This is a genomic window from Clostridium peptidivorans (assembly GCF_900205925.1).
Taxonomy (GTDB): Bacteria; Bacillota; Clostridia; order Clostridiales; family Clostridiaceae; genus Clostridium_AK; species Clostridium_AK peptidivorans.
The window spans coordinates 1-115,343 of record NZ_OAOD01000002.1; the positions used below are offsets into that span (position 1 = coordinate 1).

Consider the following 115,343-nt stretch of genomic DNA (forward strand, 5'->3'; position numbering starts at 1 on the left):
TTGTGTAAATATCTTATTACTCATTAAACCCACCCATTTCTTTATTTACTCTATTATAGATAAAATACCCTACCGGGTAGACTTTTTTCAAGTGTCTATCCGATAGGGTACATTTTATAAACTCCCTAGTTCTTTTATTGAAATTTTTTATTTATTCTCTTTATCTTACTTTTTAATCTTTACTTTTGATTCACTACAACCACCGCAGCCGCAGCCTCCTGATGCTTTATTTTTAAACTTATTATATATTGTGTAAATCGCAAAAGCTGCTATTATGGAAGCAACTAGTATTTCAATCATATACTTATTCACCTCCTCTATTATTTGTTATAATTGTGTGCTCTAAATTATATAAACCTTTTATGTAGTCCATATGAAGATAAAAAAATAAAGTAATAAATCATATGATTGATTTACTACTTTTATCAAATTTCAATAAACTTAAGCTAGCTATTCTTTAATATAAATTATCTCCCCATCATGGAGTTGTGTATATTAACCATTTCTTCTCTATTTACAGAACCCATCATTTTAGTCATTACATCATAGCCATTGTTTTGCATTATTTCAATCATTTTATTGTATTGTTCATCTGTCATATTATTCATAAAGTTATTCATAGAATTATAATCTCTATTTTTCATAGCTTTAGCAGCATCTTCAAAGCCATTATTATTCATAAGTTCTGTCATTTTATTAAAGTTATCATTATTATTTTCATACATCATATTTTGTCTATAATTTGAGTTATTTACATTGTTGCTTTCCTTTGCATATGCAACACTTATTGCTCCTATAGTTAATATAGCTACAGCCATTATTATTAGTACTTTTTTCTTCATTTAAAATCTCTCCCTTTTCATTTAAAATGTTTCTATATATACATGTTACTCAGAGAATGTGAAGGAATTATGAAAAGAGCTTTTAATAAATCTAACTTATCAATTGTAAAAAGTACTGTCTTTTTAGAACTCTTATATTTCTACACATTTCCTTCATAATCCATTTGTATAATTTACTTGTAGGAAGAATAAATAATTTAATTTAGATAAACTACTAAGGAAACCTATACAAGAAAAATTATTCGATTAAAAAACTAGGGAGCTATGCATCCTAGTTTTTTAAATATATATGAAATATAATAAGATTAAATTTATACTTTTAAGAGGTGCTAAACATGAACAATGAATTTAAAATACTAGTTGTGGATGATGAACAAAATATACTTAATGTAGTTAAAGCTTATCTAGAAAGAGATGGGTTTAAGGTATTTACTGCAATGGATGGTGAGTCGGCTCTTAATATATTTAATAAGGAGACTATTCACCTTATAGTTTTAGATTTGATGCTTCCTAAGCTATCTGGTGAGGAAGTATGTAGTAAAATAAGAGCTACTTCTACTGTGCCTATCATAATGCTTACTGCTAAAGCAGATGAAGATGAAAGAATAGAAGGAATATCTATAGGTGCAGATGATTACTTGACTAAGCCTTTTAGTGCTCGTGAGTTAGTAGTAAGGGTAAGAGCTCTACTTAGAAGATCTTACAAAGATGCACTCCCTCTCGCTGATATTTTAAACTTTAATAATGGAGATTTGGAAGTTGATATTAAAAAGATGATCATTAAAAAGCAAGGAGATATTGTAAATCTAACAACAAATGAATTTAAAATATTAACAATCTTACTTGCAAATCCAGAAATAGTATTCTCAAGAGAACAATTAGTAGAAAAGGCTTTCGGAATTGACTATGAAGGCTATGACAGAACAATAGATACTCATATCAAAAACATTCGACATAAGATAGAAGATAATCCTAAAGAGCCAAAATATATAATAACTATTTACGGAATGGGTTATAAATTTATCCCAAGTTTTACTGAGGTAAAAAAATGAAACTCTCTTTAATGAAGAAACTTTCTTTAGGATTTCTTTTAGCAATACTAGGATCTATTATCTTAACAAGTCTTATATCAAATTATGCAGTAGGAAAAGAATTTGAAAAGTATTTAGTTGATGAACATAAAGTAAAAATAGATAATATAATCACCATTGTTGAAGACTTATATAATGAACAAAATAGTTTTACAAATATAAATGGAGCTGAACTACAAAGATATGCAGAGATGCAGGAACTGTATATTGAAATAAAGGATTCAGCTAACAATACTATATATTCTTCTGGTAGTGCTCATTTGTATCATAAAAGCATGATGCAAAATATGATGGGTTCTAATATGCATAATTTTTCAGGAATGAATACTGGTGAATATACTGAAAATAAATATACCTTGCTTTCTAATAATAAGAAGAATATAGGTACGATAACCATTGGTTACTTTGGAACTTCATATTTATCTTCTGGTTCTGTTACCTTTATAAATGCATTAAATAATTCTTTTATTATTGCTGCTTTTATAGCTTTAATTTTTGGATTTATAATTAGCATAATTATATCGAGACAGCTTTCAAAACCTCTACTTAAAATAACTAAAACAGCAAATGAGATGCGAGCTGGAAATCTTGAAGCTCGAGCCTTCGTCAAGACAAATACTAAGGAGCTAGATGAACTTTCTAATTCAATAAATTATTTAGCAGATTCACTAAGTAAGCAAGATATGCTAAGAAAAAGATTAACATCAGACATGGCTCATGAATTAAGAACACCACTTACTACATTAAAAACCTATGTTGAAGCGTTTATTGATGGTATATGGGAACCTACTGCTGAAAGGCTGGAAGTCTTCTATGAGGAAATTCAAAGATTAACAAAACTTGTAGATAATCTTCGTAATTTAGCTAAGCTTGAACAGGTAGATCTTAACTTAAATAAGAGTAATATTAATTTATCAAATGAATTGGAAAAAATTTTAGATACTTTTAATCCACTATATATAAAAAAAGATTATAAATTAATTTCTAGCATAACTCCTGATGTAAAATCAATTATGGATAAAGATAAGTTTAAGCAAATAATAAATAATCTTCTTTTAAATGCCTATAATCATTTAAATCCTAATGGAAAAGTTGAGGTAATATTAAGGAAAGAAAAACAAAATATTATCATAAAGATTATTGATAATGGCATAGGTATTCCTGAAAAAGATTTACCTTATATATTTGAAAGATTTTATAGAAGTGATTTATCCCGTACTAAAAATACAGGGGGCTCAGGTATAGGACTTACAATTACAAAATCATTTGTTAAAGCTCATGGTGGGAAAATATATGTTGAAAGTAAATTAAACAAAGGAACTATTTTTACTATTGAATTTCCCAACATTTTATCTTCTTGAAAAAATAAGCTTGACTATTAAGTCAGGCTTATTTTTTTCATTTTTCATACCATCTTCATATCCATTTTTTATAATGATGAATATACATGACAAAGTTATATATATGGGGGGCATAAAATGTATTCACCAATTTACACATATCAAATTAAAACAAAGATGAAAAGAAACTATAAATTATTTCAAATATTACTTTCTTTAGCATTTAGTTTATTTATTATTGCTTCATCAGTAAAGTTAACGTTAATGTTTAAACCTTTATACTATTTTGATATTCAATACTTAAATATAATAGGGCATTCAAACTTTAGTAAAAATGAAATAATAAAAAATTACGATTATGTTATTAATTATTTATTAAGTCCAAAAGAGCAAGAATTTAAGCTTCCCTCGATTTCATATTCAAAATATGGACAAATTCACTTTAAAGATGTTAAAAGAATTTTTACTTCTGTTGATATTTTGCTAATTGTAACTGGACTTATTAGTGCTGTAGGTTTGTTAATTAACCTTAAATATAAAAGATTTGACTTTTTAAAGCAAACCTCTTCCATATTAATAATACTTACCGTAGTACTTTTAACAGCTTTTATGATAAATTTTGATACTGCTTTTACTGTATTTCATAAGATATTTTTTAGAAATGATTACTGGATATTTGATCCTGCATTAGACCCTATTATCAATATACTCCCTCAAGAATTTTTCTACCACTCTGCTCTATTAGTAGTAATTCTAATAATTTTAAGCATAATAGTCTTAAAATTACTTTATAAGAAATTCAATGAAGCTAGATATTAATAGTGTAAAGTATTTCTCCATGCTTTCTACATATTTTATTAATATAATATAACCAATGAAAGGAGGTTAAAAATTATGATGTTTTTACCAATGGTTACTTTACTTATTTTCATGTTTATTTATTTAAGCACTTTTGAGAATCAAAATAATCTAAGTTATAGCAAAGTTAGACAATCAAATAAAGCCTTGGATATTTTAGATAGAAGATTTGCTGACGGGAAAATAAGTAAAGATGAATATTTAAGAATAAGATCCTTGTTAAAATGATTATAAATTTATAACTGTAATATATTTAAAACTTACATATAGATAATATTCCAAAAACATTGCGATTATTTTTTAACATGCTAATAAAGGGATGCACTAAAAACAGTGCATCCCTTTATATTATTTAAAGACATATTTTCATGTATTATTTTCTTTACAATAATGTAACATGATATATTATTTCAACATATAATTGGAATAGATAGTGTCTTTAGGAGGATGGAATGTACAATGATAGAATTGATGGAAAAGATCCTTACGAGATTGCAGTGAATTTTGCTAAATACAAAAGTAAATAGAAGAACTAAGAATTTATTCTTCTTAGTTCTTCTATTTACTTAACTTTCTACCCTTTTATTTACTATGCTTTAATTACTGATTTAAATATTTGTCTCGTACATTTTCTAAATCTATAGTGTTTAAATTATCAACTACTTCAATTATTCCTAAAACAAAATCATCTTTAACAATTGCGTAACCCCCAGCTTTTTTAGGACTAAATTCCACCTCATTTATACCTTTTTTAGCATTAAACGAAGTGATTTCCTCTCCTGTGTTTGCATCTGTAATGAGATATTTACCTTCCACATTATCAAAGTCATTTAAGTCAAAGGTTAGCTTAGTTTTAGTACTATTTCCTGTAACAACTATTAATGGCTGTAATTCATAACCAATACCTTTGAACTTTGCACTTTGATAATTTCCAGCAGCTGAAGCTTTATTAATTAATTTGTTAGTAGGAACCTTTGTTATATCATCACCATAAATACTTTGTGATGAAGATGTTCCCTGAGAATCCTCAGCTAAAGGAACCGCACAGCAACTTGGACCTGTGCTTGGAGGTGGAATGGAAGCATCAGTCTTTGATGTATCAACAGCTTGGAGATTATCTACAACCTTTATTACCCCTCTTATCATTCCCATCCAGCAGCTGAAATTTATATCCTTATCTCCTGGAGTAAATTCTATAACATTTTCACCTTTTTTTATCTTTTGTTCAACTCCTATAGATGAAGCTACAATAGCATTATTACAAGAATTTAATTGTTCACCATTAATTATCCATTTTACTGGCACTCCCTTTTGTACATAAAATGCATTAGGAGTGTACCCATTGTTATTTGCAGTCATTCTTATAACCTGTACTCCGTTTTCAATAGTGGCTTTAGCTATATTTTCACTAGCTGAAGCTGAAGAACCTGTACCTAGTAAGCTTTGCGCTTTACTAGCAACCATAGGTATTGGATTAATATTTATCCCTGCTAGTGCGAAGCCTCTATTTCCCATAATAAGACCAAGAACTATTATGAGAACTCCACTAAATTTAAGAATTTTCTTTGTATATCCTTTACTCAAAAGTCCTGAAACAGCACCAAAGGTTAGCATTAGCGGCACCGTTCCGATTGCAAACATAAACATTGATAAAGAACCTTTGAAGGCACTTCCTGTTCCTAATGCAAAAAGTTGCATAGTTTGAAGAGGGCCACAAGGCATAAGCCCATTTAAAATTCCTACTATAAAAGGAGAACCAGATTTATTTTTAGTTTTACATGATATATGAGGTAATTTAATATTAAACTTTCTAAATGCGCTAAATCCAGCCATATTAAATCCCATCATAATCATAAATATACCTGCAAATATTTGCAGTCCTGCTTTTGCAGTAATTGAAATAGAAAATACAGATCCTAGTGCACCAATTATTCCACCTAAGATAGTATAAGATAAAACTCTTCCTAAATTATATAAAAGTGCCGGCTGTATAGCTTCAAATTTATTCTTACTTTCTTTTGATAAGCTTTGTGAAAGCATAATCCCACCGCACATACCTACACAGTGAATTGAAGTAAGAACTCCAACTGCAAAAAGAACTGCATAAGAAGCATTAGTAAGTTTTGACTCCATATCAAAACCACTTGTTTTCATCCCAAGCATAATTATAGTTGCTACTATTATAAGAACTCCCATGAATTTATAGTCATTAGAGCTTTCTGTACTGTATCCCGCACTTTTGATAGCAGCTTTAATTTTACTTGAATCACAAAGTTCATCATCATATTCAACTTTAGCAAATTGTCCTACATAACTTGCTTTTACATTTAATATTCCATCTAATTTTTTAATAGCTTTTTCTACTCTGTTTTCACAAGATGCACATGTCATATCGTACACCTTATACTTTTCTTTTACAATACTCATAAATTCCCTCCTAGTTTATATTCTATAACGATGAAATAAATAATTGTTTTGTTTTTCATGTGTCAAATTCCTTATTAAAACTTGAGAATTTTCTATGAGTAAAGTATATAGAAAATATATGTTGATTATATGAAGACAAAAAGCTATAAAAGAGCTTTGATAAACTTAATTACCAAAGCTCTGTATTATATATTTATAATACTTCTATTCCTACAACCTCATACCCTGCATCATCTATAGCAAACTTTATATCTTCATCTTTTACCTCTACAGATGTTTCAATTATTGCTATTTCAGCATCTAAATTTACATCAACATTAGTTACTCCGTTAAGTTCACTTAATGCCTCCCTAACATGATTAACACAATGTCCACAGCTCATTCCTTCAATTAATATTTTCTTTTTCATTTTTACTCCTCCTACTAAAATTATATATTTAAATATTTTAACCTAACTTAATAGGAAACTCCTTCTCGTTCCTCGAATGAGTACTCGAAGAGTAAGCGACCATCACCAAATTGAAAATTTGGGATGTCTGCTTAACTGACTCACACCAAATCATAGATTTGGGTTCCCTACTTAGCTGGCTTAAACCCCTTTAGTCTTAAAGCGTTTAACAAAACTGATACTGAACTAAAACTCATTGCAGCAGCTGCAATAATAGGATTTAAAAGTGGCCCACCAAAAATGTGCAATACTCCCATAGCAACTGGTATACCTAATGTATTGTATCCAAATGCCCAGAATAAGTTTTCTTTAATATTTAATATGGTTTTCTTACTTAATTGTATTGCAGTTGGCACATCCATTAAGTCACTTCTCATAAGAACTATATCTGCAGATTCCATAGCAACGTCTGTTCCGGATCCTATAGCTATACCAATATCTGCCTGTGCTAGAGCTGGAGCATCGTTTATACCATCGCCAACCATAGCAACCTTCTTGCCCTCTGCTTGAAGCTTTTTAACTTCATTAGCCTTATCTTGAGGGAGAACTTCTGCTAGTATCCTGTCTATTCCCACTTGCTTAGCTATTGCCTCGGCAGTTCTCTTATTGTCTCCTGTTATCATTGCTACTTCAATTCCCATTTTATGAAGCTGTTCTATAGCTTTTTTACTGTTTTCTTTAACAGTATCTGCAACAGCAATAATTCCTGCTATTTTACCTTCAATAGATACATACATTGGAGTTTTACCTTCTCCAGCTAGCTTATGAGAAGTTTCTTCTAGATTTTCTAGAGATATATTACTTTCCACCATAAGCTTTCTGTTTCCAAGTAAAATATCTTTACCATCTATTTTAACTTCAATCCCATGACCTGGAATAGCTTTAAAGAAATCAAGTTTCTTAAATTCTAATCCCTTTTCTTCAGCACCTTTTACAATAGCTTCACCAAGTGGATGCTCTGATCCCTTTTCTGCTGATGCAGCTAATTGCAATAAGTCATTTTGTGTTATACCATTTGTAACAACTACATCTGTAACCTTTGGTTTCCCTTCTGTAATAGTACCTGTTTTATCAAATACTATTGTTTTTATCTTATGAGCAGTTTCTAAAGCAACACCACTCTTTATTAGTACACCATATTCTGCACCTTTACCTGTACCAACCATTATTGCTGTTGGAGTTGCTAAGCCTAGTGCACAAGGGCAAGCGATAACAAGCACAGAAATGAATATTGTTAAAGCAAATACTCCTGTTTCTCCACCAAAGAAATACCAAGCCACTGCTGAAAGAATAGCGATTGATATGACCACTGGAACAAAATAACCGGAAATTATATCTGCCATTTTTGCAATTGGAGCTTTAGATCCTTGGGCATCTTCTACTAGCTTTATGATTTGAGCTAAAGCTGTATCTTTACCAACCTTTGTGGCTTTGTACTTTATTGTACCATTCTTATTAATACTTGCACCGATAATCTTATCTCCAATATTTTTTTCTACTGGTATACTTTCACCTGTAAGCATTGACTCATCTACTGATGTACTACCTTCTACTACTTCACCATCTACAGGCATCTTCTCTCCAGGTTTAACTACTATTATATCCCCTACTTCAACTCCTTCTATAGGAGTTTCAATCTCTTTTCCATCTCTAATAATAATTGCTGTTTTAGGAGCAAGTCCCATAAGCTTCTTAATAGCATCTGAGGTTTTACCCTTTGTAACAGCTTCTAAATACTTACCAAGTGTAATAAGTGTTATGATTACACCTGCTGCCTCAAAGTATAAATCCTTAGAATACTCTGTGTTTCCACCATAAATCTGTACTATAGCAAATATTCCATATAGGAATGCTGCAGAAGTACCTATTGCTATTAATGAATCCATATTAGGGCTTCTTCTAAATAAGGATTTAAAACCTACTGTGAAGAACTTATATCCTGCTATCATAACAGGTGTAACTAGTATTAATTGTATTAAAGCGAAGTTTCTAGGATTCATCATCGGATCTATAATTATTGGAAGTTTAAATCCAACTGCTTCACCAAACATATGTCCCATAGTTATAATAAGTAGTGGAACTGTAAAAATCGCTGACAAAACAAACTTTTTCCATAGTGACTTTATTTCTTTTTCTTTTCTCTCTTTATCGGCATCTACAGTAGTTTCTTCTTCTACGGCTTTGTAGCCTGCCTTTTCTATTACTTTTCTTATATCTGAAACTCTAACCTTTGAAGAATCATAACTTATATTTAACTTTTCTGTTGCAAAATTCACATTAGACTCTGTAACACCATCTAACTTTTTTGTCACTCTTTCAACTGTTTTAGCACAAGCTGCACAAGTCATTCCCTGAATTTTTAGTGTCTTTGTACTAGATTCAGTTTTAGCCTTGTATCCTGCTTTTTCAATAGCTGCTTGAATATCCTCAATAGATACTTTTGTTTCATCAAAGTTAATATTTAGTTTTTCTGTAGCAAAGTTTACATTTGCATCGGTAACGCCTTGCAGCTTTTTAGATGCTCTTTCTACAGCCTTCGCACAAGCTGCACAGGTCATTCCCTCTATTTTAAGAACTTTATTCAATCTCTTCACCTCTTTTTAATTACTTATTATTAGATTCATTTCCTTTGGCTGCATTGTTAGATTTATTTAAATCACAACAATCTAACTTACCATTACCAAAAGATCTGCTATTTTGATCTGCAATTTTTTTTATAAGATTCTTAAAAAAGTTTTTCATATCATACATCTCCTTTAATATTACTTTTGAATGAGTTTTTCTAAAATACCCATTATTTCATCAACTTTTTCTTCTCCGCTGTCATGTATAAAGGCATGCTTTACACAATGATTTAAGTGCTGTTTTAATATCAGTATATTTGCCCTCTTTAATAAAGCTTGAGAGGCTATTATTTGATTAGATATATCTACACAGTATCTATCTTGCTCTAGCATCTTTATAATTCCTTCAATTTGACCCTTTGCAGTTTTTAATGATGCCAAAGCTTTCATTTTCTCTTGGTTCATTATTTTCCTCCTTTCAAGTGAAGGTAATGTATTATATTTACTTAACTCTCCACCCGTTGGGGGTGCATAGCAACAAAATAAAAAATTATTATTTGCTTATATCATATATTTTTACTATTTGATCTGGACTTTCACCCATCCCCATATTATCTTTGCTTTTTTCATATAATACAACTCCTTATGCGTTTTCTTATCTTTAGATATATATTACTTAACTCCTATGAAGACCATATGAAGATTTTTAATAACAACTTGAAATTTATACTATAATTATTTTTTTTAATCACTCCGAACATTTTTTCTTTTCTTCATCTCTTCTACATAATTCGATAATATAATATGAATATAACAAGTTAATCAATAACCATCCTTATTGATTGATAACTTTTATTATTAGTAAATTCCCCAAATAATTTACTGTTAATACTTATTTCAAAATAGAAGTCTGTTTCCCAAAACAGACTTCTATTTTTATTTTAACTGTTATAATAAAATTTAAAATTAAAAAAGCTTTGATAAATTTAATCATCAAAGCTTTTAATCATTATTCTTAAATTATTAATTATTTTTAGTCTCAACTTTCCTACTAATAATACTAGATTTATTAAACGAAATCTTAAAGGTAGTGCCTTCTCCTTCTTCACTTTCAACATCTATGCTTGCCGAATGAAGCTGAACTATACTCTTAACAATAGTTAAACCAATACCACTTCCTTCAATTTCATTTCTACTCTTATCTCCTCTGTAAAGTCTTTCAAAAATAAAGGCTAAATCTTCTTTCTTAATTCCAATCCCATTATCCTTAACTTCTACTATAAAATGTTTATTATCTGTATATAAGTTAACCCATATTTCTCCATGTTCTTCAGTAAATTTCAAGGCATTAGATATTAAATTTATAAATACTTGTTTTAATTTATCTCTATCTCCAGTTATATCATAATTTTTATTAGGCTCAATATCATAATGTAATTTGATACCTTTATTTTCAGCTGCCATATAAAAATCTTCACATATTTCACTTATTAATTGATTTAAATGTACTCTTTCAAAATTTAGTTTTATACTTTCTGCTTCAAATTCTTTTAAAGTATTTAAATTATTTAATAATCTTCCAAACCTTATCACTTCTTCATTAAGATAATTTAATCTTTCCTCTGTAACAGGGAAAACCCCATCTATCATAGCCTCTAGATTATTTTGTAATATGTTTAAAGGTGTTCTTATTTCATGGGATATGTCAGACACTAATCGCTTTCTAAGCATATCTTGATATTTTAATTTTTCAGCTAATATATTAACACTTTTCCTTAAATTTTCTAATTCCTCAATATTGCTTTGGGTGTTAGATATTGCATTAAAATTCCCCTCTGATAATTTTACAGACATATTAGCAACCTCTTTAATTGGACTAGAAAATTGTTTTGAAAAATACAGGCTTAATATGATTATAATAATGAGGGTTACAAGTCCACTAATAATAATACTTTTATTTATAGAAGTTTTAAAGTTTACATCTTCTTCAGATAGTAATATTGATGAATATTGGCCAATATCCACATAACCAACTAAGTTTTCATTTACCACAATTTTAAATCTTTTAGATGTATAAACTCCTCTATCATTTGATATCATAGATCTTAAATGAGAAGTATTTTTAATATCATTAGGATTCATTCCCCATATAGGTTTTTTATTGCTATCTAAAAGCGTTAAACAATAATTGCCCATATAAGCTTCGTGCATTAGCTCAGAACCAGAGTTATTTGACCATTTACCATCTCTTTTGTATATTTCCTGAAAATAAGATACAATTCTCTCTTCCCTTTTATTTTGTATATCTAACATGTATTGATTGAACTTATTATTTATTGTCGCATTTACAAATACTGTAATTAAAAGTATTGCTCCAATGGAACATATAAAAAACAATATGCTTAATCTTTTTCTAATTGTTTGCACTTAATTTTCACCACCAAACTTATATCCTACTTTCATAACAGTTATAACATACTTAGGATTTTTAGTATCCTCTTCTATCTTTTTTCTTATATTTTTTATGTGAACATCAATGGTTCTATCATATCCATCAAAATCTATTCCAAATACTTTATCTATAAGTTGCTCCCTTGACAGCACTCTACCCTTATTTATTATAAGAGTATATAATATATCAAATTCATTTGGAGTAAATGCTGCTTCTTCTCCATTAATCCTTACAACTCTTTTATCATAGTCAACAATTAGTCTTCCGTCGTTAAAAGTAAACTTTGTCTCTTCACTCTCTACATTTAACCTTCTAAACAGCGCATTAACTCTTGCTGTTAATTCTCTAGGACTAAATGGTTTAACTAGATATTCATCTGCACCAATATTTAATCCTTCAATTTTATTATCTAAACTTCCTTTTGCTGTAAGCATAAAAATATGCACATCAGATTTTTTCCTTATTATTTTGCATATTTCTTCTCCACTAATGTCTGGTAGCATTAAATCAAGTATAACTAGTTTAAAATCCATAGAATTAAATAGTTCTATACCTTTTAATCCTTTTGTAGTGCATTGAACATTGTATCCGTCTTTTTTCAAATAAGCCTTCAATATTTCTGATACACTTTCTTCATCTTCAACTATTAAAATATTATTCATATTTCACCTCTTATTTTATTTGACTTGTATATCGCTACATAAAGTAATCTTGCATAATTATGTTTCCTATTATAAAACTTTATCAATTTCTTTTAAAGATATTATGAAGACTTTATAAATTAAAAATTTTTTTCAAATTCTCTTTTAAATAATATATTTAGTTTAAAACCATATAATAAAATCATAAATGCATGCAGTTTTATTTGTGCATGCATTTATGATTTTATTATTTCTTATCTTTCAATTATAACCGCAGTGCCTTGACCTCCACCTATACAAAGTGTTGCAAGGCCTGTTTTCGCATCTCTTTTCATCATCTCATAAATTAAAGTTACCAGTATTCTTGCCCCTGATGCCCCTACAGGGTGCCCTAAAGCGATTGCTCCACCATTAACATTAACTTTTTCCGGATTAAATCCTAAATCTCTAACTACAGATAGTGATTGTGCTGCAAAGGCTTCGTTTGCTTCAACTAGATCTATATCATTCACAGTCAGTCCTGCTCTTTCAAGTGCCTTTCTAGTTGCTGGTACAGGACCATAGCCCATTATCTTTGGATCTAAAGCTGCTGAAGCATAGGATTTAATAGTTGCAAGTGGCTTTATTCCTAACTCCTCTGCCTTTTCTTTTGCCATCAATACAAGCATTGCAGCTCCATCATTTATTCCTGAAGCATTACCTGCTGTGACTGTTCCATCTTGTTTAAATGCAGGTTTAAGCCTTCCAAGTTTTTCGATTGTTGTATCTGCCTTCGGATATTCATCAGTATCCACTATAATAGGATCTCCCTTTTTTTGAAGAATTTCAACAGGTACTATTTCATCTTTAAATCTTCCTTCACTTATAGCTTTTGTAGCTTTAACTTGACTTTCATGAGAAAATTTATCTTGCTCTTCTCTTGAAAGTTTCCACTGCTCAGCAATATTTTCAGCTGTAATACCCATATGTATATTATGAAATGCATCTGATAAGGCGTCAGTAATTAAGCTGTCAACAATTTTAGCATCTCCCATTTTATACCCCCATCTTGCTCTAGTAAGAAGATATGGAGCATTACTCATACTTTCAGTACCACCTGCTAGTATTACATCTGCATCTCCAAGTTTAATAAATTGAGTAGCCATACTAACAGTTCTAAGCCCTGAACCACATAGCTTATTTATTGTCATAGCAGGGGTTGTATCTGGTATGCCTGAATGTATAGCAACTTGTCTAGCTGGATTTTGACCTAACCCTGCTGACAAAATATTTCCAACAAGCACTTCATCAACCATTTCTGGTTTAATTCCTGCTCTCTTCATTGCTTCTTTTGCAGCAATAACTCCTATATCAACTGCTGATAGTTTAGATAAACTTCCTCCAAAACTTCCTATTGGTGTTCTAGCAGCACCTACAATAACTACTTCTCTCATATAAACTAAGCCTCCTCTATTTTCATTAATCTTTAATTAAAACTGCTTACATTTATATACTATAAGCAATGTAATAAAAAATTATACAAAATAAAAACTAGTGATTTAAAATCACTAGTTTTTATAATACACATTTAATTATTGACAAACCTTACCTGGATTTAATATATTCTTAGGATCAAATGCAGATTTAATTCCTCTCATTATTGACATATATTGTTCTCCATATTGATGGAACATGTATTCTCTCTTAGCATATCCAATTCCATGTTCTCCAGATACAAGTCCTCTTAGCTCTTCTGATTTTTTATACATTAAATCAAACACTTTACTTAGTTTTAATTTCCATTCTTCTTCATTCAAGTCATCTTTACAAATATAGACGTGTAAATTTCCATCTCCAGCATGGCCAAAACTTGGTATTCTAATGTTAAATTCCTCTTCCAATTCATGAGTATATTTAATAAAGCTTGCAACTTGATTTCTTGGCACAACAACATCACATTCATCCATTTCTGTAGTTGATGCCTTAATTGCTTCAAGGAATGCTCCCCTAGCTGACCATACAGAGTCTTTTCTTTCATCTGTATCAACTATAAATACATCCAATGCTCCTTCTTTTAAGCAAAGATCTGCAACTATTTCATAGTCACCTTCAACTTGAGCTAAACTATTCCCATCAAAAGTTAGTAAGAGATATGCATCTGATGAATTGTCTGGAAATTTTTTGCCTAAAAACTCTTCTGCTGAAACTATAACTTCTCTTTGCATAAATTCTATTGCAGTTGGAACTGCTTTTGACTTTATAATTTTAGGTACCATTTCAATAGCAGTATCTATATCCTTAAAAGGTATAAGTAAGCTTACTGATTTTTTAGGTAATGGAAGCAATCTTAAGATTGCCTTTGTTACTATACCAAGTGTTCCTTCTGATCCTACTATTAAGTCCTTCAAACTATATCCTGAACTATTCTTAACAACCTTTCCACCAAGCTCTACTACCTCTCCATTTGGCAGTACTACTTCAAGCCCACGAACATAATCTCTTGTAACTCCATATTTAACAGCTCTCATTCCGCCAGCGTTAGTACTTATATTTCCACCAATTGTAGCACTTTTTTCACCTGGATCTGGTGGATAAAAGAGTTCATGTTCTTCAACATATTTTCCTATCTCCATTAAAAGTACTCCTGGCTCTAAGGTTAATGTTAAATTTTCTTCATCTAATTCTAATATATTATTCATTTCTGTTGTTTCAATCATTATTCCACCATGTAAAGGTACTGAAGCTCCTACAAGTCCTGTTCCTGATCCTCTAGCAACCACAGGAATTGTATTATCATAAGCGTACTTCATTATTTTTGAAATCTCTTCAGTATTATGAACTTTTACTAGAACATCTGGATAATTACTCACTCCGCCCAATTCATCATGACTATAATCTTCGTTTATGTCACTTCCATGTAAAACTTTATCTGCACCAACCACAGTTTTTAAAAATTCAATATCTTTATTATTCATTCTTTTATATTCGTTCATGTTTAATCCCTCCCAATATATTACTACTATCATTAATTAAAAGTTTATTATTTATTTAATGAGGCTGCTACTTCTTCAAGTCCTTTTCCACCCTTAATTCTTTCAATAAGCTCAGGAATTATTTCATAAATATCTCCAACAATTCCGTAATGAGCCACATTAAATATTGAAGCATTAGGATCATTATTTATAGCAATTATCGTTTCCGAATTATTCATACCTGCTACAAACTGTACTGACCCTTGAATTCCAGCAGTTATTATTAATTTAGGTTTAACAGTTCTTCCACTAAGTCCTATCTGACTCTTTGCATCTATCCATCCAGCTTCTACAAGTGGCCTAGTTCCTGCTATTTGTGCCCCTAGTACATCAGCCAAATCTCTTATTAGGTTCATATCTTTTTCTGATTTAACTCCTCTACCTGCAGCTACAATTACTTCAGCATCTGATATGCTAATTTCTTTTGCCTTTTTAGTAATTTTTAAAACTTTTATATTTGAATCAAACTTTTCCTTTGACATCTTGCATAATACAATCTTCCCTTTAGTTTCTTCAGTTACTTCTGGAGCGGAGAAAATTTTATACCTAACAGTTGCAAATTGTGGTCTATTATTACTTGTAATAATTTGAGCCATTATGTTTCCACCAAAGGCTGGCCTTATTTGAACTAAGTCTGTATTTTCCTTCATATCAAGTATTGTACAATCTGCAGTAAGCCCTGTTTTAAATCTTGCTGCAACTCTTGGTGCTAAAGATCTACCTATAGTTGTGGCTCCAACAAGTACTGAAGATGGCTTAACTTTATTTATAAAGTCTTCAAAAGCAGCTGTATAAGGCTCTATTCTAAATTCTTTTAGCTCTTCGTAATCATATACAAAAACTTCATCAACACCATAGTGTAATAATTTTTCAGCTTTATCCTTTATATTGTGCCCAATAAATAGTGCGTAAACTGGATGATTGATTTTTGAAGCAAGTTCTCTGCCTTTCCCTATTAGCTCATAAGTTACAGGATGAATATTTCCTTCTATATGGTCAACATATACTGCAATTCCCTTCCATAAATCCTTATCTACTTTTGCTACTACTTCTTCTACAAATTCTACTACTCCTTCAGGCCCCTTTTTCACGCATAGTTTACACATCTTACACGCAGCTGAAATTTCAACCTTCCCATTTACTTCTGATATAGCATTAAAAGGACAAACCTTTATTAATTCATTTATATTTTCTTTATTTAGTTTACTTTCATTTATAATTAATTTAGACATTAATATTCCTCCCTTTTAATAAAATTTATACAAATTTAAGCTCTTTTAACTTATCAAGCAATTTGTGTGTGAGTTCTTCAGCATTTCCTTGCCACATTTCTTTGTCAGTATTAATAGCTGGCGGAAAAATTCTTTCAACTTGAGTTGCTGATCCATTTAATCCATAATGATTTTCATTTTTATCATCAAAATCCTTTAAGCTAAGTACTTTAGCTTTTTTACTTTTAGTTTCTAGTTTTCTCTTATAAGATGGTAATCTTGGAGTATATATATCTTTTTCAACAGTTATGAGGCATGGGAATTTAATTTCCTGAATTTCAACTGTTTCAGCCATATCCATTTCAACAGTTATTGACCTATCATTTATTTTAACAATCTTTCTTACATTAGAAACATGAGGAATTCCAAGATATTCTGCCATTTCTGCTCCTACTTGAGCTGTATCCCCATCTGTTGTTTGTTTGCCACAAATTATAAGGTCAGGATTTCCTGTCATTTTAACACCTTGAGATAATGTATATGAGGTAGCTAGCACATCAGCTCCTGCAAATTTTCTATCTGATAATAAAGTACCTTCATCTGCTCCCATCATAAAGGCTTCTTTTATAATTTCCTCGGATTGAGGCGGTCCCATAGTTATTACACTTACTTCTCCACCCATATCTACTCTTATTCTAAATGCAGATTCTAATGCATATAGGTCATAGGGATTCATCTTTGATTCTACTCCATCTCTCTTTAACACTCCTGTAACTGGATCTACTTCAACTTTATTTGTTCCTGGTACTTGTTTAATACAAACTAAAATTTTCATAATTGCTCCTCCATTTCAAATTAAATTATTATGTGGTAAGTTGTCAGACCAATAATCGAAAAATAAACTAATTCCTTTATAATGTAAATAATGCTGCTCCAAAGTAAGTAATAAGCCCTAAAACAACTACATAAGCTAAACAAAATTTTAAAGTAGCATTAAGTATTTTCCCTTCTGTTACCTGTATTCCTGTAGCTGCAGTAGCAACTGCTATACTTTGAGAAGATATCATTTTACCAGCTGTAGCACCTCCCGTATTTGATGATGCAAGCCAATATGGACTCATACTAAGTGAGTTTGCTACCTCTATTTGAAGACCACCAAAAAAAACGTTTGCAGAAGTGTCCCTACCTGTTACAAAAGTTCCTAATGCTCCTACTATTGGTGCAATAAATGGATAAAAGTTTCCTGTTATCGCAACAAGTACCACAGCAATATATCCAATCATTCCACTGTATCCCATGACCTTTTTTATCCCACCAAGTTAAGATTTTATCTTCACTGGTATGACCATCTTTCCTCTGACATTATATTATCATAATTTTAAAACTATTTCCACAATAGTTATTTTATTAACACACCTTTTTCGCTCTGTTTTTTGCCATTATTGCAAATTTTCTTATTTTATACAATAAAAAAAATAAATATTTTTTTATTGTATACACTTTTACCAATAATTGTTATGATTTTAACAAATTAAAACCCAAACAAGATTAAATCCTATTTGGGTTTTTAATTCATATAAATATTATCTATTAAGCTTTATTAAATTCTTATTTATGAGATTCATATGCTTTCTCATTGATTCAGAAGCCTTATCTGAATTATGTTCTCTAAGAGCATTTAGTATTTCTTCATGGTCATTATCAATATTATCTTTAAGTTGATTATTTATAATATTTTTTCGTGCATCTTTTATGAAAGAATCTATAAGAGATGCTACTGTGTTTAATATACTTAAAATTAAAAAATTTCTTGAAGCTTTAGCTATTGTATAATGAAATTTAGCATCATATTTAACTCTTTCATCCTCGTCTTCGGAAATCTTCATATTATTTGTTAATATTTGTAATCCATTTATTTCTTCATCAGTTATCTTTTTCGCAGCAAGAGCTGCTGTTTCTATTTCAATAACTTTTCTAAGTTCAAATATTTCCTCAACTTTACAATCATTAAGCATAAACATAATTGATAATGGTTCAAACAAGGTATTATCGAAATTTTCTCTTATAAAATTTCCTTCTCCTTGTTTTGACTCAATAAGTCCAATAATTTCAAGGGATCTTAAAGCTTCTCTAATAGAAGCTCTGCTAATACCTAACTGCTCTACTAATTCTCTTTCCGACGGCAATCTATCACCTTTTTTTAAAACCCCATTAGTTATCATACCCTTTATTTGTTCAATTACCTGTTCATAAACCTTTGTGTTCCTAATAGGAGTAAACATTGCTCCGTCTCCTCTCTGATTTTAAGCACTAATTTGATATTCCATTTTTTTGTCATTATATTTATTATAGAGTTTTTAAAAGAACTGGTCAATGTTTATAAATTTATTACTTCATAAATAATACCCTTAGATTTTTCTAAGGGCATTTATTTTAATATCTATCAAATAAATTTTAATAATGAACTCGTATAAGCCAAAACTTTATTTTTTTATCACTCCATCCAAGATCCCAAGGAACTTTATTCCTATCAGTATTATGGCAAGTTACTAAACTATATCCATTAGAATCTGCTCCTGTAACTACAGAAATATGTGTAATATCTCCTTTCTTTTCATATGCTACAAAATCTCCTGGTAAAAGTTTATATGAAGCTTTGTATACTTTTTCATAATTTCCATAGGCAATTACTGAAGCTCTTCCGCTATGTAGCATATATGCTTTAAATCCATCAGCATTAAGCCATGCTCTAGTTGCACCACCACTATCATAATTCCAAGCAGAATTTTTTCTAAATCCGCCACCTTCAAATAAAATCTGTGAAGCAAAATTTGCACAGTCCCCTCCTTGAGGATTATAATCTCTATATTTTTTATTATATTTAAATCCATGATGCTCTTCACTAGCAGCTCCACAATACTGATTAGCATAATATACTGCCTTTAATCTTCTTTCATTTAAAGTTGAAAAATCTCTAGAACTTTGACTCAATATATATTGCTTTATTGAATCGCCCTTTAAATTATCTAAATTAAGCGAATCAGCAAATGGATCTGTATACCATTCCTTAGTAATTATCCAAACTCCATCTCTATTTACAAGCTTTATATAATGATAAGTTCCAATTCTTGAGGTATTTATTATCTCTGGCTGATCCTCATATATATACTTATATTCCGTTGAACATAATACATTAACAGAAAAATTAGTTCCATTTCCTTTAATTGTTCTAATAACGACATTAGGGTTTATATCAGTAAATTTTACTCCTTGTTTTATGCTCCAATTTTCAATATACTTAATTTTCTTTTTTTCATGTTCATATGCCCAAGTCCCATACTTAGTATTAGTATCATAAATAGATTGTATCATTTCGAAATTTTTACTTATTATAGCTTTATTTCTATCATGAAAAACTTGCTCTATAGCTTTTTTTACTTCTGCATCCGAATAGTTGCTAGAAGCATTAACTTTATTACACTTACATAAATATATTAATAAAAATAAAGTTATTAACCAAGATAACTTTATTGTAATGGCCTTATTTATATTGCATCGAGAAAAATTCATAATTTATTCTCCTTTTCGCCTGTGATCTTACTATATAGTATTTCACATAACCTTATATTTTAAAGTGGAAATGTAAACCATAAATATATGATTTATCGATTTAAAAATTTTTATTAAAATACAATAGGTCTACACTAATTAAAATTATTAATTAGTATAGACCTCTATTTTTAATAAACGTTATATTAAGTTGTTATATTTATATGAGTTTTTGTGTCAAAATTCCACTTAAGTTGAGTTTTTCTATTCTCTTCTTTATTTCCTCATTATCTATACTGTAAAGTCCTATTTCTTGCATTCTCTTAAAGTATTCTGCTCCAGCCAATGTATATCTATTTCTTCTTCCTTCCTTAGTAAGTAATTTACAATTAGCATAAGATATAATATCTCCTATAGCTGTGGATTTAGGAAGTATTAAAAGAGGCATCCCTAAAAGATATCTAACTGCGTTGTGACCTGCGAGACTTCCTGTACACATAGCTTCTGTATGACCTACAAATAATCCACTCTTTTCACCTGCACAGAATAAATTATCTATGCCCTTTACTTTCATATCATCGGTTCTTGGAGCTACAGAAAGGTATCTTATAGAATTTCCTTTTCCACCTGCATAAGGATCCATAAATCTTGCATATTCCAATCCCTTTATTTTTCTAAGCTTTTCTAGTGGATAAAAAGGTGTCATAAGTTTAATATGACCTGTATCTAAAAGTATTATATTTTCTGCAAATTCCTTTAAAGCATATTGTTGACAAACTTTTAGTTTTAATTTATCCATATTTATATCTTCTGGTGGTACCTGAAGAACTACTGCACCTTTTTCTTCTATTTCTTTTAAAAGTTCAGGTGCTATACTTTCTTTGCAAAGCTTACAAGAACCACTGAATGCTCCATATACATCCTCTTCTCTTTCTCCTTGTAAATCTTCAACTCCTGCTCTAGAGCTTAAACTTACTCTTGGTCCAAAGGCAGGACATCTTAATATACACATGGAACATCCATTCCCATATCTTAAGCAATTACCCATAGGTCCTGTAGAACCTGTGGTTTCTACAAATACATCTCCCTTTACATAACTTCCATCTGCAAGATATATTCCTAGTATTTTATCTTTTTCTTTTTCTACGTCTACTACTCTAGAAATTAAATGTATTTTTACTCCTATACTTTTTAAGAATGCTCTAACTTCAGGTTCAATCTTGTTTACGTCATAAAGCCATGCATGACCATGACCTGGAAATGTTATATTTTTATGTGTTGCATTTCTATCTGTTATGTTTATTAAATCTCCTGCTCCTAGATTAATAAGTTCTTCAGCTGCTGTATATCTTCCATTATTCCTCATTATGCCACCAACATTGCCAAGACCTACAAGCATATCTGTTTTTTCATATAACTCTACTTCTGCTCCTGCTTTTCTAGCACTTATTGCAGCTGCACATCCTGACCAGCCACCGCCAATTATTATAACCTTCATAATAATTTTCTACCCTCCAAAATATTTCTAGGATCTATTTGAAGTTTACATGACCTTTCAATATTAAAATACTTATTTTTAGTGCTACAACTTCCACATACTCCTTCTCCACAGCACATTTTTGCATTGTTACAGCAAGAAAAATCTATTGTTTCTCCAATTAAATTTACTACATTATAATTTACAATATCTGCTGCTGATGAATGAACGAGTCCTACATTTTCATTCTTTATGATATCTAATATTATATTTTTAAATTCAGATGTTAATTGACCATTTTCATTTATAACATTACACTGTATAAGTTCTGCATTGTAAAAATTTAGATACTCTTCTATAAATACACCTTCAAAAGGTTTACTATCTAATATAACATATACCTTGTTTCCTGAAGTATAAAGCTTTTTAAGAATTGGTATAATTGGGGCCTGCCCTATTCCCCTTGCTACTATTATGGCAGTTCCATCCTTTAATTTAGATAAATTTTTAAGTCCCAATACACCATTAAAAAGTGGTCCCTTTAAAAGCAGCTTTTCTCCTTCCTTAGTATCATTTAAGGCTTTACTTTTTACTCCCTTTATTTCTACTACAACTTTTATCTTATTTTCTTCAGTGTTGGATTCCATAATAGATATGGGTGTGGAATAGAAATGTTCATTTTGAGGATTCCGGAGCATCACAAAGGTTCCTGGAGCACTTAAATCTTTGGCCATTTTATGACTTACATCTAACGTAAATTCAACTAAATCATTATATATCATTCTTTTATTTAACAATGTACATTCTATTTCTTTTCTTCCTTCCTTAGCTTTACTACCATTCCATACAAATTCCTGATATATACATACACCTTTCCAATTAATGCAGTCACAAAATGTCTCTCCTCTTAACTGAGAGCACAATATACATTCTCCGCTTTCTGCCAAATGACAAGGACAATATTCTGTACCTGCATCAATACAATCTCTTACTTCATAGTTCACCCACATATCCTCCTAAAATTAATAGGCCTCACTATTAATTTATCTATTTTATAAATTTTTGTTACTAAAATTTATAAAATAAAAGAAGGTATTTTTCTCTTCTTAGTTAAGACTTATGTCTGTCGAATATAACCCTTGTAATTATTAGATATATTATAAGATTTCCAGGGGTATTTAATAGTCCAAAAATTCCCCAAAGCCAATAATACTTTTCTCCTCTTTTTTTAGCATCCTTAAATACCCAGAATCCTTGTAAAATAAGGATAGGAATTGCTATAATTAGTACTGTTAAATGTACCTTGTTATATATCATATGTTATTCCCCCTTGTCTTAGTTAAAGCTATAGGAATTATAATAAAAGGCGCTGCTAATATCATGAATATCTGTAAGCATATTATAAAATTAATACTTACAATCATTGTAATCATAACTAATAAAGTCATTATAACAGTGGATAAGATTAAGAAATATATGGTTTCCTTTTTAGTTATTTTAGTCTCTCTTTTTTCTATGGCTTCATTAATAATTGATTCTAAAGATAAATTTAAATGATTTACTTCCTCTATGCTGTCCATATACTTCTTCATATTTTCCAAATTATTTATATATACATCATCTTCCTTAGATTTATCATAAGATGTTACTTTTTCCTTATAAAAGTTATCTATATTTGAATTAAAATCCTTTTTCATTTATAATTCCCCTTTCCTTCATCTTTGCGAGTATAGAATTAACTGCAGAGTGAAGTCTAGATCGCACAGTTCCTACAGGACAATTCATTATTTGAGCTATTTCATCATATTTATAATTATAATAATGCTTAAGTATAAATACAGTTCTTTTATCGTAAGAAAGCTCACTTAAAATTTTAAATACTTCTTTCAACTGCACATTATCTATAACTTTCATATCTACACTTTTTCCTTGAAATATTAACTCTTCATTCAAAGGCAGCATATCTTTATTTTTTCTTAAATAATCTCTATATGAATTAGTAGCTATGGTTATAAGCCATGTTGAAAACCTTGCTTGAGGTTTAAATTTTTTTAAGTTTATAATAGCTTTTAACAAAGTTTCTTGTACAATATCCTTTGCAAGCTCCTCATTACCAATAAGCTTTATTACATATCCCGCAAGTATTTGATAATTATCATTGATTAAAATAGTTAAAGCATTTTTATCTCCATCTTTTGCATTCTTTAGTAAGTCCTTTTCTTCCATGGCGTTTTCACCTACTCAATTTATGTTAATAATTAAATTAATTTTTCTGGTATAAATCTTTTTGATATTACTTTAATCAAAATATAGTCTATAACAAATATAATAGTTCCTATAAGTATAAGAAGAGTATTATTAAGTAAAAATAATCCTGTAACTTGCCCTACAACTAATAATATTATAGGAAGAACTATTAATCCACTTTGTTGCTGCGCCTCTTGAAAAGTCTTAGATTTTGCAGAAACAAGTACTGTAAAGCTTAATCCTAGTATCGTTAAAGCTGGCGCAACATATATAATTAAAATTATCCATTTTACATTTGGAAATATAATTTCACTTAAATAAATCACTCCGCCTATATTTATTATAATTCCAAATATAATAAATGAAATTAATGTAGTTATAAATGATAATATAAACACTCCTATAACCTTTGAAATAAATATTTTTTCTATAGAAATAGGTGTATATAATAGAGTTTCCATTGTTTTATGCTCTTTTTCACCTACAAAACTACTTGCTCCAATTATATTTGATGACATAATTGGAATTATTAAAAATAAACTTGGGAAGAAATAATTCACACCTGTCTTTAGCACTAATTCAGGTATAGAAAAGTTACTATATTCAATTGGCAATTTCTCTATTATGCTATCTAAGCCATTTATTTGTCCTATTCCCTTAGATGAAAAATAGATAGATATAAGCATTATAGCTGGCACTATTATAACAAATACCAAAGGCACTATAAGCATTGGCAGAAATATTTGTTTGGAGCTAGTTATCTCCTTTAAATCCTTTTGAATAATACTCTTGCAAAGCTTATTCATTTTTTTCACTCCTAACATAATTAAAATATAACTCTTCTAAACTTATCTTTTCCCTTTGAACTTCATATATTTTTCCACCTTTATTTAAAATGCCATAAATCACCTCTGATATTTCTTCATCAGAATTTACTACTTTTTTATAAATTCCACTTGCTATCTGTATTATTCCCAGTTCTTCATGAATATCTTTTCCCTTTATTATAATGTTATTTTTATAGTTAAGCTTTTTAGTTAATTCTTCAAAGGTACCATATCCTAACATCTTCCCCTTGTTTACAAATCCATAGAAATTGCATATTTCCTCTGCATACTTTAATTGATGAGTACATAATAATACTGTTACTTTATTTTCTTTTGATAATTCCTTGATAAGTTTTGTCACATTTGAAGCATTTTCTGGATCTAATCCTGAAGTTGGTTCATCTAAGAATAAAACTTTAGGTTCATGTATAAGAGCTATAGCAAGTGAAACCCTCTTTTTCATACCTGTACTATATTCTTTAACCTTTTTACTCATATTTTCATAAAGCTCTAATCTCTTTAAAAGTTTTATACTTCTTTCTTTAATTATACTTTCCTTTATTCCATACATACTTCCAAAGAACATTAGATTTTCTAAAGCAGTTAAATTTTCATAACAAGCAGCACTTTCAGTCATAACTCCACATATTTTATGTATCTCTAAAGATTCTTTAAGTATATCTAGCCCAAGTATTTTTCCATTTCCAAGGCTTGGTTTAAGTATTCCATTTAATATTCTTACAGTTGTTGTCTTTCCTGAACCATTTGGGCCTAAAAAACCCATTATTTCTCCTTCAGGTAAAACAAAACTTATATCATTTAGAGCATTATATTTACCATCATAACTTTTAGTTAAATGCTCAGCCTCTATTCCATTCATATTTATCACTCCTTCACCAATTAAACGTAAATACTCTCAAAAAGTTCATAAAAAAATCAGGGGAATTTCTATACAAATTTCCCTGACTATATTTTAAAAAAGAGCTATATGAAGTTTACTCACGGTATTAAGTATTTCATTACTATTTAATTTATTTTCCGTATAATCCGTATAAATGCTTCTGCCTGTCTTTAGATGTTCAAGCCAAGCCTCAAGTAAGCTTACATATATTTGATTAATATAATAAAGATTACTTAAAATACCCACGTCTCCCCTACCAGCTGCAAATGTTTCATATCTTACTGCATAATTTTGAGTGCATCTTATATCCTCGCTATTAATCCATTTAATTAATTTAGGATAACCATCAAAATCTATAATTAAAGAATTATTATATATATCATCTCCGCTTAATATTATTTCTTTTAATTCTTGTTTTGTAAATTGATGATTAGGTTTTATTAATCTATGAGCCATTATCTCGCAAATATATACTTCTTTTGTATTAATAGAATCAGATAGAGTTGTATCTATATTACGCTTATTTATAATTATTTCATTATTTTTTAACCAAATTTTCGCTTCTTCATGTTTTTCAAATATCATATCTAGTTCAGTATTACATTTATCAAAACACTTTTGTGGATACCAATTTCCGTCCTTTTTTAACCTGTAACCCATGCATTCTTGAGTTAATTCTTTATAGGCTTCTATAGTAAAGAACATGCATATCCCCCCCAAGCCTTTTATTATACTTTATATGATTAATATACTATATTTTGTGCTTAATTAATTTTATTATACTATGCAATTTTAAATTACAATATCGTACAATATTTTTAATTTTAAATACATTATCACTTGGAATTAATATAAATAAAAATCCTAAGCTCATATAAATACTAAGCTTAGGATTGTAATTATTTTGCTTCTACACTTCTGACTCTATTAAATTTTTTACCATAAATACCAGCTGCATAAGATACTTCTTCCTGTTCTTCTATTTCATCTAAGACCTTCATACCTTTTTTCATATATATATATCCTGTGATTGCTGAAATCATATCGGATATAGGATAAGAAATCCATACTCCAAGTACTCCAAATATTCTTACACATACTAAAACCACAGGTATAAATATTAACAGCTGTCTAAAAATGGATAATACTAGGGATATTTTTGACTCTTCTATAGCTTGATAATAATAAATTGCAGTAAAATAAACTCCTACAATTGGGAATATGGATATCATAATTCTAAATGCTCCTACAGCATTATTTAAAATATCCTGCTCCTTCACAAAGCAACTTATTATTCCATTTGCAAATATCATCATAATTGTCCACATTACTAAAGTTGTCATATGTGCTATTTTAGATGCTTTTTTTACAACTTCTTTTACTCTTTCATAATTTTTTGCACCATAGTTAAAAGCTACTATAGGTTGCATTGCAGATGTTATCCCAAGCATAGTTATATACATAAACATAGACACCTTGGATATAACACCTATTATAATTATGGCTGAATCTCCATAATCCGCTAGTGTGTTGTTTAAAATTACTGAAACTACTGCATCAGATATTTCTATTATAAATGTTGAAAATCCTACTGCTACTATTGTTGCTATAATATCTTTATTTAAATTGAATTTTATAGAAATCTTGTAGTCTTCTTTAATCTTTGAAAAATTATAATATGCATAAATAGCCGAAACTATTTGGGAGAGGACTGTTGCAATAGCTGCTCCCTTGATTCCTAGAGGAAATACCATAACTAGCATAGTATCCAATATTACATTGCATAAAGCTCCTATTGATGTGGCTATAAGATTTGCCCTTGCGTTTCCCAGTGATGTAAGCATATATCCTATGATAACTGTGAAACATTGAAATACTCCACCAAAAATTACTATACTTATATAATCCTTAGCATAAGGAAAAATATTATTTGTAGTACCAAGTTTAATTAATATAGAATCCATAAATAAATATATAAAAATTGTAAGTGATATAATAATGATTAACATTAATGTTAAAGCATTACCTAATATATATTTCAATTTATCCTTATTACCTTCCCCTAAGCTTCTTGCTACTGCAGTAGATGCTCCTACCGCAATTAAAAGTCCTAGAGAAATCATAAAACGTTGTACTGGGAACGCTATACTTAAAGCTCCTATAGCCTCAGCTCCTATAGCTCTACCCACAAATAGAGTATCCACCATATTGTAAAGCTCTGCAACGAATAAGGATATTATGGCTGGTATGGCAAACTTTATAAGAACTTTATTTACATTTCCTAGTGCAAAAGTGTTTGTTTCCTTTGAAATAGCTTTTGTATTAATTGCCATAATTTCCACCTTCTTTTCCTTTTCGTTAATAAATGATTATTTAATTGTCTTTAAGATTTTAATAAATTCCCACAACCCTTCGTTATTGTTAATACAATGTAAAATTTCTATAAAAATAATTCCGTTTTTTATTGAAATGCATATTTTTATATTGTATAATCTTTTTGTAATTTAAATTAACACGCTTATTTTATATTTTTTATTTAAGTACTTTTTAAGTACTTTTTTCTTTTTTATTTATTCTAATCACGCTTATATTTATATTATATTGTAAATTTTGTTTATTTTCATCCACTTAAGTGCTTAATACTAAGTACTATTTTGCTTACTTAGGCTTTTCTTGTTTTGTCTAAATAAACACAAAAAGCATCTTATTACAGATGCTTTTGTACTTTTTTGAGCATTATAAGTATAGCTCCATACCCTTGTACCTTTGGCACAAGATTATATATTGTACTTTTCTTTGCAAATCTTAAAGATATTTTAGGGAAAGCTGCATTATCCATTACATCTCTTTCTTCATCATTTATACGACTAGGCTTGCCTAAACTCACCCAATAATCATATGCAGATCCTACTCTTTCGTTGATTTCGTATTCAGTCAAAGTATAATCATAAAAAAGATTTACTATATTAAGAGAAAATTTTCTTTCTGCTGTCCTCTTAATTCCTCTTCTTTTTAATATACTTTCAACTTCTATAAGTTTATCAATATCCTCTCCATAACTATGCAGAAGTATTTGAATATCTTCTCCTTTTTTTGTTACTATACACCCTTCACCATTATATATTATATAATCTCCCATTCTTGAAAGAAAATAATATGCATAATATGAAGGTTTTTTAATTCCATCTTGGGTTATAAGACCATTATCTCCAAAGAAAAGCTCATTAGAAATTTTATCTGTAGGGCTTATGCTATCAAAAGCCTTAAAATATACATTATTTCCTGTTATAGAATTATGTATTATATAAGGTATCATATAGCAAGTATCATAAGTCATGTTGTTTATAGGTTCTTTTATATCATAATCAACTAGTTCAAAATAATTCCCAATAAGTTCCTTGATTTTAATTTCATAGTCTTCATTTAAATTTCTTTTTATAAATACCTTCCATTTAGAAAGCTCATAATCTCCAAGTTCATCTCTAAAGTAAGATATAAAGCTATCTAAAAGACTTATAAGAAAATCCTCTTTTAAATTTCCATCTATTATGATGAAAGGTCTTAAATTAATAGATAGCAAAAATTCTATAATTTTTTTTACTTGATACCAATTAAAAAAATCCTTATTATTTAATAGTACTCCAGCTTCTTCAGTAAAAAGTTCAAATATCATTGCATATTTAAATTCTATGTCCTTTTGGATATTTATCAAAAATTGTCTTTGTCTTTCTTTTAAAAGTTCTTTTGCTTTTCCAACACTTATTATCTCTCTAAAGGAATGATTAAATTCTTCTCCATCTATGGCTGCATCTATATTTAATTTTATTATTTTATTTTCATAGTTAAACCTATCATAATCTTCAAGGTAAGTGCTAAGATATTCTAATGCATTTTTCACATCTAAAACTTCATATTTCTTCATAGACTCTAAAACATCATCATTTACTTTATGCTTTTTCCTGTACTGCATAGGTGTACACTTATAATGTCTTTTAAAGTGCTTATTGAAGTATCTTATATGAGAAAATCCTAGTTCCTCAGATATCTCAGAAATACTCTTATCTGTATCTAAAAGTAACTTTACAGATTCCTCAACTCTTGTTAAATTTAAAAAGTCTTGAAAACTATATCCAACTGTATTTTTAATTTCGTGTGATAAATAATAGGAACTTAAAAACTCCTTCTTTGCTATATCTTGAAGACTTATCTTATTTTTATAGTTATTATATATATATCTTACTATTCTATCATATCTTTCAAATTGTTCTTCATTTTCTTTTAAATCTTCCTTTTCATAAATTAACTGATGAAAATTATTAATAAGATGATATAATAACTCAACTAGTGTATCTTCAATAAAATCTTCATATTTATCTTGTTTTTGTATAACTTCACAAATAATTATAGATAAGTACTTTCTTAATTGATAATATTTTTCCTCTTCTTGTGCTCCTTCATCTGAAGAATTTGTATAAAATGCAATGTTTCTTATATCATTAATATACTTTTCAAAAAAGTTGGGATCTATTCTAAACATTAAAACTTCATTATATACCTCACTTTTTATACTATGAGATTCATCGCAATTTATAATTTCAATTTCTCCTTCTTCTACTTCATAGGTTCCAGATTCTATAGAAACCTTTATATTACCCTTAAGTACAAATAATATCTCTATAGAGTCATGCCAATGTATAGGATATTCTTCAATATTTACTTTAGATACCTTTAAAGGTAGTTCAGGTAAATATTCAATATATTCTCTTCTCATTAATATGTTTCTCCCCTTATTATTAAATGTTAGTTTAATATTTATTAAGATTTATATTTATATTATATCTTATTTTTGTTTATATTTTTCGTTTGTGATGGTTTATATTTTAAAATATTTAGTTTACAGTTAATTGTATATACATAATTTATATTATGTATACTAAACTTATGAGAAAAAGATACCATAACTATACAATTGACTCTTTCATTATATTTGTATAACCTTTTATGCTATTGCTAATAATAGTTTTGAAAATATATTATATTTGATAGGAGTGATATTATGTACAAAACAGATAGTATAAAAGTTAATGCTAATTCTAAGAAAACACCTATTGAACAACATGACACTGCCGCTTGGGCAAATATAGAGTATTTAAAACCTGTATCTCAAGTATCAATACCTAGTGATACTGAAGTGTTTAATGCTAAGGAATGGGTAGATTCAAATCAAAAATAAAATGTCTTTTAAAAAAGGATGCCTTATTTTTATCAAGGCACCCTTTTTTATTTACTTTAAAGCATTTCTGATAACTTTTTATATAATTGATATTTTTCTCTTGCTTGTTTTTCAGAGTCTGCAAAAAGTTTTTCTGCTTTATCTGGAAATATATTTATAAGTGATGTATATCTAATTTCTCCTCTTATAAAGTCTTGATATGATTCTTCTGGTTCTTTGGATTCTAATATAAATGGATTTTTACCTTCTTCTTTAAGCATTGGATTATATCTATATAAGTGCCAATATCCTGATGTCACTGCTTTCTTTTCTTCTGCTATACTACTTCCCATACCAGCCTTTATTCCATGGTTTATACATGGAGCATAAGCTATAATTAAAGATGGTCCATCATATTCTTCTGCTTCCTTTATTACTTTTAATGTTTGATTCATGTTAGCACCCATAGATATTTGAGCTACATATACATTTCCATAAGTCATTGCCATCAATCCTAAATCTTTCTTTCTTGTTTCCTTACCTGCAGCTGCAAGCTTTGCTACAGCACCAGGACGTGATGATTTTGACATTTGACCTCCAGTATTAGAGTATACTTCTGTATCTAAAACTAAAATATTTACATCTTCTCCTGTGGATAATACCTGGTCAACTCCTCCATAGCCTATATCATAAGCCCATCCATCTCCTCCTATTATCCATTGAGACTTTTTAATTAGATAATCTTTTTTCTCAGCTATTTCCTTTAATGTTTTATTTTCAGCTAAATCACAAACTCCAAGTTCCTTTATTATTTTTTCAGAAATTTCTTTAGATTTTTCTCCATTATTTATATATTGAAGCCATTCTTCAAAGCATTTTTTTAGATTTTCTCCTATATTTTGTATTACTGCTTCCTGCATAAGCCCAGCTAATCTTTCTCTTATATGCTTAATTCCTAAATACATTCCAAATCCATATTCAGCATTATCTTCAAATAGTGAATTACCCCAAGCCGGTCCATAGCCTTTATGATTGGTTGTATATGGTACTGATGGTGCACTTCCACCCCAAATTGATGAGCATCCAGTTGCATTGGCAATCATCATTCTATCACCATATAACTGAGTTATAAGTCTAACATAAGGTGTTTCTCCGCATCCTGGACATGCTCCATTAAATTCTAGTAATGGCTTTTTAAATTGACTACCTTTTACTGTATAAGCATCCATTACATCTTCTTTTTCTTGTATATTTGACTTATCGTATAATGAAGAAGCAAATTCCCAATTAGTTTCTTCCATTTCTATTTCCTGCTCTGCTGGTTTCATTATTAAAGCCTTACCTGGTGCTGGGCATATATCTGCACAGTTTCCACATCCTGTACAATCTAGTGGTGCAACTTGAATTCTATATTGATAATTTTCTAATCCTTTTCCTATTGCCTTCTTTGCCTTAAAGGTATCTGGTGCTTCTTTCAAGTCTTCCTCAGTAAGTAAGAATGGTCTTACTGTAGCATGAGGACATATATATGCACATTGGTTACATTGTATACATTTATCAATTTGCCACTCTGGCACCATTACTGCTATTCCTCTCTTTTCATAAGCAGTAGTTCCAAGTGGAAATGAGCCATCTTCCATTCCAACGAAAGCACTTACTGGTAGGTCATCACCTTCTTGTCTTGCCATTGGAATTTGAATATTTTTAACAAATTCAGGTATATCTTTTTGTTCTCCTGTGTGTTGTTTTATTTCTATATTTCTCCATGAATCTGGTACAGCTACTTTTATAAGTCCTTTAATTCCTTCATCTACTGCTGACTGATTCATTGTAACAATTTTTTCACCTTTTCTACCATAAAGCTTTTGTATAGAATCCTTAAGATAATTTACAGCATCCTCCACTGGTATTACATTTGCGAGCTTGAAGAATGCAGCTTGCATTACCATATTAATTCTTCCGCCAAGCCCTATGCTTCTAGCAATACCTATTGCATCAATTGTGTAGAAATCAATGTTATTTTCTGCCACATATCTTTTTAAGTAGCTTGGTAATTTTTCATCTAATTCTTCTTCTTTCCATGCACAATTTAGTACAAAAACTCCACCCTTTTTCAATCCCTTTAATAAATCATAATTATATATAAAGGATTTGTTATGACATGCAACATAATCTGAATTATATACCAAGTATGGAGATTTTATAGGTTTCTTTCCAAATCTCAAGTGAGATACAGTGGTTCCTCCTGATTTTTTACTATCATATGAAAAATATGCTTGAGCATATAAATTAGTCTTATCTCCTATAATCTTAACCGCACTCTTGTTTGCTCCAACAGTTCCATCTGAACCAAGTCCCCAGAATTTACAGCTTATAGTTCCTTCTGGAGTAGTATCTATTGCTCCTACCTCTGGAAGAGATGTGTTGGTTATATCATCATTTATTCCAATAGTAAAGTGATCTTTAGGATTATTTTCTTTTAAATTATTAAATACTGCAATTATTTGTGATGGTGTAGTATCCTTTGATCCTAATCCATATCTTCCTCCAACAACTACAGGTTTTTTATCCTTTGAGTAAAATACATTTGAAATATCTAAGTATAGTGGCTCAGCTAAGGCTCCTGGCTCCTTTGTTCTATCTAGTACAGCTATTTTTTCTACTGTTTCTGGTAGAACTTTTAAGAAATAATTTTCGCAAAATGGTCTGTATAAGTGTACTTTTATTGCTCCTACTTTTTCTCCCTTGTCTAACAAATAATCTACAGTTTCTTCTATAGTGTCACATACCGAACCCATTGCCACTATAACATATTTTGCATCCTTTGCTCCATAATAATCAAATGGATGATATTCTCTACCAGTTATCTTCTTTATTTCCTGCATATAATTTTCTACTATATCAGGTACAGCCTGATAAAATTTATTTGAAACTTCTCTTCCTTGGAAATATATATCTGGGTTTTCAGCTGTTCCTCTTAAACTAGGTCGTTGAGGATTTAATGATTTATTTCTAAATTCATTAATTGCATTATAATCTACAATTTTAGCTACATCTTCATAATCTATAACTTCAATTTTTTGATATTCATGAGATGTTCTAAATCCATCAAAAAAGTGCATAAAAGGCAAGCTTGCTTTTATTGCTGCTAAATGAGAAACAAATCCTAAGTCCATTGCCTCTTGAACATTTGAAGATGCAATCATTGCAACACCTGTTTGCCTACAAGCCATTACGTCCTGATGATCTCCAAATATGGATAGTGCATGAGTTGCTATAGCTCTTGCACTTACATGAAATACTCCAGGTAACAATTCTCCCGCTATCTTATAAAGATTTGGTATCATAAGTAATAATCCTTGAGATGCTGTATATGTAGTTGTTAAAGCTCCTGCTGCTAGAGATCCATGAACTGAACCTGCTGCACCTGCTTCAGATTGCATCTCAACTACCCTAACTTGTTGGCCAAATATATTTTTTTTACCTTCAGCAGACCATTCGTCAACACCTTCTGCCATAGGAGTTGATGGAGTAATTGGATATACTGCAGCAACTTCTGTAAAAGCATAGGATGCATAAGCTGCTGCTTGATTTCCATCCATTGTTTTAGTCTTTGCCATTTCTTTTTCCTCCTTAATAGTAAATATAAGTTTTACATAAGTTATTATTAGACTAACAATTGCATTTTATGTATTATAAGATTTCTATTTTATATAATAAAACCTATGAACAAATTAAAAATGCTCATAGGTTTTTTCTTATTTTATATATGATATTTAAAAAATCAAATATTATATTACATTATAATCACTTATTTCTTTAATCCTGTTCCAGTAAGTGGTACAACTATTTTTAAATTCTTATTTATATTGCCTTTGAAATATTTCTTTACTCCTGCTAAGGTAGCTGCTGAAGTATATTCTACGTATATTCCCATATGAGATAATATCTCCTTTGCCTCTTTTACATCATCATCTGATACCGTTATAATATCTCCTTTGCTTTCTTTTATCCCTTCAATAATTTCATCAATTCTCATAGGAGTACCTATTGCTATTCCTTCTGCTAAAGTTTCCTTTGGAGATGTATTTTCTAAATTATTGTACTTATTATAAATAGGGGCACAATTTTCACTTTGTATGGCAATAAGCTTAGGAAGTTTTCCTATCTCCTTAAATCCATAATAAGCGCCTAAAAACATAGTACCATTTCCTGTGGGCACAAATAAATAATCTGGTATTCCTATTTCATCATATATTTCATATGCCATGGATTTAGTTCCTTCAAAAAATAATGGGTTATATACATGAGATGCATAGTAATATTTTTCAGCTGCTGTTTTTATAGCTCTTGAAGTATCATCCCTTATACCAGGAACCTTTACTATATTTGCACCATAAGCTTCTATTTGCTTTATTTTGCCTTGTGAAGTGTTTTCAGGAAGGTATATATTACATTTTATTCCTGCAGCTGCTGCATAAGCCGCAATAGCTGCTCCTGCATTTCCTGATGAATCCTCTACTATTTCTTCTATTCTCATTTCCTTCATTTTATTTACTAAAGTTATAGCTCCCCTGTCCTTAAATGAGCCTGAGGGCATTAAATAATCCATTTTTAGCAATATGTTTATTTCATATATATTTCTTTTTACAATTGGAGTTTTTACTTCTCCCAAAGATATGTTTATTTCTACTTTTTCTTCTGCATTTTTTTTAATGTTAAACAATCCTCCGCAGTCACATTTATATTTAAGTGTATTTAATGGATATTCTTTTTCACATTTAGCACATATAAATTTCATTTTATTTCCCCCCCATTTTAAATTTTTTTAATTGATAATATAAATTTATAACTGATTATTTCCCATTATTATGGCAACTATGCAATTATATTGTACAACCTTCGAAATATTTTAACAATTATTATTTTTCCTCTTTTGCATTTCTAATATCACTATATGAGCTTAAAAAAAGGTTCTATATGTTTTAAATAAAAAAATATATATATGCTTTATACTTCTAAAACATGCACAATTTACTGTTTAAAATCATATTTTTAATTATTAATAGTTTTATTATAATAGGAGGCTTTTATGATAGTTCAATTGGGTGCACTTCACTACATCTATCTTATCCTAATTCTTTTAATATTCCTATTTATGATTCTAAAAAAAGATATTACCTTAATTTGTATTGCAGGTATATTTGCTATTGGATTTATAGCTACAGGTTCCTTTGCATCTTCTATAGCAGGAATATTTAACAGCTTTGTATATGCTGTAGAACAACTGCTTGATATAATTTTGGTAATAGCCGCGATTACAGCGATGGGAACAATACTTACAAAAACAGGAATAAACGAAGCTATGGCTTATCCTTTTACAAAACTAATGAAAACACCTGCATTGGCCTACTGGATAATAGGTCTGTTCATGATGATAATGTCCCTATTCTTTTGGCCTTCTCCTGCTGTGGCTCTCATTGGAGCAATACTTGTTCCTGCCGCAGTTAAAGCAGGTCTGCCTGCCATTGGAGCTGCTATAGCAATGAATATTTTTGGTCATGGCGTTGCGCTTTCTGGAGATTTTGTAATACAGGGTGCCCCTAAGTTAACTGCTGGTGGTGCAGGTATTCCAGTTGGAAGTGTAATATCTGCATCTGTTCCATTAGTAATATTTATGGGCGTTTTAACAACTATACTTTCTTTTGTATTTTTAAGAAGAGATATGAAAAATGGAACCTTAGTATTAACAGAAGAGGACTTTAAGCATACTGAAAAAGAAGATATGGAATTTGAAAAATTATTAACACCAAACACTAAAAAGATGTTTGCTGTGTTCGTTAGTATTATGTTTGCACTTGATATTTATCTTATGTATAAGCTTAATTTACAGGGTGGCGATGCTAGTGCCTTGATAGGTGGTACTTCAATGGTAATTATGACTATAATCACCATATATGTTGTCAAAAAAGATGCATCTTCTCATATAATATCTTATATAGTTGAAGGTTTATTATTTGGATTTAAAGTATTTGGTCCTGTCATTCCTATTGCAGCTTTCTTTTATTTAGGTGATGCAGGATTTGTTAAAATATTTGGTGAAGTTTTACCTAAGACTTCAACAGGCCTAGTGAATGATTTAGGACTAGCATTAGCAAATACTGTTCCTGTTAATGCTCCAGTTGGAGCTGTAACATTAACCTCGGTAGGTATAATTACTGGACTTGATGGTTCTGGGTTCTCTGGAATATCTTTAGCAGGTTCTGTAGCTAAGATATTTGGTACTGCACTAGGTAAAAGCACTGCTACTTTAACTGCTTTAGGTCAATTAGGTGCAATATGGGTTGGTGGAGGAACTATAATTCCTTGGGCACTCCTACCTGCTGCTGCAATATGTAAAATAGATCCATTTGAGCTTGCAAGAAGAAATTTGAAACCTGTTGCTATAGGACTTATAGCAACCACAATATTTGCAATGTTCCTACTATGAGTAAAACTTTGAGTCCTCTAATTATTAGTTAAAAAATGCTAAGAACTAGGCCTTGTAAACATTTTATTTTATTAAAATTTAAACTGTACCTAGTTCTTAGCTATTTATTTTTTAGTTATATAAATTATTTATTCCACTCTTTCAATTTATCTTTAAATATATCTCCTAATGTAAATCCCTCAGCTTTATCATTGTATTTTTCTAAATCCTCTTCCATATTAGTTGATGCTGATTTTATGCTTAGAGATATTCTTTTATCCTCACTTGATATTTCCAGCACTTTAACCTTTACTGTATCTCCAATTTTCAATACGTCTGAAGGCTTAAGTATTCTATCATCTGAAATCTCACTAATATGCACAAGACCTTCTACTCCATCTAATACTTCTACAAATGCTCCAAAGTCCATAAACTTTACTACTGTTCCTTGTACTATATCTCCTACTTTAAGCCTATTTAATACTTCATTCCATGGGTCAGATTTTATATCCTTTAAACCTAATGAAATTCTTTCTTTTTCCTTGTCAAAGTCCAACACATATACTTCTACAGTGTCTCCTACTGAAACTACCTGTGATGGATCATTAACTCTTTTCCAAGATAAATCAGAAAGATGTATTAATCCTTGTATTCCTCCTAGTTCTACAAAAGCTCCAAATTTTACAAGTTTAACTACTTTACCTGTTCTTTTCTCACCTTTTTGAAGTGAATTTAATAATTCTTTCTTTTCCTGCTCTCTTTTTTCCATTTGAACTTCCTTTGCAGAAGCTACAACTTTTCCCTTGTGTTTATCAAATTCTATTAATCTAACTTCTAATTCCTTATTATTATACAAATTTAGATCTTCTACATAATTCATAGACAATTGAGATGCTGGTATAAAACATCTTATATCACTTATGTAACCTATAAGTCCTCCTTTTACTACTTCTTTTGTTCTTATATTAAATGTATATTTATTTTTAAATTTCTCTTCTAGGTTATTCCATGATTTTATAACATCAGCGCTTTTCTTTGAAAGTAATACATTACCTTCTCCATCATTCAGCTTAAGTATAGATACGTATATTTCATCATCAGGTTTAATTACTTCTTTTAAATTTATCTCTTCATTGGATACTTCATTTCTAGGTATTATTCCATCTGACATATATCCTATATTCACCAAAACTTCATCATTGGTAACGGAAATCACCTTGCCCTTTACTATATCACCTTCTTTGAGCTTCTTCATTGATCTCTCTATTTCACACATCATGTCTTTCATAGAAATATCATCATTATGTTTTTCCATAAAAATTCACTCTCCTTAATTGTAAGTCGATTAATTATTTTTAAATGAATATTAAATATATTATACCAAAGTTTATTTTTTCAATATAGTATAAAGATTTAAAAATATTTATACTTAAAATTTTATTGTTAACATTTACATTAACTTTTTTTAACTTTAACTTAATATGCCATTAAAAATTTAATAGTAATATATAAATATAAAATTAATACTACATAAAAGGAGATGATTATATGGTTAAATTAAATATATGTATTGATATTGATGGAACTATTACTGATCCCTACTATTTTTTAGAAAAAGCTAATTTATATTTTAAAACTACTATAACTAAAGAACAGGTTGTTGATTATAGAACAAGTAAAGTATTTAATGTAACAGAGACAGACTATATAAAATTTTATGAAGAAAACAAAATACTTCTCCATTCAAATCAGGAACTTAGATCTGATGCACTAGAAATTATATCCATTCTTTATGAATATCATAATATTCATTTTGTTACAGCTCGTGATAAGTCACTTGAACTTCTAACTCACTCATACATTTACAGAAATAATTTACCCTGCGATAGCATTCATGTAATAGGAACACCCCACAAAGGTGAAGTTGCCAATAATTTAAAGTGTGATATATTTATTGAGGATAGTTATGATAACGCTTTGGAGCTTTCCAATCTCGGTTTTAAAGTCTTACTTATAGATACTAACTATAATAGACACCCTTTAAATAATAATATCACAAGAGTATTTGACTGGTATGACATATATTATGAAGTTAATAAATATGCAATTACAAAGGAAGCTATTTAATATATTTTTATAGCTTCCTTTTCATAGTTATTATTTTTCTAAAACTTTATTTAATATATTTATCTTTTTAAGCCATCCTGTTTTATAATCATTTCCAGCCACTAACGTATCATTATATATTATTTTATCCTTATTTAATACGCATATTCTTCCTACACTATCTCCTTTATTTATACCAGCTTTTATCTCCTTTGGTATTATAACTTTTGCCTCAAAATTGTCTCCATTTTTTATTGGAAGAACTATATCATTTTTACATTGTAACTTTATTTTTGGATCTGTCTTAGGGCCATGTGATATAATATCACCTTTGCTAAATAATTTTTTGTAATCAAAATTTTTTTCAACATAATCATATATTTTTATAGTTTCCTTCCATCTTTCTGGAGCATTAAAAACTACTATTACAATTTCATGACCTTTAAAATCTGCAGAAGTAACAAGGCATTTCCCTGCCTGACCTGTATAGCCAGTTTTCACTCCATCCGCAGAAGGCATAAGCCAAAGTATTTTATTTATGTTATTATAACTTCTGCTAAATCCATATGCTTTTCCATCTACTTCTTTTGATCTTACAATTCTATTGAATATGTCACTTTTTTTAGCTTCCGAAGTTATTAATGCCATATCATAAGCCGTAGTATAATGTTCTTCATTATCTAAACCATGAGGAGAATAAAAATGTGTATCTATTAATCCTAAATTTAAAGCATATTCATTCATAACTTTAGCAAATTCCTCTACACTTCCACTTATGCCTTCAGCTATAGCAATAGCTGCATCATTTCCCGATCTAAGCATTAATCCATATATAAGCTCTAATAAACTTATTTTTTCTCCTTTTCGATATCCTACAGTAGAGCCTCGTATACTCGCTGATCTTTGAGATATTTCAATTTTTTTATCTAAATCCCCATATTTTAATGCCACTAAAGCTGTCAATATTTTAGTGGTGCTTGCCATAGGCATTATAATTTCCGAATTGTTTTCTACAAGTACTGACTTTGAATTTACATCTAAAGCTATGTATGCTCGTGCATTTATTGATAGATTCTCAGCTTTATCTACCTTTTGAGCTCTTACCGTGCTTATATTTGATAAAATTAAAATTATACTTAGAAAAGTCCCTATTAATTTCGTAACAAACTTTTTATTATCTTTCATTTTTATCACCTCGCTTTTTTTTATTTTGCCTCTAAAGTTCCGTTTTAATTCTTTTAAAATTAATTTTATAATGCATAATAATCATCTATATGGTTAAAATAAAAATTAACGAAGGAGGATTTAGTAATATTATGAAATTATTCATTATTTTTCTTATAGTTCTTTTATTATTTATTCCAATACCTTTAAAAATATATGTATGTTATGAGAATAATAAAATTATTATAAAATTTTATAAAGTTACCCTCTATCCTTCTAAACATTTAAAAGATATGTCTAAAGTCTATTCTAAAGCTAAAGAAAAAAATAAACTTACTACTGATTTTAAAAAAATCTTTGATAAACATACTATTCAAGAAATATTTCATCGCCTTTGCAAAAGCAAATTAAAGCCTAGGTTAAAATTAGACTTTAATATAGATTATGGCTTTGAAGATGCTGCCTTAACAGGATTAAGCTACGGGATCTTAAATTCAATCTTTGCTCCATTACAACATATATTATGCTCATTTTTTAAAGTTAAAAAGCTTCAGTTTAATGCTTTACCAGATTTTAATGGCAGTAAATTAAATTTGGAAATTAAAAGTATAATTTCTATAAGTATAGCTCAAATTATTAATATGTCTTTTATAATAGGATTCATACTATTTAAAGCCTATAAAAAGCATAAATATGTACATAAAACAAAAGGAAAGTTTAAGGAGGCTTAATTATGGAAAATCATCCAATTGATAATCTTATGAAGACAACAATGGAAAATATAAAAAGCATGATAGATGTAAATACAATAGTTGGTGATGCAGTAGAAACCAAAGATGGGTCTTTGATAATTCCTATATCTAGAGTTTCATTTGGATTTGCCTGTGGTGGAAGCGAATTAGAAAAATGTGAACCTAAAGTTAGAGAAAATTCTAAGTATCCCTTTGGTGGGGGATCTGGCGCAGGAGTTAGTGTAAAACCAGTAGCATTTTTAGTAGCAAAGGGAACTTCATTAAGAATGTTATCAATTTCACCTGATAATCCTTATGATAAAGTATTAGATAACATCCCTCATATTATAGAGCTATTAAAAGGTTTTAGAAAAAATTCTGATACAGAAGATGATGTTAATATTGGTAAATCAGAAGATGATAAAAGTGACACTTTCTAAATAATATTTGCAAAAAATTCCAGCTCAATTTACTATATTGAGCTGGCCGCTTCTTCATTTCCTTCTTCTTTAAATTCATCTAATATTTGTTCTAAACTTGGAAGTTCTTTTAAACTTTCAAGACCAAAATGCTTTAAAAACTCTTCAGTGGTCCCATATAATATAGGTTTTCCTGGAACCTCTAATCTTCCACATTCTTTTATTAATTTTTTTTCTACTAAAGTTTGTATTGCTCTATCACTTTTTACTCCTCTTATTTCATCTATATCAATTCTTGTAATTGGTTGTTTATAAGATACTATAGCTAAGGTTTCTAATGCTGCTTGTGATAAAGATTGTCTTACATTTGTCTTTAAAAGCTTTTGAACATAGTTACTATTTTCTTCCTTAGTTACTAACTGAAGATTATTTTCTAATTGAATTAATTTTATACCTCTATTGTCTTTTTCAAATTCATCTTTCATGTTATTTAATATTCCTCTTGTATAATCAATATCACATTCAATTATACTGCTTATTTCTTTTATGTTTAACGGTTCTCCACTCATAAATAGTAAAGATTCTATAATAGATTTGTATCTATCCTTAATCGATGCATCTATTAAATCTATTTGATTAATGTCTTTTTTATTCACCTTCGTCAATCCTTTCCAAATAAATTTCTTTAAAGTTACCTTCCTGTATTATCCTTAATCTTCTCAATTTTATAAGCTCTAAAAGAGCTAAAAATGTAACTACTACCTCTATTTTTTCGTTACAACTGTCTGCCAAATTAGAGAAAACTGCTTTTTTGTTCTTATGCATTAATTCAGAAATAAACATCATTTTATCCTCTATTCTATAGTTATCTACATGAATTTCACGTGGGATAAAATTTACATTTATTTTACTATTATAGCTTCTCATAATTTCAATATATAAATTATACAATTCTAGCATAGTAATGTTATTTAATATATTTTCTTCTTTTATTTCTTTTATTTCTATTATTTCTGGCTTTTTACTAAACATTACTCCCATATGATTAATTTTATTTTTAAAAAATTCAGATGCAGCTTTAAATTTCTTATATTCTATAAGTTTATTTATTAATATTTTTTCAGTGTCTTCTTCTAAATCCATTGCAGATTCATCTTTCTTTTCCTTAGGAAGAAGTTCCTTTGACTTTATTTCAAGCAATGTAGCAGCTATAACTATAAACTCCGAAGTAATTTCTAAATCCATTTCTTTCATTTTACTTATGTACTCTAAATACTGCGTAGTTATATCAGATATTCTAACATTATATATTTCCATTTCATTTTTCTTTATAAGATGTAATAATAAATCAAAGGGTCCTTCAAAGTTAGAAATCTTTATATTTAATGCCATTTAATATCTCTCCTAATATAATATTGTTAAATCACTTCTATCCTTTATATTATAATGAAATACTAATACTTTGTCTATTTTTTAAAATTGTACACTAAACATATAAATTTTAATAAAAGTTTTATTTTTTCTAATGATTTTACTCCTTTATCTTTTAAAGTATTGATTTTTTCTCTGAAATAGTATACTTTAAATAAAAAAGTAAAGAATTAATGTAAAACATTATATTGTAAATAAATGAAAGCAGAGGAATGTAAATGAATATAAAAATAAATATACCTAAAAATCCTGCTTTAGCAATAAAAATGTTAGTTGATGCGGGATTTGAAGCAGGTGTTGTGGGTGGATGTACCCGTGATGCTATTATGGGTGAAATACCTCATGATTGGGATATATGCACATCTGCTACACCAGATGAAATTCAATCAGTATTCAAAGACTTTAAACAACTTACTATGGGATTAAAACATGGTACAGTTGTTATAATTATGGATAATGAAGAAATTGAAATTACCACTTACAGAATAGATGGTGAATACTCTGATGGTCGCAGACCAAATAATGTATATTTTACAAAAAATTTAATAGAAGATTTAAGTCGCAGAGACTACACTCAAAACTCTATCTTTTTTAATGAATTTCAGGGAATTATAGATCCTTTCAATGGGGTATCTGATATTGAACATAAAATTATTAGATGTGTAGGGAATGCAAATAAAAGATTACAAGAAGATGCCTTAAGAATTTTAAGAGGCATTAGATTTGCATCTAAGCTAGGATTTAAAATTGAAGAATCTACAAAGACAGCAATGCTTAAAAATAAAGAACTTTTAAAAAATGTTTCTAAGGAACGTATTGCAGTAGAATTCGTTAAAATGCTTCAAGGTAAAAATGCACTTAATACACTTGATGAATTTAAAGAAATTATAACATATATTATTCCAGAAACAAAAGCTATGATTGGATTCCAGCAACACAATCCTTACCATATCTATGATGTTTGGAAGCATACACTTGTTGCAGTTAATAATGTTGAAGGATTAGTATTAAGATTGACTATGTTTTTCCATGACATTGGAAAGCCAAGCTGCTATACTATTGACAAACAAAAAATTGGTCACTTTTATGGTCATGCAGATGCTTCTGCCAAAATTACATCTGAAATCTTTAAAAAAATGAAAATAACAAGCGCAGAAGGAGTTACTGCAGCTGACTTGAAAGATGTTATAGAATTAATTAAATATCATGATATTATGATTGAACCAAGAAAACAAAGCGTAAAAAAAATGTTATCAAGATTAGATGGTAATGCAGTACAATTTTACCGACTGCTTTCAGTAAAAAGAGCTGATGCCTTAGCTCAAGCTTCTAATAAATTAATAAATCGCTTAAAAGAAATTGATACCATTGAAACAATTTTAGATGAAGTACTTGCAGAAAATCATTGTATAACGTTAAAAGACTTAGCTATCACTGGTAAAGATTTAATTGCTCTCGGCATTCCAGCTGGTAAAAGAATTGGGGAACTATTGAATCAATTACTTGAAGATGTAATTGATGAAAAGTTACCAAATGAAAAAGAAATATTATTATCAGAAATACAAAAATATCTAAATTTATCATAAGTATTATATAAATAATTAAGCTATGTTAAGAATATAAACTTTTATCTCTTAACATAGCTTATGATACTATACAGATTTATCAAATAAACTTTTAAAATTAAACTTTAAATTGTCTAAAAAATTTGATTTTTGGATATCTCTATCACAATATATCTTAACTTTACCTGATAATTTACCATCTACATATACTTCACAGTGACCAATTACTTCACCCTTATTATAACGTTTCTTCTCCATATTTACTAAACATTTCTTTTCTATTTTAGTATTAGTTCCTCTTTCTAAAGTAATATTTAAATCCTCTAAAGCTTTAGCCATAAAGAATTTATCTTCACTCTTACCTATTTTTATTTTTTCTATATCTTTATCCTTTTCTAGAACCTTTTTAGATTCAAATTTAGAAAATCCAAAATTCATAAGCATACTTGCGTCTCTATTTCTTACTTTAAAGGTTGGAGCACCCATTATGACTGCAAGAACCCTTACTCCATCTCTAACTGCTGTAGTAGAGATGCAATACTTAGCTTCGTTTGTAAACCCGGTTTTAAGTCCATCACAGCCTTTAAAAAATCTTACTAACTTATTATGATTTACAAGTCCTATAGGTGATTTTCTACCTTCAGATATAGTTTCCATGTATGTACCTGTATATTTTAACACTGTAGGATGTTTTAAAAGTTCTCTTGACATAAGTGAAATATCAAATGCTGTAGTTACATGCCCTGGTACTGAAAGTCCAGAACAATTTTTAAAGGTTGTATCTTTCATACCTAATTCTTGTGCTCTATCATTCATAAGTTTTACAAATGCTTCTTCGCTTCCAGATAAATATTCTGCCATAGCTGTTGCCGCATCATTACCTGAAGCAATAGCTATACCCTTTAATATTTCCTCTACAGTTCTGACTTCACCTGTATCTAAAAGCATGCTGCTATTCCCATTTTTACCTTTCATCTTTGCATTTTCACTAACAGTCATCTTATCTGAAAGCTTAATTTTACCAGAATCTACTGCTTCCATTGCTAAAAGCATAGTCATTACTTTAGTTACTGAAGCTGGAGCTAACTTTTCATGAGAATTTTTTTCATACAGTATCTTACCTGAATTTGGTTCCATAAGTAGTGCAGAGCTTGCTTCAACTTGAATTCCTCCTTCTTCTTGTGCCTTAGCCTTTACAGGAGAAATTGATACGCAACTAAAAACAAGTGTTCCTATTAAAATTTTACTTATTACTTTTTTATTAATTTTTTTCATATTTAATACTCCTCCTTCCTTTCAATAGTATTTTCTCCTGGCTTTCAAAAATTTATCCATTTAAATAAATAATCTAATTTTTAACAAAATGTTGAATGTTTGTTAAAAATCATTGAACGTCATACCATATAATGGTATAATATGTAATATAAGGAGGGAGATTAAAATGATTAATAAACCAAAATACCACACTAAAAATTTCAGATTCACAAAATTTTTAATCACCGTGTTTTTTACCTTTTCAATTATTTTTTCCTTTTCTTCTATAGCTTTGGCAAGTAATACAGGTAGCTATAATGAAGGTTTTCAATTTGGAAAAGAATATAAGAATAAGGTTATACAAAATGTAGAAAGTATGAAAAACGCAGCCAAATTAAAAAATATTAATTTTTCCAATGTTTACGAAAACGTTTCCACTACTGAAAAACTTTATAAAGAAATATTACCTGAAAAGTTAGAATGGATTAAAGGAGTATCTACTAGTACAGGCATCCCTTACAACGATATTTTACTATTTAACACATTTGATAAGAACATAGTAGGTTTTGAAGGTGAATGTACCACAATGCTTGCTCAAGGTAAATCCTTAAAAGATGGCAAGGGTACTATGATTATGAAAAATCGTGACCAAGGTGCAACTGCACTTTGTGAAGTAACAGTTCAAGCTTCCTCTGATCATCCAAGTGATGCAATATATGCAGCTGCAAATATAGACATACCTCAAGTATCAAAAACTTATAAGTTTGTAGGTAATAGAACTGCTGGTCGTTGGGGACTTGGTATGGGCATTAATGAGTATCAGGTAATTGTTTCTGACAATGATGCTCCATCAAGAGATTATCTAGATTTTGAAGCAGGATTACATGACAATGATATGATTAGACTTATTCTTGAAAGAGCAAAAACTGCTAGAGAAGGTGTAGAAATAGCGACAAAATTAGTAGAAAAATACGGACAAGCCTGGAATGGAATCATGTTTGAAATCGGAGACCCAAATGAGCTATGGGTAGTAGAAGTAACTGGCCATAGATGGGCTGCAAAAAAATATGTTAATACTGTTTCTGCAAGATCTAATCAGTATCAGATAGAAGATGACTATGATTTATGTTCACCAGATCTGGTAAGCTTTGCAGTCAAACAGGGCTGGGTAGATGAAAATGCTAAAAAAATTAACTTTAAAAAAGTTTATAATGTTTTAGAAGGCTATCCATCAGATAATGATTTAAGCAAAAGAACTCCTATAGAAAAGATGTATACCACAGAAATGCGTTATCAAAGAGCTTTATCCATTATGAAAGATAACTTTGGTAAAATTACAATGGATACAATGATGACTGCTGCTCGTGATCACTATGATACCTATACTTTGCCAAGTGGAAAAGTTATCAATACAAATCAAGTTCCTTTTTATAGTACAGAATATGCGCAATGGGAAGATCATGAATTTGTAAAACAGTTTCCAAAGGAAGATATAGTTAACTCAAATTTATATATTCGTGGTGCATGCAGCCATGATTTAGGTTGGGGCCGTACTGTTGCTTCAGGACTTCTTGTTGCAAGACCAGATGTACCTAATGAATTAGGTTTAATGTTACATTCATTTTCACCACCATGTAGCTCAGTTTATGTTCCATTTTATGTTGGTATAGATAAAGTACATCCTGACTTTGAAACACCAAAGGCTGCATCTTTATTTCAACAGATAGATACAAGAACCTTCGGTTTCTACTCTCTTTATCATGATGCTATACGTTCAAAATTCGCCCCTTATGAAAAAACTACATTTGAAGAGCTTCCTGAAATTGAAAAACAATATATGGAACTAAATAAGAAAGATACAAAAAAAGCCAGTGACCTTTTAAATAGCTATATAATGAATAAATGTAGTGATGCCTTAACGCTGGCTAATGAAGTTCAAGATGAAATAACTAAAATATCTGTAGATAAAAATGGGTGGACTCCAAGAAAAGAAAAGTGATGGTTTATTTAAATGGCAATTTAATAGACTATCATAGCAAAGTAGCTTTATTAGATGAAAAATCTCCTTCATATCTTCAAACAAAGTTTGTATTTGATTAGCTGGATATAATGTAGATATGAATAAAAATTCTCAAGGTCAATTAATTGTTATCATAACAAATAAATAAACACAAAATATTATAGAGAGTATTACATGTTAGTGTAATACTCTCTATAATATTATCTTACTATATCGTATATAAGTGGAATTATATCTTCATATTCATTACTTATAACATAATTATTTAATATGTCTTTTTTAGCCTTCTCTGCCTTATTTATATCATTAGCATGTATATATGCTAAAATGTCACCTTTATTTACTTTATCTCCTCTTTTTTTATTTAAAACTATTCCAACAGAAAGATCTATTAAATCTTCCTTAGTAGCTCTTCCAGCACCTAGCTCCATAGCTATAATTCCTATACTTTCTGCATGTATCTTATTTACATACCCATCTTCTTTACTTTCTACAGGAATTATAAACTCTGATTTAGGGAGCTTTTCTGTATCGTCTATACAAGAAGGTTCTGAACCTTGAGCAATTACAAACTCTTTAAGCTTATTTAATGCTTTGCCACTTTCAATAGTATCCATAAGCATTTTTCTTGCTTCCTCATCACTGCTAGCTTCTCCTGCTAAAATTACCATTTGAGCTCCCAGTGTCAAACATAACTCCAATAAATCCTTTGGACCGTTCCCCTTTAATGTATCTATAGCTTCTTTAACTTCCAAAGCATTTCCTATTGCAAATCCTAGCGGTTGATCCATATCTGAAATTATAGCTATTACCTGTCTTCCTACATGATGACCTATATCAACCATTTCTTGTGCAAGCTTATGTGCATCTTCTTTAGTTTTCATGAAGGCTCCTTCTCCAACTTTAACATCTAGTACTATTGCATCTGCACCTGAAGCAATTTTTTTACTCATTATACTGGATGCTATTAGAGATATATTATCTACAGTGGCTGTAACATCTCTTAATGCATAGAGTTTCTTATCTGCCGGAGCCAAGTTACCTGTTTGGCCTCCTACTACAAGTTTTATATTGTTTACGTTTTCTATAAACTTTTCTTCACTCATCTCTACTGAAAATCCTTTAAAAGCCTCTAATTTATCAATAGTCCCCCCTGTATGTCCAAGGCCCCTTCCAGACATTTTAGCTACTGGTATTCCAAGTGCTGCTACCATAGGCCCAAGTACTAGTGTAGTGGTATCCCCTACCCCTCCTGTACTATGCTTATCTACTTTTATTCCATGTATTTTAGATAAGTCTAAAATATCACCTGATCCTGCCATAGCCATAGTTAAGTCTGCAGTCTCTCTTTTACTCATCTTTTGAAAAAATATAGCCATAAGTAACGCAGATGCTTGATAATCTGGTATATTACCCTTAGTATAATTTTGTATAAAATATTCTATTTCTTCCTTAGCAAGCTCATTCCCATTTCTTTTTTTAAGTATAATATCATACATTCTCATACATATCACCTCATGTTAATTAATAGTTAGTAGTTAATAATTAAGAGTTAGAAAGGATTTTTTCTGAAATTCCAGAAAAAATCCTACCTAAATCATCAATTATTAACTATAAATTTTTAACTATTTGTTTTACTAAGTTTACAAACTTAGCCATTGCTTTATTTGCTGTTTCTACTACTTTTGCATGATCTAATGGTTCTAAATTATCAGCTATAGCCATATCAGTTATACATGAAATCCCAAGCACTTTCATTCCCATATGATTTGCTGCTATTACTTCTGGTGCTGTAGACATTCCCACTGCATCTCCACCTAATATTCTAAGCATTTTAAGTTCTGCTGGTGTTTCATAAGTTGGTCCTGAAACCGCAGCGTATACTCCCTTTTGAACCTTTATATTTAGTTTTGTTGCAGATTCTAGGGCAAGTTTTACTAAATCTCTGTTGTATGCACTAGACATATCTGGAAATCTTGGTCCTAATTCTTCAAAATTTCTTCCTATAAGTGGATTAGTGCCCATAAAGTTTATATGATCTGTAATTATCATTAGGTCTCCTGGTTCAAACTCTGGATTCATTCCACCTGCTGCATTTGAAACTAATATATTTTCTACACCTAAAGCTTTCATTACCCTTACCCCAAATACTACTTGATCCATAGCGTATCCTTCATAGTAATGAAACCTTCCATTAAAGGCTATTACCTTTTTACTTTCTAATTCTCCAATAATTAACTCTCCCTTATGTCCTGCAACTGTAGATACAGGAAATCCAGGAATCTCCTCATATTTTATTACTTTTTTATTTTCTATATCATTTACTATACTTCCAAGTCCAGTTCCCAGTATTATTGCTGTATCGAATTTGCTATTATCTATACTTTGTATATATTTCTTTCCATTTTCTATCTTTTGCAGTAGATTTTCCATTTTTGTCACTACTCCTTGTAATTACATTTTTTCTACAATGCTTGTAATAAGCTTAGTAAAGGTATCTTTAACTTTATTAGAAGTTTCTATTACTTCTTCATGATTTAATGGTTGATCTAATATTCCTGATGCCATATTTGTAATACATGAAATACCAAGAACTTTAAGTCCTGCATGCTTTGCAACTATTACTTCAGGCACTGTAGACATACCAACTGCATCTCCACCTATTATTCTTATCATTTTTACTTCAGCTGGTGTTTCATAAGTTGGCCCTGGCATCATAACATAAACTCCTTTTTGAACATTTATATTATAAGTTTTTGCAACTTTTTCTGATAAATTAATTAAATCCTTATCATAAGGCATACTCATATCAGGAAATCGTGGCCCAATTTGTTCTTCATTTTTTCCTATTAAAGGGTTATTAAGTACAAAATTTATATGATCTTCAATAATCATTAAATCTCCTGGATTAAAGTTTGTATTTACTCCTCCTGCTGCATTTGTAACAACTAAAGTTTTTATGCCTAAAAACTTCATTATATGTATAGGAAGAGCAATTATTTCCATAGGATGACCTTCATAATAATGAATTCTTCCCTGCATCATTACTACATCTTTCCCACTTAATTTACCAAACACATATTGTCCAGCGTGACCTGCTACAGTGGATTTAGGCATATTCGGTATATCCTCATATTTCACTATAACTTTATTTTCTACTTTTTCCGCTAAATCTCCCAAGCCTGATCCAAGAATTATACCTATCTCAGGAGAGATATTTATTTTTGATTTTACAAAATTTACGCTTTCTATTACCTTTTCTAAGTTCATACAATGTCCTCCTTTTATGCCCTAGGATGTGCTTTTTTATACACTTCTGCAATTTTGCTTTTCCTAGATATACTTGAATATATTTGAGTTGCAGCCATATCTTTATGCCCTAAAAGTTCTTGAACAGATTTTATATCTGCTCCATTTTGTAAAAGATGGACTGCAAAAGAATGCCTTAATGTGTAAGAAGTTATTTCTTTATTTATTCCTGCTATTTTTGCATATTGTTTTATTATCTTCCAAAAACCTTGCCTTGTCATTTTAGTACTTTGTAAATTTAGAAATAAATAATCTAAATTATATATATTAAGCAAATTTCTTATTTTAAGATAATTATTAATACAATCTACTGCATAACTTCCTACTGGTATTATTCTTTCTTTATTTTTGCTTCCCCTACATTTTATATACGATAATTTAAGATTAACATCAAAAGTTGTTATATTTAAAAGTTCAGTAACCTTTACTCCAGTTGCATACATTACCTCAAGCATAGCTTTATCTCTTATGCCCTTTTCTGTTGTTAAGTCTGGAGCATTAAGAAGCTTATTAACTTCTTCTACCGTAAGTATTTGGGGCATATTACGTTCTATTTTAGGTATTTCATAATTTATAACAGGGTCTTCATTTATAATCCCTTGCTTGTTTAGGTATTTATAAAAATTTCTTATAGCAATTATGTTTCTTACAATAGATGAATTAGCCTTTTTATTTTTATGAAGTTCTTTGACAAAAGCCATTATACTTATTTCATCCACAACTTTTAAATCCTCATCCCTAAATAAAAGAAATTTTAAAAATCTATCTATATCTCTTTTATATGCATCTAAAGTATTCTTACTCATATTTTTACTCTTTAAATAATTAATATACCTTAATAGAAATTCATCCATGTTTTTTCTTCTCCTATGTATCTATATAATATATTACTTCCACAAAACGATGAAAAATCCTCTAATACTTTAAAAATTCCTGAAATATATATATATAATTATATAATACGTCAATATTTCTATTAATAATATTGTATACCAAAACACTATTATCATAAACTGCTACTTTATCAATAAAGTAATAAAAAAATATATCTAAAATAAAAGGAAAAATTTCTCCAAAGAATAACAGTATTAAAAAACACTTTATTATTTTTACTACTAGGGATTCTTCTAAAACTCTTATATTCATAATTTCTCCTCCCAGCATGTCCCATATCACTTATAAATATATTTTTATATAATTATTTTTAATATATTAGGAATTATATAAGCTTCCACAAAGAACCCAATAAACATTACAGCTATTATAGCCAAAAATGAACAAGAATAGCTTAACATCTTAATCCATATATTTTCTTTTACCCTTCTATCAATTCTTTCTTTAAGAAAATTAAGAGAAAATTCCATAGCAAGCACTGATGCAATTATCATGCAAGGTATATATATTATATTTTGAACAATAACTCCAAATATTGCAATACCTATTCCCTTTAATCCTACTGAATTAATTATAAAACTTATTGTAAATCCTAATGTATATCCCTTTACAATTCCAATTATAAGTATCACAGGGATTCCTACCATAGTCATTCCTAATAACCATATAAATATTACAAATGGAATATTACTTCTTATAGTATTTAAAAATACTCCTTTATAATTTAAGCTTTCTGAACTCAAATATTCAGTAAAATTTTGAAAATAACTTATTAAATCTGTTTTATATATATCTCCCATATATTTTACTGTATATACTCCAAGTACCATTCCTGTAAATATACATATTAAACTTATAACATAAAGCCAAAAATTTTCTTTTATATGATCATTTAAGCCCAAAACAAAATTATTTCTGCTCATATATTTTCCCCCTTGTTATTCACCTCTTAATATTTATGAATAAAGTGCTGAAAATATACTAATATACATCTAGAAATTCATTTCAAATAAAAACTCCGTAAAAATTACGGAGTTTTTATTAAACCATTATTTTAAGCATTATTTTAAGCATTATTTGATGCTCTATTTTTAAGTCTTAACTTATCAGCAACCATAGCAATAAATTCACTATTTGTAGGCTTGCCCTTGTCATTGTGTATAGTATAGCCAAATATTCTATTTATGGTATCTACTTGCCCTCTAGACCAAGCTACTTCAATAGCATGCCTTATAGCTCTTTCCACCCTGCTTGCAGTTGTATTAAACTTCTTAGCAATAGATGGATATAATTCCTTAGTGACTGCTGAGAGAAGTTCCATATCATTTACAACCATTGTGATTGCTTCTCTTAAATACATGTACCCTTTTATATGCGCAGGAACCCCTATTTCATGAATTATATTTGTGATTTCTGCTTCTAAGTCCATAGGCTCATTTTTATTAACCCTTACTTCAACATTTTCTGATATTGGAACACTTTTTTTCACTTCATCGCTTGATATTGTGTTATTAAACATCTGTCTTATTCTCTTAGTAAATACATCCATATCAAATGGTTTTACTACATAATAATCTGCTCCTAATGTAATTGCTCTTTGAGTAATTTTATCTTGTCCTACTGCAGATAAGACTATTATTCTAGGCATAGGATCTATATTCATTCCGTTTAGTCTCTCTAGAACTCCTAATCCATCTAGATGCGGCATAATAATATCTAAAACAACTAAATCAGGCTTTTTTTCCTCAATTAATTTTAAAGCCTCTAGACCATCCTTAGCTATACCAACTACCACAATATCTCTTTGGTTTAATAAATAATCGTTTAAAATGTTACAAAACTCTTTGTTATCATCTGCAATAACTACATTAATTTTTGAATCTACCATAAACCTACTCCCCTTTTCAAATTAATTCCCATATCTTAACAAATAATAAATTCGACAAAAGATAGAGAATTCCTTCTAAATAAAAAAATATTTTATCAAAACTATAATAGAATAGACAATATTTTAGTATATTATCTATTCTATTATACTAAGTATTTATTAAATTGTTAATTGTTATATTTAATTATGTCAGCTTCTTTTAGCATCCATTCTATATATATACCATATCCTGTATCTGGTTTATTTATAAGCACATGTGTTACTGCACCGACTATCTTATTATCTTGTATTATAGGACTTCCGCTCATTCCCTGTACTATACCGCCGGTTTTATTTAAAAGTTCCTTATCTGTAACTCTAATTATCATACTTTTAGGTCCTGGTTGACTTTGTGGGAGTAGCTTTTCAATTATAATATCATAAGTTTTAGGTTGGTTTCCTTCTATAGTAGTATATATTTTTGCTGGGCCTTCTTTAATTTCATGTCTTAAAGCTATAGGCATTTTTTTTGCATATTTATTTTTTAACTCTAAATTTGCTTTACCAAAAATACCACATTCGCTATTTCGCATAATTTTTCCAAGAGCTATATCCTCATCAATAAATATTCCTTTTAATTCTCCTGGAGATCTTTTCACTCCTTTTCTTACAGAAACAATTGATGAATTTATTATCTGTCCTGATCCTATTGGAAGTATTGAACCTGTATCAACATCTGTTATCGGATGACCTAATGCTGCGAATATCTTATTATCATCATCATAAAATGTTAAAGTTCCAACTCCCGCTGTAGAGTCTCTTATCCATAATCCAATTTTATATTTCCCATTTATATCTTTAATAGGTTTTATAATCTTTTCTATGATTTTTCCTTGTCTATCTATAATTACATTTAAATCTTTTCCTTCTGCAATATTTACTAAAGATGAAGTTTTTTCGGTCCCTGTAACCTTATCACCATTTATTTCTATAATATTATCCCCAATTTCTATACCTGCTTGTGCTCCCGGGCTTGTGATTTTCCCTTTAGAAGTTTCTACATCTGATAATGCAATTACTAAAACACCTTTTGTTTTAAGTTTTACTCCTACTGGTTGACCTCCTGGATATAGTCTTATTTCCTCTGGTACTGATTTCACTTCTACAGTTTTAACCTTTAATATTCCAAGTAAGCTTACATTTACATTTTTACTTTGACTATTTAATCTGCTTGATGCCTTGACAGTATTTTCTTGAACCAATCTTATTATATTGCTTGATTCAAGTCTTTCTCCTTCTCTTATAAAAATTGTAGTTGGTATGTTGAAAGCTTTATAATAGGCAACCAAAGTAAATAACAGGATGGATAACACAAAACAAAGTGTATATTTAATTTTAAATTTTCTCATCATTATACCTCCTGTCTTTATTTTTATATCTTTAAGTTGCCCAGTTAAAAAATTTATTATGTTATTATTCTTTTGTATATGCAGTTAAGTATTACTTGTTTAAACTAAAATTAATAATTAAAATCAAAAAAAAGGTTACAATAACATTATTTATTGTAACCCTTTTCTTCTTTTATATTCTTTTGATCACATCTCTAGTTTTTTATGATTAGCTAAGGCTATCATTTCTTCAGCATGTCTTAATGTAAGATTTGTTACTTCTGTTCCACCTATCATCCTAGCTATTTCTTCTGATTTTTCCTTATCGCTTAACTTATTTATAGAAGTATATGTTTTATCACTTATAACTTCTTTAGCAACCTGATAATGAACATCAGATATGCAAGCTATTTGTGGAAGATGAGTTACACAAAAAACTTGATGCGTTTTAGAAATACTATACATTTTTTCTCCTACACTTTGTGCAATTCTTCCACTAATTCCAGTATCTATTTCATCAAAGATTACAGATGGAATTTTATCTTTATTCACAAATACTGTTTTTAAAGCTAACATAATTCTGGATAATTCTCCACCTGATACCACTTTTTCTAATGGCTTTAATGGTTCTCCAGGATTAGTTGAAATTAAAAATTTAACTTTGTCCAATCCATTTTCATTAAATTCTTCTTTTAATTCTACAGAAACTTTAAAAGTACTTTTTTCTAAACCTATATAATTTAATTCTTCTTTTATTTTAGCTTGCAAAACATTTGCAAATTCTTCTCTAAGAGAATGTATTTTATATGCTTTTTCTTTAAGTTCTTTTAGTATAATCTCTTTTTTATAATTTAATTCTTCTATTATAGCTTCACTATTTATAAGTTCTTCATATTGCACACTTATCTTATCTCTATAATTTAAAATTTCTTTTATACTATTTCCATATTTCTTTTTTAAACTACCTATTTGAAAAAGTCTACTGTTTATCGTATTTAATTCTTCTTCATCATAATATATAGAATCCTTAATTTCTCTAATATCTCTTATATTTTCTTCTAAATTATAATAAGTTTCCTCTAATGAAATAGATACTTTTTTTATTTTTTCCATATGATTTTCTACAGACTTTAAATCTCTTACTATAGATCCTATGCTATCTATTATAGAAGAAGTATTTTCGTCTCCATCATATAACATTTTATAACTTAATGATAATGACTTATTTATTTTTTCAGAATTAGATAATATATTATATCTTTCTTCTAATTCTTCTTCTTCGTCTGTTTTCAACTTAGCAGCATTTATTTCTTCTAATTGATATTTTAAAAAATCTATTGTCTTTTCTCTTTCTCCATTTTTCCCCGTTAAATCGAATATTTTATTTTCTATTTCATTTAATTCTTCATATGAATTTTTATAGTCATTTAGATATTCTCCCAATGCTTCTTCTCCAAAATAATCTAAGTATGTTATATGATTAGAGTGATCTAATAAGTTTTGATTTTCATGTTGTCCATGTATATCAAGCAAAGTTTCTGTCAGCATTTTAAGTTGAGAAAGAATCATTGACCTTCCATTTACTTTAGCAATACTTTTTCCGGATTGAAATGTTTCTCTACTTATTATTATCCAATCCTCATATTCTATACCTTGTTTTATAAGCTCTTCCTTAGATTTCTCGTTTTCTAAAGTAAATATAGCTTCTACAAAGGTTTTATCTTCTCCTGTTCGTATAAAATCCCTATTAAATTTGCCTCCTAAAACATAATTTATAGCATCGATTAATATAGATTTTCCTGCTCCAGTTTCCCCAGAAAGTACGTTAAAGCCATTATCAAACGATATGCTTAATTCTTCAATTAAAGCAAAGTTTTTAATATTTAACTGAAGAAGCATTTTAATCCTCCTGTTCTAATAACATTTTTTTCATTCTTTGTGTTATAATTGAAGCTTGCTCCTCGGTTCTTGCCATTACAAATATAGTATTGTCTCCTGCTAAAGTACCGGCAATCCCCTGAAAATGTAGTGTATCTATGGCCTCTGCTGCTGCTGAAGCCGAGCCTGACAATGTTTTTATAACCACAAAATTATTTACATTTTCTACACTTGTAACAGTTTGAGTAAATATATTTACAAGCTTATTTGATAGATAATTTTCAGTATGCATGATAGTTGCATATTTATATTTCCCTGAATTTGATAGTACTTTTATTAGTTTCAGTTCCTTTATATCACGAGATACTGTGGCTTGAGTTACATTCATTCCACCTTTTCTAAGTTCTTCTGCTAATTCTTCCTGTGTTTCAATATCTTTGCCTGTAATTAGCTCTAGTATTTTGGCGTGACGAGTTACCTTCATATATTTCACCTTCACATTCTTTCGTTATAAATATAATTTTTTTCTTAAAATACTAAAATAATCTTCTCCATTTAATCTTATAAGCTTACATTTATATGGTGCATTTTCTATTACTATATCATTTATGATACCTAAGTCTACTGGTTCAAGCCCGTCTGCTGCAACATGTATACTGCTTCTTCTACGTTCAGTTATAATTTTTACTTTACTATCTCCATGAAGAACTATACTTCTCATACCTAAAGAATGAGAACAAATAGGTGTTATGCTTATCACATCTAATGTAGGATATATTATAGGCCCACCTGCTGAAAGCGAATAAGCTGTAGATCCTGTTGGAGTTGATATTATAACTCCATCAGATACAAAGGTAGTATAATAGTTGTCATTTACATAAATTTTATATTTTGCTACTCTTCCAATAGCACCTTTAGCTATAACTACATCATTTAATGCATAAAGTATTTTAGCGTCATTAGGGAATTCGATACTGCATTGTATCATCTTTCTATTCTCTAAAGTATAGTTATTATTTAAAATATTTTTTATGGCAAAACTAAAATCTGCACTTTCTACCTCTGCTAAAAAACCTAAATGTCCTATGTTTATTCCTAAAATAGGTATACCATATTTAGAAACATATTTAGATGTATTAAGTATAGTACCATCTCCACCAAGTACAATTACTACATCAAGATATTTGCTCTCTTCATTTTCTAATCCTTTACAATCCTTATATACCTTTATATCTATATTATTATCTTGATTTTTTATCTTTTGTACTATAGAAGCTAATATATTCCCACTAATATCCTTATCTGTATTCACATTAATCCCTATGTTTTTCATCATTTTACCTCATCTAATTCCCCGTGAGATAAACTTACTATCTCTTTTATTTTTTCATCTTTAAAATCAAAAGCTATTTCATGGTCTTTAGTAAAATATATCAAATACTCAATATTGCCTTCAGGTCCTTTTATAGGCGAATAATCTATATCTATAATGTTAAGATCTAACTTTCTTATAAAGGTTACTATTTTAATTATTACTTCTTCATGAGTTGATTTTTCTCTTACTACTCCCTTTTTACCAACTTTATCTCTTCCTGCTTCAAATTGAGGTTTTATTAATGCCATTATAGAACCTTTATCATTTAATAAATTTATTGCTGCAGGAATTATTTTTTCTAGAGATATAAAAGACACATCTATACTTGCAAAATCTGCATATTCTCCTACCTCTTCATAGGTTACATATCTAAAGTTGGTTCTTTCCATGCATACTACCCTTGGATCCACTCTAAGTTTCCAAGCTAACTGCCCATATCCTACATCTATAGAATATACCTTACATGCTCCATTTTGAAGCATACAATCTGTAAACCCACCTGTTGAAGCACCTATGTCTATACATACCTTATCTTTAAGCTCTATGCCAAAGGATTTTATGGCCTTTTCAAGCTTATATCCTCCTCTGCTTACATAGGGCATTTTTTCTCCCTTAAACTCTATATTTGAACTTACTTTTACTTTTTCTCCGCACTTGTCAACTCTTAATCCATCTATAAATATTTCTCCTGCCATTATACTTGCACGTGCTCTTTCTCTTGAAGAAAAGATACCTTCTTCGACTAAAAGTATATCCAGTCTTAATTTGCTTTCCGCCATACCTTACTCCTTTTTAAATAAATTTTATTACCTTTTCTACTATTCCATCGCTATCAATACTACTAGCCTTATAAAAAACATCTATATTACCATGAGGAATAAATTCATCTTTAAATCCTAAATTTATAACCTTAGTAGCTGAATTTATACTTTGAATGTATTCTAACACCAAAGAACCAAATCCCCCTGTAACTATATTATCTTCTATTGTAATAATGCATTTTTTTGTTTTAGAAAATTTACTTAAAAGTTCAATATCTATAGGTTTCACGAATACTGCATTCACAACTCCTATTTTAATTCCCATTTTCAATAGCTTTTCTCTAGCAATTAATGCATTTTGAACCATCTTTCCTACTGCTATTATGCTAATATCTCCTTCATCATACATTGTTTCCCACTTACCATATTTAAATTCAGTTAAAGGGTTTAATTCTAAATCTAAAATATCTCCACCTCTTGGATATCTAATGGCTATGGGGTTATTTTGATTAAATGCCCATTTAAACATAGGCTCCATTTCTTCTACACATTTAGGAGCCATTATAGTCATATTTGGTATATGAGCTAAATAAGATAAATCAAATACTCCTTGATGCGTTTCTCCATCTGCACCTACTATTCCCGCTCTATCAATAGCAAGTACTACTGGAAGCTTTTGAATACATATGTCATGTATTACTTGATCATAAGCTCTTTGAAGAAATGTAGAATATACAGCAAATACTGGTTTTAGCCCTTGAGAGGCCATTCCTGCTGCCATAGTTACTGCATGCTGTTCTGCTATACCTACATCAAAAAATCTTCCTTTATATTTGTCTGCAAATTCCTGAAGTCCTGTCCCATCTCTCATTGCTGCTGTAATTGCTACTATCTTATTATCTTCCTCAGCTAATTTTACCATTGCATTACCAAAAGCTTTAGAATATGATATTCCTCCTGTCACGGCAACTTCTCCACTTTGTAAGTTAAATGGTCCTATGCCGTGAAATTTTCCAGGATTCATTTCAGCAAACTTATATCCTTTACCCTTTTTGGTAATAATATGTATAATCACAGGTCCATTAATTGATTTTGCTTTTTCTAAGATATTACTTACTTCATTTATATTATGTCCATCTATAGGGCCTAAGTATTTTATTCCCATATTTTCAAAGAGCATTCCCGGAACTACCATTTGTTTTATACCATTTTTAACTCTTTCTAAAGTACGAGCCATACCACCACCTATACTAGGTATCTTTTTTAAAATTCCATCTATATCTTGTTTTAATTTATTATACCCAGGATCCATTCTTATTTTACTTAAATATGTAGAAATTCCACCTACATTCTTTCCTATAGACATTTGATTATCATTTAATATTATTATCATCTTAGTTTTACTGTATCCCACATCATTTAACGCTTCAAGAGCCATTCCACCAGTTAAGGCTCCATCACCAATTACAGCAATAACTTCATGTTTTTCTCCTTTTAAATCTCTAGCTCTTGCCATACCTAATGCTGCAGAAATTGAAGTACTACTGTGTCCTGTTTGAAAATGATCATATTCACTTTCTGAGACTTTAGGAAATCCACTAAGTCCACCATATTTTTTCAAAGTTTTAAATGCATTCATTCTTCCACTTAATATTTTATGAACATAGCATTGATGCCCTACGTCCCATATTATTTTATCCTTTTTAAAATTAAATATATTGTACAGGCTTAAAGTAAGTTCTACTACTCCAAGATTTGACGCCAAATGTCCACCAGTCTTAGAAACACTTTCGATCAAAAAGCTTCTTATCTCATGAGCAAAACTATTTAACTCCTCTATAGTCATATTTTTAATATCATTGGGCTCTTTATATTCGTTTAAAATACTTTTCATAATTTATCTATCCTTTTTTATAAAATATATAATCTTAGATACTTTATCTATTACCTTATTACTTTGTTTCATTGCAAAACTTTTTCCTACGGCTTTGCCTCCTATAGTAGCTGCAGCTATAATTGACCCTATAAAAGCTGATATAAGAGCTGCATTTAATTCAGGCAATATTATAATAATTTTTGCCAAAATTAAAGCTCCTATTCCTCCGCTTACTATGCCACATATATCTCCTACTACATCATTACAAAAATTAGATACTTTGTCTGCATTTTTTATAAGCTTTACTGCTATTTTTGCTCCTGGAAGTTTTTTAGCTGCCTTTGCATGGAAAGGTTTTTCTTCAGCTGCAGTAACCGCCACTCCTATTATATCAAATATGACACCTAAGATTATTATAAAAATTAATATAATAAAAGCTACTAATATATTTACATTTCTTAGTAGCACATCAGACAAAAGATTAACACTACCAGATATTAATATAGACCATAATATTATGGTCACTACCCAGCTTGTTTCTTTCTTTTTTTTATTATCTTTTTGGAAATTATTACAATTAACTTTACTGTCAGCATCCAAAACTTATATCCTCCAAAATATGTATATAAAAAAGGTGGCAATAAACTGAGTAAACCTTGCGGCTTAGGTCCAGTAGGATTTCCCATAGGTCAACCTAAATGTCGCCATTTTGGCGGTTTCCCTTTAATTACCTATCTACTTTGTTTCCAAAAGCAGGACTGGATTGCCACTTAGTCCGCACTGCAATCCTCAGCATATCTCTAAGTTGAACAGTCTAGGAGTTTTCCTCAACAGTTAGGTATCTCTCTAGCCTCTTTTGCAGCTTAGGTTTCAGCAAACAAATTCCTTTAATTTTGGCCAAAATTAAATGGTGTCACTGCTTTCCCCCTAAACCACTCAAGGCAGGCTACACTGCACATAGCTCTTCACCACATTGCAGGTTTAATCCATTTTCGTATAAAAGGTATCTAACCTTTTACACAATAAATGGTCTCCGCGAGGGTAGGGTCAGTTCCCGCATGCCGTTGCGGCTGCCCCATCCCCCTTACTCCCAGCACCAACCCATGACTGGGCGTCATAAGCCAGCACAAGGAACTTCATCGATATGCCCTTTGGCGGATTTTTAGCCCCGCCTTCAAAAGATACTTACCCGACTAGAATACTGCACCACCTTTTAAAGGTTACACTATTATAGTTTAGATATATATTTAAAAATCAATTATAAATATCTACGTTAATGCTAACATATTGTATACCTAATATGCTAAAAAGTCAACTTTTTAATATTCCCGTTTTAAAAGAATTACTGTGAGTTTTTCAAGACTTTCTGTATTTTTATCTATTTTGTTTAAAAGCTCTAAACACTCTTCTGTTAATTTCAAACACATCTGTTTAGATTCTTCTAACCCATATAGTTTTACAAAAGTACTCTTATTACTTTCCATATCTTTTTTAGCTGTTTTACCTATCTTATCTGAATCTCCTATTATATCCAATATATCATCCTTTATTTGAAAAGCCAATCCTAATTTTTCTCCAAACTCATTTAATATATTATATTCTTCTTCTGTACTTTCACCTAATATAGCTCCTGCAAGTATGGAAGCTTTTATAAGTGCCCCAGTTTTTTTACTATGAATGTAATGTAACTTGTCTTTAGGTATATCTTCATTTTCACTCAGAATATCTACTGTTTGCCCACCTATCATTCCCTCTACTCCTGAAGCTTCTCCAATAAGAAGTGCTGCTTTTGCCCATTTCTTATCTTCTCTTAATGAAAATTTAAAAAGTATATTTAAAGCTTCATTTAAAAGTCCATCTCCTGCAAGCACAGCTAGAGATTCACCAAATACTTTGTGATTTGTGGGCTTTCCACGTCTTAAATCGTCATTATCCATACATGGCAAGTCATCATGTATAAGTGAATATGTATGAATCATTTCTAAAGCTCCACACACAGGAATTATGTCTTCATAATTATCTTCAAACATATTATATGTAAGTATAGTTAAAATGGGTCTTATTCTTTTTCCTCCAATATTTAAACTATAACTCATAGCTTCATATATTTTTTTATTATAAGAACCTTTATTTTGAAAATAATTTTTGAGCCAAGATTCTATTTCTTCTTTTAACTTATTGATATTCAAAGTTTTCTTCTCCCTCATCCATAAGTATTTTAATTTTACTTTCTGAATCATTTAAAATCTTATAAAGCTTATTACAAATTTTAATACCTTCTTCATATTTTTTCATAGAATCCTCTAGAGATATTTCTCCATTATCCATGCTACTTAATATTTCTTCCAATCTAGTCATTAACCCTTCATAGGTTTCAGCTTTTCTCCCCATAAAATCACTCCTTAAGCTTTTTCTATCTTGAACTTTCCTTTTCCATCTTTTAATATTATATTAGCTTCTGCAAGTGATTGTAGCTTATTTAAAGATGATACTACACTTCCATCAGTTGATTCAATCACAGCAAATCCTTTACTTAATATATTTAATGGATTATGAGCTGAAAGAAGTGCATTAGCTTTAGTTAACTTTTGCTTTTTCAACTCTAAATTAGTTTTAATATTATGCTTTAACGCTTCTTTTAACTTATCTAATTTATGATATTCATTTACTATTGTTCTTTCAGGACTGTTCATTTCTAAATTTCTTTTAAGATTTTCTATGTTATTATATTTGTCTTTTAAAAGCTGCGTTATGAGATTATTCAAGGTATTTTTATAAATTTTTATAGAATTTAATATTTCTTCTTTATTAAATACTGCAATTTCTGCGGCAGCTGAAGGTGTAGGAGCTCTTCTATCACTTACAAAATCAGCAATTGTATAATCGACTTCATGACCAACTCCTGTAATAATAGGTATCTTAGAATTATATATAGCTCTTGCTAAATTTTCATCATTAAATGCCCAAAGTTCTTCAATGGATCCGCCACCTCTTGCAATAATTATTGTATCTATATTCCCCTTTTTATTAAAAGTACTAATTCCTCTTATTACATCCTCACTAGCACCAAGTCCCTGTACTAATGAAGGATATATAACTATTTCACAATTACTATTTCTTCTCTTAGATACATTTATTATATCTCTTACAGCAGCTCCAGTAGGCGATGTTATAACTCCTATTCTCTCCGCAAATTTTGGTATAGGCTTTTTATGTTCAACATCAAATAATCCTTCTAACTCTAGCTTTTTCTTTAACTTTTCAAAGGCTATATATAATTCACCTAATCCTTCAGGTTCAATACTATTACAATAAAGCTGATAAGAGCCATCCTTTTCATATACTGAAATTCTTCCTTTAACTACAACCTTAATTCCATTATCAGGAATAAACTTTAATGTTCTAGTATTACCTTTAAACATTACGCAATTAATCTTACTGTACTCATCTTTTAATGAAAAATACATATGGCCTGAGGAATGAAGTTTAAAATTAGAAATTTCACCACTTATAGCTGCATTATTTAATATGAAGTCATTGTCTATTACTTTTTTTATGTAATTATTTATATCTGAAACTGTTAAAGTTTTTAGATACATTACTTTAATACCTCACATGTATTCTTAATAAGCATTATAGGAGTCATAGAACCAACTCCTCCAGGCACTGGAGTTAAAAAGCCTGCCTTGTGTATTACATTTTCGTAATCTACATCGCCTGTCATTTTTCCATTAACCACAGAAAATCCTACATCTATGATAACTGCACCTTCTTTTATAAAATCTTCTGTAACAAACTTTGGAATACCTACCGCTGCAACCACTATATCAGCTTCCTTGCATACCTTTCTTATATCTTGAGTTTTAGAATGACATATAGTGACAGTAGCATCTTCATTAACTAAAAGTTGAGCTACAGGTTTACCTACAATAGTGCTTCTTCCTAAAACTACTGCATTTTTACCTGAAATATTTATTCCAGTGCTTTTTATAAGTTCTAATATTCCTTGAGCAGTACAAGGAATAAAACATTTTTCTCCCTTATAAAATCTTCCTGCATTTATATCTGTAAGTCCATCTACATCCTTTAAATGACTTATAGAATTTATTATTTTTTCTTCATCTAATTCCTCTGGAAGCGGTAGCTGAAGTATAATCCCATGTATACTGTCTTCTTCATTTAACTCTTTAATTTTTCTCATTACTGACTCTTCTGTTGAATCCTTATCCATTATAAAGCTTTTAAAGACTACTCCAAGCTCTTCACATACCCTGCTTTGATTTTTTAAATAAAATAGAGAACCTTTATCTTCTCCAACCAATACACTTGCAATGCAAGGGGCATTTAATCCATCTGCTACTCTTTCTTTAATAAGGTTTAAAAGCTCTTCTTTAAAACTTAATGCAACTTTTTTCCCGTCTATAGGTACTCCCATTTAAGATAACTCTCCTTTAACTTCTTTTGCTATATTATCAAGCACAGCATTTATATAATTTTTAGACTTATCATCACAATACTTTTTAGTAAGTTCTATAGCTTCGTTTATTGAAACTCTTTCTGGAATATCTTCCTCAAAAAGTATTTCATATGTACACAGTCTAAGTATTGCAAGTTCCACCTTGGAAATTCTATTTATTTTCCATCCTTTTAAATACTTTTTTATTTTTTCATCTAGCATTGTTTCGTTTTCTTGTATGTTTTTCATCATATTTATAACATAGCCCATATCTACCTGATCTAAACTTGTATCTTCTGGATCTTCTTCCATCTTCATTCCCATAAGTTCCATGGTACTATCTTCTTTTTCATTTGACTCTCTTAAATCATCTAATATGGATTTGTAATCTTCACCTTTTATCATTGATTCAAATAACAACTTCATAGTCACTTCTCTACTTTTTTTTCTGTTCATATTGTACCTCCTAAAAATACTTACATAAATATATTTAATAATAATTATTAAACAAAAGCCATGTATTATACATTATTTTATTATACTAAATTATATTTTACATGAAAACACCCTCTGTTTAACAGAGGGTGAAATTTATTCTTCTATTTCTTCAACATTTCCTTCATCCATCTTAGGAATAATAACATTTTGAACATGGATGTTTACAGCATCAACATTAAGACCTGTCATAGCTTCTACTGTTCTCTTAACATTTTCTTGAACCTTTAGCGCTACATCTGGAATTCTAATGCCGTATTCTACTACTACATATAAATCTATAGCAGAGCTTTCTTCACCTACAGTAACCTTTACTCCCTTTGAAAGATTCTTTTTGCCTGTTAGTATTTGAGTTATACCTCCAACCACGGAAGCACTCATACCAACTATACCTTCAATTTCTGTAGTAGCAAGGCCTGCTATAACTCCTACTACCTCATCCGATATCTTAACTATTCCCATATCTATTTCTCTGTTCATGCTTTCTTCCATATTATTACACCTCCTGGTTACTTATCTTTTACACTTTGGCAAAAGTTTAATCTTTAGTACATTATATCAAATACATCCTATTATATCAAACTAATTATTCTCTTACAGAAACTTCTACATTTTTAATTTTAGCTTCATTTAGTACTATAGTTTGGATTTCTCTTAACTGTTTATCAGTAAGTTTTTCATTGCTATTTCCTTTTACTATAACTGTAGCCTTATCTCCATTTAAAAGACATACTGAATTTTCATAACCCTTGGCTTCAAGATTTAATTCTATCTTAGTTTCATAATTATAGGACATAGCTAAAGCTGCATATTGCTCAGCTGTACTATCTTTTTGCTTTTGAGATATGTTCTTATCTTCCATTATGCCCTTTAAGTTTTGCAAAGTTTGTGTAACTTTATTATCACGTGCCATTTTTGCTTCTACAAAGTAATTAGATGTATTTTTAGTATTTTTGTCATTGCTCTTTAATGAAATTGCACTTTTTTCTCCTCCGGATTGAGTGTAAAGTGGATTGTTAAGTTTTGTTGCTAAAACTCCCATACATACTATTAGACCAAGTAAAGTTGTAATGATAATACCTTGTTTTTTATTCATACAAAATTCCCCCCATTTATCTTTTTACAAGATTATATGATTTTAAATTAACATATATGCTATTTTTTCATTGGATAAACATTAACTTTATTATCAGGTACGTTAAACAAATTAGTTACAGCTTTTCTTATTCTATATTCAGTAACCTTATTTTCAGCACCTTCTGCAACTACAAGAACTCCAGTTATCTTAGGCTTGTTTTTCTTAATAATAAGAGGCTTCGTTTGGTTACCATCATTAGTTATAACAACAGAAGTGCCATTATTTTTTTGCGTAGTTTTTCTAGTTCCTCCTTCATTATCCACTTCCTCTGTTAAATTTGTTGAATCATTAACATTAAACGCTGGTACCTGTTCTTCTCCACTTTCAAAATAAATCATAACCTCTACTCGTCCAACCCCCTCAGTTTGCTGAAGAATATTTTTCAAATCAAATTTTAAATCCTCCTCCTCCTCACTATTTTTATTATTTTGTATATTTTCCTCCTTAATTTCAGGACTACTATTCACTGATAATGATTTTCCATTATTTCCAGTGGCTTTGAAGAAGCTCGATGCAACCAAGATTAAAATCCCTACCAAAAATACTATTATAAAGTTTGCAATTATCTTATTACCAAATATTTTTTCCTTTGTTTCACTTTTAATTTTTTCAAAGATCTCTTTAAAGTTCATGGTATACCTCCTTTTCATAATTCGTAAATTTTAATTAACTCTTCTTGTATATTAAGTTCTTTACTTAAAAATTGCTTTACTTCATTAAATTTTTCATTTTTACTTATACTTTCTTTTTCAGACTTAAAGCTTTCTACCGTTACTTTTTTTATTTTTTGTATTCCTTTTTCCTTTACACCAATTTCTATGCTTATTATTTTTACCTGATTCTTATTAAAATCTGATTTTACCTTTACTTCAAAGTCCATATCCTTAAATTTTTCTTTTAGCTTTTCCTCTGATAAATTTTTTAAATTAGAATTAAATGTTTCAAGGGTTGCATTTAAATTATTTTTTTTGTATTCTTCCATGTTGCTCTTAGATTCTTTTGCTTCTATAGCTTTTTCCACATTATTACTCATAACATTTATATCAAAGTTTTTATCAAACACCTTTATTATAGGATTTATAATAACTGTCATAAGTATGAGCCCTAACACAAACTTAGCATACTTTTTTAAGTCATTATCTGGAAGTATCATTTCTACAGCAGTTATAAAAAGTACCACTGTACATATATTTACTATCCATGCTTTAATTATCTCCAAAGTTTAATCAACCTCCTACTGCCACTTTACCTGCAGCTGCTAATATGGCTATCATTATAAAAAACATAACAGACACACATATTAAGCATGCAGATATAAGTATAAGTGAGTCCCCAGCTGAACTTATGCAACTTACAAGTCTCTTATCTCCAATAGGCTCTATAAGAGCAGCAGTGAGCTTATATACCAAAGCAGTAATTACAATTTTTAATACTGGCAGCAGCACCATGCAGATAAGTATTATAAGTCCTACACTGCTTATAGAATTTTTTAATAATATAGAATAGCCTGCTACAGTAGATATAGCATCAGATAAACACTTTCCAACTACAGGAATAAAGTTATCTACTGCATACTTTGCCGTTTTTGCTACTACCTGATCTATGGTCTTGGAAGATATTCCTCTTATTGTTATTATCCCAATAAATATTGTCATAAGTATTCCTTGCATCCATAAAGCACATTGATTTAATAATTTGGTAAGCTTATCCACTTTAAATTCATCAGAAATATTATTTACGAATTGAAGTACAAAGGTTATTGTAATTAATGGAATAATTATATTGGCAAATAATTCAGCACTTATATTTATGGCTCCGATTATAACAGGATCCATGAGCGTAGCTTCTGTTATACCTCCAACCCCAGTAAGGAGCATAATGAGTACCGGTATTAATGCAAGCATAAAATCGGACATTTTTTGTATTGTTTCTCGAGCTAGTTCTACACCTACATAAAAACTCTTTGTCATAATAATTATTATTAATGAATAACAAGCAAAATAGGCTATATGTGACAGCGTTTCATTACTAAATGCTCTTTCTAAATTAGTTATAAGAGCACATATTATGGAAATTATAACCAAAACAGACATAAGTTTTATTGCAGCTGAAGTTTCTCTAACAGCATAAGACGCAATTCCTTTAAATACCTTGCTTACTGAAAACGTTCCTTCTCCACTTTTCATATAGGTCTTTATATATTCCTTTATGTTCATATCCTTTAATATTTCTTGTTCACTCTTTATATTTGTCATATAATCATAAAGCTGCTGAACTTCCATATTGTTATCTATAGCAGTTTCATCTGAAGAAGCTTGTACATTAAAAGGAATAATCCCAATGCATAGTAGTGTTATCAATAAAATAATTAGTTTTTTCATATTTTATCCCCTACATTATTTTTAAAATTGATTGCAGGACTGCCATTAGTATCGGTATGGCCAGTACTAATATAAGTATCTTACCTGCAAATTCCACTTTTGATGCTATACTATTTTGTCCAGCATCCTTGCATATTTCACTACAAAAGGAAGCTAAATAAGCAATTGCAAGTATTTTAAATACCGTTCTTAAATATATAAAATCTATATTTGCTTTAAGAGCTAACGTTTGAAGCAAATTCATTACTGAAGTTATTTTTCCAACCATATATAAAAATATAAGTATCCCTGCACACATGCTTATTTGTACAGCCCACTCTTCTTTTTTAGCTTCCTTTACTACTAGAACAATAAAAAGAGCACAAAATGCAAATCCAACTATTTTTATAATCTCCATGTTATCCTCCTAAAGTTGAAACATAGTCCTTACTGCATTAAAGAGTTTACTTATAAGATTTATTACCATCATAAGTATAATTACTATTCCAGCTAGATTGGTGAGTACAGCATAATCATCATAGCCACTACTTTTTAATATCTTATCTAGTATGATTATCAATATGCTTACTGCTCCTATTTTAAATATTAAGCTTACATCTAACATTGCAACCTACCCCCTTTAAATAAACATAATTACTATAATTGCCCCTATAGAAAACCCCAAATACCTATACATTTTTAAATTTTTTCTTGTTAATATTTCACTTTCTTCAATTTGCTTTCTTAATTCTTCTTCAGTAACACGAAAAATATTTTTTTGACTTTCTACATCCCATTCCCCTAAAGATTTACTTAAATTTAACAAAATGCGAATATCTTCCTCGTTCAAATTGAAACTTTTCTTATATAAATTTATATTACTATAAAATGCTTCATATACTCCTTCTGATATGCTTTCTTTAAGATCTTTTGATATACTTAAGAATAAAGTTTTTATTGGTTCTATAATTCTCAAACCTATTTTCTCTAATGCATATGGAAGTGGAGTATATGCGTATACTATTTCATTTTTTAAAATACCTATAGCTCTTTCTAATTCCTTTAATTCTCTGGTTCTTTTTTTAAATAATTCTCCAAAAAAATATCCTAAAAGACTTGTAGAAACTATCACTAAAACACTTCCAATTATTTTAATCATAGTACCTCCTTAAAAATTTTCTTTTGTTCTAAAAAATCATATATATATTCTATAGTTCCTGGTCCATTTTTATGACTCATTACTATAGCTCTTTTAAAAACTTTATTGTCTATAATCTCTTTAAATACAGATCTATTATATAAATCTGAAATATCATATCCATGTATACTTGTTATAACCTTTACTCCTGAATTCATAGCAGCTATTATACTTTCTGTATCCTTTGCCGTTCCTATTTCATCACATACTATAATCTCTGGAGCCATACTTCTTATAGCTATTATGATGCCTTCACTTTTAGGGCAACTATCTAACACATCAGTTCTTATACCTAAATTTAGTTGTGGAGCACCATTATAGCAAGCTGCAAGTTCACTTCTTTCATCTATTACTGTAATCTTTTTGCCTGATAATGAAAACTTAATGATACCATCAGATATATTTCTCGCTATATCTCTTAACAAGGTAGTTTTCCCACATTTAGGTGGCGAAATTATTATTGTATTTACTATTTCATCCTTGTCCACTAAATATTTAACTATATTATCAGAACATCCTAAAAGCTCTTTGCTTATTCTAATATTTAGAGAAGATATATCTCTTATGGTTTTTATTTTTTCCTTTTCAACTATGCATTTACCACATATTCCTATTCTATGGCCACCTTTAACAGTTATATATCCTCTTTTTATTTCTTCATCATAAGCATAAATGGAATAATTACTCATTCTTTTTAAAATCATATCTATTTCCTCACAAGAAACTGTATAATTAAAGACCTTCTCCTTTTGCTCCATTTCCAACATAAGAGGTTTATTTACTCTAAGTCTAATTTCTTGAACTTTGTTAAAATTTTCTTCTCCTACTAGAGATTTTATGCTGTCTGGAAGTATACGAAAAATTTCTTTAGTGTTTATCATCTTTTTATCCTCCTCCTCTTATTAAAAAGTATTTATATTTATCTAAAAATATTCCTATATTAATGATTTTTTACAAAGTTTATTTTGTCAAAAAATAACAAAGCTTGAGTTTACTCAAACTCAAGCTTTGTTACAATTAATTAAATATTTTGTATATTTAAGATAAATTTTTAGTCTTCAGTGCATTCTTTACAATGACCATCACATTCAAATTGAAGTGAAATATTTTTATGACAGTTAGGGCAAATTATACTTTCTTTTTCATCTAATATTCCTGCATCTATATATACTGTTTCTCCACAATCTTGACAAGCAACTTCTACGAAACCATCTATCTCATCGTCATCATAGTCATCATCTTCATCGTCAAACAATTCATCTTCTATGTATGCTAAATTCTCATCTAAATTATCTACATATTCTTCCATATCGCTTTGAGAGTCTTTCAACTCATCTATTTCATCTGCTATTTCCTCTAATACTTCTACTATTTCCTTGATGACTTTACCTTCTCTATCCTCAGTATCAATCTTCAGCCCATCCATTAAGCCTTTTAAATAAGAAACTCTTGACTTTATAGAATCCATTAACCTTCACATCCTTCTTATATTTATTTAATAGCGACATACATAATGTATGTCGCTTAAATAATAATTATACTCTTTCCATGTATTCTCCAGTTCTTGTATCTATTCTTATTACATCTCCTTCATTTACGAATAAAGGCACTGGAATTATTGCTCCTGTTTCTACAGTAGCTGGCTTTAATACGTTTGAAGCTGTATTTCCTTTTGCACCAGGATCAGCTTGAGTTATTTGTAATTCAACAAAGTTAGGTGGTTCTACAGAAAAAGCTTCTCCCTTGAAAAACTTTATAACTGCAAACATGTTTTCTTTTAAATATTTTATAGCTTCCTCAACTTGATCATGATTTAATGGAATTTGTTCAAATGTTTCTTGATCCATGAAGTAATATAATACTTCATCTGTATATAAATATTGCATTTCTTTTCTTTCAATAACTGCTTCTTGAAGTTTTGCAGTTGGGTTAAATGTTGTTTCAGTAACTCCTCCATTTATAACATTTCTTAATTTTGTTCTTACAAAAGCTGCACCCTTACCAGGTTTTACATGTAAGAACTCTGTTACAGTGTAAACTTGTCCATCTAATTCAAAAGTTGTTCCTTTTCTTATATCTCCTGCTGATATCATTGTAAGTATCCCTCCAAAACTATTAATTCATTTATATTATAACCTTATAAGGTAAGTTAATACTATGATTTTAAATTATAATTAAATTTTTAGGTGATTTAGAAAGTATTTCACATCCATTTTCAGTTATAAGAACTAAATCTTCAATCCTTACACCACTAAAATTAGGAATATATATTCCTGGTTCATCTGTAACAACCATACCTGGCTCTAATACAGTGTTTCCCATTGGACTTACTCTAGGCTCTTCATGTATCTGTCTTCCTACCCCATGTCCTAATCCATGTCCAAAATACTCTCCATATCCTTTTTCTTTTATTATATCTCTTGCTACCTTATCTACATCTGCACCAGTAACACCTGGCTTAAAGGCCTTAAGAGCTTTTTCCTGTGCTTCTAGAACTATATTGTATATTTCTAACATTTTGTCAGTAGCATTTCCCATAACTATGGTTCTAGTCATATCAGAGCAATAATCATTGTAAATACATCCAAAATCCAATGTAAGAAAATCACCCATCTTTATAACTTTTTCTGTAGGTTGCCCATGAGGAAGAGATGATCTCTCACCAGATGCAACTATAGATGGAAAAGAAAGTCCACTTCCACCAAATCTTTTTAGCCAGTACTCAAGTTCCACTCCAACTTCTCTTTCAGTCATACCTGGTTTTACAAATTGAAGTATCTTTGCAAAAGCATTATCTGCAATAGCAGCTGCTTTTTTAATAGTTGCTATTTCATCACTATCTTTTATGAGTCTTAATTTTTCTATCATACCTTCCATAGGTATAAGTTCACATTTAAACTTTGCTTTATATGTACTATACTCTTTAAATGTAAGTATGTCTTCTTCAAATCCTAGAGTTTTTATATTTAGTTCATCTATAACTTCCTTTAGATAATCTGCTATAGCTCCTTTATATTGTCTTATTTCATAGTCATTTACTTGTGATTGAGCTTGCTCTGTATATCTTGAATCTGTAATAAATACTCCTTTATCTAATGTAAGTATTACAAAACTCTCATCTCCAGTAAAGCCAGTCATGTAATTTCTATTTGGATTACTTGTAAGTAAAACTGCATCTATTCCCTTTTTCTTAATAAGTTCTCTTAACTTTTCAATCCTTTGTTGTAACATTACCTATGCACCTCCATAAGTCCTTTTCTGCGCAACAATGATATTTTATCAAAAGTTGTGATTATTTGCAAATAATAATGATAAATATTTCATATTTCAATATTTACTTATGTAAATTAGCATTTTTTATATTCTTAATTATATAGTCTGCTATAGCTTGTTTTCCTAATGTTTTTGTGTCAATTATTACATCTGCATTCTTGTAAATACTTATTCTTTTATTATATAACTTTTTAGTATTGGCTGCTATGTCTTCAATCAAAAGTGGTCTGTTATTACTTTTCATATTTCGTTTTATAAGAATTTCTATAGGTAAATTTAAAAATACAGTTGTTCCTAATTTTTTCAACTTACTTAAATTGTCACAATATACAGAAAGTCCCCCTCCTGTTGCTATTACTGTATTATCTATTTTATTTTCAATGAACTCATTTATTAATTCAATTTCTTTTCTTCTAAAGTAATCTTCTCCAAAATTCTTAAACAAAAACTTTATGCTTTGTTTTTCTCTAAATTCAATTATAGTATCTGTATCAAAAAAATCACAATTTAACTTTTTAGCTAATATCTTACCCGTAGTGGTTTTGCCACTTGCTGGCATACCCATTAATATTATGTTCATATATTCCCGCCTTTATTCACATTAAAATTTATATTTTAAATGTAATATGTAATTCCGACTGCACTTTGGGTATATTATTGTAAATATGAATGTATTTTATATCCTGAAAATTTTTTTCTTTAGAAGTCTTCAAAATGAACTCTTTAAGTTCTTCTAGCTTCCCTATATAAGACACATTAACTTCTAACACATTTTTACTATCATCTTTTGTTACCTTTGATAATATACAGTTTTTTTCTTTACTGATTTTTTCTAAAATTTCACTACAGTTTTCTTCTTTGTGTTTCGTATTATTTATTAATGTAGAATATAACGACTTATTTTTACTAATTACATTTTTATAGTATATTATATAATTTATATTTACATATATATTATAACTCATATATATTATAATCAACAAAGATAAAATAAATTTTATTATACTTATCTTGTAATTACTACTTTTCATCTTTTTTCATCCCTATCCTATAATATGTTCCTTTTTCATTTTGCGTTGGTGCTCCTATAAAAGTGATCTTAAATCCTTTTATTTCTTCAAGTAATTTTAAATTATCTGTATAACTTCTTTGATCCGCATATTTAAAATCAATAAATATGGTACTATTTTCTAAGGTTATTTCTGAATAATTGATATTCTTAGATAATTTCATGTCAAGTATTTCCATGAGCTTTAAATTATATTTATCAGTTTCAGATGAAACCAAACTTCCTATTTTATTAGTTATTTCTTTACTTTCACTATTTAAAGAATTCCTATTAACAAATGTAACTATAAAGATTAAAGAGCTTAATATTAAAATTATCTCTAGGATAATTGTTATATTTTTATACAATTTGAATAATTTATTTCTTCTTATTTTTACATACCATAAAGGTGTAAAATTTAATTTAATCACACCTTTAACCTTCTTTCCATATGAGCCTTAAATTCTTCTTTATCAATAACTCCTAAATCAATACAGTTATAGTTTTTATCTAATGGCTTTAGGTGTTCAGTTTCAATATTTGCTACATATAGATTTATATCATTCATAAGTAAATCTTTTTCATGGCATTCTTTTAAAAAATCTTCTAAAATATAATTTAGCTCCATTTTGTTTAACGATAATCTTAACGTTTTAGTAGCTATAATACAGTCATCTTTACATGCGACTAAATATAAGTTATTTTCATAATTACATATAAAAATAAATTCTCTCTGAATTATATGGTTATGAAAATATTCTAAAAAAGTATTTTGAATAATCCATACTGCCTTTATATTATTTTTGAAAGCTATATCTTTTATCTTACTCATTCCATTGCAATTCAAACAAAAAACCATTATCTCTAGAGTGTTTTTACTTCCCCCATATATAGAATAAGAATAACACATATTAGTAATATCTTTGAAATAATATATGATTTCCCTTTCTATCATTTGCTCTAATATATATTTGTCCTTTACATTTGGGAGAGTAAATTTTTTTATAAGAACTTCTTCTCCCTTCACTAAAACATAGATATTCCTTCTTTTTATATCTACATATTTTATTTGTTCTAATGGTATGACACTTTCTCCATTTTCTTTATCCTTTTTATAATAAAAACATTTACTATCTAACTCTACAAGTTTATTCTTTTTTAACAATTATATTTCACCTGCCCTTATTAATACACTTCTATATATTTTATATAATGATTAATATTTACAGCTCTCATACACTGCAGTTTAAACATATAAAATCCTATTAAAATGCAAACTGTACATATTAGCATTGTGTAAATTAAGATAAATCCCTGTTCCTTTTTTACCAAAACACCTTTCATATTCATCTCCATATTTGTCTATTATTTTTATATAAATCACATTACCTTTTTCTTCAACATTAAACCCTTTTATACTATACATAATGTTATTATAATTCATAGGATACTCAGTATCATAGGCTATAATAAGTGTACTTCCATAAAGCTCAATAAAACTTTGCCTGTCAGAGGTAAGTTTTATCATACTTCTTCCATTCTTACTTGCTCTTTCTACACTTGTACTTTTATTAATTTTATATCCTATAAATATAAAAGCTTCATTTATGTAAAACTCCTCTAAATCTTTATTTACCTCCATATAATAAATCTTATTATTTAATGCCAAATTTTTAATTCCTATTAAACTTATAATTCCTATTAGAGCCAATGATATTATGAGCTCTATAAGGGTAAATCCTCTTTTTTTCCTTGCCATGCTGTCCTTATATTTATCTTTTCTTCTGGATAATATAGTTTAATAGAAATTATATAATTTTCTTCTTCTTCATTTGCTATTAGTTCTATGTAAGCTTTAGTGTTTGGAGGTGTAGATTTCATTATTTCACTTAGTCTATTTTCCTTTAAAATATCTATCTTAAAATCATTTTCATAAATATATAGTTTCTTATTCTCCAAAGACTTAAGATTTTCAAATTCCAAATTGTATACTAAATTATTCTTTAGTGCCTCTGTAAAATAAGAATACTTTTGCAAATTGTCATTATGATTTTTTATCCTTAAACTATTTATTATCATTGATGTATTCACAGCTATAGTTATAGATAATATACATATACTGCACAATACTTCTATTATTGAAAAACCTTTTTTATTTGATTTGAACATGGGCTGTCCCCACGCATAATGAAAGTACATGTTCTACCTCCATTCTATCTAAATATTTAATTGTGCAAGCGCTTGTGGTAAACCCTAAATTATCAATTAAAATAATATTGTCAGAAGCATTTATATAAGTAAATTTAAAATTATTAGGGATACTATATCTATATATTGGTATATCGCTGCAGCTTAGGACTATAGTGCCATTATGCTTATTGAATTTTAATAATCCAGTTATCTTATTTTCCCTACAGTACTCTTTTGAATTGTTTATTATATTTAGTATGGAGTTATTACAAAACTTATAATCCACTCTATTCTGTAGCTTCACAAAGTAAGTATGTTTAAACATTCCATAGGATATTAAAATTCCTATTATACTCATAACCATTAATATTTCTATTAAGGTAAAACCTCTCTTAAATGTTTTCAATGACTAGCTCGCCTCTTTGCTAATATTATTTTATACCCCACCATTTTCTTCGCCTGTAATATCCTTAGTAGGACTTAATTCATAATTGTTCTCTTTAGGGTCTATAATTAAAGAATATTGCTTATTATCCAATGTGAACTTTATTGTGAGTATTTCACTGCTTATTGAAGCAGATAAACCTGATACATTTCCTACAAGATTTTCAATATCTCTCTCTATTTCTTCTTCAGCAAACTTTCCTCCTCTTTCTCCATAACTTGCCATAGCCGCTGTATATATTTGTTGTGCTTCATTTTCAGCCTTTAAATCCTTAGCTTTTGTCATGTATCCATTAAATTTTGGAAGCATAAAGCTCATAAGTATAAGCGCAATTGAAATCACTATTAAGAGCTCTATTAACGTGAAGCCTTTCTTTACACCTCCCTTCCTAATTATATTTTTGATACTTTTCTTGTTCATCTTTACTACCTCCTACTTAATTTAATAAGCTATTAAATCCATAATATTTATCATAGGTATCAAAAGTCCTATGACTATACTTCCTACCATAAAAGAAACTATAATTATCATTACAGGCTCTAAATATATAGATAATTTATCTACTTTTTCATAAATTTCCTGTAAATACATATCTGCTATTTTTAGCAACATTTCTTCTATATTTCCCGCTTCCTCTCCTACTTCTAGCATAATGATCTTTTCTTTATCAATTAAATTTAACTTTTCAAAAGCCTCTGAAATAGACTTTCCACTTTTAAGCAGATTAAGTACTTTTAATATCTTTTCTTTAAAAAATATACTGTTTAATGAACTTTGAAGTTTTTCCAAAGAACTCAATATATCTATGCCCGATAAGAATAAAAAGCCTAGATAATAAAATATTTTTTGGAGCTCATAGCTCCTAAACAAAGTTCCAACATATGGTATACCATATGTTACTCCTTTAAAATCCTTTATTTTATTTATTAATTTTGATTTGATTCCTACAGATATAAAAAGTAAAATTAGTAGGATAAGAAAAATATTGTTGTATGTTTCTTGGAATAGAAATATTATAATCTTTGTATATGCAGGAATTTGTCCACCGAGATCTTTTAATGTTTGCAAAAATTCAGGAAGTATATTTGTTATAAGAAATGATGTAATGCATATTGATGTTATAAAAACTATGAAGGGATATATAAATGCTTTTTTTATTTTTTGTGTAAGTTTCATCTCTTCTTTATAATGCATTGCTAGATTATTTAATATTTCTACAAGTTTACCACTCTGTTCTCCAGCAAATATCATTTCTATAAAAAGTGATGGATATATATTTTCTTGAAGCTTTAAAGAAGAATAAAGACTTTCTCCTTTTAAAATGTCATCTCTTATTTTATATAAACTTTCCTTTAACTTTTTATTTTTTGTCTTATCTGATATTAAATTTATAGCTTGAATTAAATTTATTCCTGACCTTAATAATGTTTCAAGGCTTTTACATAGCATATATAAAGTATTTTTATTTATTTTTTTATTAACATTTAATAAATCAATTTTTCTTTTATACCCTAAGAGATACCATCCATTTTTTCTTAAATCATATTCAAGCTCTCCAACATCTTTTGCCCTAAATATTCCTTTTTTATATTTGCCATCTAATTTTACAGCTTTGTAACTATACAATTTATTCACCGCCCCTATAGCTTTTTCACTTCATTAAAACTTGTTACTCCTAGATTTACAAGGTTTAATGCATTTTCTTTAAGGGGTATATAATTTAGCGAAGCATTATACTTATTAAATTCATCTATGGAAAAGTTCTTAGTAATTATTTTTTTATGATTTTCATCTATTCTGATAGCTTCATAGGCTGCAGTTCTTCCACTATATCCAGTTCTATTACAATATGGGCATTCATACTTATTATTTATATTTTTACAATGAGGACATAGTTTTCTTATAAGTCTTTGAGATATAACTCCTACAAGTGCATTTGCTACTAAATAAGGCGGCACTTTCATATCTAAAAGCCTTAAAACAGAAGACGGTATGTCACTAGTATGTAATGTAGAAAAAACTAAATGCCCTGTTATTGCTGCCCTCACTGCTATTTGCGCCGTTTCTTCATCTCTTATTTCTCCTACCAATATTACATCAGGGTCTTGCCTTAATATACTTTTTAGTCCCGTTGTAAAAGTAAGTCCTGTTTTATTATTTACATTTATTTGATTTATATCTTTCACATAATACTCTACTGGGTCCTCTATAGTAATTATGTTTTTGTGTTCCTTATCCATCTCATTTATCATTGAATATAAGGTGGTAGTCTTTCCGCTCCCCGTAGGTCCTGTAACAAGTATCATCCCATAAGGAATACTCAAAAAACTCTTTATTAGTTTTAAACCCTTCTTGTCAAATCCTAATTTTGAAAGAGATATATTTTCATTATCTTTATAGAGAATTCTTAAAGCCAATTTTTCTCCATAAATTGTTGGCATACTTGAAACTCTTATATCATAAATTTTAGAATTTATTTCGTGTTCAAATTTTCCATCTTGAGGTATCTTCTTTTCTGTAATATCTAAATTACTTAGTATCTTTATTCTTATTATAATTTGATTAAATATATCCTTCGGTATTTCCTGTGCCTTATATAAAACTCCATCTATCCTAAATCGTATAATAACATTATGGTCATTAGGTTCTAAATGTATGTCACTTGACTTTTTAAGTATAGCTTCGTTTATAATATAATTTACAATTTTTATAATTGGAGAATTTAAATTCTCCTGTTTAATAAGTTGATTTTTGCTATCTTTTTCTTCATTTAGTTTATATACTGCCTCTTGTACTTCTTTTACTTCATAACTTTTATATATTAAATTTAAGACTTTTTCTTTATCCCCTTTAAATACTTCTATATTCTTTTTAGAAACAAATTTTACTTCTTCTATTGCATAAGCATTCAAATCTTCTGATGAAATTAGCTGGAGCGTATCCTCAATAATTTTAAAGGGTAATATTGAGTATCTCCGTGAAATATTCATAGGTATAAGCTTAAGTGCCTCGCTACTTATTTTCAACGTGTCTACATCTATATACCTTAATTCCAAAATATTCACCTTCCTTTATTATCCATTTAAGATACTATCCATTATCTTTTAAAATAATCAGCTGAAACAAAAAAAGTGACTTTATTTATATAATTCTTTAAAAATCATATAAATAGGTCACTTCTCTTATTATTCACTTGCTATTTTATAATATGACGGTTCATCCGAAATTAATATATTAGAATTTTCATCTTCATTATATAAAAACACATCATTTTTTAACTTAGTATCTTCAGAATATCCTAAATAATATATAAATCCTCTATCGTCTAAAGCTAATCCTCCATTTGGATCAACAAATTTAGGGAAATCATAATTTACCTTGCTTAAACTTAAATCATCTAGAGATAATTTAAATAAATTAACTTCCTCTTGATTATCAGCTGCAATTAAAAATATTTCTTTTTGTTTTTTATTATATACTCCATCATATATAATTTGAAAATTTGTATCTAATTTTTTTAAGGAGTTGTCACTTTTATTATATATCATTAAATTATTTGATTCACCATTATCGAAAAGCATAAGTAGATTTCCATCAAAACATATAAAAAATTTACAATATCCGTTAAGTACAGGTGTATATACTGTTTCTTCTTGATTCTTTATATTGTATTTAAAAACATTTGTACCTTTGTCCTCTGATGCTCCGTAGTATAATATTTCATCTTCATTTAGCCATGCATATAAATTTCCAGATACTAATGTTTGATTTTTAAGCAAAACAGGTTTATTTCCCTTTATATCGTATATTTTAAGCCCTTCTGCACTATCTAGTGAATCTTCTTTAAAGCTCCTATATGCTAAATAGTTAGCATTAGGAGATAGCTTCATATCCTCAGCAGCATAAAACTCCTGTAAAACTTTTTCTCCATTTAAACTTAATATTTTAATGATACTTTTATTAAAATTTTTCCCTTTAGAAATTACCTCTTTAGACACATATACCTTGTTTTCATTATTATATTTTATATCACTTATATTTTTCAATTTGTCTATGCTTTTTAAAGATAGTTCTTTTTCTTCAAGAATACTTATATTATTTTCTTCACTTCTTAATATAGAAACTGTAGGATATTTAGGTAAAACTACTTGTGAAACATTATCATCTGCTTTTTTATTAGTACAAGAACAAGTAACTATCATTAGAAATATCAGTGTAACTAATAAAATGTATCTTTTAATAAGCGTCATTACTCTAATTTATACTCTCCTACAAATACTGTTTCAGCAGGTCCCTTCATAAACACTCCTAAAGGATCAACTTCTATGTCAAGTCTTCCTCCTGGCAATTCTACTCGCACTTTTGAACTTACAAGACCTAATTTATTGCATGCAATAACAGCTGCACAGCTTCCTGTACCACAAGCTAAAGTAGGCCCTGCTCCTCTTTCCCACGTTTTAACTTTGATGTTTTCTCTATCCACAACTTCACAAAAATTAACATTTGTTCCTTTAGGAAACAAGTGAAATTTTTCTATAGCTCTACCTTCTACTACATCAAAATCCTCTAATTTTCCTATTATAATAGTATGAGGAACTCCCATAAGTAATGAGGTTATTGTGTATGCTCTATCATTTATTTGCAACTCTTTTTCAATTATTTCATTATCACTATTTGCTGGTATATGCTTAGGACTAAAAGACGGAATTCCCATATCTATTTTTATATTAACTGCTTTCCCATTACTAATTTCTAAAAATGCTTCTTTAATTCCATCTCCTGTTTCTATTTTCATATTTTTTTCTTTTACTATTTCTTTATCATATACATACTTTGCAAAGCATCTTATTCCATTACCACACATAGATGCATAAGATCCATCTGCATTGATTATTATCATTTGTATAGAAGCTATAGTGCTTTTAGTTACAATAATAAGCCCATCTGCACCTATTCCAAAATGTCTATCACATAACTTTTTAGCTATATCCCCATACTTTTCTTTATATATACCATTAATATCATCAATAACGATAAAATCATTCCCATTTCCATGCATTTTTACAAATTTCATAATTGCTACCTCCTAAAAATATCAAAAATAGTTTACTACTTTATGTAAATAATATCAATGATTAAATATATCTTTATTTTAAATTTTTATAATGTTATACTATATACTACGAGAAAAGGCCATAATTTACCTTTACTCACACATTGTTTTGAAAGGATGATTACTTTGGCATTAGACGGTATTTTTTTATATAGCCTCTCTCAAGAACTTAAGGATAAAATCACTGGAGGCAAAGTAGAAAAAATAAATCAACCTGAAAAAGATGAACTACTATTATCCATAAAAAAGGATAGAGTAAGTTTTAAGCTTCTTATAAGTGCTAGTGCTGTGTATCCTAGAATTCATTTTACAGATATAGCAAAAGAAAATCCAATGTCTCCACCTATGTTTTGTATGCTTTTAAGAAAATATTTAACCACTTCTCGAATTGTAGATGTTCGACAACTTGAATCAGATAGAGTGTTATTTTTGGATTTTCAAAGCAAAGATGAATTTGGTTTTGACAGCATTTATACTTTAGTAATTGAAATAATGGGAAGGCATAGCAATATAACTTTAGTACGTGCTAAGGATAATATGATAATGGATAGCATAAAACATATTACTCCAGATATAAATAGCATTAGATGTCTTTATCCTGGAATAAAGTTTGTATATCCACCTTCTTCAGAAAAACTAAATCCATTTAACTATTCATACGAAGATTTATTTAAATTTGTTACTGAATCAGAACTAAAAATAGATAAAAATTTCTTTTCTAAAGTATTTACAGGAGTAAGTACTGGATTATCTAAAGAACTACATAATAGATTAACCTTAGAAAATATTACTCTTTCCTTAGAAAACTTAAATGTCATAAATGATTATGTATATAAGCAATTTAGTAATTTATACAATAAAAACTTTTATTTTGCAACATATTCTCTAGAAAATCATTTGAAAGATTTTCACTGCATTAAGCTAACTTACATGAATGATTATGATGTGATAGAATACACTTCTCCTTCAAAGCTTTTAGATAGATACTATGCTGAAAAGGATAAAGATGATAGATTATCTAGTAGAACTTCTAATTTACAAAAGCTTGTAAATACAAATTTAGATAGATGTTTAAAAAAATTAGATATACTTAAAAATAACTTAAAAGAGTGTGAGGAAAAGGATAGATATAGAATATTTGGAGAACTATTAACTGCTAACATATATAATATAAAACCAGGAGATGAAAGTATAGAGGTTTTAAATTATTATAGTGAAGATGGAGAATTTGTTAAAATAAAATTAGATCCAAATAAGTCTTCTTCTCAAAACGTACAAATTTATTTTAAAAAATATACTAAGTTAAAAAAATCCGAAGAGGCTGCATTAATACAAATAGAAAGCGCTAAAGATGAAATTAGCTATCTTCAATCAGTACTCACAAATATATTAAATATTGAGGATTACAATAGCATTGATGAAATTAAAAATGAGCTTATGGAAACAGGATATATAAAATTCAAAAAGGATTCTAAAAAGAAAGATAAGAAAAGTAAACCGATGCATTTTGTATCCTCTGATGGTATAGATATATATGTTGGTAAAAACAATATTCAAAATGACTTTTTGACACTAAAATTTGCAGATAAAAATGACATATGGCTTCATACAAAGGAAATTCCAGGTTCACATGTAATTATAAAGCATAAAGGAAATTTACCTGAAACCACATTAGATGAAGCAGCAAATTTAGCAGCTTATTATAGTAAGGCTAAAGATTCTTCTAAAGTTGCTATAGATTATACTGAAGCTCGTCATGTTCACAAACCAAATGGTGCAAAACCTGGTATGGTAATATATTATACAAATAAAACTATATATATAACTCCTGAAAAACCAAACTTAGAAAAGCTTCAATAATTTTATTGAAGCTTTTCTTATATATTCATATGTTTTCCTCCATAATATTACATCTTATATTTTCTATTTGCTTTCATCATCCAATTCTTCAATTTCAAATTTATCAAAATTTATTTCTTCAATAAAATTATTTTCATCAAAATAAGTTTTATTTCTATTGTTATACTCTTCTAAATTATGATTAAGCCAGTAAGGCTTAGCAATATCTAATTCCTTACATATTTCCGTTACTGCTTCTTTTAAAGCTTCTTGATATGTATCTTTTAGTACTAGTTCAACTACTTTATCTTTAATTATCTTATTATCCTTTATTAGTTTTCCCCAAATTCTTAACATCAGCTACCTCCTAAATGTAAACTTTTTTATTTCTTTTTTAATTTTATAACAAAACTTTAATTATTGCTACAAATAAAATAATTTAAAAAGGAAGTTTGCATATGCAAACTTCCTCACTTTTTCAAACTTCTAGTACCTTATTTATAAATTATACTGCCTTTGCTTCTTTATCATCTGATGAATTTGGTACTTCTTCTTCTGATTTACTTACTTTAGGAAGTATTATATTTAATATTATTCCTACTAAAGTTGCAAGAGCTACACCTGCTATTTCTACTGGAGCTCCATTTACTGTAAACTTAATTGCTGCTCCACCTATACCTAAAACTATTATAACAGATGATATAACCAAATTTCTTTTTTTACTAAAATCAACTTTATCTTCTACAAATACTCTGAATCCTGATGAAGCTATTATTCCGAAGAGTAATATACTTACTCCTCCCATTATTGGCATTGGCATAGTTTCTATTATAGCTGCTACAGGTCCTATAAAGGAAAGTATAATTGCAAGTATTGCAGCTCCTCCTATTACCCACACACTATAAACTCTAGTTATAGCCATAACTCCTATGTTTTCTCCATAAGTTGTATTTGGAGGACCTCCTGCAAGTCCAGCAAAAATTGTAGCTACTCCATCTCCAAGTATTGATCTATGCAGACCTGGATCCTTAGTAAAATCTTTCCCAACTACATTGTTAACTACATAAACGTGACCTATGTGTTCTGCCAGTGTAACAAATGATACTGGTGCCATAAGTATCATTGCATTTAAATTAAACTTTGGTGCCATAAAAGGTGGCAGGTGGAATAATGGTGCTTGTAAAATCTTATTTATACTTTCATCTGGAACTGCTCCTAATATAAAAGCTGCTATATATCCTGTTATCATTGCTATAAGTATAGGAATTACTCCTAAGAATCCCTTAAAGTACATAGTTCCCAGAACACCAACACCTAAAGTTATCATTGAAACTGCAATCCAAGCCCATCTTGGCACACCTTCCATGGAAGGTGCCGTAAAGGCTGAGTTTAGGCCCGCCCAATTTATTGCAACCCCTGCGAGTCCTAATCCTATAACTATAACCACAGCTCCAACCACTACTGGAGGTAGTAATTTATTTATCCAATTTGTACCAGTAAAACTAATTATTAATGATACAACCACATATACGATACCCGCTGCTATTACTCCTGAAAGCATTGCTTGCTTCCCGTATGCAGAAGATGCAACAGTCATCGGCCCAATGAACGCAAAGGATGAACCAATGTATGAAGGCAATTTTGCCTTAGTACATAAAATATATAAGAGTGTTCCAACACCACTAGCAAAGAGCGCTATAGATGGGCTCATGCCTGTAAGCATCGGTACAAGTATAGTAGCCCCTACCATAGCAAACAAGTGCTGAAAACTTAACGGTATTGTCTTTAAAATAGATAATTTTTCATTTACATCTACATAATTTTTCATTCATATTCCCCCTTTTTTAGCCTCTCTGGGCTAATTTAAAAGTATATACTAGCTTACAAAAAGCTTATACTTCATAAATTTTTACTGAATCTTCGCCATCTATTTCACTTACTGCTACTGAAACTATTTCTTCATGGGATGTAGGTATATTTTTACCAACATAATCTGGTCTTATAGGAAGCTCTCTGTGTCCTCTGTCTACCATAACTGCAAGCTGTATCATATTAGGTCTTCCATTATGAAACACTGCATCTATAGAAGCTCTTACTGTTCTTCCAGTATATATTACATCGTCAACTATAATTACCTTTTTATCCTTAATTTCAACTTCTATTTTATCATTATTTACATTTGGATCATCATTTATAGTACTTAAATCATCTCTGTATAATGTGATATCTACAATTCCTACCGGAACCTTAACCCCTTCAAATTCTTCAATATTTTTAGCTATTCTTTGTGCAAGAGGTACTCCTCTTCTCTTTACTCCTATTAAAACTATATCTTCTACACCTTTGTTCTTTTCTATTATTTCATGTGATACTCTAGCTAATGCTCTTTTCATTGCCTTGTCGTCTAAAATAACTGCTTTTAAATTCATTTTTTAACCACCTTTCACAAAATATAAAAAAGCGTCTTGATCTGTGTATCAAGACGCACTTATACTCTACTACCTATATCGCGCCTTATGATCTCACAGGACCACTTAAAGGAAACTTATTTCTATAAATAGAATATCATTAATTTAATATTATTTCAACTGTTTTTCTAAAATATCTAATACATTTTTGAAGTAACTTGGAATACTGCACTGAAATTCAACATATTCATTAGTCCTTGGATGTATAAAACCAAGTTTTTGAGCATAAAGCATTTGACCTTCCAAATTGAATTTTTGCTTTTTATATCCATATACGGGGTCACCCACTAACGGATGTCCAATATGGCACATATGTACTCTTATTTGATGAGTTCTTCCCGTTTCCAATTTACACTCTACTAATGTGTGCTCTTTAAATCTTTTAATTACCTTGTAATGAGTAACTGCTCTTCTTCCACCAGGTACTATTGCAACTTTTATCCTTTCCTTAGGATGTCTTGCAAGGGGCTCATCTATTGTGCCTTCATCTTCCTTTATTATTCCTTCAACTAGCGCTAAATACACTCTAGTAATTGAATGCTCTTTGAATTGTTCTGATAGCTTATTATGAGCATTGTCATTTTTAGCAACTACAAGTATTCCTGAAGTATCCTTATCTATTCTATGAACTATTCCAGGTCTTGCAACTCCATTAATTCCAGACAAGTCACTACAATGATTTAATAGAGCATTAACTAAAGTGCCTTCATAATTTCCTGGAGCAGGATGTACGACCATTCCTTGAGGCTTATTCACTACTATAACATCACTATCTTCATAAATTATATCAATAGGTATATCCTCTGGTTCTATATTAAGATGAGTAGGGTCAGGAATACTTATTTGTACTTCATCACCTATTCTCAATTTATAATTGCTTTTTTTTATATTAGAGTTTACTGAAACCTCTTCCTTTTCAATAAGCCCTTGTATAAAAGACCTAGATTTTCCCTCTAAGTTTTCTGCCAAAAATGTATCAAGTCTTTTATTTTTATTTTCTTCAGTTATTAAAAATTTTCTATTCTCCATTTTTCTCTTCCTTTATAACATAAAGTGCTAATAAAGCTGTTCCAATTGTTACAAATATATCTGCTACATTAAATGTAGGAAAATAATACATATCTTTATAATGTATTAATATAAAATCTACTACGTACTTATAATAAGCCCTATCAATAAGGTTTCCTATAGCTCCACTTATGATAAAAGCTAAAGATAATCTTAATATCAATGATTGAGGTTTATATTTAAATAAATAGAATAATACACCAATTGTAATTATAAACGTAATTATGGCTAAGAATATAGTTTTATCTCTAAATATTCCAAAAGCCGCTCCCGTGTTTTCTAAATACGAGAATTGAAAGAAGTCTTTTATTATTATTAAATCTTTTCCCATAGAAAGCTCTTTAACAGCCCATATTTTAGTTACTCTATCTAATATAACTCCTAAAATTATTATGATTACTTCCAATGACACCCTACCCCCTATTTTAGTTGATAATTAATACTTAATAATTAATGTTTAATAATTATTTAAGTAAGAAATTTATAAAGTTAATTATAAATTTCTTACTTAAATATAATTCATAAAAAACTCCCACTTACATTTCAGCTTAACTATGTCAATTTGTTAAAAATGCTTTATTGAGTGTTAAGTATTATCTATTAACTATTATTTATTCAATAGTTTTTCTATATTGTTCATTACTTATAGTGTCTATAATATCTACAATACCTTCATGGTCTTCATAATAGTCATCTTCAAATATATTTTCTCTTTTATTGAAAAATCCTACATCATCATAAGAGTCCATTCCATCAAAAGCTGCTTCATCATAATCATTTATCGTATAATCAAAATTTTGAATTACCTTTTCTTCTATGGGTCTATTTTTAGGTTGAAAAGCACGACTATCTAGTTTTACATTAAATCCACTATGATTATGCCTTTGGCAATTTACACAGCACTCTGCATAAGGTATAAATTCCAATCTCTCTTCATTTATATCCTTTCCACACTCTTGGCATTTTCCATAGGTTCTATCTTCTATACGATTTAATGCATCATTTATTTTATTTAATATATTTACTTCATTTCCCTTCAAAGCCAATCCTCTTTCTTTATCATATACTTCACTTGCCATATCTGAAGGATGATTATCGTATAGCGAAAGCTCCGTTAAGAATGATACATTAGAATCTATAGTATCATTTCTTTTCATTAAATGTAATGTTTCTATTACATTATTTTTTTCTTTCTCAAGCTTTTTTTTAAAATAATCTAATTTAGATTTATCCATAACTATAATTATCCCCTTTCTCCTTAAATACGAATTTTTATAACTATAGTTATTTTATCTTTAATAAATTAAATTATTCTAATAAAATTCTTAAAGTAATTTAAAGCTTCTTGAAAAGAAACTTTAAATTACTTTAAGTTTTTTTCAACCTCATATTCTAAGTAACTACAAAAGTTCTTTATTTTTTATTTTACTCATTATATTCATTAAAGTTTCCATAGAAATTGTTTCTCTTGAATCTGAAACAGAATTATCTGGATGAATATGACTTTCTATCATAAGTCCATCCGCTCCAACAGCTAAAGCGGCCATACTCATGGGTAAAACAAGTTCTCTAAGTCCCGTTCCATGACTTGGGTCAACTATTACAGGTATTCTATATTTTTGTTTTATCACAGCTACACTGTTTAAATCTAAAGTATTTCTTGTGTAACTTTCAAATGTTCTTATTCCTCTTTCACAAAGAACTACATTCATATTCCCTTCTGCCATAATATATTCTGCTGCGTAAATCCACTCTGCTAAAGTCGCACTCATGCCCCTTTTTAAAAGCACAGGCTTATTTGCCTTTCCCACTTCTTTTAAAAGGCTATAATTATACATGTTCCTAGAACCTATTTGGATCATATCTACGTACTCTATTCCTTCTTCAACATCACGAGTATCCATTATTTCAGATACCACTGGAAGTCCCGTAGCTTCGCTTACTTCATTTAGTATTTTCATACCTTCAAATTTTAGCCCCTGAAAGGAATATGGAGAAGTTCTTGGCTTAAAGGCCCCACCTCTTAACATATGAACGCCTAAACCTTTTAATGTCTTTGCAATTTTAAGCATGGTATTATAATCTTCTACTGCACATGGTCCAGACATTATTATTTTTTCACTTCCACCTATCTCTACATCTTTTACTTTTACTTTGATCCTTTCTCCATTTTTTATATCTACCAATAAATTTTCCATTCCCTTATCACCTACATAGTTTCTATCATATTCTTAATAATACCTATAGAATTTTTTACAGCTATTGGCTTAAACTTTTCATATTCTATATGTGCTCCATTATTAGCATTATCAGATGCAGATCTTATTATTACAAAAGGCACATTATTTAAATGGCAAACTTGAGCAATGCTTCCACCTTCCATTTCACATGCAAGAGCACCAAATTCTTCGCTTAGCCAAATAATTTTGTCTCTATCAGCTATAAACTGATCTCCTGTAACTATTCTTCCTACAAAACATTTACATTCACTTACTTTTTCACAAGCTGCTTTTGCTTTTAAGACTAATTCATTATGACATTTAAAATCAAATGTATCCATTCTAGGAATTTGTCCTTTTCTTTCTCCAAATGCAGTTGAATCGCAATCATGTTGTACTAAACTATCTGCAATAACCACATCTCCAGGAAGTACATCCTTGCCTACCCCTCCTGCTACTCCCACATTTATAACTGTATCAACATTAAATTCATCTATAAGTATTTGTGCACATACCGCTGCATTTACCTTACCTATACCACTTTTAACAACTACCACATCATGTGCCCATATTTTCCCTAGGTTAAATTCCATTTGCGCTTTATTAAGCTTTCTTTCTATATTCATTTCATTTATGATTGGCTCTACTTCCTCAATCATTGCTCCTATAATTCCTATTATCATAATTATTTTCTCCTTCAAGATATGCTATTCTTTAATGCACTTATAATATCTTTTTTATTTATTTCTACTTTTACTTTAGGTTCATTTAAGTCTTCTAATAATATAAATCTTATTTTTTCATCATTTTTTTTATCATGATTAATAGCATACATAAATAAAGTATAATTGTCAACTTTATACTTTGTAGGAAGCCCTAGCTTTCCGTATAAGTTAACAATATTCCTATATAAGTCCTTTCTTAGGTTACATATATTTTCAGAAAGCTTTATTGAAGCAAGCATTCCAAGTGCTACAGCTTCTCCATGAGTTAACTTGCCTCCTGAATTTATTTCAATAGCATGACCTACTGTGTGGCCAAAATTCAATATATTCCTTATTCCTGTATCATTTAAATCATTTTTTATTATTTCTGATTTTATCTTAAGGCAGCTTTTTATTATATGAATCATTTTATCTGTTTCTTTTTCCAATATTCCCTTATAATTTTCATTTAGAAAATTTAAAAGAGCACTGTCTTTTATAAGCGCATATTTTACTACTTCTCCTAGTCCTCCTTTAAACTCCTTTTCCTCTAGTGTTTTTAAAAAACTTGTAGATATATATACAAACTCTGGATGATGAAAATTACCTATTATATTTTTTAATCCATTGTAATTATATCCAACTTTTCCTCCCACTGAACTATCTACTTGAGATAAAAGGGTAGTTGGTATATTTATATATCTTATTCCTCTCATATAAGTAGAAGCAACAAATCCAACTATGTCTCCTACAACTCCTCCACCCAATGCCATTAATAAGCTATTTCTATTTGCATTGTGTTCTATCAAAAAAGAGTATATTCCTTGAACGGTATTTATGTTCTTATTTTCTTCCCCTTCCTTAAAACAATATTCTTTTACATTATATTGTTCTTTAAACCTTTCAATAATATCTTTATAAATGGAATGTACCTTATTATCTGTAATTATAAACATTGAATCCTTATCTTTTATCTTATTTTCCATTAGAGCTTGCGAAAATCTGTCCATAGATGAGCTTATATATACTTTGTATTCTCTATCACTTAATTTCACACTTAGTTCTTTCATATTTCTATCCCCTTTCTATTGGATAATAGGATAAATAGAACTTCAATAAAAAATCTCACTCTAACGAGCGAGATTTTTTATTATCTTTCTGCAAAAAAACTTTTAATTTGATTTAATTCTTCAGAATCAAGAACTTTAGTTTCTTCTAAATCTTTTTTCATAAAGTCTTCATCATTACTTAATTCTATATTTATATTATTTCCTAATTCCTCTAAAACTAGACTATCATTTTTATTTTTTTCTACATAGTTACCTATATTATAATTTCTTATATAATCCTTTTCCATTGTATCAAATACTTCCAATTGAGATTGCATAAAAGTTTTAAACTTTGTCTTAAATATTATAAATTCTTGCTTTGTTCGTTCAAAATCATCATTTATTTTCATCACTTCATTATGAGCCTTATCTAAAATTCTTTGAGCTGTTTCATTGGCATTTAATACAACAAGTTCTGCTTCCTTTTGAGCTGTTTTCCTAGCTTGATCAGAAGCATTTTGTGCAAGCAAAAGAGTACTTTGAATTGTATCTTCCATTTTTGCATAGTGTTCAATATTTTCTTGTAATGCATTCATTTTTTCTTTTAAACATGAATTCTCTTTATACAAAGCTTCATAGTCTTCGGCTGTCTTTTCTAAGAATTCTTCTACTTCGTCCATATCATATCCTCTAAAAGACTTCTTAAATTCCTTATTTGTTATGTCCATAGATGTTGTTTTCATATGATCACCTCATTTTAGATAAATTTCTTTAGTAATATTTTAAATCTTCCGCTGCCTGTAATGCCTACTTGAGATACTATTTTATACTTACCATAACCCCTTATAGTAAGTATCGAGTTTTCCTGAACTATTTTATCTTTTTCAGTTTCTATTCTATAATCCTTTACAACCTTGCCTTCTTTTATAATATCTAAAGCTTTACTTCGAGAAAGCCCTGTTATAGAACTTACAATAGAATCTAATCTAAAGGAAGTTGATATTATATTTTCTTCTTTAAACTTATATTCTGGCAAATGTGTAGTATATATATCAACTATTTCCACAATACATGGACTATTCCCTACAGATTTTAAATTATATATTATATAATCTGCCAATTCTTCATATACTGCCACATATGCTGAGGAATCTTCACATATTAAATCTCCGAGCTTTTCCCTTTTTATACCTAATGCTAAGATACTTCCTAAACAATCTCTATGGGTTAGCTTAGTAAATTCAGATTTATTTTGTATCTTAATTAAACTTATTGGAAAATTCCATACTTCTCCTTGTGAAAAAGCCACTACTTTTCTTTCTGCTTCATTAAATATACCATAAGAGCTTATATTCACTCCTAAAGCTCCTTTAATATTTTCTAAATGTTTCCAAACACTTGGAGCATAAAACTCCTCTGTATATACTTCTCTTCCTGTTTTTAAGCAAAAACATATCCTTTCATATAACTTTGAAACTTTATTTTTGTCTTCAAATGCCAAGGTATTTAAAAATGCTTTTTTATCTATCATATTATTATAAAAGCCCAATAAGTGAAAATGTAATTTTTCTTAAAATAGATATAATGAAAAAAGCAATTATTGGAGAGAAGTCTATCATAAGTCCTGGCATAATTTTTTCTTGAATTTTTCTTCCTGGAGCTAGTAATGGTTCTGTAATAGAATGTAGAAAATAAGTAAATTTATTTTCTACTCCCCTCATAACAAAAGAAAGTATTATCTCTGCAAATATTGCATATTCCATTACAACAAACAACAAACTAAAAATTTTGTACAAAATATAATTCATATAAACCTCCAGCCTTATTTATTCCAGCTAAAAATCCCTTTACTCGATAATTCATCTTTAAGTTCGCTATCTACTTCTACATTAGAAGGTGAAACTATATATATTTTACATCCCACTTCTTCTAAATTTCCACCTAATGCATAAGTTGCTCCACTCATAAAGTCTAGCAATCTTTGGCCTACTTTAGGATCTAATCCTGTAGAATTTACTACTACTATCCTTCTATTCTTTAAATGATCGCATATATCTACCACCTCATCATAGGTAGAAGGTTTCACTATTAAAACCTTTGTATTTACAGAAGTATGTATACTAACTATCTTATTTTGTTTCTTTGAATTAGACGATATTATAGGTTCATATTCTTCCTTTCCATTATCACTTCCATATATACCATCTTCCATTTCATCTACTTCTTCTTCGAATTCCTCTATTTCATCTTCGAGTCCTATAAGACTCATCATCTTATTTAGTACTTTTCCTGCCATGTAAATTTCCTCCTCTATTAAGCATTAATAATTGTATAATCTCTTTTACCAAATATGCCTTGACCTATTCTCACCATATTAGCACCTTCTTCTATGGCTATCTTATAATCTCCAGTCATTCCCATTGAAAGATATTTCATTTTAATATTTTTAAAATTTCTCTTGCTTAGATTATCGAATATATTTTTAACCTCTTTAAAATATACTCTACAAGAATTTTCATCACCTATAGGTATTACAGTCATAAGTCCTTCTACGTTTACATAGTTACAATTTTCTATAGCATTTAATAGTTCTTCTAAGTCTTCTTTCATTATCCCAGACTTATTTTCTTCCCTACCTATATTTATTTCTATAAGAACATGAGCTTTTAACTCTTCCTTAGCATACTGTTTTTCTATTTCTTCTAATAACTTTACGCTATCTAAGGAATGTATAAGATTAACTTTTCCCACAATGAATTTAACCTTATTTCTCTGCAAATGACCTATTAAATGCCATATTACATCTTCTTTATTAAAATTTTCTACCTTATACATTAATTCTTGAACCTTATTTTCTCCAAAATCTCTTATTCCGCATTGATATGCCTGTTCCATATCTTCTAATGGCTTTGTTTTTGATACAGCTACAAGTTTAATTCCTTTTGGAATAGTAGGATTAATATTTATTACATTTTCAGCAATAGACATATTATCATCCCCTTTTAATCTTTATTATTCTTCACAAAATCCAAAATTCCTTCATATTTATCTACTTACTTAAAAGATTTTATAAATTTATTTTTAAAATTCCCATTAAAAGCTGGTATTATAATATCATTTGAATCTTCTACATCTACTTGTATCCCTCTAAACATCAATGCCTTTAAGTAATTTTCATCTGAAAGCATATATGCCTTTAAGGTTTCTTTATTTCCTATAGCTTTTATATCAAAAGGAGCACTTATTTGTATACCATTTACTCTTAAGAAAGGTCCATTGCAATAAATACTTGAATTACCTATGAGTCTATTTCCATTTATAGAAATAGCTTCTGCACCAGAGTTCAATAAATCATTTATTACCTGTACCATATCAGTATTATGTATCAACTTCAATTGATACTCAAAAGGATCTTCTACAAATTCTGTACTAGCATCATTTAGTGTAATTACTATGCCCTGTCCATGTACTTCACTTCCACCAAGTATTTCGTTATTATAATCTATCTCCTTTATTATTTCATTTCTTATCTTATTTCTATCCTGTATACTTTCCTCATATTTATGAAGCTTATTAGAATATTCTTCATATTGTCTATTTAAGTCAGTAATATCATTTATAAGTTGATTTTTATGAGCGTAATTATCTTGATATTCTCTACTGCTTAACATTATTTGACTTTCTCTTGAAAAACTAATATTTGTAGCTATCAATACTCCTATAATAATAGAAGCTATAAATAAAAATATACTAGCCTCATTTTTTTTCATTTAATTCACCTCATTGACGAGATTTTATCTTTTCAATAAGAATTCTTCTTATCATTGCAAAGCTATCAAATATTCTTCCTCCAAATACTACTACAGCTGCTATATATATCGGAACACCTAGTTTATCTCCAATGTATGTAAGTCCCGCTGCAATAATGGCATTACCAAAAAAACCTGAAATAAATATATCTGCTTGAAAGTTTTTAGAAAGATTTGCTCTTATAGCTCCAAATACAGAGTCTAGTGCAGCTAGTATTGCAATAGATAAATATGGAGAAAACTTATCCGAAATATTTATATTAAGCACAAGTCCTAGTATCATACCTATTATTAGTCCCAGAAATGCAATCATCTAAGTCACCTCTATTTTTTATTTTCTTTTTCTACAGGTTTTGCATAGTTAAATTTATATGCTTTATTATATTTTTGAATCTTTATATTATCAGCCACCTCATATTTAACCTCAGAAATACCTTTAAAATCTGCTAGCGTTTCAGGAAAATTCAAAGCAGCCTCTAGATTTTTTTTATCTCCTATTGCTTTTATAGTTATCTTTTGTGAAGGTGATACTCTATCTTCACCATTTATTATAATCGTACTTCCCGAAATCCTTATACCAGATTTTAGTGTAAGCCTTATATCATTTATAGAAATAGCTTCTGCTCCAGCAAACCTTAATTCATTTACTAAAAAAACTAAGTGCCTATCTGTTATAGTCATTCCTCCATTGTTTCCAAAAATGTCTTGGTTTGGTATTAGTTGTATGATTATACCTTCTCCTTGAACATCTGTTGTTCCTGTTAAAAGTCTAGTTTCTTCTAAATCTGCTAAAAGTTTTTTGGTAGTGTCGTCATTTCCTGCTGCTGCTGATTCATAATCATTTAATTTAATTTGAAGTTCTTCTATTTTTTTATTTAACCCTTCTTTATCCTTTTTGTATTGCTCAATTTCTGTATTGACATTATTAGTTGTATATTGATTTACATTTAATATCTTTTCTCTTTTTAAAATAGCTTTAAATTGATATGCTAAAGTAAATCCAAGTACTCCACATACTAAAGCCAAACTTATTTGCGAAGTCCATTTGCGCATAAAAAACCCCTCCCAATTACTCTATAAAAACTACAGGATTACCTTCAAAACTCACATCTATATATCCTTTTTTTCCTTTTAATTCTTCCTTTTGAAAAGCTATATTAAAAGCTTTATTAAGCTTCTCCTCTAATCTTTCATTATTTCCAAGTTTAATACAAATATTATTGTAATACACTTTTATATTTGTTATATCATGTATGTCCACTGTTGAAATTCCATAGTTATCTTTTTTGCTACCTAAAAGAGCCGACAGTTCTCTAGCAGTCTCTATCTTTCTTTCATCATCTACTACAATTGGCTGACCTACTTTACTTTTATTTTCATCAAATCCTTGTAGTTTTACAAGATTCATATTCTTTATATCTTGTCTTTCTTCTAGTACAACACCATTTTTATCTAATACCAAATATCTATTCCCGTTATTTCCATAAAATACTGCTTCCCTTTCCTTTACAGTTACAACTAAAGTACTTGGTAATTCTCTTTTCATCTCAGCATCTAATATATATGGATCTTTTAACAAGTTTTTTTTAGCACTATCTAAATCTATATAAAAAATATTATTCCCTTTGCTAAGTTTAGAAGTTTCTATAACACTACTTATAGATATATTTTTATTATTATTAACCTTTATATCCTTTATATTAAAATACGGATGTTTGAGAAGCAAAGTCATCAAAACTCCAATTAAAAATAATAATGATAGCACTAATTTTTTTACAAACTTTCTTCTTCGCCTTTTTAATATAAATTCATTCTTTTCTTTATTATTATCCTCTACTACTTTATCCTTGCTATTAACATTTGTAACTTCTATCATTTCAACTCTCCACCCTAACCATTTGTTCATATATTATATAATAACACTTGCTATAATTAATTTCATTAAATTTTTTATTAAATTTTTGTTTAAATTTTTGTTAATTTTTTTGTTTAATGCAAAATTGTAGCATTGCAAATATTTGCAATGCTACAATTTAACTGTTACTTTTTTGCCTTGATACATTTAAAAGCACTCCCATAGCCGTGAGGTTCACTACTAAGGATGAACCTCCATAACTTATAAATGGTAGTGGAACTCCAGTTACAGGAATAGAGCCAGTAACAACTGCAATATTTATAATTGCCTGTATTGCTATAACTGCAGTTATACCTATTGCAAGCATTGTACCGAAGGTATCCTTTGCCTTAACAGCAGTTACTATGCCTCTCCATACAAATATGCAAAATAATAATACTATGAACGTGCATCCTATAAGTCCTAATTCTTCACCTATAACTGCAAATATAAAATCATTATGTGGCTCAGGAATATAATAACACTTTTGTCTTGATTGCCCTAGCCCTACTCCCCAAATCCCTCCAGAGCCTAAAGCTAAGAAAGATTGTATTAATTGATAACCTGTTTTTTGGGGATCTATCCAAGGATTTCTATAGGTAAAAAATCTTGCTCTTCTAAAAGGTACTAAAAGTATGGCTGCTGCTCCTGCACATACAACTGGCGCTACTACTGCCAAAAGATGAGAAAACCTTGCACCTGCTATGAAAAGCATTATAAAAGTTACTCCCATTATAACTGTTGCTATACTTAGGTTTTTTTCTAAGTATACAAGTCCAGCGTAAAATCCTCCAACCAAGAGATACGGTATTACTCCACGGAAAAAAGTCTTGATCTTTTCTCCCTTTATTTCCATACTTTTAGCTATAAATAAGACCACCGCATACTTTGCTATTTCTGATGGCTGAAAACTAGCTGGTCCTAGCGTTATCCATCTTCTTGCACCATTCCTTTCTGGAAATGCAAGTACTACTAAAAGTAAAATTGTTGTAACAATCATAATTATCTTTGTGTGTTTTTTTAACTCATGATAATCATAGCTCATGGCAATAAACATAAATATTATTCCAAGTGTTGCCCACAATCCTTGTTTTTTCAAAAAGAACATACTATCTTTATACTTATAAAAAGCAAAGTAAGAACTAGCACTAAAAACCATAACTACTCCTATGGCTACAAGTAACATTATCACTGTAAAAAGAACAAAATCTACAGTTCCCATTTTATTTTGGAACCTTTTCTTTTGGAGCCTTCTCATAATAACCTCCTAAAATATTACTCAAAATCACTAAAATGATAAAAATGCAATCATACAAAGTATTACAGTTGCAATAGAAAATGCTGATACTACTTTGGTTTCATGCCATCCACATAACTCAAAGTGATGGTGAAGAGGGCTCATTTTAAATATTCTCTTCCCTGTTAACTTAAATGAGGCTACTTGAAGTATTACGGATAATGTTTCCATAACATATACTCCTCCTACTATTATCACTAATAAAGGAAGTTTTAAAATCATAGCCACTGCAGCTAATGCTCCTCCTAAAGCAAGTGATCCAGTGTCTCCCATAAATACCTGAGCTGGAAAAGCATTGTATCTTAAAAATCCAAGCAACGCCCCTGATACTACTGCACAAAAGACTGATAAAGTATAATTTCCCATATTAAAGCTTACTATAACAAAAAATGTCATAACAAGTATAGTAACGGATGTCGCAAGTCCATCTAAACCATCTGTTAAATTTACGGCATTAGTGGTAGCTGCAAAATATATTATTATAAAGGGAATATAAAATATTCCTAAGTCTACTGCTTTACCTACAAAAGGAATTATAATAGAAGTCCCAATTTCAGGATTATTTGCTGCATAGAATCCGAATCCAAAGGAAACCAAAAGAAGCATTAACATCTTTTGATAAGCCCTAAGTCCCAAATTATTCTTATGTATAATTTTAAGAAGATCATCTACAAATCCTATACATCCAAATGCAATGAAGGCATATAATGCAAACATTGCTTCATCACTTGGTTTTCTTACAAGTATTATCATGGATATAATAGAGGCTATAATAAATATTATTCCTCCCATAGTTGGTGTTCCTGCTTTTTTTTGATGACTCCTAGGTCCTTCTTCTCTTATATTTTGGCCAAATTTTAGTTTATGAAGAATTGGTATAAATATTGGTCCTCCTATAATAGAAAATATAAAAGCTACTAATACAGAATAAATTATCTTGCTGTTCATTAATAGTCAGGCTCTTTTAGTGAAGAGCCCTTCACCTCCTTGAATTAATTGCTCCTTAGAGTTTCAACGATTTTTTCAAAACGCATAGCTCTAGACGCTTTCACAAGTACTACATCATCTTTTTTCAAGTACTCTTTTAAAATCTTTGCCGCTTGGTCTGTATCTTGTACTTTTATAACTTCCCCAATATTTCTTTTATCTATATCTTCTTTAAACCCTTCTTCATAAGCATTTTGGAATTCTCCTACAACTATTAAAGTATTCACTCCCTTTAATTTTGCAAATAACCCTACTTCTTTATGAGCTTCATATGCTTTATGTCCTAGTTCTTTCATAGTTCCAAGCACTACTATTTTTCTATCCCCATTTATGTTCATAAGTACATCTATAGCTGCTCTCATAGAGTCTGGACTTGCATTATAGCAGTCATTAACTATGGTAAATTTTTCTTCCTTTATTATATCTAATCTCATAGAAGTAAACTTTAGATTTCCAAATCCTTCCTTTATAAGTTTAAATTCTACACCTAACTTTCTAGCACACGCTATAGCTAAGAGTGCATTAAGCACATTATGTTTTCCTGGTGCTTCAATATAAAAGTCTTCTGCTTCTCCTGTGGAATTTTCCTTAGTCGTAAAGCTTATACTCTTTTCATTTAAGACTATATTATAAGCATATAAATCTTTTTTATTTTCTATTCCTGTTTTTATAACATTAAAATCAGTAAAATCAATTTCTGATAAAAGATCATTATCTGCATTTACTATTAGTGTATTTTCCTTATTAAAGAAGTTTGTAATCTCTAACTTAGCCTTTAATATATTTTCTCTAGTTTTTAAATTTTCTATATGTGTTATTCCAACATTAGTTATTAGAGCTATATCAGGTCTAGCAGCCTTTGTCATATTGTGTATTTCCCCTAAATTATTCATTCCCATTTCAAGTACTGCTATATCATAAGTGCTGTCTAATTTAAACATCATAAGAGGAAGTCCTATTTCATTATTAAAGTTTCCTTCTGTTTTAAAAACCTTAAACTTCCTGCTTAATGCTGCATGAGTTAAATCCTTTGTTGATGTTTTCCCAGTGGATCCTGTGATTCCTATAATTTTTATATTGAGCAATGTTCTATAGTATTCTGCTAAGTCAAGCAATGCCTTTTTTGTATCATCAACCTTTATTATAGAGGTATATTCCTTCAATTTTTCTGTTTCAAAATTTATCTCATCAACTATACATATTGAAGCCCCCTTGCTACTTGCTTCGATTATATAGTTGTTTGCATTAAAGTTTTCACCCTTAAGAGCTATGAATATGCTCTTTTCTCCTATCTTTCTTGTATCAGTTGAAATATTATTATAATCAAAGGCATTACCTTTTACTATTACTTTACCTCCTACAGCATTTACTATTTCATCAAATTTCATATATTCCACTAAAAAAACCCCTTCCATTAGTACAGTTCCTGTATTATTTCCTTTACTATTTCTCTTTCATCAAAGTGTATTGTTTTATCATTCAATATTTGATAATCTTCATGGCCCTTTCCTGCAACAACTATTACGTCACCTTTTCTAGCAATTTTCATAGCTTCTTTTATAGCATCACGTCTGCTTTCTGCTACTATATAATTATTCCTTTCTATTCCTGAAACTATATCCTTTATTATTGCTTCCGGTTCTTCAGTTCTTGGATTATCAGAGGTAATAACAGCTATATCACTTAATTCAGTGCCTAATTTACCCATTATAGGCCTTTTAGTTTTATCTCTATCCCCTCCACAGCCAAATACGCTTATAAGTCTTCCTAAAGTAAATTCTTTAGCTGTTTTTAATATATTTTCAAGTCCATCTGGCGTATGTGCATAATCTATTATAACATCATATCCTAAATCATAGTCTTTAGTAACCAGCTCACATCTCCCAGGTACCCCTGACATATTTGTAAGTCCCTGTTTTATAATTTCCATATCTATTCCTTCACATATACATACAGAAGCACTACCTAAAGCATTCATTATGTTATATTTACCTGGTATATTTATATCAACATGAATTTTATTATTATTATTATTATTATAATTCATATCAAATTCTGCTCCACGCGAATGCATTACTATATTAGAAGCTTCTACATCGGCACTCTCATCTAAAGAATAAGTTATTTTATTTGTCAAAACTTCTTTATATATTCTCTTTCCATAAATATCATCTATATTTACTATAGAATTTTTACTATTTTTAAATAACAAAAACTTAGCATTGTAATAATTTTCAAAGGTTTCATGAAAATCCAAATGATCTTGAGTTAAATTTGTAAATAGCCCTTCCTGAAACTCTATTCCATAAACTCTATTTAAATAAAGCGAATGAGATGAAACCTCCATTACACAATAATCCACTCCATCATTTACCATATCACTAAATAAACTGTGCATTTCTAGAGATTCTGGAGTAGTTCTATCAGCATGTAATTTTTTATTGCCAATATAATTTGCTATAGTTCCTAAAAGACCAACTTTGTATCCTGCTGTTTCTAATATTGATTTTATCATAAATGTAGAAGTCGTTTTTCCATTGGTACCTGTAACTCCTATTATTTTAAGCTTATCTTTGGGATTTCCATAAAAATTTGATGCTGCAATTGCTAATGCTTTTCTACTATCTGAAACCTTGATAATAGTACACTTTGGCATATCATCAAGGATATCTTCACATACAATTACCTTTGCTCCACTTTCATATGCCTTATGTATAAACTTATGTCCATCGGTACTATATCCTTTTATAGCAACAAACATATCTCCATTTTCTACTTTTCTTGAATCATAGTTTATATTATTTACTTCTAAATTATCATCGCCCTTTAGTACTTCATAATCTAAACCTTCTAATAATTTTTTTAAAAGCATTTTCAACACCCCTTTACAGTATAACAGTGAACGGCATGCCGTTCACTGTAATTAATCTCCTACTTCTTCTAATCTTACAAAAACTGTAGTTCCCTTAGATACTTCCTTACCTTCCTCTATGCTTTGATCATAGATAAGTCCATTTCCTTCATATTGAACCTTAAGCCCTAAGCTATTTAAAAGTTCTGATGCTCTTTCAATGCTGTATCCAGTTATACTTGGAACTACTACCACATTATTATTATAATTTGAAGAATTTCCTGTGTAAAGAAGAATCTTGCTTCCTTCTTTTACAGTATATCCAGGTTTTGGATTAATATCCGTGATGTACTCTCCATCCTGCTCCATTTGATAATCTAAATTATACTCTTTTAATACCTTTAATGCATCCGTTTTTTTCATGCCTCTTATTTCAGGAATTACTACATCTTTTTTAAGACTTTCTGCTACTTTATCTGAAGTTGCATCAGATTTGAATGCTAAATAGTTAAATATATCATTAAAAACTTGCTGCGCCACTGGAGCAGTAATTTGTCCTGCATAATAGTTAGATGGATCTGGTTCGTCAATGGATACAAATAAAGTTATTTGTGGCTTATCTGCTGGTGCCATGCCTGCAAAAGAAGATATATATTTGCCTTGACCATACACGCCATTTACAACCTTTTGTGCTGTACCAGTTTTACCACCTATATGATATCCTTCAATAAAAGCTTTTTTTCCTCCGCCTTCAGATACTACCTTTTCTAAGTACTCTCTTAAAATAGCCGTCTTATTGCTATCTAAGATTTGTCTTTCATTAAAATTACTATATTCTTCATCTACTACTTCTTTTCCTGTTTCCTCATCATAATGAACTACCTTCTTGAGTACATGTGGTGTAATAAGCTTTCCGCCATTAGCTACTGCATTAAAAGCTGTTAAATATTGAATTGGAGACATTGTATTTGCCTGGCCAAAAGAAATTGTAGCTAAATCTATATCTGCCATATTCTCAGGCTTTTTAATTATTCCCTTTGCTTCTCCTGATAAATCTATACCTGTTTTTTCACCTAATCCAAACTTTTTAATATATTGATATAGTTTTTCTTTACCTATTTTTTTACCTACTTCAGCAAAGCCAACATTACAAGAATTTTTAAGTATACCTGTAAAATCCTGCGTTCCATGTCCAGATGTCTTCCAACAATGTATAGTCCTACCCCCTATTGTTACAGATCCATTACAAACAAATTTATCATTAGCACTTACTGCATTTTCTTCAAGTGCTGCAGCAGCAGTAATAACCTTAAAAATAGAACCTGGTTCATAAGCATCATTTACTGCTCTATTTCTCCAAAAGGTTTGGAGTTCTGCATAACTTTTACCTTCTATCCACGGATTATTAGGATTATAATCCGGCTTATTAGCCATTGCTAGTATTTCACCATTATTAGGGTCCATTGCAATTATAGTAACAGCTTTAGCTTTATTATCACTTAAAGCCTGATCCGCAGCCTTTTCAGCAAAATGCTGTATCATTTCATCTGTAGTTAAAACTACATCTTTTCCATCCTTAGGTTTACTAAATTCAGAAATAACATATGGAAGCTCTCTAGACCTTGTACTGTCCATTTCTGCTATTCTTTTTCCAGGTTCTCCTGAAAGTATCTTATTATAACTAAGCTCTACTCCAGTCAAACCATTTCCATCAGAATTAGTATGTCCTAATACATGAGCTAAAAAATTATTGTTTGGATAATACCTTTTTGTATCTGCAGAAACTATCACACCATTTATTTTTAAATCTCTGACTTTGTCTGCTATAGGCTTTTCTATTCGCCTTTTTAATGTAGCGGATCCATAAGGAAGACCACTAGGGAATTTTTTGTTTATAATTTTTACTATTTCTTCTGTTTCCATTTCAAGTATTGGAGATAGCTTGGCTGCTACGTCATGTGGGGTTAAATTTAAATCTTCCATAGTATTTCTTAATGTATTTAAATCTAAATCTACTCTATACACGTTAGCACTTACTGCAAGCTCATTTCCGTTTCTATCCAATATTCTTCCCCTTTTTGCAGAAATTTGAACTTCACTAGTCCATTGATCCACTGCCATCTTTTCATATTTTGGGGATTTATATATCATAATAAAACTTAACCTTCCTACAAGGCAGGTAAACAGAAATATAAGGACTAGTAGTATAATAAACATTCTTTTCTTAATTATAACTCTATCCCTATATACTTTTTTATCCAAAACATATACCTCCGTTAAAATAACTTGCTAAAAATTTTTTTTATCAAACCTTCATCTTTTTGTGTATCCAATTGTTTTTCTGGAGCTTTTACTATCTCGTTTTCCAAGTTGCAGTACATTATATTTGATTTAGTAGGACTTACCATATTAAGCTTTTTAGTAGCAACATCTTCTATATACTGCAAGTTATTAAACTTTACCAGTTCTACTCTTAAATTTTCATTTTCCTTATTTATAGAATTAATTTCTAAACCTATGGCATTTAGGTCTCTTTGAATTCCGTATATCATACTATAACGTCCTATAAGTGTAACTCCAATTATAAAAGTAACCCCTATATTTCTAAGTGCTTTTAATTTCCCACTTGAAATTTTTTTACCTTTATTTATCCCCTTTTTACTATGCTTTTCTTTGTGCCTCTCATTTTGTGATATTTCAGGTTCTGGTGCTAGCACCGTATTACCATTTATATAGCTATGGTATGATTTCTTCTCTGGTATTATCACTTTATTCACTCCCCTTTTTAATTAGAACAAGTAACTTTATTTTTTTTCTGCCACCCTAAGCTTAGCACTTCTGCTTCTTGGATTCTCTTCCACTTCTTCCTTTGAAGGTTCTATTGGTTTTCTTGATATAACTTTTACTATAGATTCTTTTCCACATACACATATAGGAAAATCCTTTGGACAATTACATGGGCTTTCTAATTCCCTAAACTTATTTTTAACTATTCTATCTTCTAAAGAGTGGAAAGTTATTATAGACATTCTCCCTCCACTTTTTAGTTTATTTACTCCATCTTCTATTGCCTTGTTTAAAATTCTAAGCTCTCCATTCACTTCTATTCTTATAGCTTGAAAAGTTCTTTTTGATGGATGAGGTCCTTCTCTTCTGAACTTAGCAGGTATTGCTCTTTTTATGACCTCTGTAAGCTCTCCTGTGGTTTTTATAGGTTCTTTACTTCTTTCTTCTACAATAAACTGTGCTATTCTCTTTGCAAAGTTTTCCTCTCCATATTCTCTTATAACTTTATATAATTCTTCAAAAGAATATTCATTAACCACATTATAAGCAGAAAATTCTATTCTTCTATCCATCCTCATATCTAATGGAGCATCATTCATATAACTAAATCCTCTATCTTTTTCATCTAATTGATAAGAGGAAACTCCTAAATCGGCAATTATCCCATCTACCTTGTCTATACCTAAATCATCTAAAATATTTTCTATATTATAAAAATTATCGTGTACAAAAGTTACATTTTTATAGTTTTTTAATTTTTCTTTTGCAGCACTTAGCGCATCTTCATCTTGATCTATTCCTATAAGCCTTCCATTGTCAGAGAGCCTTTTAAGTATCTCACTTGAATGCCCTGCTCCACCTAAAGTGCAATCAACGTATATTCCATCTTCCTTTATATTTAAACTATCAATTGTTTCATTTAATAATACAGATACATGTTTAAATTCCATACTGTTACCACCTTTATATTTTAAATTCCTAGTTCGCTCATTTTTTCTGCTATTGCTTCATAATCTACATTTGCTTCATTGTACTCTTCCCAATTTCTCTTACTCCATATTTCAATTCTATTAGATACTCCTATACTTACTATTTCCTTTTCTATATGAGCATATTCTAATAGATTTTGAGGTATTAAAGCCCTTCCTTGCTTGTCTATCTCTATTTCATTAGCACCTGAAAAGAAAAACCTTACAAATGCCCTTGCATCCTTACTAGTTAAAGGGAGTTTTTTTAGCTTCGTTTCAAGTTCCTTCCAGTCTTCTAGTGTATAAATATATAAGCATCCATCTAATCCCTTTGTTAATATGAACTTTCCCCCTAGATTTTCTCTAAATTTTGCAGGGACTATCATTCTATTTTTAGGATCTATAGCATGCATATACTCCCCTATAAACATTTTTACACCTCAATCAACTATTTCACTCCACATTAAACCACTTTATACCACTTCTCTTATTATTCTATAATAAACTAAAAAATCCTTCTTTAAAAGAAGTTTTTAGTAAAAAATTTAAAAATATTAAAGTAAGCCATTTTAGTCCACTTTAAAATCCTTTTTATTGTAACTACAATAACTCTAATATAAAGCAGGATATTAATTATAATTGCAATAGTTTTTCAAGAACTAGGTCAACAATATTAAAGCACTATTTACATTACCTAGTTCTTGAAAGCTTTAAATCAATTTTTAAAATTTATCTATTATCCTCAATCTTTTTATTCATATTATTCATTGCTTTTTTCACTTCATCTTCACTTAAATCTGTACTTGCAAGTATTTCAGTCATTCCTATATTAGATTCCAGCATATTTTTAGCTGTTTCCATAGCTTCTTCATGTTCCCCTTTCCTTCTTTTCATATAATCACTTCCCTTCTTTTTATTTAAGGACATCTTTATTTTGTCACCTTTTATAAAAATTTATTTAAAATCGAGCAAAATAAAAAAGAACCTTAGACATTCTAAAGTTCTTCTTTATTTTGATAATAAAAGCTTTAAGGAAATTGCGACGTTTTTAATGCTCTGGGTCGTATAGAATTTTCATCTAGGAAGGCGTTCATTTCGTCGAGAACGGCAAATATTTATAAATTTAAAATCCCTAAGCCACCTAAACTCGCTGTCACTCAGACAGTAGTCGGCTCTTAACGGTATTTTAAATTTATAAATAAAGCCGTTCTAAGACTCATTCAATGCCTTCTACGATGAAAATTCTATGCTCCTAGAGCATTAAAAAGTTCTTCATGTGAACTGCTGAAGGAAGAAATTCAGCCGACTGAATTTCTAAAACATTTTAAGGTTTGGCACGTAAAAATATTTCAAGCGACAGCTAGAGAGTTTATAAGACCTTATAAGTAATGAATAGAAAACTTAATCCATTAGTTAAAGATGGGTAGTTTTATATAGGTAATTGGATAAATAGCATCTTGCAACCTATCGGTTTTGCGGACTTACCAGTCCTTTAGTTAGGTAAGCCTAAATGATATTTTTAATGTTGAACATATAGTATGGGTTCTGCATTGTAGAAAGCATTGAGTAAGCATTAGAAGCTCTTTATTTCAAAATTCAAATCACCGTTAAGAACTTTTTACTGTCTGAGCTGACAGCGAGTTTAAAAAGTTTAGGTGATTTAAATTCTGAAATATTAGAGCTTCTTTGCACAGCGAACCGCTTTCATAAATGCAAAACCCATACAGGATGTTCAACATTAAAAACGTCGTAATATTTCTATAGTTGTTTTTCTACTGCTTTTATAAGTTCTTCCACTACATATTTAGCATCTTCTAGTGAAAGAGTTGAATATACTGGTAAACTTATTTCATTTTTATATTGATTATATGCATTTGGGTAATTTTCTATTTTATATCCTAAATTTTTAAACAATGTAAACATTGGTAAAGGTATAAAATGAACATTTGTAGCAATGTCCTTTTCTGCTAATTCTTGAATCACTGCACTTCTCTGTTCTTCTTCAAATCCTTTTATTCTAAGTGGGTATAAATGATAAGACGTTTCTTTTACATCATCTTTTGAAAATGGTATTATAGCCCACTCTTTATCCTTCAACGCATTTGTGTATACTTCAAATATACTCTTTCTTATATTAAGCATTCCTTCATAACGTTTCATTTGTACTAGGCCTAATGCAGCTTGAATATCTGTCATGTTACATTTAAGTCCATCAGTTATTATGTCATATTTCCATGCACCAGCCTTCATTTTAGATAATGCATCTTTAGATTGACCATTAAGTGACGTATACTTAAGTACTTTTACTAAATCTTCTTTTCCATGAAAATTGTTATCATTATATGTTATTGCTCCGCCTTCTGCAGTAGTCAAATTCTTCACTGCATGAAAGGAGAATACATGAAAATCAAATTGTCCTCCGACCTTTTTCCCTTTATAAGAAGCTCCATAAGAATGGGCAGAATCAGAAATTAAAATTATATCTTCTCTTCCCTTTCTTTTAAGTACTTCTCTTATCTTATCATAATCTACAGGAACTCCTGCAAAATCCACTGTCATTATTGCCTTTGTTTTAGGAGTTATAGCCTTTTCAATTTCCTCTACATCTATAAGGAAGTTTTCCTTTTCTACATCTACAAAAGTAGGTTTAATTCCTCTATGAAGTATTACATTAGCTGTAGAAGTATAGGTGTATGGAGTTGTTATAACTTCATCGCCTTCTTTTATGTTAAATACTTTTAAAATAAGCTCCATTCCTGTAGTTGCACTAGCTACTGCCACGGCATTGTTTGCATTTGAGTAGTTTGACATAACTTTTTCAAATTCCATAACTCTAGGACCTGAAGTTATCCATCCAGATTCTAATGCCTTAACTACTTCTTCTATTTCTTCCTTAGTTATATCTGGTGGTGAAAAAGGTATTTTTTTATTTGCCATTTAAAACACTCTCCTTAAAATCATTTTTATATTTTAAAATAAATCATTTTTCACACATAAAAAAGCCTGTATCCTTTGTTATATATATATATCCTTTATCAGTAATTTTATCTTTCAATAAAACTTTTAAGTTAGTTAACTTTTTATAATCAAAATTTTCTTCTATTGTTCCTGGCATAGAAAATATATAATTTATAAGAGCCTCTATATCCGTAAGTTTTAAGCTATCCTCGTATCTTTTCAAAGTAATATGCTTAAAATAGTCTTTGAGTATCTCTTCGCCATTTTGCAGCTGGAACTTTTCAGTTAAATTAAATGACTCTATACTTAATAGTTTTTCATCTATATCTCCAACTAATTCTCTCATTTCTTTCATGTGGCCTTTTCCTACAGTAGAAGCATAAAATATCCCATCAGGTTTTAAAACTCTCTTTATTTCACTTAATGCCCTATCTAAATCTTCAGCATGATATAACATATGATTTGCTATAATTATATCAAAAGAATTATCATCAAAGGGTATTTTTTCTACATTTACAACTCTAAAGTTAAATTTCATTTTGGTTTTTTCTAGATTCTTCATGGCATCCATTAACATTCCTTCTGAAAAATCTGTTAATGTTATTTCTAAGCTTTCTGGAATTTTATCTAAGTTTTTTGTCCATAAAGTTGCATCTCCACACCCTAACTCAAGAACCTTTTTTTTATTATTGAAATTTAAGAATTTAAAATACCACTCCATCCAGCCTTCTTTATTAGTACTATATAATTCATGAATTTTTATTCTTTCTCTTAAATTAGAAGCATTATAGTACTGCTCCAACCATTTATTATCTATATTTATTATGCTTATTATATCTATAAACTTATCCCAATCCAATCCTTCATTTTTATCTACCATTTGAATAGTTTCGTCTATAGATCTTATTACATGATTAAGATGATGTATCTTTTGTTTCATTATATTTTTTTGAATTTCCAATGATTTTTTAAAATTTTCATCACTTATATCTTGTTCTATGATATATTTTATATCTTCTAAAGAAAGTCCTATAAACTTTAATGTAAGTATATTTTGTAACTTACCAAAATCTCTTTTATTATAAAGCCTATATCCAGCCTTATTATATTCGGAGGGTTTTAAAAGTCCTATTTTATCATAATATCTTAGAGTCCTTATAGTTATTCCGGCAGCTTTTGCAAATTCACCTACAGTAAATAACTTCTCTTTAAACATATTCTCCCTCCTATATGTATATAATAAACCATTACGTTAGGTAATGGTCAAGATATTTTTATAAACAATTAAAAAAAATTCTGCTAAATGCAGAATTTTTCTCTAAAAATCTATAAGTTCAATTAAACATTAAATCTAAATTGAACTATATCGCCGTCCTTCATAATATATTCTTTTCCTTCTAATCTATAGTATCCCTTTTCCTTTGCAGCTGCTTCAGAACCACATTCCACAAGCTTATCATAGGATATTACTTCTGCTCTAATAAATCCCTTTTCTATATCAGAGTGAATTTTACCAGCAGCTTCTGGTGCTTTGGTTCCTATTTTTATGGTCCAAGCTCTTACTTCCTGTTGTCCTGCAGTTAAATAACTCATAAGTCCTAAAAGTTTATAACCTGCATGAATAAGCTTATCAAGACCTGGTTCTTCAATACCATATTCTTTCAGCATTTCTTTCTTTTCTTCTTCATCTAAGGAAGAAAGTTCTTCTTCTATCTTTCCACTTATAACAACAACCTCTGAATTCTCATTAGCTGCATACTCTTTAACTTTTTTTACATAATCATTATCTAAATTTCCTGACATTAAATCATCTTCAGATATATTTGCTGCATATAATACTGGTTTAGAAGTTAAAAGGAATAATCCTCTTACAAATTCAGCATCTTCATCATTCAATTCCATAGTTCTTACAGGTTTTCCTGATTCTAGGCGAACTTTTATTTGCTCCATAAGTTCTTGTTCATACTTTGCCTTCTTATCTCCGCTTTTTGCTAACTTATTGTTTTTTTCCATTCTTCTATCTAAAACTTCCATATCGGAAAATACTAGTTCCAAGCTTATAGTTTCTATATCTCTTATAGGATCTACAGAACCCTCAACATGAACTACATTAGGATCATCAAAACATCTTACCACATGAAGTATAGCTTCAACTTCTCTTATATGTGATAAGAACTTATTTCCTAATCCTTCACCTTTACTTGCGCCCCTTACAAGACCTGCTATATCATAAAACTCTACACTTGCATATACCTTCTTTTTTGATTTATATATTTCTTCTAATACATTTAATCTCTTATCCGGAACAGTTACCACACCTACATTTGGTTCAATAGTGCAAAATGGATAGTTAGCAGCTTCTGCTCCTGCGTTGGTTATAGCATTAAATAAGGTACTCTTGCCTACGTTTGGCAAACCTACAATTCCTAATTTCATATATGTACACATTCCCTTCCTAACTTTATGTATAATTCCTTATAAATTATAATATACCAAAGTTGGTAATGCAAATAATTTAAAATATTTATTATATAAAGTTAATAGTTAATACTGAATGCTGCTATTAACTATTCAGTATTAACTATTCCACTACAGACCATTATCTACTTAAATTATATAATAAAATATCTATTTCTTTAAATTTATATCAAATCCTAAATCTTCTCTTATTTCATATTGCTCAAGAGTATCCACTACAATTTTATACTCTTTATTTTTATCAAGCTTTGGCATTTCTATAATAAACTTATCATCTGAAACTTTATTATACTTTATATCTCCATAATCCTGAAAAGCCATATTCCCATTAGTATCTTGAATATTAAAATGGCTTATTTGATAGTCTGGAATACTTCCTTTTACTGTAGAGTATATAAGTGTCTTATCATCTTTGAACTCTACTTTATCTATTACTATACTACCTATAGTTTGCTTAAACTCCATTGGATAACTTCCTTTTAAATCTTTAGTTATAATTGTATTTTTCTTATCTCCATTTACGTATAAATATTTAATAGGAATGACTCTTAAGCTTTTAGGAATTTCTTTAGGCTTTTCAAAATTAAATTCACCATTAAAATCACTGAAGATAGAAGATATACCGCCGCTTCCCATATGTGATCCTGTAGGCTTTAATTGCTCTCCTTTATCTGTAAATACAAGCCAATTATCATATTCTATTACCCCCTCTCTCATATTACTATGATCCTTTGACTGAGTATATTTACCATTTATTACTATCGATGTATTTACTGGACTAAAAGATACAGTTTTTATTTCTACATTTTCTTTAGGAAAACTTACTTTAGCTTTAGGATTAAAAGTCACAGTATTTTTTAATACTTCTTTTCTATCCACATTAAATGAAAGCTTCCAACTTCCATTTACTCCATATATATCATTTATATCTAAACTTACATTGAATTTTTGGGAAAAGTGCTTATCTCTTATATCTAACTCACATACTGCTATAAATGTGTTTTTATCTTTATATTCACCTGAGCCTCCCCCAGAAAAATGCTCTTTTTTACCATTAATCTTAATATAATTTCCTAAATAAAAATATGGTCTATTTGAATCTTCTATTAACTTTTTAACTTCATTATTAGTTTTCAATGTATAACTTATAAGCAAATGGCTATCATCCGCCAAAGCTTCGTTTACAGTTAAAGTTATTCCCTTATCTGTTGTACTTTTACTTACATTTTCAGCATACTTTAAATATTCTGCTGTATTTCCTCTCTTTTTATTTATTTGTTCAAAAATAGAGTTTACTGCTGGTACATTTTTAGCTACTACAGGTATCCCTAATCCTAAACCTAAGCATATGATTACAGAAGCTCCAGCTATTTTAAATAATTTCCCTTTTGTTTTTTTGCTTTTTACGTTTTTGAGAACCCTTTTTTTAATCTTCTTCTTTTCTAAATCATTTAAATTAATATTTATATTTTCATATTGATCTAAATCTATTTCCATATCATTGAACATATCATATATATTCTCATCTTTCCCGTTATTCATTTAAATTACCTCCTTTTTAAAAAAATCAAACTTTTCTTTTAAAAATTTTCTTCCTCTAGACAATCTATTATCTACATTAGCCCTATTCATATTTACCTTTTGAGAAATGAACTCTATATCCTCATCAAGAAAATATCTTCTTATAAATATCTCCCTATCCACTTCTTTCATAGAATTAACTAAATTTAAAATTTCTTTTCTATTTTCTTTACTTATTATTTCTCCCTCAATATTAACTTCCGCTGTCAAATTATAATCATCTAAATTTTCTACATTATCATTAAAATTTGACTTTCTACTATAATCAATAGCCTTGTACTTAGCTATACATGCAATCCAATTTTTAAAGTTTCCTTTATCCTTTTTAAAACTAACTATATTGCTCCATACAGAAACAAATACATCATCCATACATTCTTCTGTTTCATGATGATTTTCATTTAATATGCTATAAACTATCTTATATACAAGATTTCCATAAGTATTTATTATATATTCTAAAGCTTTAGGATTCTTATTTATAAGCTCGCGAATAAAATTTTCCTCCCCTATTTTCATACTATCCTCCCTTATTAACTTTAAATAATAGCTTACATCAATTATATATTATCTCATATAAATCACCTCATATATAAATACGAATAAAAAGCTTATGTTCTATCAAGTAAACTAAAAATAAAAAACTCAAGGAGTTTATACCTTAAGTTTTTTATACGCCTTCTTTATTCTATTTCATTCTTTGCATTAACCTCTTCTTTTTCTTTTACTTTGACCTTGGAAGGTGATTTTTTCTTTTTAGGAGTAGTAACAGAAGTGTACTTAACCATTTCATTTTCCATAGCTTTTAGCACGACCTTAAAGTCAATTCCGTCTTCTCCCATAAGCAAGTTTACTGCATCTTCTATAGCATCCATAGTATATATTGAAAAATTTCCCTTTGCTATGGCCTGCTCCACCTCTGGGCTTAATACTATATTATCTATATTAGTTGCAGGTATCAAAACTCCTTTTCCTTTTACTGCATCTAGCTTTTTACACACCTTAAAAAATCCTTCTATTTTTTCATTTACTCCACCTATGGGCTGTACTTCTCCAAATTGATTC

120 protein-coding genes and 1 pseudogene (1 of these 121 running past the window's edge) are annotated in these 115,343 nt (G+C 29.3%); 12 read left to right on the forward strand and 109 right to left on the reverse strand.

Features of this window, described 5'->3' with window-relative positions; genetic code table 11:
• Nucleotides 1-165: 165 nt before the first annotated feature.
• Nucleotides 166-300: a FeoB-associated Cys-rich membrane protein gene (locus tag CRN98_RS01730; protein ID WP_097025700.1), complete on the reverse strand. Its 135-nt coding sequence runs from the start codon at nt 298-300 to the stop codon at nt 166-168.
• A 167-nt stretch (nt 301-467) separates the two neighbouring features.
• Nucleotides 468-842, reverse strand: a complete 375-nt coding sequence (locus CRN98_RS01735; RefSeq protein ID WP_097025701.1) for a hypothetical protein — start codon at nt 840-842, stop codon at nt 468-470.
• Nucleotides 843-1,177: 335 nt separating this feature from the next.
• Here CRN98_RS01735 and CRN98_RS01740 point away from each other — a divergent pair, with 335 nt between their 5' ends.
• From CRN98_RS01740 to CRN98_RS01755, 4 genes are all read left to right on the forward strand, one after another.
• Complete coding sequence (locus tag CRN98_RS01740; protein ID WP_097025702.1) at nt 1,178-1,894, forward strand: response regulator transcription factor; 717 nt, start codon at nt 1,178-1,180, stop codon at nt 1,892-1,894.
• Nucleotides 1,891-3,294: a sensor histidine kinase gene (locus CRN98_RS01745; RefSeq protein ID WP_097025703.1), complete on the forward strand. Its 1,404-nt coding sequence runs from the start codon at nt 1,891-1,893 to the stop codon at nt 3,292-3,294. Before CRN98_RS01740 ends, CRN98_RS01745 begins: the two co-directional genes overlap by 4 nt.
• Before the next feature lie 117 nt (nt 3,295-3,411).
• Entirely contained in the window at nt 3,412-4,092 is a 681-nt protein-coding gene (locus CRN98_RS01750; RefSeq protein ID WP_242960787.1) for a TIGR01906 family membrane protein, read from the forward strand.
• 75 nt (nt 4,093-4,167) lie between these two features.
• Complete coding sequence (locus tag CRN98_RS01755; RefSeq protein ID WP_097025704.1) at nt 4,168-4,359, forward strand: SHOCT domain-containing protein; 192 nt, start codon at nt 4,168-4,170, stop codon at nt 4,357-4,359.
• A gap of 372 nt (nt 4,360-4,731) precedes the next feature.
• Here the strand turns inward: CRN98_RS01755 and CRN98_RS01760 are convergent, their stop codons facing one another.
• The 24 genes and pseudogenes from CRN98_RS01760 to CRN98_RS01875 form a co-directional block, all read right to left on the reverse strand.
• A complete protein-coding gene (locus tag CRN98_RS01760) occupies nt 4,732-6,558 on the reverse strand; it encodes an urease accessory protein UreH domain-containing protein (protein WP_097025705.1) in 1,827 nt (608 codons plus the stop codon).
• A gap of 193 nt (nt 6,559-6,751) precedes the next feature.
• Nucleotides 6,752-6,967, reverse strand: coding sequence for a heavy-metal-associated domain-containing protein (locus tag CRN98_RS01765; protein ID WP_097025706.1), 216 nt, complete (start codon nt 6,965-6,967; stop codon nt 6,752-6,754).
• Between the two features lie 167 nt (nt 6,968-7,134).
• Nucleotides 7,135-9,591, reverse strand: coding sequence for a heavy metal translocating P-type ATPase (locus CRN98_RS01770; RefSeq protein ID WP_097025707.1), 2,457 nt, complete (start codon nt 9,589-9,591; stop codon nt 7,135-7,137).
• Between the two features lie 19 nt (nt 9,592-9,610).
• Entirely contained in the window at nt 9,611-9,748 is a 138-nt protein-coding gene (locus CRN98_RS17595; RefSeq protein WP_097025708.1) for an LDCC motif putative metal-binding protein, read from the reverse strand.
• A 20-nt stretch (nt 9,749-9,768) separates the two neighbouring features.
• The gene (locus tag CRN98_RS01780; protein WP_097025709.1) at nt 9,769-10,035 is read right to left on the reverse strand and encodes a metal-sensing transcriptional repressor; all 267 of its coding nucleotides are present in this window, start codon (nt 10,033-10,035) and stop codon (nt 9,769-9,771) included.
• Nucleotides 10,036-10,593: 558 nt separating this feature from the next.
• On the reverse strand, nt 10,594-11,997 hold the full coding sequence (locus tag CRN98_RS01785; protein WP_097025710.1) for a sensor histidine kinase: 1,404 nt from the start codon (nt 11,995-11,997) through the stop codon (nt 10,594-10,596).
• On the reverse strand, nt 11,998-12,684 hold the full coding sequence (locus CRN98_RS01790; protein WP_097025711.1) for a response regulator transcription factor: 687 nt from the start codon (nt 12,682-12,684) through the stop codon (nt 11,998-12,000).
• A 233-nt stretch (nt 12,685-12,917) separates the two neighbouring features.
• Nucleotides 12,918-14,096 (reverse strand): acetyl-CoA C-acetyltransferase, encoded by a 1,179-nt coding sequence (locus CRN98_RS01795; protein ID WP_097025712.1) that lies wholly within the window; start codon nt 14,094-14,096, stop codon nt 12,918-12,920.
• A 138-nt stretch (nt 14,097-14,234) separates the two neighbouring features.
• On the reverse strand, nt 14,235-15,635 hold the full coding sequence (locus tag CRN98_RS01800) for an FAD-binding oxidoreductase (protein WP_097025713.1): 1,401 nt from the start codon (nt 15,633-15,635) through the stop codon (nt 14,235-14,237).
• A gap of 47 nt (nt 15,636-15,682) precedes the next feature.
• The gene (locus CRN98_RS01805) at nt 15,683-16,906 is read right to left on the reverse strand and encodes an electron transfer flavoprotein subunit alpha/FixB family protein (protein ID WP_097025714.1); all 1,224 of its coding nucleotides are present in this window, start codon (nt 16,904-16,906) and stop codon (nt 15,683-15,685) included.
• Between the two features lie 25 nt (nt 16,907-16,931).
• Nucleotides 16,932-17,720 carry an electron transfer flavoprotein subunit beta/FixA family protein gene (locus tag CRN98_RS01810; RefSeq protein WP_097025715.1) on the reverse strand — a complete coding sequence of 263 codons (789 nt, stop codon included), beginning with the start codon at nt 17,718-17,720 and terminating at the stop codon, nt 16,932-16,934.
• 76 nt (nt 17,721-17,796) lie between these two features.
• Nucleotides 17,797-18,195 (reverse strand): annotated as a pseudogene (locus tag CRN98_RS01815) (L-lactate permease); the annotation flags it as partial.
• Nucleotides 18,196-18,468: 273 nt separating this feature from the next.
• On the reverse strand, nt 18,469-19,167 hold the full coding sequence (locus tag CRN98_RS01820; protein WP_097025717.1) for a FadR/GntR family transcriptional regulator: 699 nt from the start codon (nt 19,165-19,167) through the stop codon (nt 18,469-18,471).
• Nucleotides 19,168-19,339: 172 nt separating this feature from the next.
• On the reverse strand, nt 19,340-20,455 hold the full coding sequence (locus CRN98_RS01825) for an amidase domain-containing protein (RefSeq protein ID WP_097025718.1): 1,116 nt from the start codon (nt 20,453-20,455) through the stop codon (nt 19,340-19,342).
• A gap of 199 nt (nt 20,456-20,654) precedes the next feature.
• Nucleotides 20,655-21,932: an FAD-dependent oxidoreductase gene (locus CRN98_RS01830; RefSeq protein WP_097025719.1), complete on the reverse strand. Its 1,278-nt coding sequence runs from the start codon at nt 21,930-21,932 to the stop codon at nt 20,655-20,657.
• Complete coding sequence (locus tag CRN98_RS01835; protein WP_097025720.1) at nt 21,929-22,915, reverse strand: sulfide/dihydroorotate dehydrogenase-like FAD/NAD-binding protein; 987 nt, start codon at nt 22,913-22,915, stop codon at nt 21,929-21,931. The genes CRN98_RS01830 and CRN98_RS01835 overlap by 4 nt, the downstream gene beginning before the upstream one ends.
• 106 nt (nt 22,916-23,021) lie before the next feature.
• The gene (locus CRN98_RS01840; RefSeq protein ID WP_097025721.1) at nt 23,022-23,228 is read right to left on the reverse strand and encodes a sigmaY antisigma factor component; all 207 of its coding nucleotides are present in this window, start codon (nt 23,226-23,228) and stop codon (nt 23,022-23,024) included.
• Complete coding sequence (locus tag CRN98_RS01845) at nt 23,225-23,608, reverse strand: hypothetical protein (RefSeq protein ID WP_097025722.1); 384 nt, start codon at nt 23,606-23,608, stop codon at nt 23,225-23,227. The genes CRN98_RS01840 and CRN98_RS01845 overlap by 4 nt, the downstream gene beginning before the upstream one ends.
• Nucleotides 23,592-24,137, reverse strand: coding sequence for an RNA polymerase sigma factor SigY (gene sigY, locus CRN98_RS01850; RefSeq protein WP_097025723.1), 546 nt, complete (start codon nt 24,135-24,137; stop codon nt 23,592-23,594). The genes CRN98_RS01845 and sigY overlap by 17 nt, the downstream gene beginning before the upstream one ends.
• 32 nt (nt 24,138-24,169) lie before the next feature.
• Nucleotides 24,170-24,964, reverse strand: a complete 795-nt coding sequence (locus CRN98_RS01855) for an ABC transporter permease subunit (RefSeq protein WP_097025724.1) — start codon at nt 24,962-24,964, stop codon at nt 24,170-24,172.
• Nucleotides 24,957-25,865, reverse strand: coding sequence for an ABC transporter ATP-binding protein (locus tag CRN98_RS01860; RefSeq protein WP_097025725.1), 909 nt, complete (start codon nt 25,863-25,865; stop codon nt 24,957-24,959). Before CRN98_RS01860 ends, CRN98_RS01855 begins: the two co-directional genes overlap by 8 nt.
• Before the next feature lie 93 nt (nt 25,866-25,958).
• Nucleotides 25,959-26,591: a hypothetical protein gene (locus CRN98_RS01865; protein WP_097025726.1), complete on the reverse strand. Its 633-nt coding sequence runs from the start codon at nt 26,589-26,591 to the stop codon at nt 25,959-25,961.
• Between the two features lie 194 nt (nt 26,592-26,785).
• Nucleotides 26,786-28,219 carry an MATE family efflux transporter gene (locus CRN98_RS01870; RefSeq protein WP_097025727.1) on the reverse strand — a complete coding sequence of 478 codons (1,434 nt, stop codon included), beginning with the start codon at nt 28,217-28,219 and terminating at the stop codon, nt 26,786-26,788.
• Between the two features lie 374 nt (nt 28,220-28,593).
• A complete protein-coding gene (locus tag CRN98_RS01875; protein WP_097025728.1) occupies nt 28,594-30,657 on the reverse strand; it encodes a helix-turn-helix domain-containing protein in 2,064 nt (687 codons plus the stop codon).
• Nucleotides 30,658-30,942: 285 nt separating this feature from the next.
• On the opposite strand from CRN98_RS01875, the gene CRN98_RS01880 reads away from it, so the two are divergent.
• A complete protein-coding gene (locus tag CRN98_RS01880; protein WP_097025729.1) occupies nt 30,943-31,119 on the forward strand; it encodes a CDIF630_02480 family spore surface protein in 177 nt (58 codons plus the stop codon).
• Between the two features lie 56 nt (nt 31,120-31,175).
• On the opposite strand, the gene nifJ is transcribed toward CRN98_RS01880, so the two are convergent.
• A complete protein-coding gene (nifJ, locus tag CRN98_RS01885; RefSeq protein ID WP_097025730.1) occupies nt 31,176-34,718 on the reverse strand; it encodes a pyruvate:ferredoxin (flavodoxin) oxidoreductase in 3,543 nt (1,180 codons plus the stop codon).
• 191 nt (nt 34,719-34,909) lie between these two features.
• Nucleotides 34,910-35,899 carry a pyridoxal-phosphate dependent enzyme gene (locus tag CRN98_RS01890; RefSeq protein WP_097025731.1) on the reverse strand — a complete coding sequence of 330 codons (990 nt, stop codon included), beginning with the start codon at nt 35,897-35,899 and terminating at the stop codon, nt 34,910-34,912.
• Between the two features lie 291 nt (nt 35,900-36,190).
• Between CRN98_RS01890 and CRN98_RS01895 the strand changes: the two genes are divergently transcribed.
• Nucleotides 36,191-37,588: a TRAP transporter large permease subunit gene (locus CRN98_RS01895; RefSeq protein ID WP_097025732.1), complete on the forward strand. Its 1,398-nt coding sequence runs from the start codon at nt 36,191-36,193 to the stop codon at nt 37,586-37,588.
• A gap of 124 nt (nt 37,589-37,712) precedes the next feature.
• Here the strand turns inward: CRN98_RS01895 and rpsA are convergent, their stop codons facing one another.
• Nucleotides 37,713-38,882: a 30S ribosomal protein S1 gene (rpsA, locus tag CRN98_RS01900; RefSeq protein WP_097025733.1), complete on the reverse strand. Its 1,170-nt coding sequence runs from the start codon at nt 38,880-38,882 to the stop codon at nt 37,713-37,715.
• Between the two features lie 233 nt (nt 38,883-39,115).
• Between rpsA and CRN98_RS01905 the strand changes: the two genes are divergently transcribed.
• Nucleotides 39,116-39,694 (forward strand): hypothetical protein, encoded by a 579-nt coding sequence (locus CRN98_RS01905; protein ID WP_097025734.1) that lies wholly within the window; start codon nt 39,116-39,118, stop codon nt 39,692-39,694.
• A 30-nt stretch (nt 39,695-39,724) separates the two neighbouring features.
• On the opposite strand, the gene CRN98_RS01910 is transcribed toward CRN98_RS01905, so the two are convergent.
• Nucleotides 39,725-40,858: a D-alanyl-D-alanine carboxypeptidase family protein gene (locus CRN98_RS01910; RefSeq protein WP_097025735.1), complete on the reverse strand. Its 1,134-nt coding sequence runs from the start codon at nt 40,856-40,858 to the stop codon at nt 39,725-39,727.
• Between the two features lie 272 nt (nt 40,859-41,130).
• On the opposite strand from CRN98_RS01910, the gene CRN98_RS01915 reads away from it, so the two are divergent.
• Nucleotides 41,131-41,568 carry a DUF2953 domain-containing protein gene (locus CRN98_RS01915; protein ID WP_179631872.1) on the forward strand — a complete coding sequence of 146 codons (438 nt, stop codon included), beginning with the start codon at nt 41,131-41,133 and terminating at the stop codon, nt 41,566-41,568.
• Between the two features lie 2 nt (nt 41,569-41,570).
• Nucleotides 41,571-42,008 (forward strand): GerW family sporulation protein, encoded by a 438-nt coding sequence (gene ytfJ, locus CRN98_RS01920; protein WP_097025737.1) that lies wholly within the window; start codon nt 41,571-41,573, stop codon nt 42,006-42,008.
• Between the two features lie 32 nt (nt 42,009-42,040).
• Here the strand turns inward: ytfJ and scpB are convergent, their stop codons facing one another.
• Both scpB and CRN98_RS01930 read right to left on the reverse strand, forming a co-directional pair.
• Nucleotides 42,041-42,643 carry an SMC-Scp complex subunit ScpB gene (gene scpB, locus CRN98_RS01925; protein ID WP_097025738.1) on the reverse strand — a complete coding sequence of 201 codons (603 nt, stop codon included), beginning with the start codon at nt 42,641-42,643 and terminating at the stop codon, nt 42,041-42,043.
• The gene (locus CRN98_RS01930; protein ID WP_097025739.1) at nt 42,636-43,379 is read right to left on the reverse strand and encodes a segregation/condensation protein A; all 744 of its coding nucleotides are present in this window, start codon (nt 43,377-43,379) and stop codon (nt 42,636-42,638) included. Before CRN98_RS01930 ends, scpB begins: the two co-directional genes overlap by 8 nt.
• A gap of 305 nt (nt 43,380-43,684) precedes the next feature.
• Here CRN98_RS01930 and CRN98_RS01935 point away from each other — a divergent pair, with 305 nt between their 5' ends.
• Complete coding sequence (locus CRN98_RS01935; RefSeq protein WP_179631873.1) at nt 43,685-45,004, forward strand: CCA tRNA nucleotidyltransferase; 1,320 nt, start codon at nt 43,685-43,687, stop codon at nt 45,002-45,004.
• Nucleotides 45,005-45,070: 66 nt separating this feature from the next.
• Here the strand turns inward: CRN98_RS01935 and CRN98_RS01940 are convergent, their stop codons facing one another.
• Nucleotides 45,071-46,258: a D-alanyl-D-alanine carboxypeptidase family protein gene (locus CRN98_RS01940; protein WP_097025741.1), complete on the reverse strand. Its 1,188-nt coding sequence runs from the start codon at nt 46,256-46,258 to the stop codon at nt 45,071-45,073.
• 166 nt (nt 46,259-46,424) lie between these two features.
• Between CRN98_RS01940 and CRN98_RS01945 the strand changes: the two genes are divergently transcribed.
• Nucleotides 46,425-48,236: a C69 family dipeptidase gene (locus tag CRN98_RS01945; RefSeq protein ID WP_097025742.1), complete on the forward strand. Its 1,812-nt coding sequence runs from the start codon at nt 46,425-46,427 to the stop codon at nt 48,234-48,236.
• Between the two features lie 221 nt (nt 48,237-48,457).
• Here CRN98_RS01945 and CRN98_RS01950 read toward each other — a convergent pair whose 3' ends face one another.
• The 43 genes from CRN98_RS01950 to dapF all read right to left on the reverse strand — a co-directional run bounded on the left by CRN98_RS01950 (nt 48,458) and on the right by dapF (nt 83,282).
• Complete coding sequence (locus tag CRN98_RS01950; RefSeq protein ID WP_097025743.1) at nt 48,458-49,762, reverse strand: pyrimidine-nucleoside phosphorylase; 1,305 nt, start codon at nt 49,760-49,762, stop codon at nt 48,458-48,460.
• A 106-nt stretch (nt 49,763-49,868) separates the two neighbouring features.
• Nucleotides 49,869-50,690 carry a purine-nucleoside phosphorylase gene (locus CRN98_RS01955; RefSeq protein WP_097025744.1) on the reverse strand — a complete coding sequence of 274 codons (822 nt, stop codon included), beginning with the start codon at nt 50,688-50,690 and terminating at the stop codon, nt 49,869-49,871.
• 21 nt (nt 50,691-50,711) lie between these two features.
• Nucleotides 50,712-51,527, reverse strand: coding sequence for a purine-nucleoside phosphorylase (locus CRN98_RS01960; RefSeq protein ID WP_097025745.1), 816 nt, complete (start codon nt 51,525-51,527; stop codon nt 50,712-50,714).
• 14 nt (nt 51,528-51,541) lie between these two features.
• Entirely contained in the window at nt 51,542-52,420 is an 879-nt protein-coding gene (gene xerD, locus CRN98_RS01965; protein ID WP_097025746.1) for a site-specific tyrosine recombinase XerD, read from the reverse strand.
• 61 nt (nt 52,421-52,481) lie between these two features.
• Nucleotides 52,482-52,712, reverse strand: coding sequence for an endonuclease III (locus tag CRN98_RS01970; RefSeq protein ID WP_097025747.1), 231 nt, complete (start codon nt 52,710-52,712; stop codon nt 52,482-52,484).
• A 44-nt stretch (nt 52,713-52,756) separates the two neighbouring features.
• Nucleotides 52,757-53,383 carry a stage II sporulation protein M gene (gene spoIIM / locus CRN98_RS01975; protein ID WP_097025748.1) on the reverse strand — a complete coding sequence of 209 codons (627 nt, stop codon included), beginning with the start codon at nt 53,381-53,383 and terminating at the stop codon, nt 52,757-52,759.
• Nucleotides 53,384-53,526: 143 nt separating this feature from the next.
• Nucleotides 53,527-54,348: a sporulation transcription factor Spo0A gene (spo0A, locus tag CRN98_RS01980; protein ID WP_097025749.1), complete on the reverse strand. Its 822-nt coding sequence runs from the start codon at nt 54,346-54,348 to the stop codon at nt 53,527-53,529.
• Nucleotides 54,349-54,515: 167 nt separating this feature from the next.
• A complete protein-coding gene (gene spoIVB, locus CRN98_RS01985) occupies nt 54,516-55,736 on the reverse strand; it encodes a SpoIVB peptidase (protein WP_097025750.1) in 1,221 nt (406 codons plus the stop codon).
• Nucleotides 55,737-55,922: 186 nt separating this feature from the next.
• Nucleotides 55,923-57,614 carry a DNA repair protein RecN gene (gene recN / locus CRN98_RS01990; RefSeq protein ID WP_097025751.1) on the reverse strand — a complete coding sequence of 564 codons (1,692 nt, stop codon included), beginning with the start codon at nt 57,612-57,614 and terminating at the stop codon, nt 55,923-55,925.
• 1 nt (nt 57,615) lies between these two features.
• On the reverse strand, nt 57,616-58,077 hold the full coding sequence (locus CRN98_RS01995; protein WP_035306976.1) for an arginine repressor: 462 nt from the start codon (nt 58,075-58,077) through the stop codon (nt 57,616-57,618).
• Nucleotides 58,078-58,101: 24 nt separating this feature from the next.
• Nucleotides 58,102-58,926: an NAD(+)/NADH kinase gene (locus CRN98_RS02000; RefSeq protein WP_099458738.1), complete on the reverse strand. Its 825-nt coding sequence runs from the start codon at nt 58,924-58,926 to the stop codon at nt 58,102-58,104.
• The gene (locus CRN98_RS02005) at nt 58,926-59,747 is read right to left on the reverse strand and encodes a TlyA family RNA methyltransferase (RefSeq protein WP_097025752.1); all 822 of its coding nucleotides are present in this window, start codon (nt 59,745-59,747) and stop codon (nt 58,926-58,928) included. Before CRN98_RS02005 ends, CRN98_RS02000 begins: the two co-directional genes overlap by 1 nt.
• A gap of 13 nt (nt 59,748-59,760) precedes the next feature.
• Nucleotides 59,761-61,623 (reverse strand): 1-deoxy-D-xylulose-5-phosphate synthase, encoded by a 1,863-nt coding sequence (gene dxs, locus CRN98_RS02010; protein WP_097025753.1) that lies wholly within the window; start codon nt 61,621-61,623, stop codon nt 59,761-59,763.
• Between the two features lie 3 nt (nt 61,624-61,626).
• A complete protein-coding gene (locus CRN98_RS02015) occupies nt 61,627-62,205 on the reverse strand; it encodes a hypothetical protein (protein ID WP_242960789.1) in 579 nt (192 codons plus the stop codon).
• Between the two features lie 719 nt (nt 62,206-62,924).
• Nucleotides 62,925-63,812, reverse strand: coding sequence for a polyprenyl synthetase family protein (locus CRN98_RS02020; RefSeq protein ID WP_097025754.1), 888 nt, complete (start codon nt 63,810-63,812; stop codon nt 62,925-62,927).
• Complete coding sequence (locus CRN98_RS02025; RefSeq protein WP_097025755.1) at nt 63,781-63,996, reverse strand: exodeoxyribonuclease VII small subunit; 216 nt, start codon at nt 63,994-63,996, stop codon at nt 63,781-63,783. Before CRN98_RS02025 ends, CRN98_RS02020 begins: the two co-directional genes overlap by 32 nt.
• 11 nt (nt 63,997-64,007) lie before the next feature.
• Nucleotides 64,008-65,204 (reverse strand): exodeoxyribonuclease VII large subunit, encoded by a 1,197-nt coding sequence (xseA, locus tag CRN98_RS02030; RefSeq protein ID WP_097025756.1) that lies wholly within the window; start codon nt 65,202-65,204, stop codon nt 64,008-64,010.
• Entirely contained in the window at nt 65,204-66,040 is an 837-nt protein-coding gene (locus tag CRN98_RS02035; RefSeq protein ID WP_097025757.1) for a tetrahydrofolate dehydrogenase/cyclohydrolase catalytic domain-containing protein, read from the reverse strand. The genes xseA and CRN98_RS02035 overlap by 1 nt, the downstream gene beginning before the upstream one ends.
• Complete coding sequence (gene nusB, locus CRN98_RS02040) at nt 66,041-66,517, reverse strand: transcription antitermination factor NusB (RefSeq protein WP_097025758.1); 477 nt, start codon at nt 66,515-66,517, stop codon at nt 66,041-66,043.
• Nucleotides 66,518-66,652: 135 nt separating this feature from the next.
• Nucleotides 66,653-67,048 carry an Asp23/Gls24 family envelope stress response protein gene (locus CRN98_RS02045; protein WP_097025759.1) on the reverse strand — a complete coding sequence of 132 codons (396 nt, stop codon included), beginning with the start codon at nt 67,046-67,048 and terminating at the stop codon, nt 66,653-66,655.
• 94 nt (nt 67,049-67,142) lie between these two features.
• Nucleotides 67,143-67,652: a SpoIIIAH-like family protein gene (locus CRN98_RS02050; RefSeq protein ID WP_097025760.1), complete on the reverse strand. Its 510-nt coding sequence runs from the start codon at nt 67,650-67,652 to the stop codon at nt 67,143-67,145.
• Nucleotides 67,653-67,711: 59 nt separating this feature from the next.
• Complete coding sequence (gene spoIIIAG / locus CRN98_RS02055; protein ID WP_097025761.1) at nt 67,712-68,326, reverse strand: stage III sporulation protein AG; 615 nt, start codon at nt 68,324-68,326, stop codon at nt 67,712-67,714.
• A gap of 14 nt (nt 68,327-68,340) precedes the next feature.
• Nucleotides 68,341-68,913, reverse strand: coding sequence for a stage III sporulation protein AF (gene spoIIIAF / locus CRN98_RS02060; RefSeq protein ID WP_097025762.1), 573 nt, complete (start codon nt 68,911-68,913; stop codon nt 68,341-68,343).
• 7 nt (nt 68,914-68,920) lie between these two features.
• Complete coding sequence (gene spoIIIAE, locus CRN98_RS02065; protein ID WP_097025763.1) at nt 68,921-70,075, reverse strand: stage III sporulation protein AE; 1,155 nt, start codon at nt 70,073-70,075, stop codon at nt 68,921-68,923.
• Between the two features lie 10 nt (nt 70,076-70,085).
• Nucleotides 70,086-70,472: a stage III sporulation protein AD gene (spoIIIAD, locus tag CRN98_RS02070; protein ID WP_097025764.1), complete on the reverse strand. Its 387-nt coding sequence runs from the start codon at nt 70,470-70,472 to the stop codon at nt 70,086-70,088.
• 9 nt (nt 70,473-70,481) lie between these two features.
• Nucleotides 70,482-70,679: a stage III sporulation protein AC gene (gene spoIIIAC, locus CRN98_RS02075; RefSeq protein ID WP_097025765.1), complete on the reverse strand. Its 198-nt coding sequence runs from the start codon at nt 70,677-70,679 to the stop codon at nt 70,482-70,484.
• Between the two features lie 15 nt (nt 70,680-70,694).
• On the reverse strand, nt 70,695-71,213 hold the full coding sequence (gene spoIIIAB, locus CRN98_RS02080) for a stage III sporulation protein SpoIIIAB (RefSeq protein WP_097025766.1): 519 nt from the start codon (nt 71,211-71,213) through the stop codon (nt 70,695-70,697).
• Nucleotides 71,210-72,130, reverse strand: a complete 921-nt coding sequence (gene spoIIIAA / locus CRN98_RS02085; RefSeq protein ID WP_179631886.1) for a stage III sporulation protein AA — start codon at nt 72,128-72,130, stop codon at nt 71,210-71,212. Before spoIIIAA ends, spoIIIAB begins: the two co-directional genes overlap by 4 nt.
• 173 nt (nt 72,131-72,303) lie before the next feature.
• The gene (locus tag CRN98_RS02090; protein ID WP_097025768.1) at nt 72,304-72,720 is read right to left on the reverse strand and encodes a CD1247 N-terminal domain-containing protein; all 417 of its coding nucleotides are present in this window, start codon (nt 72,718-72,720) and stop codon (nt 72,304-72,306) included.
• Between the two features lie 67 nt (nt 72,721-72,787).
• Complete coding sequence (gene efp, locus CRN98_RS02095; RefSeq protein ID WP_097025769.1) at nt 72,788-73,345, reverse strand: elongation factor P; 558 nt, start codon at nt 73,343-73,345, stop codon at nt 72,788-72,790.
• Between the two features lie 70 nt (nt 73,346-73,415).
• On the reverse strand, nt 73,416-74,483 hold the full coding sequence (locus CRN98_RS02100; protein ID WP_097025770.1) for a M24 family metallopeptidase: 1,068 nt from the start codon (nt 74,481-74,483) through the stop codon (nt 73,416-73,418).
• Between the two features lie 103 nt (nt 74,484-74,586).
• The gene (locus tag CRN98_RS02105; protein ID WP_097025771.1) at nt 74,587-75,105 is read right to left on the reverse strand and encodes a shikimate kinase; all 519 of its coding nucleotides are present in this window, start codon (nt 75,103-75,105) and stop codon (nt 74,587-74,589) included.
• 28 nt (nt 75,106-75,133) lie between these two features.
• On the reverse strand, nt 75,134-75,556 hold the full coding sequence (locus CRN98_RS02110) for a hypothetical protein (protein ID WP_097025772.1): 423 nt from the start codon (nt 75,554-75,556) through the stop codon (nt 75,134-75,136).
• The gene (locus tag CRN98_RS02115; protein ID WP_097025773.1) at nt 75,546-76,004 is read right to left on the reverse strand and encodes a hypothetical protein; all 459 of its coding nucleotides are present in this window, start codon (nt 76,002-76,004) and stop codon (nt 75,546-75,548) included. The genes CRN98_RS02110 and CRN98_RS02115 overlap by 11 nt, the downstream gene beginning before the upstream one ends.
• Nucleotides 76,001-76,738, reverse strand: a complete 738-nt coding sequence (locus CRN98_RS02120; protein ID WP_097025774.1) for a hypothetical protein — start codon at nt 76,736-76,738, stop codon at nt 76,001-76,003. The genes CRN98_RS02115 and CRN98_RS02120 overlap by 4 nt, the downstream gene beginning before the upstream one ends.
• An 81-nt stretch (nt 76,739-76,819) precedes the next feature.
• Nucleotides 76,820-77,332, reverse strand: a complete 513-nt coding sequence (locus CRN98_RS02125) for a type II secretion system protein (protein ID WP_097025775.1) — start codon at nt 77,330-77,332, stop codon at nt 76,820-76,822.
• Complete coding sequence (locus tag CRN98_RS02130) at nt 77,299-77,742, reverse strand: type IV pilus modification PilV family protein (protein ID WP_097025776.1); 444 nt, start codon at nt 77,740-77,742, stop codon at nt 77,299-77,301. Before CRN98_RS02130 ends, CRN98_RS02125 begins: the two co-directional genes overlap by 34 nt.
• Nucleotides 77,726-78,169 (reverse strand): type II secretion system protein, encoded by a 444-nt coding sequence (locus CRN98_RS02135; protein ID WP_097025777.1) that lies wholly within the window; start codon nt 78,167-78,169, stop codon nt 77,726-77,728. Before CRN98_RS02135 ends, CRN98_RS02130 begins: the two co-directional genes overlap by 17 nt.
• A 30-nt stretch (nt 78,170-78,199) precedes the next feature.
• Entirely contained in the window at nt 78,200-78,628 is a 429-nt protein-coding gene (locus tag CRN98_RS02140) for a type II secretion system protein (RefSeq protein WP_097025778.1), read from the reverse strand.
• 21 nt (nt 78,629-78,649) lie between these two features.
• Complete coding sequence (locus tag CRN98_RS02145) at nt 78,650-79,834, reverse strand: type II secretion system F family protein (RefSeq protein ID WP_097025779.1); 1,185 nt, start codon at nt 79,832-79,834, stop codon at nt 78,650-78,652.
• Nucleotides 79,835-79,848: 14 nt separating this feature from the next.
• Complete coding sequence (locus tag CRN98_RS02150; RefSeq protein WP_179631874.1) at nt 79,849-81,264, reverse strand: GspE/PulE family protein; 1,416 nt, start codon at nt 81,262-81,264, stop codon at nt 79,849-79,851.
• Between the two features lie 129 nt (nt 81,265-81,393).
• Complete coding sequence (locus tag CRN98_RS02155) at nt 81,394-82,410, reverse strand: hypothetical protein (protein WP_179631875.1); 1,017 nt, start codon at nt 82,408-82,410, stop codon at nt 81,394-81,396.
• Nucleotides 82,411-82,457: 47 nt separating this feature from the next.
• Nucleotides 82,458-83,282 (reverse strand): diaminopimelate epimerase, encoded by an 825-nt coding sequence (gene dapF / locus CRN98_RS02160; protein ID WP_097025782.1) that lies wholly within the window; start codon nt 83,280-83,282, stop codon nt 82,458-82,460.
• Nucleotides 83,283-83,447: 165 nt separating this feature from the next.
• Here dapF and CRN98_RS02165 point away from each other — a divergent pair, with 165 nt between their 5' ends.
• Nucleotides 83,448-85,181: an Rqc2 family fibronectin-binding protein gene (locus CRN98_RS02165; protein ID WP_097025783.1), complete on the forward strand. Its 1,734-nt coding sequence runs from the start codon at nt 83,448-83,450 to the stop codon at nt 85,179-85,181.
• 63 nt (nt 85,182-85,244) lie between these two features.
• Here CRN98_RS02165 and CRN98_RS02170 read toward each other — a convergent pair whose 3' ends face one another.
• From CRN98_RS02170 to CRN98_RS02330, 33 genes are all read right to left on the reverse strand, one after another.
• Nucleotides 85,245-85,517 carry a hypothetical protein gene (locus CRN98_RS02170; RefSeq protein WP_179631876.1) on the reverse strand — a complete coding sequence of 91 codons (273 nt, stop codon included), beginning with the start codon at nt 85,515-85,517 and terminating at the stop codon, nt 85,245-85,247.
• A gap of 148 nt (nt 85,518-85,665) precedes the next feature.
• Nucleotides 85,666-86,988, reverse strand: a complete 1,323-nt coding sequence (gene uraA / locus CRN98_RS02175) for a uracil permease (protein WP_097025785.1) — start codon at nt 86,986-86,988, stop codon at nt 85,666-85,668.
• A gap of 64 nt (nt 86,989-87,052) precedes the next feature.
• The gene (gene pyrR / locus CRN98_RS02180; RefSeq protein ID WP_097025786.1) at nt 87,053-87,589 is read right to left on the reverse strand and encodes a bifunctional pyr operon transcriptional regulator/uracil phosphoribosyltransferase PyrR; all 537 of its coding nucleotides are present in this window, start codon (nt 87,587-87,589) and stop codon (nt 87,053-87,055) included.
• 150 nt (nt 87,590-87,739) lie between these two features.
• On the reverse strand, nt 87,740-88,657 hold the full coding sequence (locus CRN98_RS02185; RefSeq protein ID WP_097025787.1) for an RluA family pseudouridine synthase: 918 nt from the start codon (nt 88,655-88,657) through the stop codon (nt 87,740-87,742).
• A complete protein-coding gene (gene lspA / locus CRN98_RS02190) occupies nt 88,647-89,102 on the reverse strand; it encodes a signal peptidase II (RefSeq protein WP_097025788.1) in 456 nt (151 codons plus the stop codon). The genes CRN98_RS02185 and lspA overlap by 11 nt, the downstream gene beginning before the upstream one ends.
• A gap of 205 nt (nt 89,103-89,307) precedes the next feature.
• Nucleotides 89,308-89,931 (reverse strand): TraR/DksA C4-type zinc finger protein, encoded by a 624-nt coding sequence (locus CRN98_RS02195; RefSeq protein ID WP_097025789.1) that lies wholly within the window; start codon nt 89,929-89,931, stop codon nt 89,308-89,310.
• Nucleotides 89,932-90,096: 165 nt separating this feature from the next.
• Nucleotides 90,097-90,894, reverse strand: coding sequence for a 3-deoxy-7-phosphoheptulonate synthase (gene aroF / locus CRN98_RS02200; protein WP_097025790.1), 798 nt, complete (start codon nt 90,892-90,894; stop codon nt 90,097-90,099).
• Nucleotides 90,895-90,905: 11 nt separating this feature from the next.
• Complete coding sequence (locus CRN98_RS02205; protein WP_097025791.1) at nt 90,906-91,598, reverse strand: 5'-methylthioadenosine/adenosylhomocysteine nucleosidase; 693 nt, start codon at nt 91,596-91,598, stop codon at nt 90,906-90,908.
• Between the two features lie 14 nt (nt 91,599-91,612).
• On the reverse strand, nt 91,613-92,689 hold the full coding sequence (aroB, locus tag CRN98_RS02210; protein WP_097025792.1) for a 3-dehydroquinate synthase: 1,077 nt from the start codon (nt 92,687-92,689) through the stop codon (nt 91,613-91,615).
• A gap of 80 nt (nt 92,690-92,769) precedes the next feature.
• Nucleotides 92,770-93,411 (reverse strand): DivIVA domain-containing protein, encoded by a 642-nt coding sequence (locus tag CRN98_RS02215; RefSeq protein WP_097025793.1) that lies wholly within the window; start codon nt 93,409-93,411, stop codon nt 92,770-92,772.
• Between the two features lie 14 nt (nt 93,412-93,425).
• The gene (locus CRN98_RS02220; RefSeq protein WP_097025794.1) at nt 93,426-94,199 is read right to left on the reverse strand and encodes a YlmH family RNA-binding protein; all 774 of its coding nucleotides are present in this window, start codon (nt 94,197-94,199) and stop codon (nt 93,426-93,428) included.
• A 4-nt stretch (nt 94,200-94,203) separates the two neighbouring features.
• Nucleotides 94,204-94,476: a YggT family protein gene (locus tag CRN98_RS02225; RefSeq protein WP_097025795.1), complete on the reverse strand. Its 273-nt coding sequence runs from the start codon at nt 94,474-94,476 to the stop codon at nt 94,204-94,206.
• Between the two features lie 14 nt (nt 94,477-94,490).
• Nucleotides 94,491-94,964, reverse strand: coding sequence for a cell division protein SepF (locus CRN98_RS02230; protein ID WP_097025796.1), 474 nt, complete (start codon nt 94,962-94,964; stop codon nt 94,491-94,493).
• Nucleotides 94,965-94,981: 17 nt separating this feature from the next.
• Nucleotides 94,982-95,656, reverse strand: a complete 675-nt coding sequence (locus tag CRN98_RS02235) for a YggS family pyridoxal phosphate-dependent enzyme (RefSeq protein ID WP_097025797.1) — start codon at nt 95,654-95,656, stop codon at nt 94,982-94,984.
• Between the two features lie 65 nt (nt 95,657-95,721).
• Nucleotides 95,722-96,438, reverse strand: a complete 717-nt coding sequence (locus CRN98_RS02240) for a DUF881 domain-containing protein (protein ID WP_097025798.1) — start codon at nt 96,436-96,438, stop codon at nt 95,722-95,724.
• Between the two features lie 10 nt (nt 96,439-96,448).
• Nucleotides 96,449-96,790, reverse strand: a complete 342-nt coding sequence (locus CRN98_RS02245; protein ID WP_035310934.1) for a small basic family protein — start codon at nt 96,788-96,790, stop codon at nt 96,449-96,451.
• 11 nt (nt 96,791-96,801) lie between these two features.
• Nucleotides 96,802-97,530, reverse strand: a complete 729-nt coding sequence (locus CRN98_RS02250) for a DUF881 domain-containing protein (protein WP_097025799.1) — start codon at nt 97,528-97,530, stop codon at nt 96,802-96,804.
• A gap of 16 nt (nt 97,531-97,546) precedes the next feature.
• On the reverse strand, nt 97,547-98,353 hold the full coding sequence (locus tag CRN98_RS02255) for a cell division protein FtsQ/DivIB (protein WP_097025800.1): 807 nt from the start codon (nt 98,351-98,353) through the stop codon (nt 97,547-97,549).
• Between the two features lie 157 nt (nt 98,354-98,510).
• A complete protein-coding gene (gene spoVE / locus CRN98_RS02260) occupies nt 98,511-99,629 on the reverse strand; it encodes a stage V sporulation protein E (protein WP_097025801.1) in 1,119 nt (372 codons plus the stop codon).
• 30 nt (nt 99,630-99,659) lie between these two features.
• A complete protein-coding gene (mraY, locus tag CRN98_RS02265) occupies nt 99,660-100,616 on the reverse strand; it encodes a phospho-N-acetylmuramoyl-pentapeptide-transferase (RefSeq protein ID WP_097025802.1) in 957 nt (318 codons plus the stop codon).
• 44 nt (nt 100,617-100,660) lie between these two features.
• Nucleotides 100,661-102,052 carry a UDP-N-acetylmuramoyl-tripeptide--D-alanyl-D-alanine ligase gene (locus CRN98_RS02270; protein ID WP_097025989.1) on the reverse strand — a complete coding sequence of 464 codons (1,392 nt, stop codon included), beginning with the start codon at nt 102,050-102,052 and terminating at the stop codon, nt 100,661-100,663.
• A 17-nt stretch (nt 102,053-102,069) separates the two neighbouring features.
• A complete protein-coding gene (locus tag CRN98_RS02275) occupies nt 102,070-103,527 on the reverse strand; it encodes a UDP-N-acetylmuramoyl-L-alanyl-D-glutamate--2,6-diaminopimelate ligase (RefSeq protein ID WP_097025803.1) in 1,458 nt (485 codons plus the stop codon).
• 51 nt (nt 103,528-103,578) lie between these two features.
• The gene (locus CRN98_RS02280) at nt 103,579-105,768 is read right to left on the reverse strand and encodes a stage V sporulation protein D (protein WP_423237077.1); all 2,190 of its coding nucleotides are present in this window, start codon (nt 105,766-105,768) and stop codon (nt 103,579-103,581) included.
• A gap of 14 nt (nt 105,769-105,782) precedes the next feature.
• A complete protein-coding gene (locus CRN98_RS02285) occupies nt 105,783-106,274 on the reverse strand; it encodes a hypothetical protein (protein WP_097025804.1) in 492 nt (163 codons plus the stop codon).
• 36 nt (nt 106,275-106,310) lie between these two features.
• The gene (rsmH, locus tag CRN98_RS02290) at nt 106,311-107,243 is read right to left on the reverse strand and encodes a 16S rRNA (cytosine(1402)-N(4))-methyltransferase RsmH (protein WP_097025805.1); all 933 of its coding nucleotides are present in this window, start codon (nt 107,241-107,243) and stop codon (nt 106,311-106,313) included.
• Between the two features lie 20 nt (nt 107,244-107,263).
• Entirely contained in the window at nt 107,264-107,692 is a 429-nt protein-coding gene (mraZ, locus tag CRN98_RS02295; RefSeq protein WP_097025806.1) for a division/cell wall cluster transcriptional repressor MraZ, read from the reverse strand.
• A gap of 298 nt (nt 107,693-107,990) precedes the next feature.
• Nucleotides 107,991-108,155 carry a hypothetical protein gene (locus CRN98_RS17600; protein WP_179631877.1) on the reverse strand — a complete coding sequence of 55 codons (165 nt, stop codon included), beginning with the start codon at nt 108,153-108,155 and terminating at the stop codon, nt 107,991-107,993.
• 864 nt (nt 108,156-109,019) lie between these two features.
• A complete protein-coding gene (locus CRN98_RS02305; protein WP_097025808.1) occupies nt 109,020-110,198 on the reverse strand; it encodes a DegT/DnrJ/EryC1/StrS family aminotransferase in 1,179 nt (392 codons plus the stop codon).
• 43 nt (nt 110,199-110,241) lie between these two features.
• Nucleotides 110,242-111,435, reverse strand: coding sequence for a MerR family transcriptional regulator (locus CRN98_RS02310; protein ID WP_097025809.1), 1,194 nt, complete (start codon nt 111,433-111,435; stop codon nt 110,242-110,244).
• Between the two features lie 122 nt (nt 111,436-111,557).
• Nucleotides 111,558-112,655, reverse strand: a complete 1,098-nt coding sequence (gene ychF / locus CRN98_RS02315) for a redox-regulated ATPase YchF (RefSeq protein WP_097025810.1) — start codon at nt 112,653-112,655, stop codon at nt 111,558-111,560.
• Between the two features lie 192 nt (nt 112,656-112,847).
• Nucleotides 112,848-114,239 (reverse strand): DUF4179 domain-containing protein, encoded by a 1,392-nt coding sequence (locus CRN98_RS02320; RefSeq protein WP_097025811.1) that lies wholly within the window; start codon nt 114,237-114,239, stop codon nt 112,848-112,850.
• Nucleotides 114,240-114,797 carry a sigma-70 family RNA polymerase sigma factor gene (locus tag CRN98_RS02325; protein ID WP_097025812.1) on the reverse strand — a complete coding sequence of 186 codons (558 nt, stop codon included), beginning with the start codon at nt 114,795-114,797 and terminating at the stop codon, nt 114,240-114,242.
• A 164-nt stretch (nt 114,798-114,961) separates the two neighbouring features.
• A protein-coding gene (locus CRN98_RS02330) for an AAA family ATPase (RefSeq protein WP_097025813.1) crosses the window boundary here: on the reverse strand, nt 114,962-115,343 show its end. The gene runs 1,994 nt beyond the window's last position; the window shows 382 of its 2,376 coding nt (coding positions 1,995-2,376); the start codon falls outside the window, past its right edge; its stop codon occupies nt 114,962-114,964.

What these genes read in the sequence shown, in the direction of transcription:
- CRN98_RS01810 (WP_097025715.1), bottom strand. Translation starts at nt 17,720, where the DNA reads ATGAAAATTTTAGTTTGTATTAAACAAGTACCAGGAACAAATAAAGTT.
- CRN98_RS02220 (WP_097025794.1), bottom strand. Translation starts at nt 94,199, where the DNA reads ATGATAGATAAAAAAGCATTTTTAAATACCTTGGCATTTGAAGACAAA.
- CRN98_RS02240 (WP_097025798.1), bottom strand. Translation starts at nt 96,438, where the DNA reads ATGAAAAAAAATGAGGCTAGTATATTTTTATTTATAGCTTCTATTATT.
- ytfJ (WP_097025737.1), top strand. Translation starts at nt 41,571, where the DNA reads ATGGAAAATCATCCAATTGATAATCTTATGAAGACAACAATGGAAAAT.
- CRN98_RS02110 (WP_097025772.1), bottom strand. Translation starts at nt 75,556, where the DNA reads ATGAAAAGTAGTAATTACAAGATAAGTATAATAAAATTTATTTTATCT.
- CRN98_RS02325 (WP_097025812.1), bottom strand. Translation starts at nt 114,797, where the DNA reads ATGAAAATAGGGGAGGAAAATTTTATTCGCGAGCTTATAAATAAGAAT.
- CRN98_RS01830 (WP_097025719.1), bottom strand. Translation starts at nt 21,932, where the DNA reads ATGAAGGTTATAATAATTGGCGGTGGCTGGTCAGGATGTGCAGCTGCA.
- CRN98_RS01935 (WP_179631873.1), top strand. Translation starts at nt 43,685, where the DNA reads ATGTTAGTTGATGCGGGATTTGAAGCAGGTGTTGTGGGTGGATGTACC.
- mraY (WP_097025802.1), bottom strand. Translation starts at nt 100,616, where the DNA reads ATGAACAGCAAGATAATTTATTCTGTATTAGTAGCTTTTATATTTTCT.
- spoVE (WP_097025801.1), bottom strand. Translation starts at nt 99,629, where the DNA reads ATGAGAAGGCTCCAAAAGAAAAGGTTCCAAAATAAAATGGGAACTGTA.
- CRN98_RS02305 (WP_097025808.1), bottom strand. Translation starts at nt 110,198, where the DNA reads ATGGCAAATAAAAAAATACCTTTTTCACCACCAGATATAACTAAGGAA.
- CRN98_RS01800 (WP_097025713.1), bottom strand. Translation starts at nt 15,635, where the DNA reads ATGAACGAATATAAAAGAATGAATAATAAAGATATTGAATTTTTAAAA.
- CRN98_RS17595 (WP_097025708.1), bottom strand. Translation starts at nt 9,748, where the DNA reads ATGAAAAACTTTTTTAAGAATCTTATAAAAAAAATTGCAGATCAAAAT.
- CRN98_RS02215 (WP_097025793.1), bottom strand. Translation starts at nt 93,411, where the DNA reads ATGAAAACAACATCTATGGACATAACAAATAAGGAATTTAAGAAGTCT.
- CRN98_RS02125 (WP_097025775.1), bottom strand. Translation starts at nt 77,332, where the DNA reads ATGGCAAGGAAAAAAAGAGGATTTACCCTTATAGAGCTCATAATATCA.
- nusB (WP_097025758.1), bottom strand. Translation starts at nt 66,517, where the DNA reads ATGAACAGAAAAAAAAGTAGAGAAGTGACTATGAAGTTGTTATTTGAA.
- CRN98_RS01880 (WP_097025729.1), top strand. Translation starts at nt 30,943, where the DNA reads ATGTACAAAACAGATAGTATAAAAGTTAATGCTAATTCTAAGAAAACA.
- CRN98_RS01735 (WP_097025701.1), bottom strand. Translation starts at nt 842, where the DNA reads ATGAAGAAAAAAGTACTAATAATAATGGCTGTAGCTATATTAACTATA.
- CRN98_RS01780 (WP_097025709.1), bottom strand. Translation starts at nt 10,035, where the DNA reads ATGAACCAAGAGAAAATGAAAGCTTTGGCATCATTAAAAACTGCAAAG.
- CRN98_RS01995 (WP_035306976.1), bottom strand. Translation starts at nt 58,077, where the DNA reads ATGAAGGTAACTCGTCACGCCAAAATACTAGAGCTAATTACAGGCAAA.
- spoIIIAG (WP_097025761.1), bottom strand. Translation starts at nt 68,326, where the DNA reads ATGAACTTTAAAGAGATCTTTGAAAAAATTAAAAGTGAAACAAAGGAA.
- CRN98_RS01955 (WP_097025744.1), bottom strand. Translation starts at nt 50,690, where the DNA reads ATGGAAAATCTACTGCAAAAGATAGAAAATGGAAAGAAATATATACAA.
- CRN98_RS01730 (WP_097025700.1), bottom strand. Translation starts at nt 300, where the DNA reads ATGATTGAAATACTAGTTGCTTCCATAATAGCAGCTTTTGCGATTTAC.
- CRN98_RS02025 (WP_097025755.1), bottom strand. Translation starts at nt 63,996, where the DNA reads ATGGGGAGAAAAGCTGAAACCTATGAAGGGTTAATGACTAGATTGGAA.
- CRN98_RS01895 (WP_097025732.1), top strand. Translation starts at nt 36,191, where the DNA reads ATGATAGTTCAATTGGGTGCACTTCACTACATCTATCTTATCCTAATT.
- CRN98_RS01860 (WP_097025725.1), bottom strand. Translation starts at nt 25,865, where the DNA reads ATGAATGGAATAGAGGCTGAGCATTTAACTAAAAGTTATGATGGTAAA.
- CRN98_RS02045 (WP_097025759.1), bottom strand. Translation starts at nt 67,048, where the DNA reads ATGGAAGAAAGCATGAACAGAGAAATAGATATGGGAATAGTTAAGATA.
- CRN98_RS01930 (WP_097025739.1), bottom strand. Translation starts at nt 43,379, where the DNA reads ATGGCATTAAATATAAAGATTTCTAACTTTGAAGGACCCTTTGATTTA.
- CRN98_RS01795 (WP_097025712.1), bottom strand. Translation starts at nt 14,096, where the DNA reads ATGAGAGAAGTAGTTATTGTAGGTGCTGCTAGAACACCAATAGGAAGT.
- CRN98_RS02005 (WP_097025752.1), bottom strand. Translation starts at nt 59,747, where the DNA reads ATGGCGGAAAGCAAATTAAGACTGGATATACTTTTAGTCGAAGAAGGT.
- spo0A (WP_097025749.1), bottom strand. Translation starts at nt 54,348, where the DNA reads ATGGTAGATTCAAAAATTAATGTAGTTATTGCAGATGATAACAAAGAG.
- CRN98_RS01845 (WP_097025722.1), bottom strand. Translation starts at nt 23,608, where the DNA reads ATGAAAAAGGATTTTAATTCAAATATAGATAACTTTTATAAGGAAAAA.
- CRN98_RS02310 (WP_097025809.1), bottom strand. Translation starts at nt 111,435, where the DNA reads ATGTTTAAAGAGAAGTTATTTACTGTAGGTGAATTTGCAAAAGCTGCC.
- CRN98_RS02035 (WP_097025757.1), bottom strand. Translation starts at nt 66,040, where the DNA reads ATGGGAGTACCTATAGACGGGAAAAAAGTTGCATTAAGTTTTAAAGAA.
- xerD (WP_097025746.1), bottom strand. Translation starts at nt 52,420, where the DNA reads ATGGATGAATTTCTATTAAGGTATATTAATTATTTAAAGAGTAAAAAT.
- CRN98_RS02170 (WP_179631876.1), bottom strand. Translation starts at nt 85,517, where the DNA reads ATGTTAAGAATTTGGGGAAAACTAATAAAGGATAATAAGATAATTAAA.
- spoIIIAE (WP_097025763.1), bottom strand. Translation starts at nt 70,075, where the DNA reads ATGAAAAAACTAATTATTTTATTGATAACACTACTATGCATTGGGATT.
- CRN98_RS01945 (WP_097025742.1), top strand. Translation starts at nt 46,425, where the DNA reads ATGATTAATAAACCAAAATACCACACTAAAAATTTCAGATTCACAAAA.
- CRN98_RS01870 (WP_097025727.1), bottom strand. Translation starts at nt 28,219, where the DNA reads ATGGCAATTAATACAAAAGCTATTTCAAAGGAAACAAACACTTTTGCA.
- aroF (WP_097025790.1), bottom strand. Translation starts at nt 90,894, where the DNA reads ATGGAAAATTTATTGGTAGATATAAAAAATGGAGAAAGGATCAAAGTA.
- CRN98_RS02275 (WP_097025803.1), bottom strand. Translation starts at nt 103,527, where the DNA reads ATGCTTTTAAAAAAATTATTAGAAGGTTTAGATTATGAAGTACTAAAG.
- CRN98_RS02140 (WP_097025778.1), bottom strand. Translation starts at nt 78,628, where the DNA reads ATGAACAAGAAAAGTATCAAAAATATAATTAGGAAGGGAGGTGTAAAG.
- CRN98_RS02100 (WP_097025770.1), bottom strand. Translation starts at nt 74,483, where the DNA reads ATGTTACAACAAAGGATTGAAAAGTTAAGAGAACTTATTAAGAAAAAG.
- CRN98_RS01790 (WP_097025711.1), bottom strand. Translation starts at nt 12,684, where the DNA reads ATGAATAATATTTTAATAGTTGAAGATGAAGAAAGTGTATCAGAAATA.
- dxs (WP_097025753.1), bottom strand. Translation starts at nt 61,623, where the DNA reads ATGAAAAGTATTTTAAACGAATATAAAGAGCCCAATGATATTAAAAAT.
- rpsA (WP_097025733.1), bottom strand. Translation starts at nt 38,882, where the DNA reads ATGGAAAAACATAATGATGATATTTCTATGAAAGACATGATGTGTGAA.
- CRN98_RS02320 (WP_097025811.1), bottom strand. Translation starts at nt 114,239, where the DNA reads ATGAATAACGGGAAAGATGAGAATATATATGATATGTTCAATGATATG.
- CRN98_RS01890 (WP_097025731.1), bottom strand. Translation starts at nt 35,899, where the DNA reads ATGAAATTTATATGTGCTAAATGTGAAAAAGAATATCCATTAAATACA.
- CRN98_RS01960 (WP_097025745.1), bottom strand. Translation starts at nt 51,527, where the DNA reads ATGAACTTAGAAAAGGTAATAGAAAGCGTAAATTTTGTAAAATCAAAA.
- CRN98_RS01875 (WP_097025728.1), bottom strand. Translation starts at nt 30,657, where the DNA reads ATGAGAAGAGAATATATTGAATATTTACCTGAACTACCTTTAAAGGTA.
- xseA (WP_097025756.1), bottom strand. Translation starts at nt 65,204, where the DNA reads ATGTATCTAAAAACTTTAACAGTTTCAGATATAAATAATTACATAAAA.
- CRN98_RS01905 (WP_097025734.1), top strand. Translation starts at nt 39,116, where the DNA reads ATGGTTAAATTAAATATATGTATTGATATTGATGGAACTATTACTGAT.
- CRN98_RS02245 (WP_035310934.1), bottom strand. Translation starts at nt 96,790, where the DNA reads ATGATTGCATTTCTGGGACTAATAATAGGTATGATACTAGGACTTGTG.
- CRN98_RS01970 (WP_097025747.1), bottom strand. Translation starts at nt 52,712, where the DNA reads ATGAATATAAGAGTTTTAGAAGAATCCCTAGTAGTAAAAATAATAAAG.
- CRN98_RS01750 (WP_242960787.1), top strand. Translation starts at nt 3,412, where the DNA reads ATGTATTCACCAATTTACACATATCAAATTAAAACAAAGATGAAAAGA.
- rsmH (WP_097025805.1), bottom strand. Translation starts at nt 107,243, where the DNA reads ATGGAATTTAAACATGTATCTGTATTATTAAATGAAACAATTGATAGT.
- CRN98_RS01745 (WP_097025703.1), top strand. Translation starts at nt 1,891, where the DNA reads ATGAAACTCTCTTTAATGAAGAAACTTTCTTTAGGATTTCTTTTAGCA.
- CRN98_RS01755 (WP_097025704.1), top strand. Translation starts at nt 4,168, where the DNA reads ATGATGTTTTTACCAATGGTTACTTTACTTATTTTCATGTTTATTTAT.
- CRN98_RS01765 (WP_097025706.1), bottom strand. Translation starts at nt 6,967, where the DNA reads ATGAAAAAGAAAATATTAATTGAAGGAATGAGCTGTGGACATTGTGTT.
- CRN98_RS02130 (WP_097025776.1), bottom strand. Translation starts at nt 77,742, where the DNA reads ATGTTCAAATCAAATAAAAAAGGTTTTTCAATAATAGAAGTATTGTGC.
- CRN98_RS02255 (WP_097025800.1), bottom strand. Translation starts at nt 98,353, where the DNA reads ATGATAGAAGTTACAAATGTTAATAGCAAGGATAAAGTAGTAGAGGAT.
- spoIIIAC (WP_097025765.1), bottom strand. Translation starts at nt 70,679, where the DNA reads ATGTTAGATGTAAGCTTAATATTTAAAATAGGAGCAGTAAGCATATTG.
- nifJ (WP_097025730.1), bottom strand. Translation starts at nt 34,718, where the DNA reads ATGGCAAAGACTAAAACAATGGATGGAAATCAAGCAGCAGCTTATGCA.
- CRN98_RS02000 (WP_099458738.1), bottom strand. Translation starts at nt 58,926, where the DNA reads ATGAAAAACATAGGGATTAATGTGAATACAGATAAGGATATTAGTGGG.
- CRN98_RS02225 (WP_097025795.1), bottom strand. Translation starts at nt 94,476, where the DNA reads ATGAATTATATTTTGTACAAAATTTTTAGTTTGTTGTTTGTTGTAATG.
- spoIIIAB (WP_097025766.1), bottom strand. Translation starts at nt 71,213, where the DNA reads ATGATTAAAATAATTGGAAGTGTTTTAGTGATAGTTTCTACAAGTCTT.
- CRN98_RS02205 (WP_097025791.1), bottom strand. Translation starts at nt 91,598, where the DNA reads ATGATAATAGGAATTATAGGAGCAATGATTGAGGAAGTAGAGCCAATC.
- CRN98_RS01760 (WP_097025705.1), bottom strand. Translation starts at nt 6,558, where the DNA reads ATGAGTATTGTAAAAGAAAAGTATAAGGTGTACGATATGACATGTGCA.
- CRN98_RS02020 (WP_097025754.1), bottom strand. Translation starts at nt 63,812, where the DNA reads ATGAGGGAGAAGAAAACTTTGAATATCAATAAGTTAAAAGAAGAAATA.
- CRN98_RS02090 (WP_097025768.1), bottom strand. Translation starts at nt 72,720, where the DNA reads ATGGATTCTATAAAGTCAAGAGTTTCTTATTTAAAAGGCTTAATGGAT.
- CRN98_RS01840 (WP_097025721.1), bottom strand. Translation starts at nt 23,228, where the DNA reads ATGATATATAACAAGGTACATTTAACAGTACTAATTATAGCAATTCCT.
- CRN98_RS02185 (WP_097025787.1), bottom strand. Translation starts at nt 88,657, where the DNA reads ATGGAGAATAGAAAATTTTTAATAACTGAAGAAAATAAAAATAAAAGA.
- uraA (WP_097025785.1), bottom strand. Translation starts at nt 86,988, where the DNA reads ATGAAAAATTATGTAGATGTAAATGAAAAATTATCTATTTTAAAGACA.
- CRN98_RS01825 (WP_097025718.1), bottom strand. Translation starts at nt 20,455, where the DNA reads ATGAATTTTTCTCGATGCAATATAAATAAGGCCATTACAATAAAGTTA.
- CRN98_RS01805 (WP_097025714.1), bottom strand. Translation starts at nt 16,906, where the DNA reads ATGTCTAAATTAATTATAAATGAAAGTAAACTAAATAAAGAAAATATA.
- efp (WP_097025769.1), bottom strand. Translation starts at nt 73,345, where the DNA reads ATGATATCAGCAGGAGATATAAGAAAAGGAACAACTTTTGAATTAGAT.
- pyrR (WP_097025786.1), bottom strand. Translation starts at nt 87,589, where the DNA reads ATGAATTTAAAAGCAGTTATTTTAGACGACAAGGCAATGAAAAGAGCA.
- CRN98_RS01865 (WP_097025726.1), bottom strand. Translation starts at nt 26,591, where the DNA reads ATGTTCTTTACTATAGAAGCCTATAAAGAATTAACTCAAGAATGCATG.
- CRN98_RS02050 (WP_097025760.1), bottom strand. Translation starts at nt 67,652, where the DNA reads ATGAATAAAAAACAAGGTATTATCATTACAACTTTACTTGGTCTAATA.
- CRN98_RS01940 (WP_097025741.1), bottom strand. Translation starts at nt 46,258, where the DNA reads ATGAAAAAAATTAATAAAAAAGTAATAAGTAAAATTTTAATAGGAACA.
- CRN98_RS02230 (WP_097025796.1), bottom strand. Translation starts at nt 94,964, where the DNA reads ATGGCAGGAAAAGTACTAAATAAGATGATGAGTCTTATAGGACTCGAA.
- CRN98_RS02155 (WP_179631875.1), bottom strand. Translation starts at nt 82,410, where the DNA reads ATGATAGTTACTTGTTCTTGTACTAATAAAAAAGCAGATGATAATGTT.
- spoIVB (WP_097025750.1), bottom strand. Translation starts at nt 55,736, where the DNA reads ATGAGAAAATTTAAAATTAAATATACACTTTGTTTTGTGTTATCCATC.
- CRN98_RS17600 (WP_179631877.1), bottom strand. Translation starts at nt 108,155, where the DNA reads ATGAAAAGAAGGAAAGGGGAACATGAAGAAGCTATGGAAACAGCTAAA.
- CRN98_RS02195 (WP_097025789.1), bottom strand. Translation starts at nt 89,931, where the DNA reads ATGGATAAATCTAAATTAGATTATTTTAAAAAAAAGCTTGAGAAAGAA.
- spoIIM (WP_097025748.1), bottom strand. Translation starts at nt 53,383, where the DNA reads ATGAGCAGAAATAATTTTGTTTTGGGCTTAAATGATCATATAAAAGAA.
- CRN98_RS01915 (WP_179631872.1), top strand. Translation starts at nt 41,131, where the DNA reads ATGTCTAAAGTCTATTCTAAAGCTAAAGAAAAAAATAAACTTACTACT.
- CRN98_RS01820 (WP_097025717.1), bottom strand. Translation starts at nt 19,167, where the DNA reads ATGTTTACTCCTATTAGGAACACAAAGGTTTATGAACAGGTAATTGAA.
- CRN98_RS01910 (WP_097025735.1), bottom strand. Translation starts at nt 40,858, where the DNA reads ATGAAAGATAATAAAAAGTTTGTTACGAAATTAATAGGGACTTTTCTA.
- CRN98_RS02250 (WP_097025799.1), bottom strand. Translation starts at nt 97,530, where the DNA reads ATGCGCAAATGGACTTCGCAAATAAGTTTGGCTTTAGTATGTGGAGTA.
- aroB (WP_097025792.1), bottom strand. Translation starts at nt 92,689, where the DNA reads ATGAAAGAACTAAGTGTGAAATTAAGTGATAGAGAATACAAAGTATAT.
- recN (WP_097025751.1), bottom strand. Translation starts at nt 57,614, where the DNA reads ATGCTTCTTCAGTTAAATATTAAAAACTTTGCTTTAATTGAAGAATTA.
- CRN98_RS02235 (WP_097025797.1), bottom strand. Translation starts at nt 95,656, where the DNA reads ATGTCTATTGCTGAAAATGTAATAAATATTAATCCTACTATTCCAAAA.
- mraZ (WP_097025806.1), bottom strand. Translation starts at nt 107,692, where the DNA reads ATGTTTATAGGGGAGTATATGCATGCTATAGATCCTAAAAATAGAATG.
- spoIIIAD (WP_097025764.1), bottom strand. Translation starts at nt 70,472, where the DNA reads ATGGAGATTATAAAAATAGTTGGATTTGCATTTTGTGCTCTTTTTATT.
- CRN98_RS01950 (WP_097025743.1), bottom strand. Translation starts at nt 49,762, where the DNA reads ATGAGAATGTATGATATTATACTTAAAAAAAGAAATGGGAATGAGCTT.
- CRN98_RS01740 (WP_097025702.1), top strand. Translation starts at nt 1,178, where the DNA reads ATGAACAATGAATTTAAAATACTAGTTGTGGATGATGAACAAAATATA.
- sigY (WP_097025723.1), bottom strand. Translation starts at nt 24,137, where the DNA reads ATGGAAGAAAAGGACTTACTAAAGAATGCAAAAGATGGAGATAAAAAT.
- ychF (WP_097025810.1), bottom strand. Translation starts at nt 112,655, where the DNA reads ATGAAATTAGGAATTGTAGGTTTGCCAAACGTAGGCAAGAGTACCTTA.
- CRN98_RS01855 (WP_097025724.1), bottom strand. Translation starts at nt 24,964, where the DNA reads ATGAATAAGCTTTGCAAGAGTATTATTCAAAAGGATTTAAAGGAGATA.
- dapF (WP_097025782.1), bottom strand. Translation starts at nt 83,282, where the DNA reads ATGAAATTTGTAAAAATGCATGGAAATGGGAATGATTTTATCGTTATT.
- CRN98_RS02105 (WP_097025771.1), bottom strand. Translation starts at nt 75,105, where the DNA reads ATGAACATAATATTAATGGGTATGCCAGCAAGTGGCAAAACCACTACG.